Origin of the sequence: Nocardiopsis prasina DSM 43845 (assembly GCF_000341265.1) — a bacterium.
Lineage (GTDB): Bacteria > Actinomycetota > Actinomycetes > Streptosporangiales > Streptosporangiaceae > Nocardiopsis > Nocardiopsis prasina.
Map to the genome: position 1 here is coordinate 13,674 of NZ_ANAE01000088.1, position 110,297 is coordinate 123,970.

Sequence of the window (110,297 nt, forward strand, 5' to 3'; positions counted from 1 at the left end):
CCACGGGCCGTGGCTGTTGGTGGAGGCCGACGTGGTGCGCGGGCGCACCCTGACCTCGTTCCCCAGCATCCGCACCGACATCCGCAACGCCGGAGGCAATGTGGTGGAGGAGGAAGTGGTCACCGACCACGGCGTCACCACCAGCCGCAACCCGGACGACCTGCCCGCGTTCTGCGAGCGGATCGTTCGGGAGTTCGCCGCCTGAGCCGTCCCCGGACCCGGCTTGGGCCCGGCCGGATCCGTACACGGCCGAGGGGCCGCGAACCGCGTGTGCGGTTCGCGGCCCCTCGGGGACTGCGGGTGGTGGGGTCACTCCGACTCGGGCTCGTCCGGGTGGCGTCGCAGGTGGATGACGGCCGCGATGAGGCCACCCCAGAGCACGGTGATGGAGATGACCATCATGACGATGGCGCTGGTGGACATCAGCGGTCCTCTTCCTTGTCGAAGGGCGGGATGGTCGCTTCGTTGGGCGCGGCCTCGTTGGGCGCCTCCAGCTGGCCCGCGGCGGCGTCCTCGTCGTCCGCGATGCGCTCAGCGTCCTGTCGGGCGATGACGTCGGCGCGCTTCCACGGGAAGCAGGACATGACGACGCCGAAGACGATGGCGCCGATGGCCACGCCCCAACCGGCGGCGAGCAGGTACCCGGTGGGGTAGCCACCGTAGTTGGTGGTCAGCTCGGTGCGCAGGCTGTCCCACATCATGATGCCGAGCAGGACCGGGGTGATGCCGCCCAGGGTCACGCGCCACCACAGGCCCAGGTGGATGCTGGAGACCGAGTTGACGTGTGCCTGGAACAGGGGCAGCTTGCGCACGCCCCACGCGACGAAGATGACCAGCACCAGACCGGCCAGCGCGATGCCGTACTGGTTGATGAAGTGGTCGAAGACGTCCAGGAAGTGCAGGCCCTCCGGGGTCGGGAAGAGCAGGATCGAGGCGAGCGCGGTCGCGCCGCCGACCAGCAGCACGGTCTGGGTGCGGCCCAGTCCGGTACGGTCCTGCACGGCCGAGACGATCACCTGGACGATGCTGATCAGCGAGGTGAGTCCGGCGATGACCAGGCATCCGAAGAACAGCACGCCGAAGAGCGAACCGCCGAAGGGCAGGCTGGAGATGATCTGCGGGAAGGCGATGAAGGCCAGTCCGATGCCGGAGGTGGCGACCTCGTCCACGGCCGTTCCGGCCGCGGTGGCCATGAAGCCGAGGGCGGCGAACACGCCGATACCGGCCAGGAGCTCGAAGGAGCTGTTGGCGAAGCCCGCGACCATGGCCGAGCCGGTCAGGTCGGACTTGCGTCGCAGGTAGGAGGCGTAGGTGACCATGATGCCGAAGCCGATGGACAGCGAGAAGAACACGTGTCCGTAGGCGGCGATCCACACCTTGCCGGTGAGCATCGCGTCCCAGTCGGGCGTGAAGAAGGCGTTGAGGCCGGTGACCGCGCCGTCGAGGGTGAGCGCCTGGACGACAAGGAGGCAGAACAGGACCACCAGTAGCGGGATGGTGATCTTGTTGAGGATCTCGATGCCGCGCCGGACCCCGATGATCAGGACCGCCAGGGTCACGAACCAGACGGCGACCAGAGGCCAGGCCACCCCGGAGACGAACCCGGAGACCACACCGGGTTCGGGGCTCATCTGGAGGAAGTCGTTGAAGAAGAAGCTGTCGGGGTCGTCCCCCCAGGCCTGGTTGACGGAGAACCACGTGAAGCGGATGGCCCAGGCGATGATCACGGCGTAGTAGACGGCGACCACGAAGCAGATGGCCACCTGCCACCAGCCGATGACCTCGGCCGGGCGGTAGATGCGCCGGTAGGACAGCGGGGCCGAGGAACGGTACCGGTGTCCGATGCCGTACTCGAGGATGAGCAGCGGGATACCCGCCGTCAGCATCGCGATCAGGTAGGGCAGGAGGAACGCCCCGCCCCCGTTCTCGTAGGCGACGTAGGGGAATCGCCAGATGTTGCCGAGTCCGATGGCCGATCCGATCGCGGCCATCAGGAATCCCGCGCGCGTCCCCCACTGCTCGCGAGGCTGTTGCCCCATGTTCAGGTCTCCTAAATCATCCCGTAGTTCGCGACCCGCACGGTAGCAGGATTTGGGTCTTTGGGCATTGTTGGGGCAGGTCCGAGCGCTGGATGTCGTGATCGGCTCCGTGTTTGGTGCCGGATCGTCCAGGGTTGGCGAGGCGCTCCCGGGCAAGCCCCGCTTACCCGCCACGTTCAGAGCCCCTCACCTCGGGGGTGGGGGGCTCCGGTTCAGGCGTCGCGGTGCCGGGGACGCGGGCGCAGCCGTGCGTTGGGCAGGTCCGGGGCCGGGAGGGCGGTGCCGTGGTCGGCGCGCACCGGCTCGAACCGGAAGCCCTCGTCCCGGTCGTCGCCTTCGCGCTGGTCCTCCCAGTCGGTGCGGGCGCGCACGATGTCGTCGTGGTCGCGGCCGACGAAGTTCCACCACATGACGAGGTCCTCGGTGAAGGGTTCGCCGCCGATGAGGAGCAGGTGGGTGCGTTCTTCGGCGTGGAACTCGACGGTGTCGCGTCCGGTGCCCAGGTAGAGCAGGGAGCCGGGGACCACGCGGTGGCCGTGGGCGTGGACGGGGGCGTCCAGGGGCAGCAGGCCGTGTTCGAACGCGGCCTGGACGGGGAGGGTGACGGTTCGTCCCGCCTCGATGACGATCTCGGCGCCGACCAGGGGTGTGTGGGTGCGCGCGGGTGAGCGGTGGCCGTGGAGTTCGCCCATGATCACGGTGACCCCGGCGCCGGGCAGGGAGAATCCGGTCAGGTCGGCGTGGTGTTCGAAGTGTGCGGGGCCCTCGCGGTCGTGTTCGGGCAGGGCCACCCACAGCTGTGCTCCCTGGAGCAGGTCGGGGGCCTGCTCGGGGGTGCGTTCGGAGTGGGCGATGCCGTTCCCGGCGGTCATGAGGTTGAGCTGTCCGGGGCGGACGAGCTGGTCCGAGCCGAGGCCGTCGAGGTGGTGGACGGTGCCCTGGACCAGCCAGCTCACGGTCTGCAACCCGATGTGGGGGTGGGGTGGTACCTGCATGCCGGGGCCGGTGCTGACGTCGGCGGGTCCGTAGACGTCGGCGAAGCACCAGGCGCCGACCATGCGGCGGTTCCTGCCCGGCAGGGCGCGGTGGACGAGCATGGCGCGGGGTCCGCCGAGGGGGACCTCACGGGGTTCGAGGAGTTCGGTGTCGGGTTCGGGGCCGGTGCGGTCGGCCTCGCACACGCGTTGTTCGGTGGGGTGGGGTTCGACGTTGCTCACCCGGTTGACGCTAGTCCAGCCGGGGGCGTGCGCGCACGTGGGCAGGGGTGTGGCGTGGGAGGCGGGTGGGTCTTGTGGGAGCTAGACGGGGAGTTAGCGGGTATGGGTGGGGGACGGGGTCCGTTCTCGGGTTCTCACGCGTGTCCTTCCGGGAGGAAACATGACCCATGTTCCCGACGAGGTCGCTCCCGGTGTCCACCGGGTCGGTGACGCGCTCGTGAACTTCTACCTGGTGGAGACCGGGGAGGGGTTGGTGATGGTGGACGCCGGGCTGCCCGCGCACAGCGGTCGGTTCCTGGACGCGGTCGCCTGGGTGGGGGGACGCCTGCGGGCGGTGGTGCTCACCCACGCCCATCCGGACCACACGGGGTTGGCCGAGCGGGCCCGCGACAAGGCGGGCGCCCGGGTGTGGGTGCACGAGGCCGACGCGCCGATCCTGGCGGACGGCCCCACCAGTTCGGTGGTCCACGCCCGTCCCGAACGGCCGTTGCTGCCCTACCTGGCCAGGTACCCCGCCGCCGTTCAGGCACTCCTGCGGTTGGGGCACGGCGGGGCCTTCACGGCGGACCGGGTGAGCGAGTTCTCTGTGTTCGGCGACCACGAGGTCCTGGAGGAGGTGCCGGGCCGCCCCAGGGTGGTGCCCGCTCCGGGGCACACCCCGGGCAGTGTCCTGGTGGTCTTCGAGGATCGGGGGGTCGCGTTCACCGGTGACGCGCTGGTCACCATCGACCCCAGCACGGGGAGTGAGGGCCCCCGGGTGGTGAGCCGGATGTCCACGCACGACAGCGCCCGGGCGCTGGAGTCGTTGGAGGGTCTGGCCACGTTGCCGGAGGGGAGTCTGTTGTTGCCCGGGCACGGTGCCCCCTTCACCGAGGGTCCCCGTGTGGCGATGATCCGCGCCCGTGCCACGGGGGTGCGTTGAGCGGAGGCGACCCGCTTCCGGTTGACGAGGGCCTGGTCGGAGTGCGTGTCCGGTTTCCCTGGGCGGTGGGACAATGCGACCCATGTCCGTACGTGAACTCGTGGTCCTGGGGACCTCCAGCGCGGTGCCCACCCGTCGGCGCAACCACAACGGCTACTTCCTGCGCTGGGGCGACCAGGGGGTGCTGTTCGACCCGGGGGAGGGCACCCAGCGGCAGATGCGTCTGGCCGGGTTGGCCGCCAGCGACATCACCCGGGTCTGCGTGACGCACTTCCACGGGGACCACAGCCTGGGGCTGCCCGGTGTCATCCAGCGCATCGCCCGGGACCGGGTTCCGCACACGGTGCGGGTGGCCTACCCGGGCGCCGGTGAGGAGTACTGGCGGCGGCTGCGGCACGCCACGTCCTTCCGTGACACCGAGGTGGTCGTCCCCCAGCCGGTGGGCGGTTCCGGTTCCTGTGTGGTGGGCCCGGACGAGCCGTTCACGGTCACGGCCCTGCCGCTGCGGCACTCGATGCCCGCCTACGGGTACCGGCTGACCGAGCCCGACGGGTGGCGGATGCTGCCCGAGCGACTGCGGCACTTCGGGGTGAGCGGCCCGGCCGTGTCGCGGCTCCTGCGGGAGGGTTCGTTGGAGCTGGAGGGCGGCCGTGTGGTGCAGCTGTCGGACTGTGCGGTGCCCCGCCCCGGCCAGGTGTTCGCGTTCGTGATGGACACCGGTGTGTGCGAGCAGGCGGTGGAGTTGGCCCAGGGCGCGGACATGCTGGTCATCGAGTCGACGTACCTGGACTCCGAGGAGCACCTGGCCGAGGCGTACGGACACCTGACGGCGCGTCAGGCTGGCCGGATCGCGGCTCGGTCGGGGGTGCGTCTGCTGGTGTTGACCCACCTGTCGGAGCGCTACGAGGAGGCCGACGAGGCTCTCTTCACGGCCCAGGCGGGTGAGGAGTTCGACGGGCGGGTGGTGCTGGCCGCCGATCTGGATCGTATCGGCATGCCCGCCCGGCGCTGATCCGCGTGGGCGGTTGGTCCGTCGGGCGAGACGAGGAAGCGGCGGCCCCGCCGGAGCGGGCGGAGCCCGCGGCATGGTCGGTGGGTTCTCAGCGCTGGTCCAGGGCGCGTTCCTGTTCGGGAGCGGCCGGACCTCCTTCGGTGTCGGGGGTCGGTGCGCTCGGCACGGCCGTCTGGGCGATGAAGGCGCCGGTCACGATGACCACGGCGCCGATGACCTGTACGAGGGTGAGCGCCTCGCCCAGGAGTACCCAGGCGAGCACGATCGCGGTGACCACCTCCAGGTAGGCCACACCCCCAGCGACCTGCGGGGACAGGCGTCGGATCGCCGACACCCCGGCGAAGTAGGCGATGGCGGTGCACACCAGGCCCAGCCACAGAACCAGGGCCCAGCCCGGCAGGGAGAGGGAGCCCAGCGGGACCGGGTCGGCGAGCAGGCCCCACGGCAGGGTCCAGGGCTGGGCGAGCACCCCCAGCAGGGCGGTGGCGATCAGCGCGCCGAAGGCGATCACCGCCAGGGGGTCGGTGTCCTCTCCCATGGCGTCCCCGAGCAGGAAGAAGGCGGCCTGCGCGGCGGCCGCGCCCAGGGCCAGGCCCACGCCGATGGCGTCCAGGCGCATCCCCGCCCAGATCTCCAGGAGCAGTCCGAGCCCGGCCACGGCGAGGACGACCCCCACCACGGCGGCGGGGGAGACCCGGTTGCGGCGCACCACCCGCACCCACAGCAGCACCAGCACCGGGCCGAGGAACTCCAGCAGCAGCGCGATCCCCACCGGGATGCGGGCGACGGCAGCGAAGTACAGGGCCTGCACCCCGGCCATGGGGAAGACGCCGTAGGCCAGGACGAGCAGCGGCCTGCGCTGGGCGACGCGCCAGTGCCGCAGGGCGACGGGCAGCAGGATGAGCGCCGCCCCGGCCACCCGCAGCCAGGTGACGTGCAGCGGGTCCATGCCCGCGTCCAGCAGGGGTCGGGCGAAGACCCCCGAACCACCGAAGGCCAGTGCGGAGGCGAGCGCGAAGGCGAGCCCCGAGGGGCGGTGGCGGGCGGTATGGGCGGACACGGGGACGCTCCAGGGGATGGTGGGGAGATGGGATCTCGTCGAGCATAGGTGTCCGGCTCCGGGACGGTCCCTCCGACCTGGGTGGAGTCCCTTCCGGGGCGTTCGCGCGTCCGGTCCGCAGCGTGGCTAGGGGGCCGGGGTGAGGTCCAGTTGGGCCCAGGCCACGTCGTGCCAGGCGTCGTGCTTGTGGCCCACCCGGCGCATGATCCCCACGTCCTCGAAGCCCATGGTCCGGTGCAGACCCAGACTGGCGTCGTTGGGCAGGGTCATGCAGGCGATGGCCGTGTGCATCCCGCGTGCGGCCAGGCGTGGCATCAGTGCGGAGTACAGGGCCCGTCCCGCTCCTCGGCGACGGCGTCCGTGTTCGAGGTAGACGCTGACCTCGCAGGTCCGTCGGTAGGCGGCGCGGGTGCGGAAGGTGCCGCCGTAGGCGTAGCCGAGCACGCCCTCCTCGTCCTCCATGACGATCCACGCGTGGTGGCGCTGGGCCTCGGTGATGCGTCGGGCCATCTCCTCCTCCGAGGGAGGGTCGAGTTCGAAGGTGATGGAGGTGTCGGTGACGTAGGGGGCGTAGATGGCCGCGCACGCCGCCGCGTCGGTGACGGTGGCGTCGCGGATGCTGTCGTGCGTGAGCAGGGCGTCCATAGTTGAAGATGATAGGCGAAGGTGTCCACTATGGTGAACGCATGAGCGACCCACTCGGACCCGCCCTCGCCACGACCCTCCAGGCCCTGCGCCGCGACCGCGGACTCAGCGGTGCCGCCCTGGCCGACCTGTCCGGGGTGTCCCGGGCCATGATCAGCCGGATCGAGAACGGCGACGCCCAGCCCACCGCCGCTCTGCTGGGCCGCCTGTCCGGTGCCCTCGGCCTGACCCTGTCCGAACTCATCGCCCAGGCCGAACAGGGTGACCGCCGTCTCGCGCGCCGGGACGAGCAGCCCCTGTGGACCGACCCCGAGACCGGGTACCGTCGGCGCGCGGTCTCGCCCACCTCAGGGGGGTCGCTCGAACTGGTCGAGGTGGAACTCCCTCCGGGTGGCCGGGTGCCCTACCCCGAGGAGGTGTTCGCCTTCACCCACCACCAGATCTGGGTGCTGGAGGGCGCGCTCGCCTTCCGTGAGGGCGCGACCGAACACCTGTTGGAACGGGGGGACTGCCTCCAACTCGGAGCGCCCGCCCCCTGCGAGTACCGGAACCAGACGGGGCGTCCCTGCCGCTACCTGGTGGCGGTGACCCGCCGGGGCTAGGTGACCGGGTCGGTCAGAGCGGCGAGGAGGACGGGGCGCTGGTCGCGCAGCCAACCGGAGCGGCGGACCCTGAGCCGCTCCCACGAGGCCCAGCCGCCCACCCGTTCCACGGTGCGCACGAACAGGGGATTGCCCTGGTCGAACATGTCCTTGACGAAGTCCCGGGAGACCTCGTTGTACTGCTCGACCGCCTCGGGAAGGGACCTCCGGTCGGCGTCGGACATGCCGTAGGCGTCGGCGAGCAGGCGGATCCGGTGCGGGGTGCGCGCCCCGGCGAACTCCGTGCGGGCGAGGGCCTCCGGGGGCAGGGTGGGGCCCAGGTAGAAGGCGAGGGCGGCCAGGTCCCAGACGGGACGGCCCGGGGCGGCGAGGTCGAAGTCGATCAGGGCGACGGCCTCGCCGTCACGAAAGACCAGGTTTTCGAGACAGGGGTCGTTGTGGCACAGCAGGGTGCCGCCCTCGGGGTCGCTCAGGGCGCTGGGCCAGGCCACGGCGGTGTCGAGGGGCACGTGCTCGGCGGCGTCGTGGTAGCGGCGCAGGAGGCGGGCGCAGGTGCTCACCACACTGTCGGCGCGGGACCAGGCAGGGAAGGGCGGGAGGGCCACGTCGCCCTCGACGAAGGTCAGCTCCTCGGTCCCGGGACCGTTCCCTCCCTCAGCCGGGTACAGGGCCAGCGGCCGCGGTGCCCCCGTGAACCCGCGGTCGGCCAGGGCCGTGAGGAAGCCGTGCAGGGCGGGGGCGTGCGGCACGGCCCCGCGCACGACGCGATCACCCCTCCGGACGACCGTGTTCATCATGCCGCCGCTCAGTGGTTGGTCCTGTTCGTGCTCTCCGGTGCTCAGGTCCGGCCTCCGTTTCTCGAAACGTCCCGTGGAGCGGGTGCTCCCGTCGCGCCCCACCGGTGACCAACCTAGTGTCGGGCCGCTGTTCGAACGCGGGGAAACACGGAAGGGACCGCGAGGCCCGTGCCGCGCCGCCGTTCACCCCAGGAGAGGAAACTCCTCAGCCATGCGAAGGACCGCCGCAACGGCTACGGCGAGAACGACAAGAGCTCCCGTCGCAACAGCGCCCGCAACACGCGCCGGCAGGTGTGGGTGCCCCGGCGGCGCGCGTCCGAGGCCCTGGCGGTCACGAGGGGCGGTCTCGACCCGGAGTCCGGAGCCGAGGCCCGGAGCGGGTGGAGGGCCGCGCTCCCGCGGAACGCCACGTGTGGTCCCAGTGGCGGGACCGGACCCTGGCCGAGTACGTGCTCGGGAAGCTGGGCGAGCGCGTGGAGGCCGAGGGGGAGGACAGTGCCGATTCCGGACGACTGGAGCGGGTCCGGCGCGTGCACGCGTGGGCGCGCCGCAGGGACCCGGCCAGCTGACGGGTCGGTCGCGCTCACCCCAGTTCGGGCAGGGGGACGGGGACCGAGCCCTGTTCGAGGGAACGGGCTCCGGCCACCCCCACCAGGGAGGCCGCGACCGCCTCGTGCACCCCGGTGACCGGTGGCGCACCCTGTTCCACGGTGGCGCGGAAGGCCTGGAGCAGCAGCACCGTGCCCTCCGCGCTCCGCTCCACGGGTTCGCCGTCCAAAGACAGCTCCGGGGGAACGCGCACCTCCTCCCGGGCGCGGCCGTCGACCTGGGTCCACCCCTCGGTACGCACCCGCACGGACCAGGCCTGGTCGCCCCGGGCCCGGACCGACTCGGCCAGACCCCTTTCGCCGCGCACCGACACCCAGCTCCAGTGGCTGTCGGACTCCCCTTGCAGGAACCCGTTGCGGGTGAGGGCCAGCGCCCCGGTGGACAGGCGCACCGCCATGACACTGGCCTGGCGGGGCGCGGTGGTGTCGGCCGTGAAGGCCGTCACCTCCACGGGGAGTGCGCCGGTCAGGGCCAGGATCGGGGAGAGGGAGTGGGTGCAGTAGGCCGTGGAGGCGATGGTGCCCCGCCAGTGGCCCGGGTCCCCGATGAGACTGTTGACGTCCTGGGGCGACATGCCGTGCAGGTAGTCGGCCTCAATGTGGGTGACACGGCCGATCTCGGGCAGGGCCTCGCGGATCAGGCGCACGTGCGGCAGCAGTACGTAGTTCTCAGCCAGGGAGTAGGTGGCGCTGGAGCGGTCGGCCGCCTCGACGAGTCTGCGGCCCTGTTCCTCGTCGGCGCACGCGGCCGTCTCGGACAGCACGTGCACGCCCCGGTCGAGGAAAGCGATCGCCGGGGGTGCGTGGGCGTGGAAGTCGTTGGCCAGGATCACGCCGTCCAGGCCCATGTCCAGCAGGTCGCGCCAGTCGCTCACCCGCCGTGCGTCGGGCAGGGCCGCACCGGCCCTGGCCAGCACGGCCGGAGCGCGGTCGCACACCGCCTCGACCCTGATCCCGAGCCGCTCACACCAAGCCGCCAGGTGTGAGCCCATCCCCAGTCCCACCACTCCTACGCGCATGGGGCGATCATGGCGGTCTGCCGCAGGGGCCGCAAGCGATGTGCGCGTGGCTCCGGAGATCGGCCACGAATCGTCGTCCCGGGATGGTGGGACGGTCCGCATGAGCCTGACACTCACCGACTTCCTGGCGCCTCTGGTCCGACGCTGACAGCGTGGGGATGGGGGCTGGCCGCCGCGTTACCCCCGCGACGGAGGCCGACGGCGCCCTGCATGTGCGGTTCGAGCGGCCGAGGAGATGGGCGGATCGGATCGTCCTCGACATGATCGCCCACGCCACCGGGACCGGGCCCGGGCACCGTCGGCGCGGGCTGGGGTCGGTGGTGATGCGGCCAGGAGGGGAGCGGTCAAAGAAGGGCGGAACCGGACGTGTAACGTCGTTGGGAGCCCCGAAAGTGGCCGAATCACCGATCGCGTTGACGTCCCCCAGGGCGCTGACCCGCGAGGGGCGCCAGCGCCGAAGGGACCCGAAACACACATGACCTCTGTCAGCGACTCCGAACTGGCGAACCACCACCCGGGCGTGCGTTCGGCGTTCCAGCACGTGGCCCGGCGCAACCCGGACGAGCCCGAGTTCCAGCAGGCGGTCCTGGAGGTGCTGGAGACCCTCTCGCCCGCGCTGTCGAGCCACCCGGAGTACGTCGACCAACGTGTGCTGGAGCGTCTGTGCGAGCCCGAGCGGCAGATCATCTTCCGCGTCCCGTGGCGTGACGACCAGGGTCGGGTACACGTCAACCGTGGATTCCGGGTGGAGTTCAACAGCGCCCTGGGCCCGTACAAGGGCGGTCTGCGTTTCCACCCCAGCGTGAACCTGGGCGTCATCAAGTTCCTGGGGTTCGAGCAGATCTTCAAGAACGCGCTCACCGGCATGGGGATCGGCGGAGGCAAGGGCGGCAGCGACTTCGACCCCAAGGGTCGCTCCAACGCGGAGATCGAGCGGTTCTGTCAGTCGTTCATGACCGAGCTCCACCGCCACCTGGGCGAGTACACCGACATCCCCGCTGGTGACATCGGTGTCGGTACCCGCGAGATCGGCTACATGTTCGGGCAGTACCGGCGGCTGAGCAACCGCTGGGAGGCCGGGGTCATCACCGGCAAGGGCCTGGACTGGGGTGGTTCGGCGGTCCGTACCGAGGCCACGGGGTACGGAACGGTGATGTTCACCGAGCGGATGCTGGAGCGGGCCGGGAAGGGCCTTGCGGGGCGCCGCGTGGTGGTGTCGGGTTCGGGCAACGTGGCGATCTACGCGGTGAAGAAGGCCCAGCAGCTGGGTGCCACCGTGGTGGCCTGCTCGGACTCCAGCGGCTACGTGGTGGACGAGAAGGGCATCGACCTCGACCTGCTCCGGGAGGTCAAGGAGGTCGAGCGCGCGCGGATCAGCGCCTACGCCGACCGGCGCGGTGGCGCGACGTTCGTCGAGGGCGGCAGCGTGTGGGACGTGCCGTGTGAGGTGGCGCTGCCCTCGGCCACCCAGAACGAGCTCGACGTCAAGGGCGCCAGGGCGCTGGTTGGCAACGGCGTGCTGGCGGTGGCGGAGGGCGCGAACATGCCCACCACCCCCGAGGCGGCCAAGGTGTTCCGGCAGGCCGGTGTGCTGTTCGCCCCGGGCAAGGCCGCCAACGCGGGCGGTGTGGCCACCAGCGTGTTGGAGATGCGCCAGAACGCCCGGCGGACCTCGTGGTCCTTCGAGCACGCCGAGTCGGAGCTGGCCGAGACCATGGCCGGCATCCACGACCGCTGCGAGGAGGCGGCCGTGCGGCACGGCGCCAAGGGCGACTACGTGCTGGGCGCCAACGTCGCCGGGTTCGAGATGGTCGCCGACGCGATGCTGGCCCAGGGCCTCATCTAGTCGGACGTGATCGAAGGGGGCGGGCCGGGACCTGAGCAGGTCCCGGCCCGCCCCCTTCAGCGGTGTGGTCCCCCGTTCCCGGTGTCGAGAACGGGGGTCCGTCTCCGGTCAGGCGTTGGTGGACTTCGCGGGTCGGTAGGTCAGTCGGCGCAGCAGGACCTCCGCCGGGCCGCGCCGCCCGGCGCGTTCCATGGCAGCCGCACCGGCCACGGTGAGGGCCCAGGTGAGCACCGCCAGCAGAGCGGCCGACCAGCTCGACAGGTGCGCGCCCAGTCCCAGGCCCCAGGCGGCCAGGACCGGTCCCCACACCACGGACTGCGCCATGTACCCGCTCATCGACCTGCGGCCCAGAGCGCCCAGCCACCGCACCGGCGCGGACGTGGCCGCCGCGCGCCCGCTCATCCAGTGCGCCAGCAGTCCGAAGAGGGCCGCGTACCCGACGCCGGTGAAGATCCCGGCGTAGAAGTGCAGGCCGGTCAGCGCCGTCACCGGGGCGATCTCGGCGACGCCGGTGTGCTGGAGGGCCAGGACGGCGCCGGTGGTCCATCCCGCGGCGATGCCCCACAGGGCGAGCCGCCGCAGCAGCACGAGGTGTCGGCTGGGCTCGTCCAGGATCCGGTGCCGCGCGGCGAGCACACCCATGAGGAAGGCGGTGGGCAGTGCCACCGTCGCGATCCCCGCGACCAGCTGGAACGACCAGGTGACGAACCGTGTCGCCGCGGCGGCCAGGTAGGACTCCTCCGCGATGCTGGCGCGCTGCATGTCGGCGGCCACGGCCGTGCCCGCGTCGGCCGGGACCAGCATCCCCGCCAGGGTGATCAGGGCGCCCAGACCCAGCAGGATCCCGATCCAGACCTTGAGGGTGCGATCCGAGCGCCCGAAGAACAGCGGCACCATGATCAGGCCGATCAGCCCGTAGACCCCGATGATGTCGCCCTGCCACAGCAACAGGGCGTGTACCGCGCCGAACGCGAGCATCCACAGGTGGCGTCGTCGCAGGAGGCGCCGGGCCTGGACGGGACTGGTTCCCTTGGACGTCTGGCGCGCGTACATCTGGCCGATGCCGTAGGCGAACAGGAACCCGAACATCGTGTGGACCCGCGCGTCCACCACGATGAGGGTCAGTGCCTGGGCGATCCGGTCGGCCAGGCCGCCCTCCACCGGGTGCAGGCCCACCGATCCCGCCTGCGCCGTGTAGAGGAAGTACGGGGTGTGCGCCAGGGCGATGAGCAGGAGCATCATCCCCCGCGCGATGTCGGGTGCCAGGGAGCGTTCGGACAGTGGGGTCGAGCGGACCGGCCCTCCGGAGGGGGTCGGCACATGATCAGGGGTGCGGGTGGTCATGTCGTCCTTTCAGTGGGGGAGGTTCAGTTGCCCGCGTCGTCGAGCCAGGAGTAGCGCAGGCGAAGCGCGCGCTCGGCGCTGCCCAGGGCGGCGCCGACGCCGAGCGTGATGTTGAGCCAGAGCGGCAGCAGGACGGGGGAGGTGAACGTGCCGGTCACGTCGTTGACCGGCGGGATCTGCGAGAGGGGTTCGAGGGCCTGGAGCAGGTTCAGGCCGAGCCCGACCACGAGCAGGGCGATCGAGACGGCGCCGATCCAGCGGCTCAGGGCCGGGTGTTCGCGGTCGAGGCGGGCGCGTCTTCCCTCGGCTGAGCGGGGGTCCGGAACGAGTTGCCGGTCCGCTCCGTCGTCGGGGACGTGGTGGCAGCGCCTGAGCCCGAAGGAGCTCATGGCGACCTCGACGTGTCCGCCGGGGACGGGGAACGCCGCGGGCATCCTGGAGTGGGCGTGCCGTGTGCCGTCGAGGTACAGGTCGGCCCTGACCTCCCCGTCCTCCTTTCCGCCCCAGTGGCGGACGTCGACCGAGTAGAGCGCGGTGCGACCGTCGTCCTGGTGAAGGGGCAGGTGGAAGAGGGAGCGGCTGAACAGCTGCCACCAGCGGAACCGCTTGAGGTGAGGGCCGTCTCCGACCTTGACGCGGCGTGCCGCGCGTTGGCGGCGCCACTGGTCGAGCATGTCCGTCCTCCGTCTCTCACCGAGCCACTTCCAACACAGCGTGTTGGCGACACGAAAGAGACTAACACACTGTGCTAGTACGGTGTACTAGTAGGATGGGGGCAGGAGGTACCGATGACCGAAGCAGGCGACGCGAGGCAGAGCTCGCGCGACAGGATCCTCATCGCGGCGGCGACGATGGTGAGTGAGAACCCGGCCGAGCGGCCGAGCGTGCGGGCGGTGGCGACCAGGGCCGGGGTGAGCACCGGCTCGCTGCGGCACCACTTCCCCACGCAGCGCGCCCTGATGGACGCGGTGCTCGCGGGCATCTACGCGCACATCGCCCCGGGCGAGCCCATCCACGACACGGCACTGCCGGCGCGGGAGCGCCTGGTCGACTGCCTACGGCAGATCCTCGCGCACGCCGGGACCGGCCGCGAGGCGAGGAAGGCCCTGCGCAGGACCTACGAGACCTTCATCGCCCCCGAACCGACAGAGGAGGCGCGTAGGACCTACCTGGTCGTCGAAGGGCAGATGCAGCACCGTGTCGAGCACTGGCTCTCCGTGCTCGTCGAGGAGGGCGCGCTCACCGAGGGCGACAACGCCAGGCGCGCGAAGTTCCTGCTCACCGTGGTCAACGGCGTCACGCTGGAAAGGGCACTGCCCGGCACGGAGTCCCTGCTGGAGTCCGAGGCCGCCACCCTGTTCGCCGCGGTCGACAGTGTCCTGGGCGGCTGCGTGTAGGAGGGGGCTCGGGGCCGGACACCCCGTGGGGTCGGGGCCGGGCGCTGGACGGACTCGTCAGCGACCGACCCCGACCGGATCACCACAGGTGGTGGACCTGGGGGCGGATCAGCTGGTCGTAGACCTCACGGACCTGCTCATGGGTCTTGGCGTCCAACGGGGGCAGCTCCGCGGCGGCCGCGTTGCCCCGGGCCTGGTCGGCGTCGCGCGCGCCGGGGATGACCACGCTCACCCCGTCCTGGTCCAGGATCCAGCGCAGCGCGAACTGGGCCATGGTGACCCCCTCGGGAACCAGGGGGCGCAGACGCTCCACCGCTTCCAGGCCGGTCTCGTACTCGACGCCGGAGAAGGTCTCGCCGCGGTCGAAGGCCTCGCCCCCGCGGTTGAAGCTGCGGTGGTCGTCCTCCCCGAAACTGCTCGCGGCGGTGAACTTGCCCGACAACAGGCCGCTGGCGAGGGGGACCCGCGTGATGATCCCGACCCCGGCCTCCCTGGCCGCGGGCAGGACCCTCTCCAGGGGCTTGTGGCGGAAGGCGTTGAGGATGATCTGCACGCTGGCCACGTTCGGCCGGGCGATGGCGGCCAGGGCCTGGTCACAGGTCTCCACCGAGACCCCGTAGGCGCGCATGCGCCCCTCGTCGACCATGGCGTCCAGGTCGTCGAAGACGGCGTCGCTCTCGATGACGGCCGAGGGCGGGCAGTGCAGTTGGACCAGGTCGACGGTGTCCACGCCCAGGTTGCGGCGGGAGTCGTCGTTCCAGGCCCGGAAGTTCCCCGAGTTGTAGTGGGCGGGGTCCTGGGCCATCCGGCGACCCATTTTGGTGGCCACGGTCAGGTGGGGGTGGTCCTTGAGCAGCTTGCCGACCAGCCGTTCGCTGCGCCCGTCGCCGTAGACGTCGGCGGTGTCGACGAAGGTGACCCCCTCCTCCACCGCCGTGTGCAGGGCGTTCATGGCGTCGGCCTCGCTGACCTCTCCCCAGCCGGAGCCGATCTGCCAGGCGCCGAATCCGACGACGCCGACCTGGGCGACGGTACCGAGTTCACGTGTGTCCATGGCCGTGATCCTAAGTCCTCTGGAATCGCTCCCACTCGGGGCTTTGGACCCGGGACGGCCGGTGTCGGACCCGAATTCCGCCCTCATGGCCCGGATTGCACCCCTGGGCGGCGCGAACCGGTCAGTCCAGACCGAGTGCGCCGCGCACCATGGCCTCGGTGAGGGTGCGTACGGAGGCCCGGTCGAGCAGTTCCTCGGGCCGCGTGGTGAGGGTGAACAGCGCACCCCCGTACAGGGTGATCAGAGTGGAGACCGCCGTCTCCGAGGCCAGTGTGCCCAGGTCCTCGTGCAGCCGGGCGGTGCTGGCCAGCGCGGTGTCCGAGAGCCCGGCGAGGACGGCGGCCAGGGCGGGGCGGCGGCGCGCCTCGAGTTGGAGTTCGAGGATCGCCAGGTAGCGACCGCGCAGGGTGGTCACCGCGGTCCAGAGCGAGTCCGTGAGCAGGTCCACGAGCGTGCGGACGACGGCTTCCGGAGGGAGCTCGGCGGAGCCGTGGTCCTCGACGGCGTCGTTGGTGGCCCTCGCCGCCTCGTCCAGGTGGAGTTCCACGATCCGCTCGGCAGCGGTGACGAGGAGACCCTCCCGGCTGCGGAAGTAGTTGGTGGCCGTCCCGGCGGGCACCCCGGCGCGCGTCTCCACGGCTCGGTGGGTGAGTCCGTGCGCCCCCCGCTCCGCCAGGAGCGCGATGGCCGCGTCGGCCAGGGCTCGGCGACGGTGCTGGTTGGGGCGGGGCATGGGGCGATTATAGGGCCGAGATCCATACCACTACCATCGTATTGAACAGGGGGTGCCGCACGCGCCGCCCGAGATGTGGAAGCTGGGAGAGCCATGCGTGAACGCACAGCGGTCGTCGTCGGCGGTGGACTCGCCGGACTGGCTTCGGCGGTGGGACTGGCCCGGTCGGGCTGGCACACCCGGATACTGGAGCGCCGCCCGGCGACGGGCGAGGTGGGCGCCGGTCTGGCCCTGCCTCGCAACGGCGTCGCCGCCCTGAACACCCTGGGGATCGAGGAGGAGGTCGTCGACCAGGCGGGCCTCCGCACGCTGGCCACGGGGTTCGTGGACACCCTCGGACGCCGGATCCTGACCCTTCCCGACACCGACCCCCGGGTGCGGCGGGCCACGACCATCTGGGGGTTCCACCGCCAGGCACTGCACGCCCTGCTGCACAGGGCCGCGCTCCGGGAGGGCGTGGAACTGGTGGACGGCGCCCGGGTGACGCACGTGTCCGCGGGGCGGCCCGGAGGTGAGCCCGCCGTGGTCCGCTGGCAGCGGGACGACGGCGAGCACGAGACCGAGGCCGGTCTGGTGGTGGGTGCGGACGGCATGTGGAGCGCCGTGCGCGGATCACTCCACCCGGGTGTGAGCCCCAGGTACAGCGGCAGCACCAGCTGGCGCGCCCTGCTGCCCGTGAGCGCTCTGGAGGGGACGGGGCTGGACGGTCGCCTCGTGGAGTACTGGGGGCCCGGTGCGGAGTTCGGGGTGATGCGGGTCAGCGCGGACCAGGTGTACTGGTACGGGTACGTGCGCCAACCCGAGCGGACCGTCTTCGACGACGAGCTCGCCACCGCCCGGGCCTACTTCGCGGACTGGGCTCCCGAGGTGGTCGCCCTGATCTCCGCGACCACCCCCGACCAGCTCATGCGGCACGACGTCCACCACCTGCCGGACGGCCCGGAGCGCTACGACCGGGGACGCGTGGTGCTGGTCGGGGACGCCGCCCACGGCGCCCTGCCCACGATGGGACAGGGCGCCGCCACCGCGATGGAGGACGGCGCCACCCTGGGCCGGCTGGCGGGGCCTGCCCACGAGGGCGACCTGGGGCGGGCCCTGGCGGAGTTCGACGCCCTCCGTCGCCCCCGGTGCCAGGCCATCGCCAAGCAGGCCCGTCTCATCGCCCGCGTGGGCGCCGACCTGGGCGGTGGGTGGCGCCAGGGGCTGCGCAACGCGGCCTTCCGGCTGATCCCCGCGAGCAGACTGGTCGTTATGGCCAGGGGAGCCGTGGAGTGGACCCCGCCCGAACCCCTGGCCCCCGCCTGAGGCCTTCGACGGCTCGCCTCGTCACACTCCGGGTCGCTCCACCTGTGTGTCGGTCCAGGGCTCCTCTCCGTCCTCGGGGGAGAGCGGTATCGACGACGGAGGCGATCACGTCCGCGACGAAAGGCGTGTCGCCGCCTGGGCACCACGTTGCATGGGGCGCTGGTGGCCCCGGAGGACCACGACTCCGGACCGCGCATGACACGCGATCCTGATCGTCCCGGGCCCCCGCGCGACCGGAGGTCGCTCAGGGGGCCGGGGATACCGGGTGACGGTCCGGATGACCGGGGTGGACGGGACGCGATCAAATGCGTTGCCAAGAGGACGGTCTCTGCCTAGTGTCGCGACTCATGACTGATCCCCGCATCGACCCGCCCTACGTCGCCGACGAGCGCGCCATGCTCGAGAACTGGTTGGAGTGGCACCGGGAGACCCTCGCCGTCAAGTGCCAGGGCCTCACCGACGACCAGCTGCGCGTACGTTCCACCCCGCCCTCACCGATGTCCCTGCTGGGGCTGGTGAGGCACATGGCCTACGTGGAACACATGTGGTTCCGCGTGGTCCTCGCGGGGGAGGACTACCATTCGCCGATCAAGCGCCCCGGAGACCGGGACGGCGACTTCCTGAACGTCGGCTCCGCCTCGGTCGAGGAGTCCTTCGCGGTGTGGCGCTCCGAGATCGACAACGCCCGGAAGGCGTCGGCGGGCCTGTCCCTCGACGCCGTCGGCAGGAACCAGCGGCACGGCGAGGACTGCTCGCTCCGGTGGATTCTGGTGCACATGATCGAGGAGTACGCCCGGCACAACGGCCACGCCGACCTCATCCGTGAGCGCGTCGACGGGGTCACCGGGGAGTAGCCCGAGGTACCGCGGGAGCCGGAGCGTGACCCCGGCGGATCCGCACGCGAGCCCCCGCAACCGCCTGAAGCCGGACCGACCGCCACCACGGCGGACGGTGCCGGACCCGCGGGACACCCGGTCAGGCTCGGGAAACCGCCGGCGAGCCGCGGGCGCGGGCCCCCAGAAGGGCCCGGGAACCCGCGTCGGACTCAGCCCGGCGTCGTCGTGCTCCCCTGTAATCCCCGCGTCGTCGCCGCCTCCGGGCCCCGCGCCACCTCGCCCTGGGCGTCGGAGAGGACCTTGCCGTGCTCGGAGCTGACGACCGCCGCCAGCCGGCGGCGGCGCCCACGAGGGGCCCGCCGAGCGGACCGGTGACCTCCACGATCCGGCGTCCGGCGCGGTCCTCGGCTGAGGACCGCCGCGCGGGTCAGGAGGGGGACTTGGACAGGTCCTTGACCACGGTGCGGTCGGGCACGAAGCGGACCAGGCGGGCGTCGTCGGCGTAGTACCGGAAGTCCGGGTGCCAGGTGCTTTCGTTGTCGCCCAGGTACCTGCGGAGCTTGCGTCTGCTGAGAGCGGGGTCGAAGGGCACCACCTCCGCTTCCCCGCGCATGATCACCTGGAGGAACTCCTGCCGCTCCAGGTCACAGGTGTCCACCACCACGGCTGTGCGCGGGTCCCTCTCCAGGTGCCGTGCCATGACCGCGTACTCCCCGGTGATCCACCACAGCACTCCCTTCTCCCAGAGGAACCAGACCGGCCGGACGGTGGGTGCTCCGGAGGCGTTGACGGTGGCCACGCGGGCCACCAGGGGCTGGGACAGGAAGGCATCGACGTCGAAGGGCGCTGGCGGCTGAGGGGTGTCCGGCATGCCTCCAGACTAGGGTTCGTTCGGGCGTCGCGACAGTGCGGGCGTTCGCCTGTGGACAACCGGCCTCGGGGTCAGAGGTTCTCGGCGTGGCTGACCTGGACGGTGTGGGTCACCCATCCCCGGTCGGTCTGCTGGTGCAGCAGGAACGCGGTGGGTTCGGGCACAAAGCCGCACGGGTCGTCGCTGTTCCTCTTGAGGGCGCTCTGCCGGTGCGTGCTGGGGGCGGTGGTGAGGACACTCCCCCCGAAGCCGGTGGTGGTCTGCCGGTGGACGTGTCCCGCCAGCACACGGGCGACGTTCGGGTGGCCGGCCACCACCTCCTCCAGCTCGGCGCCGTCGTCCAGCCGCATGCCGTCCAGGAACGGGATGCCGAGGGGAACCGGCGGGTGGTGTACGCACACGAGGGCCGAAACGTCGGGGCGCCGGCCCAGGACCGAGTCCAGCCAGTCCAGCTGCTCGGCGCCCAGCAGCCCTCCGGGGGCGCCGGGGACGAGGGAGTCCAGGACCACCATGGTGACCTCGGGGTACTCCACGAGGTAGTGGGCGCTCGAGCCCCCGCCGAGGTGGGCGCTGCCCCCGAAGGCGGTGAGCAGGTTCTCGCGGTCGTCGTGGTTGCCCGTCACCAGCAGCAGGGGAAGCGGGAAACCGTCGATGACCTCGTGGAGTGCCGCGTACTCCTCGGGGCTGCCGTGCTCGGCCAGGTCACCCGAGACGACCACGCAGGTCGGGAGCGGGTCCAGGGCCAGCACCCGGCTGAGCGCCTGGCTCAGCCCGACCGCCGGTTCGGCCGCGCGGCCGTCCGCGGTCAGGTGTGGGTCGCTCAGGTGGGCGACGGAGGTGGAGGGAGGACCGAAAAAAGGGGTCATGACGGACACAGTGCCCGAGTCGGGGGTGCTCGGGCAACAGGGTTCGCGGGCCTCAACCAGCCAGACCGGGCGGGTCGACGTCGAAGGGTGTGGCTCGCCACTGGTCGACGGCCGGGTTCAGGAACTCGGCCAGCACGGGCAGCTTCGGGACGAGTTCGAGGGCGGCGATGACCCGCAGGGCCCCAACCGCGTTCACGAAGGCCAGCACGTCCCCGTCGAGCTCGCGCAGGCCGTGGCGGCGGGCACCTCGGTCGTAGGCGGCCTCCAGTTCGGGGCCGAGCGCGGCCAGGTCCCACTCCACGGGCCCCAGCGAGACCAGTTCGAAGTCGGCGTAACGGTCCCCGTCCAGGGCGGCGAAGATGTTGGCGGGCGGGGAGTCGCCGTGGATCGGCTGGAGATCGACCCCCGGGAACGCGCGCTCGAACTCCTCGCGCGAACTGGCGATCGGCTCCAGGAACCCCCACTCGCGGCGTGCCCGCTCCAGGTCCCGCGCGGAGATGAGGTCGGGGCTGGCCTCCAGACGTTCGAGGCTGGCGGAGAGGGAGGCCGGTTCGGCGGCACCCAGGAACTCCAGCCTCCCCGGGTAGTCACGCATGGCCGCGTGCAGCGAGGGGACGCTCTCGGCGTTGGCGACATAGTCGGGTTCCCCGTCGCGCCTCTCCTCCACGTACTCCCAGAACGTGATCGAGAACCCGTCACGCTGTACCGGCTCACACGGCACCAGCGGGCTGGGGGCGAGAACAGGCGTCCCCTGGTCGGACAGCCACCGGGTGACGTCCAGTTCCGCGCGCTGCCGAGCGGTCACCGAGTCCAGGGGCGCCGAGTCCGGCAGGACCGTGGGGAGGCGGGCCACGACCGGTGAGGGCGCGAGGTGGACGACCACGGAGAACAGGTCGTGCAGCACGCGCGGGTCGGTCACGGTGAGCCCGAGTTCGCGTCCGGCCCCCACGGCGGCACTCACGGCGGATGCGGTTCGTCGGGCCAGCTGTTCGGCGGAGAGGAATGCGGTCACGGGCCGATCCTTCCACGTCGGGGGAGGACTGCGCTCTGGTGCGGCGGTCTCCGGTGGTTCGCCGGGACGAGGCCGAACTCGGCGGGCGGTGGCGCTCGCCTGGGCACGCGGGAGGCGGAAAACCCCTGGGCCGCATGGGCACGTGCTCCCACAATGGTCGGATGGTCGATCGACACTTCTCCACGCCGGACCTCGCCGAGCTCTACGACTACTTCAGCCACTGGCGGGTCTCCCCGCAGGACGACTTCTACCTTGACCTCGTGATGGGTGCCCGCTCCGTACTGGACGTGGGCTGCGGCACCGGGAAGCTCCAACGGGTGGCGCGCGAGAGCGGACACACCGGTCGGCTCGTGGGGCTGGACCCGGCCGACGCGATGCTGGGCGTGGGCCGCCGGGACCGCGACGACATCGAGTGGACCCTGGGCGACCTGGTCTCGGGTGCCTACGACGGGGAGGCGGGTGGCCCGTTCGAGGACGAGTTCGACCTCGTCATCATGTCCGGGCACGCCTTCCAGGTGTTCACCACGGACGACGAGCTGCGCGCCAACCTGGCCGCTGTCCGGCGTGCCCTCACCACTGACGGACGGTTCGTGTTCGAGACCCGCAACCCCGCTGTGCGCGGTTGGGAGGCCTGGAACCCCGAACGGGTACGAACGGTCAGCGGCCCGGAGGGTCGGGAGGCCACCTGCGTGCACCGCCTGCGGGAGGTCGACGGCGACCTGGTCACCTTCACCTCCGACTACCGGGTCGAGGGGTGGCCGGAACCGCTGGTCAGTCGGAGCACGCTGCGGTTCCTGGACGCCGACCGCCTCAACGGCTTCCTGGCCGAGGCAGGGCTCGAGGTGACCGCGCAGTACGGCTACTGGGACCGCAGCCCGCTCACCGACGCCAGCATGGAGATCATCACCTTCGCCCGTCCCGCCTGAGCGGGCCACGGCATCAGGGCGGCTGACCGCCGTGTTCGACGGTGTGGAGGCCGCGTGAGCGGAGGGGCCCGTCCGGGCCCTCGACGGGGCGGGATACTGGTGGTCGAGCGAACCCACGAGGAGGCGTCCGTGTTCTTCTTCTACAGCAGCCGTCTGGGCTGCGTGACCTCTCTGCTGCTCTCGGCCGGACTGACCCTGCTGGTGCTCCACCTGCTCGGCTGGATCTAGGACTTCCCACCCCTCACGGGCTCTCCCAGCCCAGGCGCGGCAGCCACGGATGGTGGGCCCCGTGGACCAGTTCGAGCGCCTCCGCCAGCCACCACCGCTGGTCGGCGTCCAGTACGGCCAGCGCCGCCGCGAAGTCCTCCTCGTCCTTGGGTCGTAGCCCCTTGGCCTTGTACAGCAGCTGGACCTCAGGGGTCAGGTGGGGCAGACCCTCCGCCGTGCGCCGTCCCAGCCGGGCGAGGGGGAGTCTGATCCGAGCGTCCCTGCGGGAGACCCACTCGTCCCCCTCGGATTCGTCCAGCATGAACTGGAGCCGCCAGGGTTCAGCCGGACCGGGGCGGCACCAGATGTCGTGGACACCGGCGGTCAGGCTCTCGCCCACCCGCCAGGGGCGGAGTGTGCCGGGCGGGTCGGCCGCCCACCACTCCCAGTCGGGGAGCACCTCCTGGACGGTGTACTGGTCCCGGCGGAGCAGAAGCACGTCGGTGTCGGCGTGCTCACGGAACCGGCGGCCGACCGCCAGCGCGATGGCGTGCCCGCCCGCGATCCACCACGGGACGCTCGCCTGGGAGAACCGCGCGGCGACCTCCTCGGGCGGCAGCGGGTCCCAGGAAGTGAAGGGGGCGGCGGTGCTCACGCGGACGTGCCCGAAGTGGCGTCGATGCGGCGCTGCACCCCGTCCAGCAGCGCGTCCAGGCCGAACTGGAAGGACTCCCACGCCTCCTGTTCCAGGTAGGGCTCGCTGGGGTCGGCGTTGTCGAAGGCTCCCTGCTCGGTCATCACGGTCAGGGTGGGAAAGCGCTCGGAGAAGTCCTCGACAATCTCCTCCAGCTGCGCGGAGCGGGCGAACCACCACTGGTCCTCGGGCTGCCCGGTGATGGCCTCCGCCTGGCGGGCCTCGGCGGCGGTGCGGACCGTGCCCCGGACCAGGTTGACGATGCTGTTGTAAGCGCCCCCGACGGCCTTCGCGGGGAGTCCGGCGCCGTGCAGGACGGTGGCCAGGGACTCGAAGAGCCGGTACTCGTTGGGGCCCAGGACCGGCCGGGCGGCGGAGATCTCCAGGGTCCAGGGGTGGCGCAGGTAGAAGCGCCACAGCTGACCGGACCAGGCCAGGACCTCCTCGCGCCAGTCCGTTCTGTCGGTACCCCCTCCCAGGCTCGCGGGTGCGGGACCGGTGGTGCCCTCCCACTCACGGACCAGCTCCGCGAAGGAGTGGTCGTACATGAGGTCGATGAGTTCGTTCTTGCTGGCCACGTAGGTGTAGAGGGACATGGCGGTGCGGCCCAGGCGCTCGCCCACGGCGCGCATGGACAGGGCCTGCATGCCCTCGGCGTCGGCGACCTCGATGGCGGTCTCCACCACCAGGTTCACGCTCAGCTGGGCGCGGGGTCCGGGGCCGGTGCGTTCGGCCGGTTCGTGGTCGCGCCACAGCAGCTGCATGGAGCGACGGGGGTCACCCTGCCCGGCGTAGACAACCACTTGCATCTCCTTATGGAATAAACTAACGTTCGCTGGCTGTTAGTTTACCGCATAAGGCTTTCTGAGGATCCTGAGGAGCAGCTTGTCTTCCGAACCCACCACCCTGGCGGACACCCACGACACCATCCAGGTCCGAGGGGCCAGGGAGAACAACCTCGACAACGTCTCCGTGGACATCCCCAAACGGAGACTGAGCGTCTTCACCGGCCTGTCCGGCTCGGGGAAGTCCTCGCTCGTCTTCGGGACCATCGCCGCCGAGTCCCAGCGGCTGATCAACGAGACCTACACCGCCTTCCTCCAGTCCTTCATGCCGAGCGTGGGCCGCCCGGACGTGGACGCCCTGCGCAACCTCAGCGCGGCGATCATCGTGGACCAGGAGCGGATGGGGGCCAACGCGCGCTCCACGGTGGGCACCGCCACCGACGCCCACGCGATGCTGCGCATCGTCTTCAGCCGGGTGGGCAGTCCGCGCCTGGAACCCTCCAGCGTGTTCAGCTTCAACAACTCCGAGGGTATGTGCCCCGAGTGCGAGGGGCTGGGCCGCACCAACCAGATCGACGTCGAGGAGCTCTACGACCGCGACCTCTCCTTGAACGAGGGCGCCATCACCGTCCCCGGGTTCTCCGTGGACAGCTGGTACTGGCAGATCTTCACCACCTCCGGGCTGCTGGACCCGGACAGGAAGCTCCGTGACTACACCGACGAGGAGTGGCACAGCCTCCTCCACCAGCCCGTCACCAAGGTGAAGGTCGGGAGCAGCAACCTGACCTACGAGGGCCTGGTCCCCAAGATCAAGCGCACCTACCTGGCCAAGGAACGCGAGAAGATGCAGACCAGCGTCCGCGCGTTCGTGGACCGCGCCGTGGTCTTCTCGATCTGCCCCGAGTGCGAGGGCACCCGGCTCAACGCGGCCGCCCGTGAGGTCAAGGTCAACGGCCGCACCATCACCGAGTGTGCGTCCATGCAGATCAGCGACCTGGCGGAGTTCGTCCACGCACTCGAGGAACCCTCGGTGAAGCCGCTCGCGGACACCCTCGGGCACACCCTGGACTCGCTGGTGGAGGTCGGTCTCGGGTACCTGAGCCTGGACCGGGAGTCGGGCACCCTGTCCGGTGGCGAGGCCCAGCGGGTCAAGATGGTCCGCCACCTCGGCTCCAGCCTCAGCGACGTCACCTACGTCTTCGACGAGCCCACCGTGGGCCTCCACCCGCACGACATCGAGCGGATGAACACCCTCCTGCTCGGCCTGCGCGACAAGGGCAACACCGTGCTGGTGGTCGAGCACAAGCCCGAGACCATCGCCATCGCCGACCACGTCGTGGACCTGGGTCCGGGCGCCGGACCCACCGGCGGCACCGTCACCTACAGCGGCGACGTGGCCGGGCTGCGGGCCTCCGGGACCCTCACCGGACGCCACCTGGACCACCGCGCCCAGCTTCGGGAGAAGGTGCGGACCCCGAAGGGCACCATCCCCATCCGGGGGGCCAACACCCACAACCTCCGGGACGTGTCCGTGGACGTCCCGCTCGGGGTGCTCACCGTGGTCACCGGGGTGGCGGGCTCGGGCAAGAGCTCGCTCATCCACGGGGCCCTGCCCGGCCGTGAGGGCGTGGTGGTCGTGGACCAGTCCGCGATCCGCGGGTCGCGCCGCTCGAACCCGGCCACCTACACCGGGCTGCTGGACCCGATCCGCACCGCGTTCGCCCGCGCCAACAAGGTCAAGTCGTCCCTGTTCAGTGCGAACTCCGAGGGTGCCTGCCCGGAGTGCAAGGGCGCCGGGGTGATCTACACCGACCTGGCCATGATGGCCGGGGTGGCCACCACCTGTGAGAAGTGCGAAGGGCGCCGGTTCAGGGCCGAGGTCCTCGAACACAAGCTGCGCGGGAAGGACATCAGCCAGGTTCTGGCCATGTCCGTGGTGGAGGCGCGCGACTTCTTCGCCTCCGGCAACGCCCGGGTCATCCTGGACCGGATGTACGACGTCGGCCTGGGGTACCTCGGCCTGGGGCAGCCGCTCACGACCCTGTCCGGCGGTGAGCGCCAGCGGCTGAAGCTGGCGATCTCCATGGCGAAGAAGGGCGCGGTGTACGTGCTGGACGAGCCCACCACCGGACTGCACCTGGCCGACGTGGACCGGCTGCTGGCGCTGCTGGACCGCCTGGTGGACGACGGCAACACGGTGGTGGTGATCGAGCACCACCAGGCCGTGATGGCACACGCCGACCACGTGATCGACCTCGGCCCCGGGGCGGGTCACGACGGAGGCCGGGTGGTCTTCGAGGGCACCCCGGCGGAACTGGTCGAGAAGGGGGAGACCCTCACCGCCCGACACCTGCGCGCCTACCTGAACCGCGAGGGATAGGGGGAGAAGTCACGGGTCGGGCCCGTCACCGGAGGACCTCCGGGCGGCGGGCCCGACCGTGTTCGCCGACCTGTCGGCGTGAGGATCAGGAGGCCGCCGGGGCGGCCTTGCGACCGCGGGCGATCACGTAGTGCAGGGCGCCGCCCAGCACCGCCCCGAAGATCCACACGAACCCGGACCAGGACTGGAGGGCGGGCAGCCACACCGCCGTCACCGAGAAGACGGAGGCCAGGCAGAAGGCGGACAGCGCGCGCAGGTTCCAACCCCGCGTGAAGTAGTACTCCGCACCGGGCGCCGCCGAGTACAGGGCCTGGAGATGCACGCGCTGGCGCCGCAGCAGGTAGTGGTCGGCGACGATGATGCCGTACAGCGGGGCCAGGACCGCTCCGAGGGTGTCGACGAACGACGCGATGCCGATGTTGTCGATGTAGGCGACCCACAGGGCGCCCACCACGAAGCCCACCGAGGCCGTGATGAGCCCACCGGTGCGCGCGCTGATGACCGAGGGCGCCAGGTTGGCCAGGCCGTAGGCGGGCGGGATGAAGTTGGCGACCAGGTTGATGCCCACGGTGGCGACGAAGAAGGTCAGGGCCGCCACCACGGTCAGCCAGATGTTGTCCACGCGCGCGACGATGTCGGCCGGGTTGGTGAGCGCCTCCCCGTACAGCACCGAACTTCCGGCGGTGATGACCAGGGTGAGGAAGGAGAACAGGGCCAGGCTGACGGGCAGCCCCCACAGGTTGCCCCGGCGCATGGCGCGCTCCGAGCGGGTGAAGCGTGCGAAGTCTCCGTAGTTGACGACCACCGCGGCGAAGTAGGCGACCATCGTGCCCACCACGGCCGAGAACGCCGCGACCGTGCCGCCCGGATAGTCGCCTTCACCGGCGAAGACGGTGCCCAGCTCGGAGAGGAGGTCGCCCCCGGCCATGGCCCACAGCGCGATCATCATGGCGATCATGACCGCGTACACCGCCGGTCCGGCCCAGTTCAGGAACACGCCGATCGACTTGATGCCCCGGCTGAACAGCGCCAGCTGGACCACGGCCACGATCACGTAGGAGATCCACCCCACGGCGGACAGGCCCAGGAAGGTGCCCTGGGGGCCCGGGCCGAACAGGGCCGTGATCAGCAGGGCCATCGCGGTGGAGGCGAAGTAGGTCTGGGCCCCGTACCAGAACATGGCGGTGATGCCCCGGATGAGCGTGGGGAACTGGGTGCCGTGCACGCCCATGCTGGCGCGCGCCATGACGGCGTAGGGGATGCCGTAGCGCACGCTCGGGCGGCCGACGAGGTCGCACAGGAACATGACGATGAGCCCGGCCAGGATGATCCCGGCGAACACCGCCCAGCCGTTGAGGCCGTAGGAGATGAAGAGCGTGGCGGCCAGGGTGTAGCCGAACAGGCTCTGGATGTCGTTGGTCCAGACGTTGAAGATCTCGAACGCGCCCCAGCTGCGTCTGCTCCGGGGCACGGGGGCGAGGTCCTCGTTGTGCAGCGAGGGGTCGGGGGACCGGAGGGTCAGGTCGGCGCCGTCAGGGCCGAGCGCCGGTTCGGTGGACGGCGGGTGCTCGGTGTCGCTCATGGGGGTCCTCAGGGGATGGGTGGGAGTGGTGGGCGGGTCAGATGTCGGCGCGGTGGCTTCCGTGGGGGAGCTCGTCCACGGTCAGGCGGTCGAAGGTGCCCGAGGCGGGGTCGTGGACCCAGCTGCGGCCCACACTGGTGGCCAGGTAGGCGTCGCTCGGGTCGTCGATCTCGGCCTGAGGGTGGCGGCGCAGGATCCAGGCGCGCATGAGTACCAGGTAGAGCGCGAAGGCGACCGGGAAGCCGATGACGTAGGCGTAGTCGGGCTGCCACAGGGACACGCCCGAGGCGCCGAACCAGGCGACGAGAGCGGCCGGGTTGACCCCGCGCGCGTACCGGTACTGGCCGTGGGGGTCGTACAGGGCGGGCACGTTCAGGCGACGTCGGCGCAGAACGTAGTAGTCGCAGATCATGATCCCGGCGATGGCCGCGATGAACCCGCCGTAGTAGCTCAGGAAGGTGAACAGGTTGTCCAGCAGCAGCCAGGGCATGACGGCGGTGCCGACCACCCCGGCCAGCACCACCCCCGAGCGGTAGGACAGGTGGGGTGCGGCGGCGTTGACGAAGTTGAGCGCGGCGGGCACGACGTTGGCGGCGGTGTTGGTGGACCACTGGGCCAGGACGATCATCAGCAGCAGGACGCCGAGGACGAGTCCGGTGCTCTGGCCCTGGATGACGTCGACGGGGTTCCACTCGCCGGTGACGATGAAGGAGACCGCGCCGATGAAGGAGATCCAGGCCTGCATCATCGGCAGGGCAACGAAGTGGGCGGTGAGGACGGCCCGGTTGCGGCGCAGGAAGCGGCGCTCTCCGGGGGCGGTGCGCACGAAACGGGTGATGCTCGGGATGTCCACGGCCAGCGGCGCCCACACCACCATGTTGATCAGGAAGAACGCCACCAGCGACAGGTCGCCGCCGGAGGCGAAGGTCCAGATGTTGGTGCCCTCGAGGTCGGCGACGCCGTCCAGCGTGTAGTACATCCAGATCGAGATGGCCAGGATGCACGGGGCCGCGAAGGAGGCCAGCCGTTCGACGGCCTTGATGCCGAGGGCGACGTTGGCGATCTGCACGGCCAGGAACAGGGCGTACCAGAGCGGCCATGAGGAGAACCCGGTCCAGTACTCCACGAGGCCGTTGATGGCCAGGGCGCCGATGTAGGTCTGGATACCGAACCAGCAGGCGGCCACCACCCCGCGCGAGAGCGAGGGGATGTGGGTGCCGATGGTGCCGAAGGGGGCGCGTAGGAACACGGCGAAGGACAGGCCGTGCTCGGTACCGATGTCGGCGGTGAGGGTCATGACCACGGCCAGCGCCATGGTGGCGGTGAGCACGACGAGCATGACCACGGGCAGCGAGAGCCCGCCCTCGACTCCGTTGGCGCCGTACTGGAAGGTGACGATGACGATGGCCAGGGCCACCCACATCCAGACGAAGCCCAGCAGCGAGATGGGGCGCTGGTTGAGCCAGGTGGGCAGGATCGACTCTTCGAGCAGGTGGTTGTTGGCCGGGGCGGGGGTGCTCTGACGGGGGGTGGAGGCGTCCATGAGCCTGTGTTCCTCCGGGAGGGGTCAGGGGTGGTGGGGCCCTCCGAGCGCGGGGCTCAGCGGCCAGTGGGTGACGGTCTTGGGGCGGGGCGCGGCGAGGCTGCGCACCCGGCTGGTGGTGAGGCCGAGGGTCACCAGGGACTCGGCCAGGGCGACGGCGCTGGTCAGGCCGTCCACGACGGGGGCGCCCGCGGTGGCCTCGGGGGTGAGTTCCATTCCGGCCATGCCGCCGCAGCCGAGGATGATCACCTCGGCGCCGTCCTGTTCGACGGCGGCTCGGGCCTGGTGGGCGACGGCGCGCGCCGCGGTGGCGGGGTCGCTCTCCAGTTCGAGCACGCCCAGGCCGCTGGCCCGTACCGAGGCGCAGCGGGTGTGGAGTCCGGCCAGGGTCAGGCGGTCGCGGATCATGGGCACGGTGCGGTCCAGGCTGGTGACCACGGAGTAGCGGTGGCCGAGCAGGCAGGCGGTGTGGGCGGCGGCCTCGGTGATGTCGATGACCGGTGCGGGGCAGAGTTCCTGGAGGCCCTCCTTGCCGTGGTCGCCGAAGCCCGCCTGGATGACGGCGTCGTAGGGGCGGTCGTAGGTCATGACGCGGTCCATGACGGCGACGGCCGCCAGGTGGCTCTCGAAGTTGCCCTCCACCGACTCGGGGCCGAAGCGCGGGGTGAGCGCCTCGACCTCCGTGCCGGGACGGGCGACGGCGCGGGCCTGTTCGGCCAGGGCGCGGGTGATGGCCGTCGAGGTGTTGACGTTGACGATCAGGAGGCGCATGCGGTCCCTTCGTGAGCCGTGCGGGGGTGACCCCGCCCACATTTGAAGCTATTACTTCAATACCTCTTAAAGCAATGACTTCACAAGACCGCCATCTATACTTAACACGCCATGGCTGACTTCACCGAGAACCCCGCGCCCCCACGGTTCGACGAACGAAGGATCGGCGAACGCATCCGCGAACTACGCACCGCGCGCGGCCTGTCCCTGCGTGAGCTGTCCGGACGACTGGAGATCAGCGCGAGCGCGCTCTCCCAGATCGAACGCGGCAAGATGCGCCCCTCGGTGACCCGGCTGTACCAGATCATGGGCGAGCTGAACGTGCCCATGGCCGCGGTGTTCGGACCCGAGGTGAGCGCGCCGGCCGCGCCCGACGCCTACACCACCCCCATGGGGGAGGCGCCCGGTCCGCGCTGGGAACCCGGCGACGCCGCGGTGGGCCGCGTCGCGGTGACCCGGCGGGAGGAGGCTGCCACCCTTGAGCTCGGCCACGGGGTGCGCTACCGCCGCCTGACCCCGGGCCCGGTCCCTGGCATGAACTACTTCGAGTCCGTGTACCCGCCGGGTTCCTACTCCAGCCAGAACGCGGAGTACGTGCGCCACCGGGGCCACGAGATCGGCAACGTCGTCAGTGGCGTGCTCACCGTGGACGTCGGGTTCGACACCTACGAACTCCGGCCGGGCGACTCGATCACGTACCCCTCCACCACCCCGCACCGCATCTCCAACCAGGGCGACCGGGACGCCGTGGCCATCTGGCTCAACCTGGACTGATCCCGGCGCGCCCGGAGAACCACGGGCGCCCGGCTCCTGAGGGGGCGGCAGCCGCCCGAACGCTGAGGAGAGAGGCCCAGGCCCCGGTTGGACCGCCACCCGGCCGTTCTTCCCCCGGTTCGTCGCGGCCACACGGTCCGGCTGTGCGAGACACTCGGTGTCGGGGTGGTGGTCACCGCGCGGAGGGGTTCTGCCACCCGGCGCGACCGCGTGGGTCCGCCGCGCATGATGTACCGCCCGCTCTGCCTCAGGGCAGTTCGTCGAACCTCTCCCGGGCGCGCTCGACGTCCGGCATGGTCTCGGTGGTCCAGCGCAGGAGCGCGTCGACCAGGTCCTGGAGCGTCCTGCCCAGTGTCGAGATGCGGTACTCCACGGCGAGTGGCCGTGTGCTCACGATGACCCGGTCCACCATTCCGTTGCGTTCCAGCCGGCGCAGGGTCGCCGTGAGGGACTTCTGGGTGATGACGGGGATCGCCCGGCGCAGTCCGTTGAAGCGCAGGGGCTGTTCGCACAGGCTGTCCAGTACCTGGAGCGACCACTTGTCGAGCATCTGGTCGAGCAGTTCGCGGTGCTCGGCGGTGATCTGGGGGACGGGCTGGGCGGGCGTGGTTTCCGGCATGATACCTGGTCTCGTTGAGGTTCCCTTTGGCCACCTAGTAGACATGGGATACCTGCAAAACGCCAACTGGAGGAACCTCCCATGACCGTGCAGCTGCTCAGCCCCGAAGGCCTGTTCCAGCCCGTTCCCTACCACCACGTCTCGATCGGCACCGGCAGCCGCCATGTGCACGTCGCCGGCCAGATCGCCCGCGACGGCGAGGCCAACCACCTGGCCCCCGGCGACCTCACCGGCCAGGTCGAGGTGGTGCTGCGCCACGTCGCACGTGGCCTTGCCGGTGCGGGAGCGAGCTTCTCCGACGTCGTACGCCTGCGCTTCTTCGCCGTCGACTGGAAGCCGAACAAGGCCGAGGCCTTCATGAAGGGCATCGAGAACGTGACCGAGGAGCTGAACCTGCCGACCCCGCTTCCGCCCGTCTCGCTGATCGGCGTGGACTACCTCTGGGAGCCCGACGTCCTCGTCGAGCTGGAGGCCTACGCGGTCCTGGACTGAAATCCGGCGGACCCGCTCCGCAAGAGCGGGTCCGCCGCCCTGAGCGGAAACGGGGCCGCACACCGTGAACCGATGCGCGGCACCCGGTCACTCCTCGTCGGAGTCGTCTTCGGGTTCGTCCTCGGTCGGCCGAACCCGGCTCGCGAGCCGGTAGTCGACGCGGACGTCCTCGTAGACGGTCCCGGTCTCGACGGGCTTGGGAAGCCCCGACCGGTCGCTGCCGGAGGTGCCCTCCGACTCAGGGCTTCCCCGGTGCTGGGATCCGACCTCAGGTGCCTCGTGGAAGATCAGTTCGTCCGCGGTCACGGACGCGCTGATCTCCACGTCGTACTCGGTTTCCTTCCGGGTTCCCATGGTGCTCACCCCGATTCACTGGTCGGCTGCCCCGCCGCCGGTGCGCTTCACCGTTTTACCGGCCCACTTCGCCGCACTGCGCAACACGTTCGCGGCGCTCCTCGCGGCCTCCCCGGCGCTCTTCGCGGCGTCCTCCGCCCTCTTCGCGGCGGCTTCCACGGATTGCACCGCGTCCTCGGGGATCGAGCCTTCATCCTCATCCTCAGCCGGGGCCTCGGAGTCGTCCGCGTCCTCGGCTCCCGAGGGGGCGTCGGGCGCCTCGTCCTCGATGTCCGAGTCGACGTCCTCCGGAGTCTCTGGGTCGGATGCGTTGTCCTGCGGAGCGTCCTCGTCTGCCGGTGCGGCACCCTCCGGAGCCTCGGTGTCGGATGCGTCGTGCTGCGGAGCGTCTCCGTCGCCCGGGGCGGCATCCTTGACGGCGCTGCCAGCGCTTGAAGCCACGCCCTCGGTCGTCTCTCCGACGCCCTCTGTCGCTTCTCTGGCAACCTGGCCGACGTCGTCGACCGCGCTCCCAGCACTCGAACCGGCGCCCTTGGCAGCCTCTCCGGCGACCTCACCGACGTTTCCCACCGCACTGCCAGCGTCCGAGCCGACGTCCTCCACCGCGCTCCCGGCACCCGAACCGACGTCCTTCACTGCTCCGCCAGCGCCCGAACCGACGTCTCTCACGGCGCCACCGGCACCTGAACCGACGTCCTTCACCGCACTGCCAGCGCCAGAGCCGACGTCCTCGACCGCTTCACCGGCGCCCTCGCCCAGAGCTCCCACGGCCTGTCCGGCACCGCTGCCCACCTCTTCGAGGCTGGATTCCACACCCCGGGCCACGTGTTCCAACACCTGCGGGTTCTCGTCGATGGTCTTGAGGACCCGTCCGATGATCTCCCGTACGTTGTCGAGTCTGACCTTGAGCAGGGCCTCGGCCTCGACGCCCTTGATGTCCAAGTGGACGCGACCGAGTCCGACGTCCGCTCCCACCTTCAGCTTGAGCAGGTCCAGCACCTCGGCCTGGAGCGACACGGAGGCCACCAGGTTGTCGACCTCGAGTTCGATCTCGTCGACCTTCAGGTTCGGGACCTCAAGGAGGACGTCCGGTTCACCGTTGCCCTCGACGCGGCCGCCGGACTCGCGACGGGGCTCCGGAACGGCTTCCGCGCCCACGCCCTCCGAGGCGAGGTCCTTCGAGGGGTTCCAGGCGTCCTCGCGTGTGTTCCCCTCGGTCCTTGGAGTGTTCTCATCCACCTTTCCCACAACCTTCCGCGTTGCTGGGCACACCCAGCGGTCTCGGCGCCCTCTTGGGGGTGTGTTGCGCACGGTCGGCTCAGACGCGGACTCCAGTGCAGAAGTCCCTTAAGTCACCGTTGTGGGGATTGATGAGAGCGTGTCCGCCCCATGTACCCACCGCGAGCACCGGGAAACTGTTCCTCCTGCTGAGAGGTGCTTCCAGGTGGGGGTCCCAGGCTGAGTGGTCCGGCCTTGGGAGGTCCGGTCGCCTTGTGTCCGACAGCCGCCAGGCGAGGACACGACGATGCCCGGCACTCCCTCAAGGCCCGGTCGAACCCGGTGCCCCCACGCGATACTGGCCTCCATGACGACTTCTTCCACCGCCGCGACCGTGCCGTTCTCCCGAGTCAAGATCCGTGTGGGAGTGCTGGTGTTCTGCGGTGACGAGGTGGCCCTGATCAGGCGTGACCGGCCCGGGTCGGTCCACTACACACCGCCGGGTGGCAATGTCGAGCCGGGCGAGGACCTCACGGTCGCGCTCCGGCGCGAACTGGCCGAGGAACTGGACCTGAGCCCCCACCAGGCCACCGCGCCGGAGCTGCTGTGGGTGGTCGACCAGCGCGTCAGCCGACCCGGCCCCACGCCAGCGCCCCGAAAGATCCACCTGATCCACCGCCTGCACGTGACACCAGAGGTGCGCGAGGTGCTGGCGGTTGAGGAGTACGACGAGCAGCCCGACGGCGGACACGAGATCGGTGTCGTGGAGTGGGTGGACTACCGGGGCGCGGCTGACCTGCCGATCTTCCCTCTGATCGGCGGCGCTCTGGCGGCCCTGCCCGATCCCCACGCGCTCGTCGCCGACGCGGCGCTGCCCGCCGTCACCGACGACGACTACGTGTGGGTATAGGGGGTGTTTCTGGGTGCTTTCGCCGGTGGTGGCGGGTGACGGGTGGGCGGGATGATCCAGAAATCTCGCTCTAGGCCTCCAGGACCTTCTTGAGGTCGGCCAGCCAGGTACGCCAGTCGGCCTTCCACTCGGCGGCGCGCTCGGCGGTGGCGACGCGGGTGTGCTCGACCCCCGCCGAGGACTTGGCATCGCCCTTGGCCTGGAAGGTGACGGCGATGCGGGTGCCCTCGGGCAGGTCGGCGGTGAAGCGCCTGCCGGGTTTCGCAGTGCGTTCGGTCGCCTCGACCGGCAGCCAGCGAGCGCGCAGGTCGGGGTCGGCGAAGGCGTCGAACAGCCGCTCGACCGGAACGTTCACGGTCTTGCTGGCGCTGGAGGCGAAGCCGTCCTTCTTCTGGCCGGGCACGCGTAGACCGCGCTCCTGCTCGTAGGCGACGGTGACGGTCTGTGCCCACCAGTCGGGCACGCCCTGCTCCTCGACCAGCCACGCGGCGATCTCGGTGTGGGTGCGCGAGGTGGCGCCCCAGGCGTCCAGCAGGGCGAACCAGGCGTCGTAGTCACGGCCGGTGGCGTCGGTCACCTTCGGGTCGGAGACACGGTCGCGGATGGTGGCGGCACCCGTCCCCGACGCGGCGCCGTCGGCGGGATCGGAGATCAGGTGCGCCCGGGCGGCCGTATAGCTCTCGCCGGTCCTGGACATGCGGGCGCGGACATTCCGCTCGAAGGACTTCTGACTGGTCATGACGCCTCCTCGGCGGAGCCCACGCCCCCGGTGCCCGCCGGAAGGGCTGTACGTCAGACCGGCACCCCGAGGACTCCGGGGCACCCTTTGCCCCCGCGGTGCTGACGGCGAGGGCGCCGGGGCCGGAGGTTGGGCGCGGGACCGCGACGTCTCCCACGCTACCCCCGGTCGGCACGTGTCACCAGCCCGGCTCAGGGGTGGGTGCGGTGGGCACGCAGGACGGTGTCGTGGGTGTGGTGCGACCCCTCGGGCGCCGGGGTCACCCGGGCACGGGTCTCGTTGACGGTGACGGTCCAGTCGGTGCCCAGGAGTTCGGCCACCTCCGCGGGCTGGTAGTAGTCGCCGGGGGCGTGGCCGTCCGCCAGCCGCTCGGGAAGCGGCGTGATGTCGTGGCCGACGAACAGGAGGGTGCCGCCGGGGGCCACGGACGCGAGCAGGGTGCGCAGGGCGGTGTGCTCGGGTTCCCGTGGGAGCGGGAAGTAGTGGACGGTCACCAGGTCGAAGGCACCCGCCGGGGGAGGCGTGGTGGTCAGGTCGCCCCGTTTCCAGGAGACCCGGCCTGAGACGCCGCCGCTCGCGGCGGCGGCGCGGTCGAGGGCGACACCGGAGATGTCGACCCCGGTGACCAGCCAGCCCCGGTGCGCCAGCCAGAGGGCGTCGCCGCCCTCGCCGCAGCCCACGTCGAGTGCCTGACCGGGTGGGAGGTCGGCGAGTTCGGTGACGAGGACGCCGTTGGGGTCGCCGCTGAAGAGCTGCTCCTGGCTGCCGTACCTGTCGTCCCAGAACTGTGCGTCCATGCTCGTGCTCCTTGGTGGTTCGCAGGGGCCTGTTGGCCCGCTCCGTCACCAAGGTGCCCCGACCGCGAACAATGTGGCAATGCTTGTTGCGGGAATGGCAAAAAGGTCAGGAGGGGTGGTCGTACACGAGGGTGTGCCGCCAGAACAGACGCCGGCGCACACGGGCACCGGGCAGCTCCTCGGCTGCCGCGGCGCGGATCCGGCCCAGGGTCCACCGCGGCTCCAGGGTGGGCGCTCTCATGTGCGGGGGCGGTTCGGTGGCGGCGACCGGGTGCCAGATCAGGCCGACCAGCGGGTTGAGCACGGCGGAGACCAGTGCGGTGAGGTGGTCGGCCCAGCCCGCGTCGCGGTGGCAGCCCACGACCACCAGCCGTCCGCCGGGGGACAGGGTGGCGCGTAGCTCGCGCAGGGTCGCCTCCAGCGGCAGGTGGTGCAGGACGGCCACCATGGTGACGGCGTCCCAGCGGCGGTCGGGGTCGCGCTCCGCGAAGCCCGCCTGGGTGACGGTCACTCCGGGGGCGTCCGCGAAACGGGCCCGGGCGAGCGCCGCGGTGGCCGGATCGGGTTCGAGTCCCGAGACCTCGCCGACGCGTCGGTGCAGGCGTGCCACCAGGTTGCCGGTGCCGCATCCCACGTCCAGGACGTCGCGCGCCCCGCTGGCCGCCACCCTGCGCACCACCCAGGGGGCGAGGCGGTCGTTGTGGCTCCACGGATGCCGCTGGTTGAGGCGGTCCAACCAGGTGGTCACGGGTGTCAGCGAGGGCATGTCGGCCACAGTAGCGGGGCGACCGGCTCAGCCCAGCAGTGCCCCGGCCACGGTCAGCCCCGCCCACGCCGCACCCACACCCAGACCCAGGTGGGCCAGCACGTTCACAAGGGCGCGCCCCCGGGAGCCGGTTCGGCAGAGCTGGACCGTCTCGTACGCGAACGTGGAGTAGGTGGTCAGCGCCCCGCACACCCCCACGCCCAGCAGAGACATCGCCTCGGGGGACAGGGGGAGGGCCAGCAGCGCCCCGAGGACCAGGCTGCCCACCACGTTCACCACCAGGGTTCCCCAGGGGAAGTCCTCGCCGAGCCGGCGTTTGAGTTCCAGGTCCACGAGGAAGCGGACAGGAGCTCCCACGGCCGCGCCCAGAACGACCATCAGCTCGCTCACGGGTTGCGCCCTCCTCCGTGTGTGAGGAACCGGTGGGCCAACGAGGAGGCGGCCCAGGCCGCGGTGAGCGCCCCCGCGACCGTGAGGAGGAGGTAGGTCAGCGCGACCTGGGGTGCGCCCCGCTCCAGGGCGGTGACCACGTCAGTGGCGTAGGCGGAGAAGGTGGTGTACCCGCCGAGGAACCCCACCCCCCAGAAGGGGCGGACGAGGCGGTTCCCGGGCCAGCGGTGCACGATCAGCTCCATGAGCAGGCCGATCAGCAGGCTGCCGGTGACGTTGATCGCCAGGATCGTCCAGGAGACCCCGGAGGCCGCGGGCGGGCAGAGCGCGTCCAGGGCGTGCCGGGTCAGTGCGCCCAGTGCCCCACCGGCGGACACGGCGGCGACCAGGAGCGGCAGCGACCCCCGTGCGGATGTGGACATGGGGTCATTGTGCACCCGCCGTAGCCGCCGTGCCCGATCAGTGCGGGTGGCGACAACGGCGCGACTCCGATATCCCGTGGCGGCCCGGTGCGCGCGTGCCTGGAGAACCGCATGCACGTGGACCTGGTGGGGGACGGTGTCGAGCTCGAACGACTGTTCTCCCTGGGCGCCTCCGTGCTCGCTCGTCTCCCCGGCCTGGTGGTGTTGGCCGACCCCGAGGAAAACGAGTTCTGCCTGGTCGACGACTGAGGTGTCCGCGAGCCCTCAGGGTCCGGGCTCAGGGGGCGTTCAGGGCCATCCCCCATAGTTTCCTGGCCCGGCGTATAGGATTCTGGCCATGCAGTCAGAAAATAATCCAGACGGCCAGAAGCGGTCCTTCATCGAGGAGGCCCGCAGGGCGCAGATCATCGAGGCGGCGGTGGCGACCATCGCCGAGGCGGGCTACCCCAGCGCCTCCCTCGCTCGGATCGCTAGGACCGCCGGGATCAGCAAGGGCGTGATCTCCTACCACTTCGACGGCAAGGACGAGCTGATGGACCAGGTGGTGACGGGCGTCTACACCGAGATCGCCGAGACGGTCGCCGCCCGGGTCATGGCACAGGCCGACGCCGAGGCGATGCTGCGCGCCCACGTGCGCGGCGTGGCCGAGTACGCACTGGAACACCGTGACCGCATGGCCGCGCTCGCCCAGATCTTCATCCACGCACGCGACGCCGACGGCGGCCCCCGGTTCGGGGGGCGCAAGGCCGAGCCGCTGTACCAGGGCCTCGAGGCGTTCTACCGCCACGGGCAGGACAGCGGCGAGTTCCGCGACTTCGACGTGCGCGTGATGGCGGTCAGCCAGCAGTCGTCCATCGACGCGATGTTCGAGTACTGGCGCGTCCACCCCGACCACGACCTGCTCGCGCACGCCGACGAACTGGGAGAACTCCTGGTCCGCGCCACCCGAGCCGACTGACTGCCCCAGGGCTCACCCAACCCGGACAGAGGGCACCATGACACCGCGACCATCCACGACCACCACGACCCGTCCCCCGGCCACCACGGCACGCCTGTTCTTCGTCGACAACCTGCGCGTGTTCCTGACGGTGCTGGTGGTCCTGCACCACGTGGCCATCACCTACGGCAACATCCCGCTGTGGTTCTACACCGAACCCGCCCAGGACCCCACCGGCGGCCTGTTGGACCTGTTCGTGGTCCTCAACCAGACCTTCTTCATGGGCCTGTTCTTCCTGCTGGCCGGGTACTTCGTCCCGGGGGCGGCGGACCGCCGGGGGCGGCGCTCCTTCGTCCGTGAACGCCTGGTCCGCCTGGGCGCGCCCCTGCTGCTGTTCCTGCTGTTGCTGCGCCCCCTGGCCATGGCGCCCGCGCACGCGGACATGCTGGCCGCCGACCCCGAGCTGTCGTACTGGATGCTCTACGTGTTCGGGATCGACCCTGGACCCTTGTGGTTCGTGGAGGTCCTGTTGGTGATGAGCCTGGTCTACGTGGTGGTCCGGGGTCTGCGTGAGCGCCGCGCCCCCGTCCTGGAGGCCGGTGCGGCTCGGGATGCGTCCCGGCCCGCTGACTCCGAGCCGCTGCACTGGTTCGTCCCGGTCGTGCTGTTCGCGGCGGGGCTGGCGGTGGTCACCTTCGTGTGGCGGTTCGCCTTCCCCGCGCCGTACTGGCCGGTGGTGGGGCTGCCCAGCCCCGGCTACCTGCCCCAGTACGCGGCCCTGTTCACCGTGGGTGTGTTCGCGTACCGGCGCAACTGGCTGATGCGACTCCCGAACTCGGCAGGGTGGGGCGGACCGGCCATGGCGGTCGCGGGTCTGGTCGCCCTGGGGGCGGCCGTCGCGGTCCTGGGTGTGGACTCCCTGACCCCGGGTGGGTGGCAGGTGCTGGTCCAGCTCCTGGCGGAGACCCTCTTCTCCATGGGCGTGGTGGTGACGCTGCTGGTGCTCTTCCGGAGGCTGTGCAACCGGAGCAACCGCTTCCTGGGCTTCCTCTCCGACAACGCCTTCGCGGTCTACGTGCTGCACGCCCTCGTGCTGGTCGCGCTCGGGCTGGCGCTGAGCGGGTGGGAGGCCAGCGCCCTCGCCAAGTTCGCCGGGATGGCCGCCTTGGCCGTGCCGTTGTGCTGGGTGGTGGCCGCCGCCGTGCGGTCCTTCCCGGGGGCCCGACGCATCCTCTGAATCGAGGTGCGCGACGGAACCCCAGGGTTAGGGTCGAGCCAGGACTCCCGAAGGAAGGACCCCCGTGGGCACTCAGAAGGAACGCATGCTGGCCGGCGAGCTCTACCTCGCCGACGACCCCGAGATCGACGCGGACGTGGCCCAGGCCCGGCTGCGCTCCGAAGCGTTCAACAGCACTGCGGCCGACGATGTGGAGGGCAGGCACAAGGCCCTGACCGACCTCGTCGGTGAGCTGGGTGAGGGGAGCGAGGTCCGTCCGCCGCTGCGGGTGGACCTGGGGTACCGGATCACCATCGGGCCTCGCTCGTTCGTCAACTTCGACGCGGTCATGCTCGACGTCGCCCCCATCACCATCGGCGCGGACGTGCTGATCGGTCCGGGCGTCCAGCTGCTCACCCCCACACACCCCCTCGACCCCGAGTTGCGCCGAGCCAAGTGGGAGGCTGCCGAGCCCATCACCATCGGCGACAACGTGTGGCTCGGTGGCGGGGTCATCGTCTGCCCGGGTGTGACCATCGGTGAGAACACCGTGGTGGGCGCGGGGGCGGTGGTGTCCAAGGACCTGGCCGCCAACGTGGTGGCGGTCGGGAATCCGGCCCGGGTCGTCAAGGAGATCTGACGCCCCCGTGAGGGAGGAGCACGCATGAGCGGCGAGGACGACGTCCGGCGGATCGCGCTGGCACTGCCGGAGGTGACCGAACGCCCCTGCTATGGCAGGCCCGCCTTCTACGCCTCGGGCAGGATCTTCGCCCGCCTGCACGACATGCCCGACGTCCTGGTCCTGTGGCTGGCCAGCGCCGAGCACGGTCAGGAGCTGAGGGACGGCGACCCGGAGCGGTTCTTCACCACCGACCACTACCAAGGGCACGCCAGCGTGCTGGTGCGCCTGGGCCTGGTGGAGACCACGGAGCTGTCCGAGCTGCTGGACGAGGCCTGGCGTCTTCGCGCCCCGCGCCGCCTGACCGGGCCCGGACCGGACACGCGGGGCTGACCCTGGGGTGAGGGGCGGGGACACGTGGTGTGTCCCCGCCCCTCACCCGTCCCGGTCGGAAACGAGCTGACGGGTGTGTCTCTCCCGGCATGTGACCCCGCTGGTCAGGTGGCATGGGGAGCCGGGGCCTCGTGTGCGGGCCACGGCCACGGAGGGGCCGTTCCCCGGTGTGGCGCCACCGGGGAACGGGGTCTGCGACACCGCTAGGGGGCCTGGACAGCCGACGCCGGTTCGGTGTCCCCGTGGGAGAACTGGGTCCGGTACAGCTCGGCATAGCGCCCGCCCCGGGCCAGCAGCTCGGTGTGGGTTCCGCGTTCCGCGATCCTCCCGGCCTCGACCACCAGGATCGCGTCGGCGGCGCGGATGGTGGACAGCCGGTGGGCGATGACCAGGGCGGTCCGCCCCTCCAGGGCCTCGGCCAGGGCCGCCTGGACCGCGGCCTCGGACGTGGAGTCCAGGGCGGATGTGGCCTCGTCGAGGATGACCACCTCGGGCCCGGTCAGCAGGAGGCGGGCGATCGTGAGCCGCTGGCGTTCCCCGCCGGAGAAGCGGTAGCCGCGTTCGCCGACCACCGTGTCCAGCCCGTCGGGCAAGCTGCCGACCAGGGTGTCCAGGCGGGCGCGGCGCAGGGCGTCCCAGACCTGGGCGTCGGTGGCCTCCGGGGACCCCAGGGTGAGGTTGGCGCGGATGGACTCGTGGAACAGGTGTCCGTCCTGCGTGACCATGCCCAGGGTGGCGCGCACGGACGCGAACGTGAGGTCGCGGACGTCGGTCCCGGCCAGACGGACTGAGCCCTCGTCCACGTCGTACAGGCGCGGGGTGAGCTGGGCGATGGTGGACTTGCCCGCCCCGGAGGAGCCGACCAGGGCCACCGTCTGGCCGGGTTCGACCCGGAAGGACACTCCGTGCAGGACCGGTCCGTTGTCGGTGGTGTCCAGGGTGGCGACCTCCTCCAGGGAGGCCAGGGAGACCCGGTCGGCGGTGGGGTAGCCGAAGGTGACGTCGTCGAATTCCAGCGAGACCGGCCCGGCGGGGACCGGGCGCGCGTCCGGCTTCTCGTCCACGAGGGGTTCGAGGTCGAGCACCTCGAACACCCTGCTGAAGCTGACCAGGGCGCTCATGATCTCCACGCGGGCACTGGCCAGGGCGGTCAGCGGGGCGTACAGGCGGGTGAGGAGCATGCCCATCGCCACGACCGTTCCGGCGTCGAGCTGGCCGCGCAGCGCGTAGAAGCCGCCGAGGCCGTAGACCAGGGCAAGGGCGAGCGCGGAGACCAGTGTCAGGGCGGTGAAGAAGACCTCCTGGACCATGGCGGTGCGCACTCCGATGTCGCGGACCCGGCTGGCTCGGCGGGCGAACTCGGCGGACTCGTCTCCGGGGCGGCCGAAGAGCTTGACCAGGGTGGCGCCGGGCGCGGAGAAGCGCTCGGTCATCTGGGTGCTCATGGCGGAGTTGTGGATGGTGCGCTCGCGTTCGATCCTGGCCAGGCGGGCGCCCATGCGGCGGGCCGGCAGGACGAAGACGGGCAGCAGCACCAGCGAGAGCAGGGTGATCTGCCAGGACAGGGTCACCATGACGACCAGCGCGAGGACGAGGGTGACGAAGTTGCTGATCACTCCGGACAGGACGTCGCTGAAGGCGCGTTGGGCGCCGATGACGTCGTTGTTGAGCCTGCTGACCAGCGCGCCGGTGCGGGTGCGGGTGAAGAAGGCGACCGGCATGCGCTGGACGTGGTCGTAGACGGTGGTGCGCAGGTCCAGGATGAGCCCCTCGCCGACCCGGGAGGAGAGCCACCGCACGATCAGGGCGAGGACGGCCTCGGCGATCGCGACCAGGGCGATGAGTCCGGCCAGCAGGAGGACCGGCCTGAGGGGCGATCCGTCCACGATCTCGTTGACGACCTCACCGGCCAGGAGCGGGGACGCCACCGCCAAAGCGGCCACGAGGACGCTGAGCGCGAGGAACCAGGCTAGGGGGCGCGAGTGCGGGCGGGCGAAGGCGGCGATCCTGCGCAGGACCGGCAGGGAGAAGGGGCGTTGATCCTCGTGGGCGTGCATCGCGTGGTAGATCGAGTTCCACGCGGCCATTTCCATACTCATGGGGTCATCCACCGGTCCGTGTCGTTGGCTACCCCTGAACAGTAGAACCTCAACAATAGTTCAGGTCAACTTTGCACACGCATCTCTCTCACACTCCTTATTGTTCCCTGACATGTGGGCGTTTAGGGTAGCTTAGGGAACTAAAGGGAGGATGTCATGAGTGTGATCTACCGGACCGAGGCCGAGGGGCAGTGGCTCCGACAGCGGTACAGCCAGGCCCTGGCCGACGCCCCGGTGTCGAACCGGCAGCTGCGCGTCCCCACCCGCGAGGGCGAGACCTTCGTGTTCGCCTGCGGTCCCGAACAGGCTCCGCCACTGGTTCTGCTGCACGGTTCCGGGGCCAACGGCAGCCACTGGTACGCGGACCTGCCCGCGTGGTCCGAGCACTTCCGCGTGTACTCGGTGGACCTGGTCGGCGAACCCGGGCTGAGCGCGCCCTCCCGCCCTGACCTGGCCACGGAGGCCAGCGCGCTGTGGCTGGACGACGTCCTGGCCGGGCTCGACGTGCACACGACCGCGATGGTCGGTATGTCCCTGGGGGGATGGACGGCCCTGGACTACGCGGTCCGCCGACCCGGACGAATCACCCGCCTCGCCCTGGGATGTCCCGGAGGCCTGGGCGCGCAACGCCGGTGGAGCATCCTCGCGGCGGGGCTCCTGATGCTCCTCGGGCCACGCGCCCGGGAGCGCTCCGTCCGCTACCTGGTGGGGCTCGACCGCTCCGGAAACGAGGCGGTGCTGGAGGAGGTCATGGCGGTCTTCACCCGGTTCCGCCCGCGCACCGAGGCCCTGCCGGTCCTCAGTGACGACGCTCTGCGCACGCTGGACCTCCCGCTCCAGGTCACCGTGGGCGACCGCGACCGGATGTTCGACTCCTCGGAGACCGCCCGGCGGGTGCGCGCGTGCGTTCCACACGCGCACGTGCGGGTGCTTCCGGGGGTCGGCCACGCCCTTACGAGCCAGACCGGATCCGTTCTGGAGTTCCTTCGGGGGCGGGTTCCCCACCCCGGGTGACCGTTCCCGCGCTGACCGCGTTGGCGGCCACGATCGCCAGGATCGCCGCGCCCTCCACCCAGTCCAGAGCCTGTCCCAGCACCGCCCAGCCCGCGAGGGCCGCCATCACCGGGTGCACGCTCATGAACAGGCCGAAGAACCGGGCCGGGACCCGCCGCAGCGCGTACAGGTCGCCCAGGAACGGGACCATCGAGCAGAGGACCCCCGCCACCGCCGCGCACAGCACGGCGGTGAGCGTGGGCGGGTTCAGGTACAGGACGACGATCCCTACGGGGACGAACACGAGCGCGGAGATCCCCGCGGCGGCGGCCGATCCCTCGATCCCGGGCAGCCGCCGCCCCACCGTCCTGTTGAGCAGGATGTACGCCGCCCAACAGGCCGCCGCGACCAGGGCCAGGCAGATCCCGAGGTAGTCGGTGGACGGTTGCGGGCGCATGAGGACCGCGACCGCGCCGCCCGCCACCAGCGCGCAGGCCAGGTCGGTCCAGCGGCGCGAGGCGGCCAGGGCCACCGCCAGGGGACCGAGGAACTCCAGGGTGACGGCGAGCCCCAGACCGATGCGGTCGACGGCCAGGTACAGGGTCAGGTTCATGGACCCGAACACCACCGCCATCGCCAGCACCGGCCACCACTGGTGCCAGGTGAACGAGCGCAGCCGGGGCCGTCCCACCACCATCAGCACGGTGCCCGCCACCCACTGGCGGATCGCGACCACACCGACCGGCCCGATCACCGGGAAGGCCAGCGCGGCGGTGGCCGCGCCGACCTGGTTGGAGGCGCCGCCGGTCAGCATCACGGCGACGCCCCGCCATCGCCTCCCGCCCGCTTCGGGGCCGTTGCCCCCGGCCGTGGACCCGCCCTGTCCGGTGTCGGTGGAAGTCGTCATACCGCGAGCATCCACCGGCGTTTCACATACGCAAAATGCATACGACTGTGCATCTATACGCTGGAGTCATGGATCTCGAACTCCGCCACCTGCGCTGCTTGGTCGCCATCGTGGACACCGGCAGCTTCAGCGACGCCGCCCTCGAACTCGGGGTGTCCCAGGCGGCGGTCTCCCGGACCCTCGCCGCGCTGGAGGGCATCCTCGACGTGCGTCTGCTGCACCGCACCAGCCGCAACGTCACGCCCACCACCGCGGGGGTCCAGGTGCTGGCCCGAGCCCGTCACCTGCTGGCCGAGGCCGACAACCTCGTGAGCGAGGCCACCACCGGCCACACCCGGCTGAGGGTGGGGCACGCGTGGTCGGCGGTGGGTCGCCACACGGCCGAGTTCCAGCGCCGCTGGTCCCACCTGTACCCGGACGTGGCCCTGCACCTGATCCGCACCAACACCCCCACCGGGGGCCTGGCCGAGGGACTGTGCGACCTGGCGGTGGTCCGGGCGCCCTTTGACAGCAAACGCTTCGACAGCGCCGTGGTGGGGCACGAGCGGCGGCACTGCGCGATGGCCTCCGACGACCCCTGGGCGCGCCGCCGTTCCCTGCGTCTGGACGAGCTGGCGGGCCGGGTCCTGCTGTTCGACCGCCGCACCGGGACCACCACCGCGGACCTGTGGCCGGAGGACGCCCGCCCGGAGATGGAACCCACCCGCGACATCGACGACTGGTTGGCCGAGATCGCCACCGGGCGTGCGGTCGGCATCACTCCCGAGAGCACCGCGACGCAGTACCGGCGCGACGGGATCGTCTTCCGGCCCCTGCGCGACGCGCCGCTGATCCCCGTGCGGCTGGTCTGGCGGCGGCACGACCCGCACCCTGCCACGCACGCGGCGGTGGCTCTGCTCTCGGAGCTGTACGCGAAGGGCCGCTGACCCCAGGGGGAGCGGTCAGAGCGCGCTCACGTCGCGGCGCTCCTCCTGCTGGGCGGCCCGGACCGCCAGGGAAAAAGGGGTGGGCCGCCCGGGACGTGTGGGCCTAGGATCGGTCGCATGGCCACTCGACTTGTTCAGATCGCGATGAACGCCCAGGATGACGCCGCGGTCGGCGGTTTCTGGGCACGGGCACTCGGTTGGGAGACCTCCAGCGAGGGACCCGGCGTCACCAACCTCGAACCCGAGGGCTTCGCCTACCCCGACCCCATCGCGCTCTGCGTCGACGTTCTTCGCGTGCCCGAACCCAAGACGGTACGGAACCGCGTGCGCGTGGACCTCGCCACCACCTCCGAGGCCCACCTGACTGAGCTGGTCGCGCGCCTGGAGGGCCTTGGCGCGACCCCCGACGACCGGGGACGGGAAGGCGCCCCCGGGGCCGCCCTGTGCGACCCCGAGGGCAACGAGTTCCGCGTGCTGGAGCCCCGCGCCCTCTACCGGGACACCGGCCCGCTGGCCGCGGTGGTGCTCGACTGCGCCGACCCGCGGGCCATGGCCCGTTTCTGGGGCGAGGCGACGGACTGGACCGTGCACGAGGTGACCGACGAGCACGCGCTCCTTCGCTCCTCGGAGAGGGTCGGCCCGTACCTGGAGTTCGTCCGCTCCGTCGAGGTGAAGACCGTGAAGAACCGGGTCCACCTCGACCTGGGGCCCTATCCCGGTGATGACCAGGCGGCGGAGGCGGAGCGGCTGCGGGCCCTGGGCGCCACCGACGTCGACCTGGGGCAGGGTGACGTGCCGTGGACCGTGCTGGCCGACCCCGAGGGGAACGAGTTCTGCGTCCTCACCCCGCGCTGACGGCAGAACCGGTCGACCCTCGCGGGACCGGGCGCGAGGAACACCGCAACAGGATTCGGGGGGCTGGCTACAGCCCTGTCGAATCCCCCGGCCCCCGCCTCAGAGGTCCAGGGAGTCGATGAGGTCGATGATCCCCACTTGCTGGAGACCGTTGATGAGCAGGAGGAGCCCCACGATGCCGATGACCCAGGACAGCACCTCGCGCGAGCCCGAGTCGATCTTCTCCCGCCAGCGGTCCAGTCTGGGGCGCAGGCGCTCGCCGAACACGCGGTGGCCCAGGTAGAGCAGGACCGGGGGCAGGACCATCACCAGGTTGTAGGCGGCGAGCATGGGGACCCAGGTGTGCGGGGCCAACTCGGCGGTGCTCATGACGCCGATCGCGCCGAGGTAGGGCAGCGCGGTCCCGGCCTCCAGCAGTCCGGTGGCCAGGCCCAGGCCGACCATGCTGGTGGTCCGGAACGAGGCCGGGCGGCGGGGTGCGCGGCGTTTGGTGGGCATCACCCAGGAGTAGGCGAACAGGCCCGCCCCCAGGACCACCATGACCCAGCCCGTGACGGGGCTGTCGGCGAGGTGGGACAGTTCGCTCAGTGCGACTCCCAGCCCCAGCATGAGCGCGCACCCGAGGACGAAGTAGAAGAGTGCCACCGTGCCGAGGTAGACGAAGAGGGGGCGGGCGACGGAGCTGGCGCCGCTCAGCAGCACGAAGAGCGAGACACCGAGGGTGGTGGGGCTCAGTGTGTCCAGGAGCGCCAGTCCGGCGACCGGCAGGAGTACGTCCAGGGGAGGCATGCGTCTCTCCGCATCTTTTCAACTCGACTGTGCCAAATAAAATAACACAGATGTGCTAAAAAAGGAGGGTGCCCAAGATCGTTGATCACGAAGAACGCCGCCGGGAGCTGGCCGAGGCCCTGTGGAGGGTGATCGCCCACTCCGGCCCCCAGGCCGTGTCCATCCGCACCGTCGCCGCCGAGGCGGGGCTCTCCGCCGGGGCACTGCGCCACTACTTCCAGACCCGCGAGGAACTGCTGGTCTTCGCCATGGACCTGTCCGAGGAACGCGTGGTCGGGCGGATGCGGGAGCAGTCGCTCAGCATGGCCCCCGAGGACTCCATGGTCGAGCGCGCCGCCGGGTTCGCCGAGCACATGCTCCCCCTGGACCCCACTCGCAGCGCCGAGTTCCGTGTCTGGGAGGCCGCCGGGCACCTCGGCGACCTCGACCCCCGCCTGGAGGAGCGCTGGATCCGCCAGAGGGGCCTCTACCGTCGGTTGGTCGGCGGGCTCGGTGGCCTGCCTCCCCTGGAGGACCCCGAAAGCGAACACCCCGACCCCTGGTTGGAGACCTGGGCCGCGTTCCTGCACACCTTCGTGGACGGGCTCGCGCTCCAGATGATGGTCAACCCGGCACAGGTTCCCCCCGAGGCCGGGCGGGCGAGGCTGCGGTCCTTCCTGGCGCACGTCGAGTCCACCCGGGCGTAGCCCCGGCCCGATCGCCTCGGCCCGGCTCCCGGACCAGGGGTGGCCCGGCCACTCCCCGGGCTTGGACATACTGGGTGCGCGGTTCGGGGTGATTCCGAATGATGTCGAGGGGGAGAGTGTGACCACCATGCACGGCGAGGGTGTGCCGGACGGACGGACCAAGGTCGAGTTCCGGCCCGCGGGGATCGAGGACGTCCCCGCGCTGGTCGACCTGGTCAACTCCTGCTACCGGGGCGACAGCTCGCGGCAGGGCTGGACCACCGAGGCTGACTTCCTCGACGGGCAGCGGGTGAACGCCGACGCCCTGGCGGAACTGTTCGGCCGCACCAACACCCTGGTGCTCGTGGGCGAGTCCGAGGGCGAGATCGTCACCTGCTGTGAACTCCAGCGCAGTGTCAACGGCGCGTACTTCGGGATGTTCTCGGTGCGCCCCGACCTCCAGGGAGCGGGCCTGGGCCGAGTCGTGCTGGCCGAGGCCGAGCGTACGGCCGCGCGCGAGTGGGGCTGCCGCCTGATCCGGATGAAGGTCCTCAAGCAGCGCCCCGAGCTGATCGCCTGGTACGAGCGGCGCGGGTACACGAGCACCGGCAAGACCGAACCCTTCCCCTACGGAGACGACGCCTTGGGACAGCCCCGTCGGGACGACCTGGCCTTCGTCGAACTCACCAGGGAACTGCTCTTCGACTGACCGTCAGGGTTGTTCGAGGTTGGCCGACATCCGCTCGAGGACGTTGACCGTGTCCCGGTACTCCTGGTCGCCGACGCCCTCGCACAGTCGTTCCCGTGTGCGTTTGACGCGCTGGAGGAGTTCTCCGTGGGCCCGCTGGCCGTCGGCGGTCAGCTCCAGCGAGACCAGGCCGCTCACCCAGCCGCGCTCACGCAGGGCCTCCACGGCCGGGGCGACGGTGGGCTCGTCCTCCTCCAGAAAGGGCGCCAGACGCTGGTCCAGCTGGAGGACGGTGCCGGGGTCGTCGTGCAGGGAGTTGAGCACCTGCCACTGGCGGGGGGGGGGGGGGGGGGCGGGCNCCTCGGCCAGGGTCCGGTCGAGGTCGTTCTCGATGAGCCGGTCCAGGTGCTTGAGCCAGAATCCGATGGGCAGGTCGGTCATGGTGCCTCCGGATGGGTCGAGGTCCGGGTCCCGAACGGACCGACGATATATCGGCCGTCGCCGTCGCGGCCAGTGTCACGCCGGATTCGGCCGGTGCGTGTTCCGTGAGGCCGATGGTGAGAGACGGTGCGCAGGTGCAGTCGCCAGCCGTCGCCCCCGGGTGGCCCGGGCCACCCGGGGCGGTTGATCCCGGCGGGGGAGCGCTGAGTACTGAACGGTCACCGGTCCCTTCCGTACGATCTCGGTGACACAGGGGCGCCGCCGATCAGCTCCGTCACGGCCGTCAGTGAGAGCCGCGCGCTCCAGGGCCTCGTCGCAGTGGGACCGGGCGACTGGTGGAAGGGCAGGCCCACCGCTGACTGGCTCAGTCCGGAACCCGGCACAGGATCGCGCCCCGGGGGATGACGAACACACCGTCGGGATGAGCGCTCCACCGCCGCCAGCCCTGGGAGATCCACTCCAGGTCGTCCTGGCTCGCCATCCCCCTCGCGACGGCGTCGCTCCCCACCGCCGACTCCAGGATCCGGCGCGACCACATGTCGCCCCACCAGGAACGGCGTTCGGGGTCTGAGTGGTTCCACGCCTCGGCGACATAGCTGACCTCGGTGAATCCGGCCGCGTGCGCCCAGGCCAGCAGGTGGCGTCCGGCGTCGGGTTCGCCCCCGTTGGCGCGGGCCACCCGCTGGTAGAGCGTCATCCAGGCGTCCAGCTCGGGCAGGCGCGGGTACCAGAACATCGCCGAGTAGTCGCTGTCGCAGGCGGCCACCACGCCGCCCGGTCGGGCGACCCTGCCCATCTCGGCCAGGGCCCGCACCGGGTCGCCCACGTGTTGGAGGACCTGGTGGGCGTGGACGACGTCGAAGGCGTCGTCGGGCAGGTCCAGGCCGTGGACGTCGCCGACCACGAAGTCGACGTTGTCCGCGCCCGCCTCCTCGGCGTGGGCTCGTGCCCGCTCGACCGCCTCGGTGGAGGCGTCCACGGCGGTGACGCGGCCGGGCGCGACCCTGCGGGCGAGGTCGACGGTGATGCTGCCGGGACCGCAGCCCACGTCCAGGAGGGAGTGCCCGGGCCTGATCTCCGGCAGCGCGTATGCGGCTGAGTTCTCCGCGTTCCGCCACAGGTAGGAGGTGGTGACGGTCGGGTGCTGTCCGTGCGTGTACCGGGCCATCGGGTTCCGCCTTCGTCTCGGGGGCTTCGGCCGACCCTACCCCCACATCTCTCCTTATGAGACTCAGTTCTCAATAGGCGAGACGAAAAATGTCCGGATCAGTGGGACAGCCGCTCCTCCAGGGCCTTCAGGTCGGAGACGAACCAGCACTGCGTTCCGCGATCACACTCGCGGACGAGATCGCGAAAGGCGTCGCTGGCCGCCACGTGCGCGGAGACGTCCCCGACCACGGCCAGACGGAGTCGGTAGTTGGCGAACTTCTGGAGGAACTCTCCCGCCACGCCGGTGCTCAGCCGGAAGAAGTCCGGGTCCAGGCGTCCGGCGGGCACCGCGACCCAGGTGACGCCGTGGTGGAAGGCGTCCCCGATCACGTCGGCGGCCTCGCGCAGGGGAGGTCCCAGCTCCGGGCAGAGCATGACCGGCCGTGTGCCCAGCTGGCGGACCTCCGGGAGGGTCTGCGACATCGGCTCCGTTTCCCTGCCCGGCTCCCCTGCTGCGTCCGGAGCGCTCACCGCTGGTCACCCACGAGGGAGTCGATGTAGCCCAGCAGGGTCGAGGTGGAGGCGAGGTCGCCCACCATGACCACCTTCAGCCGGGAGCGCTCGGGGTCGTGGACCACCTGGACGTGCGCCCGGCCGCGGTCCTCGGGGCGCCCGGTGACCGTGAGCAGCGTGGTGACGCGATCGGCCATGGCGCGGTCGACCCCGTCGACCTGCACCACCGTGGAGGCCTCCGCATGCGGAGCCTCCCGGGTCTCGGGCCCCTCCTCGGACAACGGGCCACCCGTGAACTCCTCAAGGTCACGGCGGCGGACGCGGTACTGCTTCCCGATCCGGGTGGCCGCCAGGCGCCCTTCACGGACGTAGGCGCGCACCGTCTTGACGTGCAGACCCAGAAGGTCCGCGACCTGGTCCACCGAGTAGTACTGCTGGGGCACGGCTCTCCTCACTGACGCTTCCTCCTTCCGCAAACTTCCCTCATCATACTCGCGATCACAGGACTTTAGGGAAGTTTGGGGAGTGTGGTGCGGCACGAGAGAAGCGGGTACCAGAGGGGAGAGGGGAAACTCCGGGGGAGGGGGAGACCATGGCACTCCTCCACACGATCAGGCCGTGTCTGTGGTTCAACGACCAGGCACAACAGGCGGTGGAGTTCTACACGCACGTCTTCGAGAACTCGCGCGTGCTCAGGACCACGTACTACGGCCCCGACATGCCGGGGGCCGAGGGCACCGTGCTGACCATCGAGTTCGAACTGGACGGAGCGCCCTTCACAGCGCTCAACGGCGGGGGCGGGTTCACCTTCGACGAGGCGGTGTCCTTCCAGGTCATCTGCCGCGATCAGGCCGAGTCCGACCGCTACTGGAACGCCCTCACCGACGGCGGCCAGGAGAGCCAGTGCGGCTGGCTCCGGGACCGCTTCGGCCTCTCCTGGCAGGTCTTCCCGGAGGAGCTGGACTCCCTGGTGTGGGACCCCGACCCCGAGCGGGCGTACCGGGCCACCCAGGCCATGCTCACGATGCGCCGGATCGACCTGGAGGCGGTCCGCCGGGCGGCGGACGGCGTCTGAGCCGGGCCGGACCGGCCCCGTGGGCGGGACGGCACGGGCGTCCCCTCACCCGTGAAGGGCGGTGGGCGGATGGCGCAGCGCGCAGTCCCCGCACAGACCGCCCCCGGGCAGCCGGTAGTACAGACAGCAGGTGGTCCTGCGGAAGACCGCCGACCCGGCGCGGTCCGCCCCGACATAGGCACCCGTGCCCCGAAGGGAGGGGCGGTCCATGAGGACTCGGACCACCTCCTCCGCGTGGGCGCGCTGCTCCACCCGGGCGCCACCCAGGGCGCGAGCGGCCCCGGCCAGGGCCGCACCGGTGTCGCCGCGCAGCAGACCGGGGGAGACCCGGCCGATCCCGGTCAGGGCCTCCTCCACGCGGGTCAGCACACCTCCCACCACGGTCTCGTCCACCCAGGCGGCGACCTCGCCTGGTTCCCTCGACAGCGGTACGGCCCGGGTCTGTTCCGTACGCAGCTCCAACGACCCCGAGCGCCCCGGTTCGTGGACGAACAGGTCGGCGCGCAGCCCCACCCCGTGACACAGCCCCGCCGCCAGCACCGGCGAGAGCAACCGTGAGGCCAGCCCCTGGTGGAACAGCGAGGCGCCCACCCGCCACTCCACGTCCTCCGCGCCGACACCCGAGACCGCGCCGAGCTGGGCCCGCACGCGGTCGACCTCGACGGCCACCCGCTCCCGTCCGGAATCGGTGCGTCCGTCCCACGCGGTGACCGGCTCCCAGCCCCCACCGAGCGGAGCGCTCCCCACCCGGAAGAACGTGTTGACGCCCCCGACGTCCTCCAACACCCGTTCCAGCACCGCCACCCCCCGGTCGACGAACCCGAACCCCCACCCTGCACCATCCGGCGCCCGACCCGCCCCGACCAGGCCGGTAGTGCTGGCACCACCCGCGTTCCTCGTGCTGCTGACCTCGTGCCCAACTGCCCCGATCCCTAGATTGGTCCTGTGAGCGGCACACGAGAACAGCGGGCGCGGAGCGCGGAACGGGACGGCGGAAGGGTCGGGGCCCGGCTGACCGCCCTGGCCGGTGTCCCCTTCGCCTCCGACCTCCACGGAAGCGGATGGCGGCTGCTCCTGGTCCAGGTCCTGCACCTGATGACCTCCCTGACCCTGGCACTCTTCTACCTGATCCCCGTCTCCCTGCTGGTCATGGTGGCGAGCTGGATCGGTGTGGGGCTGTTCCTGCCCTGGACGGACATCGGGTTCACCTACCCGGCCTCCCAGATCGTCCGCGACTCCCTGGGGTTCCTGGTCGCCCTGCCCGTCACCGCCACCCTGCTCGCCAGACTCGCCTGCCGGGTCCAACGCGACCGCCTCGCCAACGTGTTCGGGATCGTGGAGGCCAACCCGCCCGACCCCCTGGCCGACGACAACCCCTGGACCCGGGTGTGGCGGTTCGTCTTCGGCCGCGACGCGTGGACCATGGTGGTCTACAGCACCGCCGCCGGCCTGCACGGACTGTTCGCCGCCGGCCTGGTCGTGGTGTTCGTGGTGTGCGGCGGGGCCGCCGCCATCGGTGCGTCCCTGGGAATCGCCTACATCCTGGCCCTGGGCACACCGGGCGACCTGGTCGGCCCGCTGATCCTGGTCGTCGTCGGCCCGCTGGCCGCCGTGGTCGGTCTGCGTCTGGCCCCCCACATGATCTCCACCGAGGTCCTCCTGCACCGCCTGCTGCTCTTCGAGGCCCCCGAGGTCCGGATGCGGCGCAGGCTCCTGCACGTCCAGGACAGCCGACTACGGATGGTCGACGAGGCCGAGGCCGAACGCCGCAGGATCGAACGCGACCTGCACGACGGCGCCCAGCAACGGCTCCTCGCGCTCACCATGACCCTCACCCGGGCGCGCGCCCGGCTCTCCCACGACCCCGACGGCGCCCGTGAGCTGATCTCCGAGGCGCAGAAGGAGTCCCGGGAGGTCATGACCGAACTCCGCCAGGTCGCGCGCGGCCTGCACCCCAGGGTCCTGACCGACCACGGGCTCGGCGCGGCCCTGCCGGTGGCGGCCGGTCGCTCCCCGGTCCCGGTCCGCCTCGACGTGGACCTGCCCGAACGCCCCTCGGCCCGGGCCGAGGGGGTCGCCTACTACGTGGTCTGTGAGGCGCTGACCAACATCGCCAAGCACGCCGACGCCGAGCAGGTCACCGTGACCACCGAACGGATCGCGGCCCTTGGACGCGGGGGCGAGCTGCTGCGCGTCACCGTGACCGACGACGGGGTCGGGGGCGCCGACCCCGAGACGGGCACCGGTCTGTACGGGCTGTGGGACCGGGTGGACGCGGTCGACGGGATACTGACCGTCGACAGCCCGACCGGCGGGGGCACCGTCCTGACCGCGAACATCCCATGGAAGGCGTGACCGTGAGCACGGCCGACACACACGACGAACGGCGGGGGCCGAGCGTCATCATCGCCGAGGACTCCGTGCTGCTGCGCAGCGGCATGGTCCGGCTGCTTGAGGACTCCGGGGTGGAGATCCTCGCCGAGGTGGGCGACGCCGACGCGTTGACCGCCGCCGTCCTCGAGCATCCGGACGTCGATCTGTGCCTGATCGACATCCGGATGCCGCCCACCTACTCGGAGGAGGGCATCCAGGCCGCGGTGCGTATTCGGCAGGACCACCCGGAGGTGGCCGTGCTGCTGCTGTCCCAGCACGTGGTCAGCCGCTACGCCGCCGACCTGCTCGGCGGCGGCGCCGAGAAGGTCGGCTACCTGCTCAAGGACCGGGTGGCCGACATCGAGGAGTTCCTCGCCGTGCTGCGCCGGGTGGCCGGGGGCGGCGCGGCGATCGACCCCGAGGTGGTCTCACAGCTGCTGAGCAGGCGCCGGGACCGGGCCCTGGAAGGCCTCACACCGCGTGAGGGTGAGGTCCTCGAGGTGATGGCGCAGGGTCTGAACAACGCCGGGATCGCCGACCGGCTCACCATCACCGACCGGGCCGTGGAGAAGCACATCAGGTCGATCTTCACCAAGCTCGACCTCGGCCAGGACGACCACGACCACCGCAGGGTCCAGGCGGTGCTGCGCTACCTGCGCGGCACCGACCGGGACTGACCGGCACCGGCACGACACCGGGAAGCCAGAGGGAGGGCCGAGCCTTCCAGGAAGGGAAGAACATGACTTTCAGGGCACGAGGCCTGTACGCCTCCTCAAGCAAGGAACGCGGGGGATTCCGCCGGGGACCGTGGATGTTCCTGGGCGGGGTGCTCGTGCTGGCGCTGGTCGTCCTCACCGCGCTCTCCGTGCTGGGGAACATGACCGTCAACCAGTCGGACCGCGCGGACTCCTTCAGCGGGGTGAGCGCGCTGGAGATCGACAACTCCACCGGCGGGGAGGTCCTGCTCCGCGGCGGCACGGGCGACGAGGTCACCGTGGACCGCAAGCTGCGGGGCAGCCCCCTGTCGGAGCCGGACGAGGACATCGAGGCCGAGGGGGGCACGCTGGAGATCGACACCGACTGTTCGGGGCTGCCGCTCTTCAACTCCTGCTCGGTCGACTACGAGGTCACGGTCCCCACGGGGACCCATGTGACGTTGGAGACCATCAGCGGCCGGGTCTCCGTGGAGAACCTGGAGGGCGACCTCAGCGTGGAGACCACCAGCGGCGCCGTGGACGTGTCGGAGCACAGCGGCGCGGTCGACGTGGAGAGCGTCTCCGGCAACGTCGTCCTCGACGGGGTCGAGGGCGCGGCGCGGGCCCACACCGTCAGCGGCCGGATCACGGCCTCCGGCGAGGGCCCCCTGCTGGACGTCTCCAGCACCTCGGCCGAGATCCTCGCGGAGGACTTCACCGCCGACGAGATCCGGGCCGAGTCGGTGAGCGGTGCGCTGGAGCTCGGCGGCGGGTTCACCACCCTGGAGGCCGTCACCACCTCCGGTGCGGTCAGGGCGCGGACCACCGACCCCTTCGACCTTCTGTCGGTGGAGACCGTCAGCGGCGGGGTCGTGGCCACGGTCCCGGACGGGGAGTACGAGGTCACCGGGGAGTCGGTGTCCGGCCAGCGCGACTTCGGTGTGGGCACCGGTGGCGGCGACGGTCGGATCGACGTCAACACCACCAGCGGTACCGTCCGGGTCGAGAGCTAGACGCCCCGGCGTTCGAAGCGCAGCGCCGCCCAGTCCGAGTCGATCGGCACCTGGGCGGTGCCGCGCCATCCCGCGTCCACGAGGGTGTCCCAGCCCTTGTCCGCTGTCAGGTCCGTGATGATCGTGCCGCCCCGCTGGGGGAAGCACACCCACACGCGGGTGGTGGGGCCGGTGAGCGCCAGGGCGCGTGGGCCCTCCCGTTCGACGGTGCCCCGGTCCAGGGCGAACAGGTGCAGGTCGTCGTACTCGGCACCCTCGATCGGACCGAGGTCGATGTGGATGTCGGTCGGGGGTTCCAGCAGCCGCAGGTAGCGTTCGGGGGCGTTGAGGACGAGCAGCCGGTCTCCGGGCTCGACCCCCAACCTCCGGGCGAGTGTCTCCGACATTCCTCCTCCGTTCACGTGTCGGCCGTGCGCGGCCTCTCCTCGGCCACCGTACGGTCCCCCCGGGCGGAAACCGAGGACCTTCCCCGCCTCGACCCGGACATGACCGTGTTTTTAGGATGCCCACATGACACAACAGAACGGTGGGCCGCGCTGGGGCGTGGTGGGGACCGGTGGGATCGCGCACGCCTTCATGGAGGGACTGCGGGCCGTCCCCTCGGCCCGGGTCACGGCGGTGGGCTCGCGCACGCTGGACCGGGCGGAGGAGTTCGGTCGGGTGTGGGACGTCCCGAACCGCCACGGCGGATACGAGGAACTCGCGGCCGACCCCGACGTGGACGTGGTGTACGTGGCCACGCCGCACCCCTGGCATCATCCGAACACCCTCATGATGCTCGAAGCGGGCAAGCACGTGCTCGTGGAGAAGCCCATGGCGATGAACGCGCTCCAGGTGTCGCAGATGGTGGCGGCGGCCCGTGCCAACGACCGCTTCCTGATGGAGGCCATGTGGACGCGTTTCCTGCCGGCCTCCCGGCTCGCCCGCGAACTGGTCGCGGACGGGGCGGTCGGCGAACTGTGCACGGTCTCCGCTGACTTCGGGATCAACGTCCCCTACGACCCCGACCACCGGCTGTTCAACGTCGACCTCGGCGGCGGCGCTCTGATGGACCTGGGGGTGTACCCGCTGGCGCTGGCCGCGCAGTACCTGGGCGAACTCACCGTCGTGGGCGCCACCCGGCAGCTGTCGCCGGACCGGATGGTGGACACCCAGACGTCGGTGCTGGTGCACGGGGAGAACGGGGTGAGCGCCTCCCTGACCTGCGCCTCCCGCAACGTCCTGCCCAACCGCGCGGTGCTGGCCGGGACGGACGGTTGGATCGAGATCCCGCTCTTCTGGGCCGCCACCGAACTGGTCCTGCACCGGGAGGGGCGCGCGCCCGAACGGTTCCACCGGCCCTTCCGGGCCAACGGCTACGAGTACGAGATCGGGGAGGTCGGGCGGTGCCTGGCCGCTGGTGAGCGCCAGAGCCCGGACATGACCTGGGCGGAGAGCCTGCGGCTGGCCGGGGTCACGGACCAGATCAGGGACGTGGGCGCGCTGGTGAGCGGCCCGTCCGACGTCAGAAGCGTCCCCCGGGTATGAGCCCGCCCGCCCCCGCTCCGGTGGGGGTGGCGCGCACGGTGAAGTCGTCGCGGACCGCGGCCCCCGGCACGGTTCGACCCCGGCTGGAGGCGGGGCGGGGCCGGGGGCTCAGGGCGCGGCCCAGCACCAATCTGGCCAGGGGCAGGGAACCCATGCGGGCCACGACCAGGACCGCGTCCTTGGGGCCGACCTCGCGGGCGAAGCGGGCGTCCAGTTCAGGGTCGCCGCTTCGGGGAGCGACCCCGTAGATCTCTCCGTCGAACATCCGGTAGGCGTCGCGGACCAGCAGGGAGTCGGGGTCCAGGCCGGGGCCGTCACCGAGCCAGTCAGCGGCGTCGGAGGCGATCCGGCGGACCAGTCCGGGCACGGGGCGGTCCTGGCGCGGGAAGACCCGCGCCCGGCCCAGCCCCTTGCGCCACCCCGCGTAGACGGCCGGGTGGCGTGTGCGCAGTACGACGTAGGTGCTGGACAGGGGATGTGCCAGGACCTCGCGGCTCAGGAAGTGCATCATCAGGGCGGCGGAGAGACCGGAGCGCCGGTGGGCGGGGACCACGCCGGCCGCGTCCAGGTACAGGGCGTTGCGGGCGGCGAAGCGGCGTCGGTGGTAACCGCCCCAGCCGACGGGAACGCCGTCCGGCCCCAGGATCAGCGCGAGCGAGGAGATCTGGTCGAAGAACCCGGAGGCCATCCGGGCGTGCCAGTACCCGGAGTGGTCGGCGCCGAAGGCGCGGGCCGCCAGGTCGCGCAGGGCGCGGTGGAGGCGTTCGCGGCACTCGGGGGCCAGGGCGGTGGGGTCGTCCCAGCGGGCGACACGGTAGCCGGGTCGGAGCGGTCGGACTGTCGGAGGAACACTGAGTTCGCGCAGTTCCAGGCTGGGGTGTCGGGTCTGGTCGGGCACGCGGAAGCCCCACTTTCATTACTCTACGAAAGTAAACGACTCCTTAACGTAGCGGCTTTGTGGCGTTCCCGTGCGGACTTGACCCAACTGGAGGTTCCTGGGACTAGCCGGACACCGGATCGGGGGAGGTCACCGCCGGTCGCCGGTACAGGTTCCACGCGGCGCCCGCGTAGGCGCAGACGCTGATCCCCGCGATCACGAACCGCGAGGTCATCAGGTGCTCCACCGGGTAGAGGACGCCGGTGATGTGGAAGTCGATGAACCCGTTCCCCATCACCTCGCGGCCGGTGTGCAGACGCGACCAGTTCTCGATGTCGGTCAGGAAGCACGACCACCCCACGACGACGATCCCGAGCGCGTACACGGCCACCGCGAGGTGCGGCCAGAACATCCTCGGCCACTTCCAGGCGAGGAAGCCGCCGAGGACGACGTAGGCGAAGAACAGGTAGTGGATGACCATCGCGGTGTGACCGATGAGGAGGTGCGTCATACCGCGAACCTAGAACGGGAGGGACCGGCCGGGCATCAGTGTCCGTACCCACCCGCGGTGAGTACCCGTGCTCATGCGCACTGGTCCGACCCCGGGGTTCTTCGGGAGGAACCGCCCCTGCGTGAGAGCCGCTCTCCCAGACGGCCCATCTCCGCGCGCAGCTCCGCGGGCTCCTCCACCTCCATGTCGAGGTCGAGCATGGCCAGGTAGCACGCCATGCCGACCAGGTCGTCGCCCGCGCACAGCAGCACGCAGGAGTGCTGGTCCACCGCCTCGATGACTCCGTATCGCGCGGCGGGGCCCTCCAGGGCGGTCTCGGCGGACACCCCCAGGCGCACGCGCGCCCTGATCGGCCACATGTGCAGGTTCATCCGGTCGGCCAGGTACGCGGCCACCCCCCGCTCCGGTGGGTCACGCGGCGGCACCCGCGGGCCGGTGGGGGTGAGCGGGCGCATGCGGTCCAGCCTGAAGGTGCGCCAGTCATCGCGGTCGGTGTCCCAGGCCACGAGGTACCAGCGGTGCCCATGGGAGACCAGGCGGTGCGGCTCCACGCCCCGGCGGCCGGTCGACCCGTCGTGGCGTTCGTAGTCGAAGCGCAGCAGTTCGCTGTCACGGCAGGCCGACGCCACCAGGGTCAGGGTCGCGGAGTCGACCGTGGGGCCCTCGCCCGGCATCGGGACGGTGAAGGTCCCCAGCGCGTCCACACGGCGGCGCAACCGGGAGGGAAGTACCTGAAGGAGCTTGGCCAGGGCCCGCACCGAGGTCTCCTCGATCCCCGAGACCCCGCCCTGTGCGGCGGTGCGCAGGCCCACAGCGACCGCCACCGCCTCGTCGTCGTCCAGGAGGAGCGGGGGCAGGGCCGCACCCGCTCCCAACTGGTACCCACCGCCGGTGCCCATGGTCGCCTGGATGGGATAGCCCAGGTCGCGAAGCCGGTCCACGTCGCGCCGGACGGTACGCGGGCTGACCTCGAGGCGATCGGCGAGGTCAGCCCCCGGCCAGTCCCTGCGGGTCTGGAGGAGGGACAGGAGTTGGAGCAGACGAGCCGATGTCGACTTCATGCCCAGAGTCTGCCAGGAGTGGAGGTCCGTTCCTGACCTCCACCTGCCGGTCCCGGGTCCGGCCGTCACGGCGGCCGCCGAGGCTCCTTCCGAGCGGCCCGCCCCGACCTCTGCCGGGGCGGGGTGCGTGAGGGACGGACGCCACTCCCGCGCCGGTCAGGCGGGCGGTGGTGTGGGGCGGTCGGGGATCAGCACGCTCAGGCAGGTCACGCAGGCCTCCAACTTCTCGAACTCGGAGATGTCCACCGGCAGCACCCGCCAGTGATCCGCGGTCAGCTGATGGATGGTCTCGTGCGCGGCGGCACTGACCAGCACGTCACGACCCCCCAGGGGTAGCACGTGCGCGCCCGGTTCCTCGGGGGCCTGGCGGATCGGCGGCAGACCTGTGGTGTCGACCAGCTCGGGCAGGCCGACCAACGTGCCGTCCGGCAGGGCGGTCACGGCCGACTTCAGGTGCAGGGCCCGCCCCAGGGCGATCCTGCGGACCTTGCGGCCCAGCGGGGCGAGGTGGTGTTCGAGCTGGTCGGCGCCGTCCTCGTTGGTCCTCCCGCCGATTCCCACGTACACGGTCTCGCCGACCTGGAGGACGTCGCCGCCGTCCAGGGTCCCCGGCTCCTCGATCCGCGCCACCCTCAGCCCCAGGGTGCTGACCGTGGCCTCCACTCCCGCGACCTCGCCCCGGCGCTCCGCCGCCCCCGAACGGGTCAGGACCGCCAGATCCTCGCACACCACCAAAGGGTCCTCCACGAACACCGAGTCCGGGTGCTCCGGGGCCGGGTCCACCTCGTGCACCCGCCAACCGGCCGAGGCCACCGTCTCCTGGTAGATGGTGAACTGACGGGCGGCCAGCACCGGATCCACCGAGGCCCGCTCGATGTGCGTGACGATGCCGTCGGCCAACCGAGGGCTGGGGCGACGCATCAGGGCGACCCCGAAATAGGTGTAACCGTCCATACGACCTCCAGGGAAGGAAAGGGGAAGGGGGTCGGGCTCCGTCAGGGAAAGCCGCAGCGTATCGCGACTCCCTACCCCGTTTCGCGGACCGGCACGCGGAGCGAACGGCTTGTCCGTCGGCGCGGGTAGCGGCAGGGTGGACGTATGGACGTGATCGTTGTCGGCGGCGGGGTCGTGGGGGCCAGCGCGGCCTTCCACCTGACGAAGAAGGGGGTGTCCACGGCTCTGGTGGACGCCTCCCACCTGGGACAGGCCACGGCGGCCGGGACGGGGGTCGTGTTCCCGTGGCCGTTCCCCTGGGACGCGCCACCGGTGTGGGACTTCAAGGCCCGCGCCGCCGAGCACTACCCGGGGCTCATGGCGGAGCTGGCCGAGGACGGACAGACCACGGGGTACGAGGTGGTCGGTGGGATGTCGGTGGACCGCGAGGGCGGCGACGCGGGCTTCGAGCTGCTGCGCACGCTCTCCGAGCGCCCCGAGTTCGCCACCATGGGCCGGGTGGAGCGGTTGGCGGAGGGGGAGCCCCGGCGACACTTCCCGCTGCTGCCCGAACCCTACGCGGGCGTGCACATCGGCGGCATGGCCCGGATCGACGGGCGCCGAGTCCGGTCCGCCCTGTTCACCGCCGCGGGGGAGCGCGGACTGCACTATTACAAGGGCGACTCCAGCCTGCTGTGGAACGGCCACCGCGTCACCGGCGTACGGGTGGGCAAGGAGGACCTGGAGGCACCGATCGTGATCGTGGCGGCCGGGGCGTGGTCCGCGGGCCTGCTGTCGGTCGCCGGAGTCGAGCTGGGGGTGCACCCGGTGCGCGGTCAGATGACCCACTTCGCGCTCCCGGAGCAGAACACCCGCTCCTGGCCGGTGGTGCGGTTCGGGGAACGCGACTACTACGTGAGCGCCTTCGCGCCCAACCGGGTGGTCACCGGCGGCACGACCGAGCCCGAGGCGGGGTTCGACCGCAGGGTGACCGCTGCCGGGCTCTCGCACAACCTGTCCACCGCGCTGGAGCTGCTCCCGGAGCTGGCCGAGGCCAGCGTGGTCGAGACGCGTGTGGGGTTCCGGCCCGGTACCCACGACGGCCAGCAGCTGCTCGGTCCCATCGAGCGGCTGCCCGGCGTGCTGGTCGCCACGGGGTTGGGCTCCCAGGGGCTCACCTTCGGTCCCTACCAGGGGGTGGTCGCCGCCCGGCTCGCGATGGGTGAGGACCCCGGGGTGGACCTGTCCGCTTTCGTTCCCGACCGGAACCAGACCCCCTCCGTGGCCTGACTCCAGGCCCGGAGCGAGAGCCTCGGTGAGGGGCGCCGCGAAGCGCGCGGCGCCCACCCCCCGTCAGGCGTTGGGCGGCAGGTCGGTTCCCGCCCCCCGCTGGCGTGTCCTCAGCAGGTCGTGGCGCTCGCCCGGGAGGGTCGGCTCTCCCGCACCCTGGACCACGAATCCCGCGTCCGCGATCATCTCCAGGTCGTCCCGGCCCTCCTGCCCCTCGCTGGTGAGGTAGTCGCCGAGGAAGATCGAGTTGGCGATGTGCAGGGCCAGGGGCTGGAGGGAGCGCAGATGGATCTCGCGCCCGCCCGCCAGGCGCACCTCCACGTCGGGGAAGACGAACCGGGTGGCGGCCAGGACGCGCAGGCAGCGCTGCGGAGTCAGTTCCCAGGCGCCCTCCAGGGGTGTGCCGTCGAACGGCATCAGGAAGTTGACCGGCACCGAGGACGGACCCAGGTCACGCAGGGCGAACAGGGCGTCGACGAGATCGTCGTCGGTCTCGCGCATGCCCGCGATCAAGCCCGAGCAGGGGGACAGCCCTGCGTGCTTGGCACGTTCGACCGTGTCGACCCTGTCGGCGAACTCGTGCGTGGTGCAGATGTCGGAGTAACGCTCCTCCGACGTGTTGAGGTTGTGGTTGTAGGCGTCGACCCCGGCCTCGCGGAGTTTGTCGGCCTGACCCTCGGAGAGCAGGCCGAGGCAGGCGCACACCTCCACCTCCGGGTGTTCCTCCTTGATCCCGGCCACGGCGGGGGCGAGGCGGTCCACGTCGCGGTCCGTGGGTCCGCGCCCGCTCGCCACCAGGCACACGCGGCTGGCACCGGCCTTCACCCCGTGCGCGGCGGCCTCGCGGGTCTGGTCGGGCTTGAGCCAGGTGTACTTGACGATCTCGGCCTGGGACCCGAGGCGCTGGGAGCAGTAGAAGCAGTCCTCCGGGCACAGGCCGCTCTTCATATTGACGAGGTAGTTGAGCTTGACCCGGCGGTCGAAGTAGCGACGGCGGACCCGCGAGGCGGCGGCGACCAGGTCCATCAGGTCGTCGTCGGAGCTGGTCAACACCTTCAGGAGTTCGTCGCGGGTGGGGGCCTCACGGCTCAGGGCCTTCTCGGACAGTGCGTGGAGGCAAGCGTGGAAAGTCGTCACGGGACGATCCTGGGGGGTGGGGGCGCGTCCGCGCAGTGCCGGAACCCGCCAAGAAACCGATCGAAGTCTTGTGCGCCGTGGCGCGGCCGCAGTGGCTCAACTCTGCCGGTGGGCGGTCTCGTCCGCCCCCGTCCACCGGCCCATGGGCGGCAGCGGGTCGTCCGTGACCGGAAGCGGGGTGAACCCGGCGGCGCGGAAGAACGCGAGTCTGCCCTCCACGCCCTCACCTCCCTCCGGCAACAGGAACACCCACCTGGTACCGGCCTCGCGCGCCTGGCGCACGTACCGTTCCAGCAGGGCGCAACCGATCCCGCGCCTGCGTCGCTCGGGGTCCACGACGACCGCGAGCACGTACCCGTGGGGCGGGGGAGCAGGCGCACCGGGCCCCGTGTACGCCCAGTCGAGCACGGCCTCCAACCAGCCGACCACCCGACCCTCCTCCTCCGCGACGAGGACCACCATCCCGGGAGGCAGGAGCTGCTCCGGGTAGCCCTTCGTGTCGAAGTGCGGCGCCGCTCGGATCATGAGGTCGGTGATCGCGGGCCCGTCGCGGCCGGTGGCGTTCCGGACGATCATCCACCCAGGGTAAGGGAAGGGGCCGGTTCGACGCTCGGCAATTCCCGAACGAATTTCCCATTTGCGCTGCTTGCACCGTGTTTCACGGTCACCCGATCCTTTCGGGGTGTCGGTTTGCCACGAACACTCCGGGGCCTGGATCATCACGTTCGGTAATTCCCATGGAAAGGTCACGTTCGTATGATCCGAAGTTCGGCAGCACTCGCCCTCCTTCCCCTCGCCGCCGCCTTCCTGCTGGCACCGGCCCCCGCGTACGCCGCCCCCACCCCCCTCAGCGAGGCGATCGAAGCCCTCACCGTGGCCGAGGAGTCCCGGGAGGGTTACGACCGAAGCCTCTTCCCCCACTGGGTGGACGCCGACAGGAACGGCTGCAACACCCGGGCGGAGGTGCTGCTGGAGGAGGCCGTCACCGCGCCCGAGGTCGGCGAGCGGTGCCGCCTGATCGGAGGCGAGTGGTACTCCTACTACGACGACCGCACCTTCACCGACGCCCGCGGGCTGGACATCGACCACATGGTGCCGTTGGCGGAGGCCTGGGACTCGGGCGCGTCGCAGTGGAGCACCCAACGCCGTCAGGCCTACGCCAACGACCTGGACGAGCCCGTCGCGCTGGTCGCGGTCAGTGCCGCGTCGAACCGTTCCAAGGCCGACAAGGACCCGGCCCAGTGGCTGCCCCCGGCCGCCGACGCGCACTGCCGCTACGTCACCGAGTGGACCACGGTGAAGACGCGCTGGGGACTGACGGTGGACGAGGCCGAGCGCGCGGCTCTCGACTCCGTCGCGGAGAACTGCCCGGACGCGGTCGTGGAGACCACCCCGGCACCCTGACGCTCCTTCGCGAACGACGCGGGCCCCGGGGACACCGGGGCCCGCGTCGTGTTCGAGGGGCGGTTTCGGCCCGTGAGGGAATCGCGTTCGTGTTTCCTCTCGCGACGACGTCCGGGATCATTGTTCTGAATTTCGCGAATGACCGCATACCGAGGGAAGGGAGAGCTTTTCGGGTGATCCGTCCACAGCGGAAGAAATCTGCATCCCCCCGAAGGACACCCTTCGAGGTGAGTCCCTGTTTCATGAGGAACCGGGTACGCGTGTTCGACATTCGTACCGTTCCGCACGCTCACGCTAATAACGAGATTCAAGATGATCAGTCCCGTTTCGTGATTTCCTTCGTTCATGTGGGTATTGAGCCTCCGTAGTTCTCGCACCCCCGTTCCCGCGAGGAAAGGACCCCCATGAAGTTCCCCCGTTCCGGCGCGCTGTTCCGGCGTCTGAGCATGCTTCTGGCCACCGCCCTGTTGACCGTCGTACTCGTGCCGGTGAGTGCCGTGGCGAGCGAACAGGCGGTAGCCGCGGTCAACCTGCGCACACCCTTCGACTGCGGTCAGGTCTGGAACGCCAACACCCGCACCAACCACAACCCGCAGCTGGCGGTCGACTTCCAACGCTCGAACGCCCTGAACCAGAACGTGCGCTCCAGTGCCGCGGGCACCGTGACCACGGTCGCCGACCGGGGCAACACCAGCTACGGCAAGTACATCGTCATCGACCACGGCAGCGGCGTCACCACCCTCTACGCGCACCTCAACTCGCAGGCGGTCTCGGTGGGCACCAGGGTGAGCACCGGAACCGTCATCGGCAAGGTCGGCAGCACCGGCGGGTCGACCGGCCCGCACCTGCACTACGAACAGCGTGTCAACGGCACCGTGGTCCGCGCGGTGCTCAACGGGGTGTCGATCCGCTACTACGGCAACACCACCATCACCAGCAGCACCGGCTGCTGACACCTCCCGGTTCACGTGCGGCGCCGGTCCCCCAGGGCCCGCGCCGTTCGTTGGTGAACGGCCGCGCGTCACCGTGATTGACGGCCCCGAAACCAGGTCGGCCCCGGCCCGCACGAGGAGCGGCCCGGCACCCCCACGGGTTCGGGCTGTGAACCGGCCGGTGTTTCGGTGCTCGAAAACCGGATGTCAGACGACCTGGTCCCGGTAGCGTCGCCAGGGCGCGCCCGCCCGACGGGCGCGCGCTTGGACACCACTCTCAGAAAGCAGCGACCATGCGCGTATCCGTGATCGGCTGTGGTCACCTCGGCGCCCCGCACGCCGCGGCGATGGCGGAACTGGGCCATGACGTCGTCGGTGTGGAACTCAACGCCGACGCGGTCAAGTCACTCAACAGCGGCCAGTCGGCCTTCTTCGAGGACCGCTTGGGCGAACTGCTGGAGCGCCACACCGCCTCGGGGCGGCTGCGGTTCACCACCAGCCTCGCCGAAGCCGCCGAGTTCGCCGACCTGCACTTCGTGTGCGTGGGCACCCCCCTGCGAGAGGACCGCAAGGGTTATGACGTCTCCCAGGTCCTGGGCGCCGTACGCGCCCTGGCCAAGCTGCTGACCGGACCGGCCACGGTCGTGGGCAAGTCCACGGTGACCGTGGGCACCGCCGCCCGTCTGGAGCGCATCCTCACCGGACACGCGCCCGAAGCCCACCTGGCGTGGAACCCGGAGTTCCTGCGTGAGGGCCACGCCATCCACGACTCCCTCTACCCGGACCGGATCGTGGCCGGAGTGTCCTCCAAGGAAGCCGAACTGGCCGTGCGCGAGGTGTACGCGCCGATCCTGGACCGCGGCACACCCATGATCGTCACCACCCCGGCCACCGCCGAGGTGCTCAAGTCCGCCGCCAACGCGTTCCTGGCCACGAAGATCTCCTTCATCAACGCCATGAGCCAGGTCGCCGACCACACGGGCGCCGACGTCAACGCCATCGCCCACGCGCTCGGCCTGGACGAGCGGATCGGCCCCAAGGGAATGCGTCCCGGCATCGGGTTCGGTGGCGGTTGCCTGCCCAAGGACGTGGCCGCCTTCACCCACCGCATCAACGAACTCGGCGCCCACCAGGCCGCCGCGATGCTGGGCGCGGTCCAGGAGGTCAACACCGCGCAGCTGCACTCCGCGCAGGCGCTGGTGGAGGCCGCCAACCAGGGGCCGGTGGACGGCGCCCGCATCGGGGTGCTCGGCGCCTCCTTCAAGGCCGGAACCTCCGATGTCCGCAGCAGCCCGGCGCTGCGGCTGGCCGGGCTGCTGCACCAGGACGGCGCGCAGGTACGTATCCACGACCCCGAGTCGGTGGCGGCCGCGCGGCGTCTGCACCCGGAGTACTCCTACGCGGCCACCGCTGCCGAGGCGGCCACCGACGCCGACCTGCTCGTCATCGGTACCGAATGGCCCCAGTTCACCCAGGACGCGGATCTGCCACGCGAACTGGCGGAGGTCGTCGCTCGTCGCATCGTGGTCGACGTGCGCAACGCCATCGACGTTCCCGTCTGGCAGGCGGCCGGGTGGCAGGTGCGCCAGCTCGGCCGCCCGACCCAGCACCCCACCACCTAGAGGTCCGCGAACAGCGCGGCCTCTGGAGGCGGAGATGGTCGACTGGTCGGTCCGGCCGCGCGGCCTGGGAACCGCCGGGTGGAGGGCGCCGTGCGGGAGACCACCGAACACGGGGCCTGGCCCGTCCCCGGTGCGCGGAGCGGAGCGGTCCCTCGTTACGGTGGGGGACCGCTCTCACGACCAGAGGAGAAGCCCGTGGCCGAGACCGACCCTGCCGGGTGCGTCGTAGTGATCACCAACGGGCGCGGCCAGGTGCTGCTCCAGCTTCGCGACGACATCGAGGGCATCTGCTGGCCCGGTCACTGGAGCCTGCCGGGCGGGCACCGGGAAGCGGGCGAGTCATGGGAGCGGGCGGCTCGCCGGGAGGTGGCCGAGGAGACGGGGATCGTCCTCGACGTCGTCAGCGAAGTGAGCGTGGACGAACACCCCGGAGGGCAGGACAGGGTGTTCCACGCGGACTGGGACGGTGCCGAGCGGGACTTGGTGCTGGGGGAGGGGCAGGCCCTGCGGTTCTGCGATCCTGACCGCCTTCCCGCACCGGTTCCCCCACACATCGCGCACTTCATTCGGCAAACGGCTGAGTTGAAGCGCACCGTGTGACGAGCGACCGCTGGCCGGGTCACCGGTCCTGGGCGTGGCTGGTGGAGAGAACCGAAGCGGCCCCGCCAGCTGCTGGACTACGCACTGCTGCCTGATCCCTTCCTCCTCCAGCACCGCGTCGGAGAGCCGCCCGGTCGGCTCGTGGGACCCCTCTCGCTCGCCGGATCGGCCCCGGACGTTCATGTCGGCCTGCTCCGGCTCGGTCTCGGGTGGGAGAAATCCGGGAGAGGGGGCAGCTGGCGAGGTGCCTCCCACCGCGGTCTGGTGCGGTCCCGGTTCGCGTTGCGCTCCGGGACCGGAGGGCGCTGATCTGTCACTGTGGAGCACGGGCGCGCTACCCATGCGCGCCTGTGAACTGGGAAGAGGCAGATGTGAGCAATACCGGGGCATCTCCGGCGGGGGCCGGTGACGCGAACCTGGCCCACGTGACCATGATCGCGGCCGCGGCCGCGATGGGTGGCTTCTTGTTTGGTTACGACAGCGCCGTGATCAACGGCGCGGTCGACGCCATCCAGCAGCGGTTCGAGGTGGGCCCCGGGATCCTCGGGTTCACCGTCGCCTCCGCGCTGCTGGGCTGTGTGGTGGGCGCCGCGGCGGCGGGCAACCTCGCCGACCGGCTCGGCCGCATCCGGGCCATGCAGATCGCCGGTGTGCTCTTCGCGGTGAGCGCCATCGGTTCGGCCCTCCCGTTCTCCATCTGGGACCTGACCTTCTGGCGGATCATCGGCGGCGTGGCGATCGGTATGGCCTCGGTGATCGCACCGACCTACATCGCTGAGGTCTCGCCCGCCGCCTACCGTGGCCGCCTGGCCTCCCTGCAACAACTCGCCATCGTGCTGGGTATCGCCTGTTCCCAGCTGGTGAACTACGCGATCGCCCAGGAGGCGGACGGCAGCGCGCACAACATGCTCGGGCCGGTGCAGGCGTGGCAGTGGATGCTGGCGGTGGAGGCGCTGCCCGCACTGGTCTACCTCGGATTGAGCCTGGTCATCCCCGAGTCGCCCCGATACCTGGTGCGGGTGGGGCGCGTGGACCGGGCCCGGACCATCCTGGGCGAGGTCGAGGGCGGCGGGACCGCTCGGATCGACCGGCGGATCGGGGAGATCAAGGAGGCCCTGGGGTCGGAGGTACGGCCCAGCCTGCGTGACCTCACCGGCAAGTACGGCCTGCTGCCCATCGTGTGGATCGGTATGGCGGTCTCCGCCTTCCAACAGTTGGTGGGCATCAACGTCATCTTCTACTACTCCAGCTCCCTGTGGCAGTCCGTGGGCGTGGCCGAGACCGACTCGCTGCTGCTGAGCCTGTTCACCTCCCTGGTGAACATCGTGGGCACGGTGATCGCGATCATGCTGGTGGACCGGGTGGGGCGCAAACCCCTGCTGCTGGCGGGGTCGGCGGGCATGACCGTGGCGCTGGGTCTGGCCGCCTTCGCGTTCAGCCACGCCACCGGCTCCGGCGAGGAGGTCACACTTCCCTTCATGTGGGGCGTGGTGGCGTTGGTCGCGGCCAGTTCGTTCGTGCTGTTCTTCGCCCTGTCGTGGGGCGCGGTCGTGTGGGTGCTGCTGGGAGAGATGTTCCCGCTGCGCATCCGCGCCGCCGCCATGGGCGTGGCCACCGCCACCCAGTGGCTGGCCAACTGGCTGATCACCGTGAGCTTCCCGAGCCTGCGGGACTGGAGCCTGCCTGGCTCCTACACGATCTACGCGGCCTTCGCCCTGCTGTCCTTCTTCTTCGTGCTCAAGTTCGTGCAGGAGACCAAGGGCAAGACCCTGGAGGAGATGCGAGGCTAGGCTGGTCAGAGCCCTATCTCGCCCTTCGGAGGCCTTCGGCTCCGGCCTCAGGGGGCAGATGGGGGCACGGAACGGAGCTAGGCTGGAAGCGTGGACGGCAGGGAACGGGGCCACACCTGGGACTTCGCAGTGGCGGCCCCCGGCAGCGCTCCCGGGGTGGCCGCGATGGTCGGCTACCGCAACCGCGACGCGCCCGACTCCGTCCACCTCGGTCTGCCGTCGGCGACCCTGACCCTCATCCTCAGCCTGGACGACGGAGTCGAGGCCGCCGACACCCCGGACCGACTGGCCGACGCCCGCCCCAGCCCGGTGCTGTTGGGCGGACTCCACACCCGGGCGACCCACGTGAACCAGCGGGCGGGACAGTCCGGGGTCCAGGTCTCGGTGCACCCCCTCGCCTCCCGCGCGCTCTTCGGCGTACCGGGGGCGGAACTGGCCGTGGGCGACTCCGACGGGTTCGACGCCTCGGAGCTGCTGGGACGCGCCGCCACCGAGGTCCACGAGCGGTTGACCGAGATGCCCGGGTGGGACGCGTCGTTCGCGCTGGTCCGCCACTACCTCGTGGCGCGCCACCGCGACCTGGGCGCGGTGGCGCCGAGGAGTGAGGTCGTGCACGCCTGGGAGCTGCTGGCCCGCAGCCACGGCCGGTTCCCCGTGGCCGAGCTCGCTCGCGAGGTCGGCGTGAGCGCGCGCCACCTGGGCACCCTCTTCCACCGCGAGGTCGGGCGGTCGCCCAAGACGGTGGCGACCCTGATGCGCTTCGAGTACGCACGCACCCTGATCACCCAGGACGTTCACGCGCACGGCCGGGCCCGGCTCGCCGATGTGGCCCTCGAAGCCGGGTACAGCGACCAGGCGCACCTGAACAGGGAGTTCGTGCGCTTCACCGGACTCTCCCCGGGGTCCTGGCTGACCAGGGAGTTCCGAAACATCCAAGACGTGGCCCGCGCCCCACACGAAGAATGGACACCATGAACACCACGAATCCCACCGTCTGGAGCACGCTCCAGGCCGTGGACGCACCCAGACTGATCGACTACTACGTCGAGACCTTCGGCTTCGTGCTCGCGGCGCGTCACGACGACGGCGACACCGTGGCCCACGCCGAACTGCTGTGGCCCGAAGGCAGCGGCGGTCTCATGCTCGGCACCCACAAGCCCGGAGGCGAGTGGTCGCGCCAGCCCGGGACGGCGGGGACCTACGTGGTCACCACCGACCCGGACGCCCTGTACGAGCGGGTGACCGCCCGGGGCGCGGACGTCACCCGCCCCCTCGCGGACACCGACTACGGTTCGCGTGAGTTCGGGGTGCGCGACCCGGAGGGCAACCTCTGGTCGTTCGGCACCTACCCCGGCGCGTCCGCCCCCTGAGGGGCGCACGCCACCGAAGCCGCGGCGGGGGTCACCGTTCGCCCGGTGCGCCGGTGAACAGCTCGCGTACCTCCTCGGCGGTGGTCTCCCGAAGCTCCTCGTCGAGCAGCAGCCAGCGGGTGATCCCGATGGACTCCAGGAAGCGCAGGTCGTGGCTGGCGACCACCAGCGCCCCCTGGTAGGCCTCCAGGGCGCTGGTCAACTGCCGGACGCTCGACAGGTCCAGGTTGTTGGTGGGCTCGTCCAGCATCAACAGCTGCGGGGCCGGGGAGGCCAGCATGGTCGCCGCCAGGGCGGCCCGGAAGCGTTCACCGCCGGACAGCGTCCCCGCGACCTGCGCGGCCCGGTTCCCCTTGAACAGGAACCGTGCCAGCTGGGCGCGGATGTGCTGGGCGCTGACCCCCGGAGCGGCATCGGAGACGTTCTCCGCGACGCTCAGGGACTCGTCCAGCACGTCCAGCCGCTGTGGCAGGAACCGTACGGGCACGGACACGTCGACCTCGCCCTCCACCGGGCTCTCCTGCCCGGCCACGGCTCGCAGCAGCGTCGTCTTGCCCGCTCCGTTGCGTCCCACCAGGGCGATCCGCTCCGGTCCGCGTACCAGCAGGTCACCCGAGACCAGACGGCCGAACCGGGGACGCACCCCGCGCAGACTGAGCACGTCACGGCCGTTGGGAACCTCGGTGCGGGGTAGCTCCACCCGGATCTCCGCGTCGTCGCGCACCGCGTCGGCCGCCTCCTCGCGGCGTTCGCGCGCCTCGTCGAGCCGGTCCTCGTGGGTGCCCCGGAGCTTGCCCGCAGACTCCTGGGCGGCCCGCTTGAGCGCGCCCTGGACGATCTTCGGGATTCCTCCGTCGATGGCCGCCTTCTTGGCGGTGCGCTGGCGTCGGGCCAGTTTGACCTGGGTCTCCTCCAGTTCCCGTTTCTGCCGGCGCACGTCGGCGTCGGCCGCGCGCAGGGTCCGTTCGGCCGCCTCCTGCTGCACGGCCAGTGCCTCCTGGTAGGCGGTCCAGCCGCCGCCGTAGATGGTCACCGAGCCGGTCCGCAGTTCCGCGATCCGGTCCACCCGTTCCAGGAGTTCCAGGTCGTGGCTGACCACCACCAGGGAACCCGACCGCCAGGTCTCCACCGTCTCGTAGAGCCGGCGGCGTGCGACGAGGTCCAGGTTGTTGGTGGGTTCGTCCAGCAGGAGCACGTCGGGGCGCTCCAACAGGACCGTGGCCAGGCGCAGCAGGACGGTCTCGCCGCCGGAGAGCTGGCCGACGCTGCGGTCCAGGCCGATCCCGCCCAGCCCGAGCGAACCCAGGGTCGCCAGGGTGCGCTCCTCGATGTCCCAGTCGTCGCCGACTGTCTCGAAGTGCTGCTCGGAGGCGTCTCCGGCCTCGATGGCGTGCAGGGCCGCGCGTGTGTCGGCGATGCCCATCGCCTGGTCGACCCGCATGCCGGTGTCGAGCGTGACGTTCTGCGGCAGGTAGGCCAGGCTCCCGCCGACGGTCACCGACCCCCGCGCGGGGCGCAGCTGACCGGCCAGGAGCCGTAGCAGGGTGGACTTGCCAGCGCCGTTGGTGCCGACCAGTCCGGTGCGGCCCCGGCCGAGGGTGAGGGACAGTCCGTCGAACACGACGGTGCCGTCCTTCCACTGGAAGGCCAGGTCGGAGCAGGCAACGGGACTCGTGGTGGTGCTGGTCTTGGACATGGGTGTTCTCGCAGTCAGAAGCGGTGTGGAAAGGGCTTCGTGTGCGAGCACCACACGGCGTTGCGCCGGGAGGGAAGGCGAGGGGAGTCCTGGTCGAGTCAGGGACGGCTCCTGCACCGAGGTTCCATGCACGCGTCGGACAGCCGGAAACCGGCGCCGCACCGCGTGATGATCGCGAACCTCAGATGCGCAACGTCCACCTCGATCATAGACAACAGGACGAGGAGAACTGTACCCACTCCGGCCGGAGTGTCAATCAGCCAATGCGTGTGACGTGCGTCTCCGGTTGCTCAGAACTCCTCGAGGTCGATCTTGCGCTGGAGGTACTCCTCCCGGCTGATCTCACCCCGGGCATAGCGCATGCGCAGCTCCTGAGTGGCGGCGTCCGTGGCCGGGGGAGGAGCGATCGACGGTCCGGTGCGACGACGCGTGAGCAGCTGACCGACCTCGGTGACGGTGAGGACGAAGAAGAAGGCCAGGCCCAGCACGACCACGATCGCGGCCACGGCGATGAAGACGTTCACGGCGTCCCTACCTTCGACAGTGAGCGGACCGGCGCGCCCGCCGCTCTCCCTGTCTACAGCCTGCCCGGTCCCACCACCAGGGCTGGCGATCCTTGAACCACCCAGAACGGCGTAATCTGGGACATCGCGATCCAACGGCCGGTCCCAGAAAGGGCGGGATGCGCGTTCTCCTCGTGGACAACCACGACTCCTACACGTACAACCTGTTCCAGCTCCTCGCCGAGGTGCTCGGCACGGAGCCCCTGGTCCTGACCAACGACGACCCCCGTTGGTCCGAACTCGACCTCGCCACCGTGGACGCCGTCGTGGTGTCCCCGGGCCCCGGTCGCCCGCAGAACGCCCGCGACCTGGGACGCGTCACCGAACTCCTCGCGCACACGGACCTGCCGGTCCTCGGGGTGTGCCTGGGGCACCAGGCCATCGCTCACCTGGCCGGAGCCGAGGTGAACGCGGCGCCCCAGCCCCGCCACGGACACCTGACCCGGGTCCGGCACGACGGCACGGGGCTCTTCTCAGGGGTGCCGCAAGACTTCACCGCCGTGCGCTACCACTCCCTCGCCGTGTCCGAGCCCCTGCCCGAGAACCTCGTGGCCACCGCCTGGGCCGAGGACGGCGTGGTGATGGGTCTGAGCCACCGCGACCTGCCGCGCTGGGGGGTGCAGTTCCACCCCGAGTCCGTCGCCAGCGAGCACGGAACCGACCTGGTCGCCAACTTCCTGGCACTGGCCCGCGACCACCGGGGGGCGTCCACCGGCCACAGCGCCCAGGGGCCGACCACCAGGAACGACACCGAGATCGGCCCCTCGATCCGCTCCGAGTCACTGCCCCACGCGGTGGACACCGAGCGCGCCTTCGCCCACCTGTACGGCGGCTCCGAACACGCCTTCTGGCTGGACAGCTCCCGCCCCGAGGGGCCCGCCCGCTTCTCCTTCCTCGGGGACGCCTCCGAGGTCCTCACCTACGACGTCGGCGACACGGGCGTGTGGGTGCACACCACCACCGGGACCCGCGAGGAACCCGGTGACGTGTTCGGGGCACTGGAACGCCGCACCCGCCACACACCCCGCCCGACCGGACTGCCCTTCGGCTTCACCGGCGGCTACGTGGGCTACTTCGGCTACGAACTCAAGGCCGACTGCGGGGCCGGCCGGGCGCACACGGCCGACACCCCGGACGCCGTGTGGATGCGCTGCGACCGGTTCGTCGCCGTCGACCACCACGAGGGCCGTACCCATGTGGTCTGCGCGGACGATGAGCCAGACGCGGACGAGTGGGTCCGGAACACGCTCGCGGCCCTGGGCGACCTCCCCCCGCTGCCCGAACCCGCGCCCTCGCTCACGCCGGTCGACCTGGCCTCGCTCCTGGAACAGTCCCGCGACGCCTACGTGGACGACGTCAAGACGTGTCTGGGCCACCTGACCGACGGCGAGAGCTACGAGATCTGCCTGACCAACCGGGTCCGTCTGCCCGACCTCGGCGACGGTGGCGACCTGGACTTCTACCGCCGCCTGCGTGCCGCTAGCCCCGCCCCCTACGCCGCTTTCCTCCGAGCCCGGGGGGTGACCGTGCTCAGCGCCTCACCCGAGCGCTTCCTGCGCGTGGATGCGGAGCGTGTTGCCGAGAGCCGCCCCATCAAGGGCACCGCGCCCCGCCACGCCGACCCGGTGGCGGACGCCCGCATCGCCTCCGAGCTGCGCACCGGCGCCAAGACCCGCGCCGAGAACCTCATGATCGTGGACCTGCTCCGCAACGACCTCGGCCGCGTGTGCGAGGTCGGCAGCGTGGAGGTGCCCGCCTTCATGTACACGGAGTCGTACGCGACCGTGCACCAGCTGGTCTCGACCGTCCGAGGACGGCTGCGCCCGGAGGTGTCGACGCTGGAGGCGGTCCGCGCCTGCTTCCCGGGCGGTTCGATGACCGGTGCACCGAAGCTGCGCACGATGGAGCTCATCGACCGGCTGGAGTCCTCGGCCAGAGGTGTGTACTCCGGGGCGCTGGGCTACGTCTCGCACACCGGCGAGGCGGACCTCAGCATCGTCATCCGCACGGCCGTGCACGCCAACGGTGAGGTCACCGTGGGCGCTGGCGGGGCGATCGTGCTGGACTCCGACCCCGAGGACGAGTACGAGGAGATGCTCCTCAAGGCCGAGGTCCCAGCCCGGGGCCGGTAGCAACGCGTACCACCCGAGCAAGGGGCCTTGCCTCGTCGCACGTCAGGGATCAGTCTCAGTGGTCGCCGTGGTTCTCCTTCGGCTCGTCGTCAGCGGGCTCAGGCCCGGGTTGGTCCGGGTGTTTGTGGGGGCGAGCCCCATGCCCGTGACCGGATCAGGAGCCCCTGGGCCGCAGGCGACCACCTCGGCCTGATGCGGCCCAATCCCACGTGCGTGGGGAACTTCCATCTGGAGTGGATCTGGAGTGAGCGAGCTGGACCATCCCCGCATGCGCGGGGAGCACGGCGTAGGTGGGCAGCGCCCACCGTGTTTCCCGGGACCATCCCCGCATGCGCGGGGAGCACAGGTCTCCGTCGCCCCTGTGGACCACGCTGTTGGGACCATCCCCGCATGCGCGGGGAGCACATCGGCCGTGTCCGTGACCCCCGGTACGGGCGGGGACCATCCCCGCGTGCGCGGGGAGCACTTCCCGGAGGCCGAGTGCTCTTTCAGCGCCTGGGGACCATCCCCGCGTGCGCGGGGAGCACCCTTTTTCACCTGCGAACTTACCGGCGGCAAGGGTCTGTTTTTGTAAGTTCTCCAGAAACAGACAAATCCGACTCAGCTTTCCAGTTCTCCCGCCCTAATTGTCCTCCATGACCAGGACGATCTTCCCCGTGGTCCGGCCGGTCTCGCCCAGGGAGTGGGCCTTCGCGGCCTCGGACAGCGGGAACGTCGCCTCCACGTGCGCCTTCAGAGCCCCCTCGGCCACGAGTTCGGCGATCGCTTCCATCCCGGCGTGGTCGTCCTCGACCAGCATCGACACCGCTCGAATGTCACGTTGGGCGGCCCGCTCCACCACCTCCCCAGGCAGGGGTAGCAGGGAGACCAGAGTCCCGCCCGAGCGCATCACCTTCAGGGAGCGCTCCGCCACGTCACCGGCCAGCGGGTCCAGAACCACGTCGATGTCGCTGGTGGCCTCGGCGAAGTCGACCTCGCGGTAGTCGATCACTTCGTCGGCGCCCAGCTCACGCAGGAATCCGTGCTTGGGCGTGCTGGCGGTGCCCACGACATAGGCCCCGTGCGCCTTGGCGATCTGCACGGCGAGGTGGCCGACGCCTCCGGCGGCCGCGTGCACCAGCACGCGCTGCCCCGAGCGAAGCCCGGCGGTGTCCACCAGAGCCTGGTGAGCGGTGAGCGCGGCCAGCGGCAGCGCCCCGGCCTGGACGTGGTCGACACCGGCGGGTTTACGGGCGAAGGCCCGCGCGGGGCCGGTGACGAACTCGGCGTGCGAGCCCGCTCCGTGCGGGTAGGGCAGCATTCCGAGAACCTCGTCGCCCGGCTGGTGGATCGTCACCCCGTACCCCACGGACTCCACGACCCCGGACACGTCCCAGCCCAGGACGAGGGGGAGGCGGTTCACGAAGCCCGCCGCGGCGCGGTGCTTCCAGTCGGTCGGGTTGACCCCGGCCGCGCGGACGGAGACCAGGATCTCGCCGGGCCCGGGACTGGGCGTGGGGACCCGTACCTCCTGGAGGACCTCCGGGCCGCCGTGGTTGTCCTGGCTGATGGCGCGCATGGTGCTGTGGTCTGCGTTCATGGCTCCAGCCTCTCGGGTTCGGGATCGGCGCACCATGGCATGATTGTCATCTTTGAATAGGATCGTGCCATGAGCGTTCCGCATCGCGTCGTTGTTCTGGCCCTGCCTGGTGTCTACCCTTTCGAGCTGGGTATCCCCAGCCGCGTCCTCGGGGCCGCGAACGGCCGGTACGAGGTGCTGACCTGTTCTTCCGGCGAACCCTCGGTTCCCACCAACGCCGACTTCGCGGTCACGGTCGAGCACGGTCCCGATGTCCTGGCCAGCGCGGACACCGTGGTCATCCCGCCCTTCGACGCCGGGCTGCTCTCCCGCGAGCTGGACCCGCGGGTCGCCGGTGCCCTGGACGCGATCCGCCCGGGCACGCGTGTGGTCTCGATCTGCACCGGCGCGTTCGTGCTGGCCGCCGCCGGTTGGCTGGACGGGCGCCCGGCCACCACCCACTGGGCCCTCACCGAATCGTTCCGCACCTGGTTCCCGAAGGTGCTCCTGGACCCGGACGTGCTCTTCGTGGACGACGGCGACCTCCTGACCTCGGCGGGCGCGGCCTCGGGGGTGGACGTGTGCCTGCACCTGGTCCGCTCCGACCATGGCAGCGAACTCGCGAACCGGGTGGCGCGTACCTGTGTGGTGCCGCCCTGGCGCGACGGCGGCCAGGCCCAGTACATCGAACGGCCGGTCCCCGAGCCGGGACGCGAGGGCACGGCGGCGGCCCGCGGTTGGGCCCTCGCCCGCCTTGATCAACCAATAACCCTGTCTGACCTGGCCGAACACGCACACATGAGCCTGAGGACCTTCATCCGCAGGTTCCACGAGGAGGTCGGGACGAGCCCGGGGCGGTGGTTGATCCACCAGCGGGTCCTGCGGGCGCGGCACCTGTTGGAGACCACGGAGCTTCCGGTGGACGAGATCGCCGGACGGGTCGGGTTCGCCACCGGTACCTCCCTGCGCCAGCACCTGCGGGCCGCGATCGGGGTGTCCCCACTCACCTACCGGCGCACCTTCCGGGGCGCGACCGTGGCTGTTTCCTGAGGTCAGCGGCGCGAGAAGCCGGAGGAACCCCGACGGCGGACACAGGGTGTTCCGTTGGAACATGCCTGCCCGGGCAACTAGTGTCAGCGGCACCATCGAGGCGGAACCCACATGCGGAGTGATCCAGTATGTCCACGATCCTGTTCCTGATGACCGGCGCCGACCACTGGACGCTGGCGGACGGCACCCGGCACCCCACCGGTTTCTGGGCTGAGGAGGCCGTCGCTCCCTACGAGGCTTTCAGGGACGCCGGACACGAGATCGTCGTCGCGACCCCCGGCGGGGTCGTGCCTCCCGTTGACCGGGGCAGCCTGGAGGCGGGCGCAAATGGCGGCCAGGAGAACGCCGACCGGGTCTGCGCCCTGTTGGACTCCTTCACCGAACTCCACTCGCCGCTCAGCCTGGAGGAGGTCGACCTCGGCGACTACGACGCGGTGTACCTGCCCGGAGGGCACGGCCCCATGGAGGACCTGGCGGTGGACACCGTCTCCGGTGACCTGCTCACCACCGCTCTGGAGACGGGCAAGCTGCTCGGCGTGGTCTGCCACGCCCCCGCCGCCCTGCTGGCGGCCGAGCGACCGGACGGCACGAACCCGTTCGCCGGTTACCGAGTGAGCGCGTTCACCAACACGGAGGAGACCCAGGCGGGCCTGGCCGACCAGGCCGCGTGGCTGCTCCAGGACCGCCTGGTGGAGGCCGGGGTGGACTTCCAGGAGGGCGAGCCCTGGGCCCCCAAGGTCGTGGTGGACCGCAACCTGGTCACCGGCCAGAACCCCGCGTCCTCAGCCCCGCTGGCCCAGGAGATGCTCAGGCTGATGGGCTGAGGCCCCGCGCTGGCCAGCGGAAATCCGGTTGCCGCGCCCGCTGGTCAGCGCCACTGTGGTCTCCCATGAGCATTCCCCCGTTCCAGATCAGGGCCAGGTACACCGACACGACGGTCACCGTCTACCAGGCCTACGCCCCCGCGATCGGGGTCCCCGCCGCACGTGAGGGCCGCTTCCCGGCGTCGTGGAAGCGCGAGCGGATGACCTGGATCAAGCCGTCGATCCTCTGGATGATGTACCGCTGCGGGTGGGGGCGGAAGGCGAACCAGGAGACGGTACTGGCGGTGGAGATCACCCGCGAGGGGTTCGAATGGGCCCTGCGCCGCTCCGCCCTGTCGCACTACAAGCCCGGTCTGCACTCGGGACCGAGACGCCTGGAAACGGGAGCTGCGAGCGGCACCGTCGCGTGTCCAGTGGGACCCCGAACGCGACCTCCGTCTGAACCCGCTCGCGTACCGCTCCCTCCAGTTGGGGCTGTCCGGCGAGGCGTCCCGCCGCTACGCGGACGAGTGGACGGTGTCGATCACCGACATCACACCCCTGGCCCACGAGCTGCGCGACCTGGTGAGCCGAGGTGAGCTGGACACGGCGGCCGCGCTGCTGCCGCGGGAACGCCCGTATCCGATCCCGGACCAGGCCATCGCACATCTGCAACCAGCACGGAGGTGAACCACCGTGCCCTCCACTCCTTCACGGTGCGGACGCCCGACGCCCTCCGTCGCCACACCCTGCCCAGCGAGGCCGATAGATGCCGCGCTGGACGCCCCCACCACCGACCGGTGAGCGGCAGGGGTTCCCCAGCGCGGATGCTGTTCCGATACTCCTCAACCCCCGCCCCGACCAAGCGACCCTCAGAACGGTTCAAAACCCCACAAAGTGACGCGTGTCATTTTTGCCGTCCTTCCGCCGCCGGGTCTGCTGGCAAGCACATGCTCGGACGAGGAGGTCCACGGTGACGGAACAGGAGACGGCCACAAGGCGGGCCGGACCGGGATGGATCGCGGTCGGAGTCGCGGTCGCGATGATCGTCCTGGTGACGGCCGGGTGGTCACTGGTCAACACGCTGATCCCCGGCAAGACCCCGGTAACGGCCGGACAGGAACTGGCCCTGGGAGGCGACGGCACGACCCGCGCCGCACTCGTGGTGCCCGAGGACGGCTGGGAGATGGACGTGGCCGCCTCGCACCCCGGGCAGTCCTACCGCCTCGAACACGGCTCCCTGGTGCTCGATGTCGGGCAGCCGGGGGAGTCAGAGGCCGCCCCCGGCACGGACCGGCGCTGGGAGGGGGCACGCAGGGTCCTGCGCTCGCAGGCTCCCTCCACCGAGATCGGTGCGCCCGCGACGGTCGTCTCCGCCGACGGCACGGAGGGGCTCGCGGCGGACGTGAGCCGCTCCCAAGGGCCGGGGGCCGTCGTGCTGTTCCCTGCACCCGGTGACAACTACGCGGTCCGGATGGTCCTGCAGGGCACGGACGGCGATCCCGGCCCCTCCCCGGAGGACCTCGCGCACATGATCACTTTCTCCGGGGAGGCCGGACATGGTTAGGGCCCCACACGAATCCGGGTCCACCGGCCGCGCCGCCAGCGGGACCCCGGCCCCCAGGCGCGGTCCGGGAGTCGGAACCGCCGCGCGCAGCCCGGGAAGAGGGCTGGAGCCGCAACAGGCCGCAGGCGTGCTGATCGCCCTGGTGTGCCTGGTCGCGCTCGGGTCCCTTGTGTACCGCGTGTTCGGCGTCGCCGTGGCCTTCCCCGCGGTGTGGGCGAGCGCGTTCCTTCTGGGCGCGCTCACACTGGTGTTCGGGTACTGGCTGCTGCGCCGCATCCGGCCCGTGCGTGCTCCCGGAACGGCCGCGTCGCTCGCGGCGGTCGCCTGGGGGCTGTTCGCCGTGACCGCGCTGGCCCTGACCGCCAACGAGGCGCTGGACGCGGTCCTGGCCAAGACGATGGGTCCGCAGGCGGCGGATACGTGGGGCGCGGCGGTCTCGGGACCCCTCGACGAGGAGCTGCTCAAGCTCGCCGGGGTCGTGCTGGTCGCCGTCGCGTTCCCCCACGCGATCAGGGGGCCGGTGGACGGATTCGTCTTCGGGGCGCTCACGGGGCTGGGGTTCCAGGTGACGGAGAACTTCTTCATGGCCGTGCAGGAGGTGACCTCGAGCGGCGGTCTGGGCGGGGTCAACCTGGTGGTGCAGTCCTCGGCCATGCGCGTGCTGCTCACGGGGATGGGCACTCACTGGGCGCTGTCGGCGGTCGCGGGCACCGCGGTGGGGCTGATGGTGGCCGCGGGGCGGCGGCCGCCGCCCCGCACCATTGCGGCGGCCCTGCTGCTGGTGGTGCTCGCCATGGGGATGCACGCGTCCATCAACCTGCCCTTCCTCCAAGGGTCGGCGGTCGTGGTCAAGGCGCTGGTGAATTTCGTGCTCGCGATGGCTCTCTACTTCGTGCTGCGCCGAGCTCACCTGCGGCGGTTGCGCGGCGCACTGGAGGAGGCGGGCGCCGAGCACGGGTGGGAGCGCGAGGCCTCGCTCGCGCTGGCTACCCGTCGGGGACGGCGCAGGGCCCTGCGGGAGGTTCCGGCGGCCGACCGCGCCGCCCTGCGCGGTGAGCAGGACCGCCTGGTGAATGCGGCTGAATCACGGGCCATGGGCAAGGGCGCCCGGGAGGCCGTGCCGGGCGCGGCCTGACCACACCGGTCCGCGGGGGCGAGCAACATCGGAACAGAATCCGGCGCCTGGCGCGGGTTGTCGTTTCGACGTTCCTCGCCTCCTGGTGCGCCCATGCTGTCAGCTTCGGTTCGCCGCTACCGCCAGGTCCTGGAGTCATCCTCCTCGTCCCCCCGTTCCCGAGGTCCCCGTCTTCCGGAGGCACCGTACCTTCGGGGGCTAACCGGCTGGTTCGGCGCGGGCGCGCATACCGTCCCGCGTGTACATCCACGCGGTGCCACAGGTGAAGGGGACCTCGGTACATCCCTTCGACAGGCAGGGCTCCCAGGCTCCGCAGCGCTCCGCCCTCGTGGTGGCACCGCCGCGCGGGTCGGGTTCGTCGGGGCCCAGGGTCGCCAGCAGCGCGTGGGCCTCCTCCGTGCCGAACGCGGAGACGGCCAGCCCGCGTAGCTCGCGTTCCCGGACCGGGTCGAGGCCGTCGCGGAACACCAGAACGTCGGACAGCGTGCGCCGGGCCAGGTGCACCACCTCGCGCTGCGCCGCGGTGAGATGGGGGTGAGCGCGTTCGTAACGCCTCAGGTGCTCCAGCCACAGGTCACGGCGGGCACGGGGAGGGAGTTCCGCGAAGACCAGGCGGCGGTGGACCAGGGGGTGCGCGGTGAACGCGTCGTAGTCCCTGGGCAGGCGGTCGCGGTTGGCCTCCACCCACTCGCGGGCCAGACCGTGGTCGGAACGGGCCAGCGCGGGAGTACGGCCCGCCAGCGCGAGGGTCATGATGACGAACCAGCCCGCGCGCAGCCTCTGGAGCCGGGGCCGCACCGAGGTTCCGGGGGAGGACACCCGGGACCGCTCCCAGGGGGCTCGGCGGCGTTGCCGGCTGAGTTCGCCCAGGGCCTCGACGACCCGCAGAGCCGCCTGCGTGCCCAGGCCGCGCAGGAGCGGCCGGACCATGGAGACCCCGCTCCAGCAGCGGACCTCGGTACCCCGGTGCCGGACCAGCGTGGGGACCCAGGGGGCGTTGGGCCCCCACTGACGGACCCGCCACTCGCGCACCTCCGGGTGAGTGAGCGGAAGTGTCTCCAGCCGACCACCCGACACGGACTCCACAGTGGTGGAGATGTCCGCGCACCTGTCGCACGAGGAGTCGAAGGCCAACACGTACCGAACCCGAACGTCCCTCATGATCTCCCTTCCCGCACTGCCGCATCCCAGTGTCAAGGGGAGTTCTTCGCCGTGGGTCAGGTTTTCGGAACTTGGTACCTCCAATCGATGGTCCTCGAGGGCAATAACGGCGCGAACACGGATGAAACCGCGTTCGCGCCGCTCGTCAGCGTTCTTTTTGGTGGTCACTTGGGTCACGTATCGGGCTGGCCGGGGAGACCCGGAACCACGGGGAGTTCACCGAGGTCAGGCGGGGTCCTCGGGGAAGGAGTCGGAAAGGACCAGGAACAGCGGGCCCCGCGACGACGCGAGGGGGCGGCGAATGGTCCACCACCAGGGGACGCCCCGTCCCGAGGGCACCTCGGAGCGAACGGGATCAGGCCACCATGCCGGGGGCCAGACGCTCCAGTTCGGCGACGGCGGCGGCGACCGAGGGACGTCCCCGGGCTCCGGCACGGGTGAAGGTCAGCAGTGAGCGGGCCGGGACCGGAGAACCCTCCAGGCGCACGCGGGTGACCGGCAGGTCGGGGGACACGTCCGCGGACCTCGGCACGAGCGCCACCCCCAGGTCGTGGGCGACCAGCGCCGCCACGGAACTCCACTCCAGCGCCTGGTGACGGCCCTGCGGGGTGAACCCGACAGCCCCGCACGCGGTCATGGCGTGCGCGTGACAGGTCGTGTCCGGGCGCGGCAGCACCCACGGCTCACGGGCGGTCTCGATCAACGGCACGCTCGCTCGCCCGGCGAGGCGGTGCCCACGGGCGACCAGGAGGTCGAAGGGGTCGTCGAACAGGGGCGCCTGGTCGAAGCGGGCGTCGTCCAACGCGGGCGTGCCGGGGGCGGACTCCACGATGGAGAGGTCGATGTCACCCCGGAAGAGCAGGTCGAGGCTGTCCCCGGGCTCGGATTCGAGGATCCGTACATCCAGGCGCGGGTACGCTGTGCGCAGAGCGGCGGCCATGGGCGCCAGCAGCCGGGTCAACACGACGGGGAAACCCGCCACCCGGAGCGGCCCGGCCGGTTCCGCCTCCAGCCCGCGCATCTCGATCTCCGCCCGCTCCCAGCGGGCCTGGATCGCGTCCGCGTGCCCCAACAGACTTCGCGCGGCCGATGTCAGCCGCACACCACGCCCCTGGGGTTCCAGCAGTGGCACGTCCAACTCCTTGGCGAGCTGGCGGATCTGCTGTGAGGCCGCCGAGGGCGTGAAGTGCAGCGCCTCGGCGGCGGCGGTCACCGTTCCGTGGTGTGCCACCGCTCTGAGGATGCGCAGCCGACGAAGATCGATCATGTAGCCGATTCTTCACAGTGCCATCCAGAAACTCAACCTGGACCGCGAGGGTCCGTGGGCGTGATGCTGGATCGCGGAAGACGACAGCGAACCAGAGGTGCTCGATGAACAGTGTCTGCCCACACTGCGGATGGCCGGACGAACAGCCCTTCGCGGTGCTCTCCCAGCATCGGACCGGCACGGGGCTGACCGTGTGGTCGCGCTGTGTCTGCGGCTCGACCCAGGTCCGCGAGATCGGCCTCGCGGGCACGCGGATCGTCTCCCGGGGGCGGCCCATCAAGGTCCCCCGCACACCCGGCTGCAACGCCTGAGCGACCCACCGGAAGTGTGACGGGGGTTCGTCCACAGGAACAGTGCGGAAATCGTGGTCAGGGAGCGGTCCGCGATACGGTTACGGGCATGGGGAACACACCGGCGCGACCGTCCACTTCGGCCGAGGACTACGTGAAGGTCATCTATGACCTCCAGGAGCGCGGAACCGGACCGGTGACGATCTCCGGGATGGCCGAGCGGCTGTCGGTGTCCAATTCGTCGGTGTCCGGGATGCTCCGCAAGCTCAACGAACTCGGCTTCGTGGAGCACCAGCGGTACGGCAACGTCAGCCTCACCGAGACCGGCACCAAAGCGGCCCTGGCGGTCCTGCGCCGCCACCGGCTGCTGGAGACCTACCTGGTGGCCGAGCTGGGCTACTCCTGGGACGAGGTGCACGACGAGGCCGAGATCCTCGAACACGTCGTCTCGGACAAGTTCGTCGACCGCATCGCAGCCCACCTGGGCAACCCGGTGGTGGACCCGCACGGCGACCCCATCCCCACACGTGAGGGCGTCATAGTCGAGCGCGAGTCCGTGCTGCTCTCCGAGGCCGAGGCGGGCACGACCGGCGTGATCGTCCGGGTCAACGACACCGACCCCGAACTCCTGCGCTACCTCGCCGACATCGACATCGGTATCGGCATGCGGGTGGAGGTCGTGGAACGGCTGCCCTTCGCCGGATCCATCCAGATCGCGGTCCGCCCGGAGAAGGGCGGGGAGGAGCGCGAGCAGGCCCTGGGGCTCGTCGCCGCCGAGGCCCTCTGGCTCAGCCCCGAGGAGTAGCCGACCCGGCACCACACCGGGGTGGGATGCCGGGCGGGCTGGTCCTAGGCCAGGGACCGGACGCCGGGACGACCGGCCTCGATGACGAACCGGGCCCGGTCCCGGATGGGCGCGCCCGGCCTGCTCACGTAGTCCACCACCCGGTAGTCGGCGGTCCACTCGGTGGGCGTGACGGTGTTGCGCACGTAGCCGCGGCGGCGGTTGATGAACTTGATGTGCGGGTTCTCGGCCAGCTGGACCGCGTCGCCCGGGTTCTGTTCGGCGCCGTCCTGACCGCTCGTGAAGGAGGTCCCCACCAGTTCGGTGGCCACCGTCCTTGATCCCGGATCGTCGAAGTCGGCCTTGACGTCCACCACGTAGTTGGCGTGCACGTCGCCGGTGAGCACGACCGGGTTGGACACCCCGGCGATCTCGTCCCGGACACTGTCCCGCTCGACCCGGTAGTTGTCCCAGGCGTCGTCACTGAAACTGGTCGAGTCTCCCTCGGCGAAGTCGCGCTGGGAGAAGAACACCTGTTGCGCCAGGACGTTCCACCTGGCCTTGGAGTCCGACAGTCCCCGGGACAGCCACCGGCGCTGGTCGGCGCCGAGCAGGGTGCGCCCGGGGTCGTCGCGCTCGGAGTCCGCCACCTGCACGTCCCGGTACTGGCGGGTGTCCAGCAGGTGCATGTCCACCAGGTTGCCGAAGGTCAGCCTGCGGTACAGGTGCAGGTCGGGTCCGGCCGGGCGCTGGGCGGCGCGCAGCGGCATGTGCTCGTAGTAGGCCTTGAGCGCGTGCTCGCGCCGGAGCAGGAACTCCTCCGGGGGGATGTCCTCCTCGTAGGAGGTGTCGTCGGCCCAGTTGTTCTCCAGTTCGTGGTCGTCGAAGACCACCGCCCACGGGAAGGCCGCGTGGGCGGCCTGGAGGTCGCGGTCGGTCTTGTACTGGGCGTGCCGCAGCCGGTACTCGGCGAGGGAGCGGATCTCCACCTCGGGGTAGTGGCCGCGACCGATGCTGCCCTGGTCGGGGGTCTCGTAGATGTAGTCGCCGAGGAAGGCGACCAGGTCCAGGTCCTCCTCCGCCAGGTGCGCCTGGGCGGTGTAGTGCCCGTGGGTGTAGCTCTGACAGCTGGCGAACGCGAAGTCGAACCTGTTCACGCGGGCGCCCGGAAGCGGTGCGGTGCGGGTGCGGCCGACGGGGCTGATCTCGTTTCCGACCCGGAAGCGGTAGAAGTAGTCGGCCCTGGGGCGCAGGCGCTCCAGCTCCACGTGGATCGAGTGGGCCTGTTCGGGGCGGGTCTCGACGCTTCCGGACGCGGCGAGGGTGCCGAAGTTCTCGCTGTGGGAGACCTGCCACTCCACCTCGACGGCGCGGTTGGGCATCCCGCCCAGACCGTCCTCGGCCAGGGGGTTCGGAGCGAGCCGGGTCCACAGGACCACACCGTTGTGGAGGGGGTCGCCGGACGCGACGCCCAGGGTGAAGGGGTCGGAGATCGCGGGGTTCCGGGGGATCGAGGTGGCCGCGAGCGCGGAGGGTGCCCCGAGGGAGGTGCCCAGTGCGGCGGCTCCCAGCGTGACGGCGCCACCGACCAACGCCTGGCGGCGGGTGGCTGCGGGCCCCGGGAACAGCGTGGGGGACTGATCGGGGGATGCGGGTGTGCCCGGCATGTACGGTCTCCTGGGTTCGAGCGGCGGACCGCCCCGGAGTGCCCGGGACGGGAGCAACCGTGGTCCATCCGGCCATGGAAAGTGGTACGACCCAACGCCTACGCGGTGAACATTACCTCCGCTTCGGTGACGGCAAGGTTACTGAGGGTCGCAGCCTGGGTGTTTCGTCGACCCTGGGATATTACGATCGCTTACGTTCTGGCCCCACCCCCTCAAGAGGTCCGCATGGGTGACGTTCTCGAAGCCGTGATCGCTCCGCCGTCGCTCCTTCGGGCGGTCGGATCAGGCCTCTCCGCGGTTGTGTCCGTCACTCTGGGTGAGGGGCTCGTGCTGGGGCCCGTCACCGAGGCGCTGGCCTCCGGGGACGACCCGGCGGCCGAGGTCCCCTCCGGTTTCGTCCGCCTCACCGTGCCTCTGGTGGAGCGCGTCACCGCGTGGTCGGCTCGGGGACCGGTCCCTACGTCGAGGCCGACTCCTTCGGCGGCACAGGCTCGCAGAGGGCGCTCGTGTGGGACCGGGGAGTGGTGGACCTGGGTCCCCTCCACCTACCGGTGGGCGAGCCCACGCCCGGGGAGGGGACCCCGATCGCCTGGGCTCTGCGCCGACCGGGGGTGGTGGTCGGCCCCGACGAGCGCGACGAGTTCGACGCCGCCGGGCTGGGTGCGCACCGCTCCACGGAGGCCTGGGTCCGGGTGGCGACGCCCCACGACGCGTTGGCGGGGCGCAGGGGGAGTGGGCGGCACCGCAGCCCTCGGCTTGAGGACCGCGACACGATCCGGGTGCCGGAGGAGCCGCCGAGCCGGGCTCGACGGGCCCGGTTCAGGTCAGGCGAACGACGTGTTTGCCCCGCACGCCACCGGCCTCCAGCGCGCGGTGGGCCTCGGCGATGTCGGCCAGCTCGTGCACCGTGTCCACGACCGGGCGCACCTCTCCGCGCTCCACATACCCGGCCAGGTCCCGGAAGAGCGGCGTCTTCGGGTTGCCGCTGAAGAACATGGTCCGGCGGGATCGCAGGAGTGTCGCGCCCGCCAGGCGCACCGCCGAGGAGAGCGACCCGAGGGACAACGCCACCAGGCGCCCCCTCCGGGTCAGGAGCCGCTGGTATTCGGGCAGGTCGGAGGCGACGGTGTCGATGATCACGTCGAACCCCTCCAGCCTGGCCAGCTCGGCGGGGCCGGTGGACGCGTAGTCGTACGCCTCATGGGCTCCCAGGCCAAGGACGAAGTCCAGGTTGCGCGCCCCCGCCAGACCGGTCACGTGCGCCCCCATGGCCCTGGCGAGCTGGACGACCGCGCTGCCCACCCCTCCGCTGGCGCCGCGCACGAGGACGCGTTCACCCGGCCTGACCCGTGCCATGTCCCGCAGCGCGGTGATTCCCGTGGTGCCACCGGCCAGCAGCGAGACCGCCTCGACCGCGTCGAGACCGGCCGGGCTGAGGGAGACCCGTCGGGGACGCACGGCCACGTACTCGGAGGTCGCGCTGCCTCCGGCTCGCCCCTGGACGCCCCACACCCGGTCTCCCACGGCGGGCCCCCTCACCCGCGCGCCCGCCTCCACGACCTCCCCGGCGAAGTCGATGCCCATCCCCTTGGGGAAGCGCCTCCCGGTCACCAGCGCGAGCCGCCCGGAGCGCACCAGCAGTTCCCCGCCGTTCACGCTGCTGGCGTGCACCCGCACCAGGATCTGGTCGGGGCCGGCCACTGGACGGGGGACGCGGCCCGTAACCACCGAAACGGAGGGGTAACTCCGGTTAGCGGTAAAATGAGAGGCATGCCGAACGAATCCTCTCGGAAGCCGCGCGCGCGGACGCGCTGCACAACCGCCGTCGCATCCTCGACACCGCCCGGGCCGCCTTCCTGGAGAGCGGGATCGAGGTGTCGATGACCGAGGTCGCCCGCCGCGCGGGGCTCGGCATCGCCACGCTCTACCGGCACTTCCCCCACAAGGACAGCCTGGTCCACGAGGTGTTCCGGGGACAGCTCGACGTCTGTCTGGCGGGCCTGGACGAGGCCGCCGCCGATCCCGACCCCTGGCGCGGCTTCCGCGGGTTCATCGAGGAGCTGTGCGCGATGCAGGCCCTCGACCGGGGGTTCAACGAGGTCTGCCGCGCCGCCTTCGTCGGCGGGGCGATTTTCGACGAGGCGCGGATCAGGGCGGAGAACACCTTCGCCGAACTCGCCCACCGCGCCAAGGCCGCCGGGAAGCTGCGCCCCGACTTCGTCCGCGACGACCTCACCCTGGTGATCATGGCCAACAGCGGCATCAGCGCCGACTCCGAGGAGGACGCCGTGGCCGCCTCCCGCAGGCTCGCCGCGTACCTGATCCAGGCGTTCCAGGCCACACCCGAACATCGCCCCCTGCCGCCCGTACCGAGGCTGGGCCCGCACCCGGCGCTGCGCGAAGTACGCTGACCCCGGCCGAAGAGCCGCCTCCCCCTACTGAGCGCGTGAAGCGACGGCACCAGGTCCTGGCCCCGGCCGAGGCCGGTCCGGGACGAGACCCCGGGCACCACGGGGTGGCCGCCACCCCCGGTGCCCGGATCCGTCCGACCACGGCGCGGGCACCTACCCCCGCGTTGAGGAGCCGCGTGTCTCCGGGTCAGCGGGTTGACGTGAGCGTGGCAGCGTATCGAGCACGAGACGGTAGGACTCGGTCACCAGCTCCTCGACCAGCTTCGTGTCGATCGAGTCGCCAGGGGCCAGAGTTATCCAGTGCCGCTTGTTCATGTGGTAGCCGGCGACGATGTCCGCGTACGCCTCACGGAGCGTTGTGGCGTCGCTCGGATCGGCCTTGACGATCACGACGGGCTGACCAGACACGACCCGCGCGTCGCGCACGCGGGAACGCCGCGGGACCTCGGTCATCAACATGAACCATCTCCCGTGGACCCTGAAGGCCTCCCAACCGGGCTCGAACGAGTACACCGTGGTTTCCGGCAGGTTCTGGGCACACTCTTCCGCCACCTCCTGCAGGGCCTTTCCGTCCACCGTCGGGACCTCCTCATCAACACGGGGCAGCGAGCTCGGGCACCGAACCCCGAGCGAGCCGAATCGCTCCCGGAGTTCCTGCGCGTGACCCGTTCTACCCCTGATGAACAGGCGCGATTCCGGCGCCAGGGGCTCAGTAGCGGGCGCGGTGTCATCCGGGTGGAGGTTCGGCGTCCCTCCCGGCGTGGGTGGCGCGTGCCCGAGGACGGTGGGTCACGACGCCCGGCCCGTAGGTGACCAGGCGCCACCTGCGGCCCGACCGCTTTCCCCACGCCCCTGTTCATCCCCTTGCGTCCGTGAATAGCATCGTTTGTTGTGACACACCAGACGACGGACACCGCGAACAGCGAAGGCCCGCGTCTCGCGTCCGTGCGCGGGATCAGCGTCAGTTACGACGACCGCGGCGCAGGATGCCCCGTCCTGTTCGTCCACGGTCACCCCTTCGACAGGACCATGTGGGAACCCCAGGTCAGAGCACTGGCCGGGCGCGGATACCGCACCATCGCCCCCGACCTGCGCGGCTACGGACGCAGCACGGTGGTACCCGGAGTGACCTCGTTGGACACCCTCGCCCGCGACCTGGCCGCCCTCCTCGACCACCTCGAACTGGACGTGGTCAACGTGGTCGGCCTGTCCATGGGCGGGCAGGTCGCCCTCGAGCTGTACCGGCTCTTCCCGGACCGCGTGGACGCCCTGGCCCTGGCCGCGACCAACCCGCTTCCCGAGACCGAGACCGGCAGGGCCAGACGAAGGGCGATGGCCGACCGCCTGCGGGAGGAGGGCATGCGCGGCTACACCGACGAGATGCTGGTCGGCATGATGACCGCCGAGAACGTGCGGGACCAGCCCGCCGTCGCCGACCACGTGCGCGCCATGATGTACGCCGCCCCGCCCGAGGGCGCCGCCGCCGCTCAGCTGGGCCGGGCCGAACGACCCGACCACACCATGCTGCTCAGGCACATCTCGGCGCCCACCCTGCTGGTGGTGGGCCAGCATGACGGCTTCACCCCTCCTGGGGGCGCCGAACTCATGCACGTCCGCATCGCGGACTCGGTCGTGGAGATCATCGAGGGCGCGGGCCACCTGCCCAACCTGGAACGCCCGGGACGTTTCAACGAGGTCCTGCGTCGCTTCCTGGAGCAGGCCCGGACCCGACCCCGCGACCGCTGAACACACCGTGACCCGCTGTGGGGTCACGGTGCGCACGCGTGGTTCAGCCGGGCGTCCGCTCGACGGGGAGCCACAGCTCGCCCGAGGCGAGGTCGCCGTCGTACTCCACGCTCAGCAGCTCGGGGCCGTGCCGGTAGCGGTAGGCCGGGTTGGACGGGAACCACTCGCTGGCGGCGTACACCCAGACGCGCTGGATCGCCTCGGGGAAGCCGAGCCGCTCGAAGGGGAACACGACCCAGGTCCCCTCGGGCACGTCCAGGGCCCGCATCCCCTCCGGGGTCCCCGAGGCCGAGGTCGCGGCGGCCACGGAGAAGTCGACGTCGCTGCCCTCGCGCCGGTCGGGGTCGTGCGTGACGGTGACCGAGAGCGCGCCGCGCGGTTCCTGGTCGGACAGCTCCGCCAACCTCCCGTACACCTCGTCGCCGAGGCCCAGGACGAACTCGGTCATGGGCTGGTTGACGCCCTCCCGGACGAGCGGAACCCGGGTTCCGGGGCCGACCAGGCGGAAGGCGCCCTTGTCGACGATGCGGTAGCGCATGGTGGTGTTCCCTTCGATGGTGAGGCGGAAGGCCAGCCTTGACTGGGAGTCGAGCGCCGCGCCCGTGCGCCGGGCCTCGCCCGGACTGATCCCGTGCATCGCCCGGAACGCCCGACCGAAGGCCTCAGCGGACCCGTAGCCGTAGCGGACGGCGATGTCGAGCAGGGTGTCCCGCCCCTCGATCACCTCCGCCCCGGCCAGGGTGAGGCGGCGCCGACGCACGTACTCCGACAGCGGCATCCCGGACAGCGCCGAGAACATCCGCCGGAAGTGGTGCTCCGAGGTGAGCGCGGACCGCGCCATGGCGGCCACGTCCACGGGTTCACCCGGGTCCCTCTCGACCCGTTCGAGCGCCTCGTTCAACCGGTCCAGCACGTGTGCCTCCCTCTTTCACCACCGACGTTAGGGGCGCGGTCCCCGCCCGACCCGACAGTCGCCGGTCACTTCCGGTCAGGTCCGACCGAAGTGCCCTCTGCTGGCAGGAGAACCGTCTGTCACCACCGCCTGCCACGCTCTACCGTGCCAGTCCGAGCCCCGCCCCCTTCGGAAGGTCACATGTCCCAGAACGTCCCGCACACGCCCCCGGACGAACGCGGCCGCCGCGCACCGTTGGGTGGACGGTTCCACCAACTCCTGGGGGCGGTGGGGCTGGGAAACCTGGGCGACGGGATCGCGGTGGTGGCGCTGCCCTGGTACGCCACCACGCTCACCGACGACGCCCTCCTGATCGCGCTGGTGGGTGCGGCCACCCGGCTGCCCTGGCTGTTCCTGGCCCTGGTCGCCGGAGTGGTGGGCGACCGGACGGACCGGCGCACTCTCATGGTGCGCGCCGGTGCGGTCAAGGCGGTGCTGCTGGTGCTCCTGACCGCCGTGGTGGTCCTCGGAGCCGGTTCGATCCCCCTGCTGATCCTGATCGCGCTGCTGGTGGGCGCGTGCGAGGTCTTCTTCGACAACACCGCGCAGTCGATGGTGCCCGCGGTGGTGTCGCGACAGCAACTGGAGCGCGCCAACGGTCTCCTCCAGGTCGTGGAACGCGTGCTCAACAAGTTCCTGGGCGCGCCGCTTGCCGGGGCGCTGCTCGCGGTTTCCACCGCTTGGGCCTTCGGTGCCCAGGCCGCTCTGGTCCTGCTCGCGGTCGTGGTGCTGGCCGGCATGCGCGGCGACTTCCGCCCGGCGGCGGAGGACCCGCCCGAGGGAGCGGGGGAGTCCGCGCGCCAGCGGCCCTCGATCGGAGCGATGCTGCGCGAGGGGCTGGTGTGGCTGTGGCGGCACCCGGTCCTGCGGCCGCTCGCGCTGGTCTCGGGGGCGTCCAACCTGGCGGCGGCGATGAACGGCGCCGTGCTGGTGCTCTTCGCCCAGGAGGTGCTGGGGGTGGGCGCGCAGGGCTACGGTCTGCTGATGACCGTCACCGCCTTCGGAGCGGTCGCGGGCGCGCTCGTCGTGCCCTCCTTCTCGGGCCGGATCCACCCCTCCAGCGCCATGGTGGTGGTCCTGACGGTCCTGGGAGCGACCGCTCTGGCCGTCGGGCTCCTGCGCTCCGTTCCGGGCTTCGTGGTCTGTTACTTCCTCACCGGGTTCGTCTCCACCTGGTGGAACATCACCCTGATCTCCCTCATCCAGAGACTGACTCCCGACCGCCTGCGGTCCCGGGTCTTCAGCGCGCACCGCACCGTCTCCTGGGGGCTGCTGTCGGTGGGGATGGGCCTGGGCGGCGCCCTGGTCTCCGTGCTGGAGGGGCCGTGGGGCCGCGAGTGGGCGCTGGCGGCCCCCTTCGTCGCGGCGGGGTTGATCGGCCTGGCGCTGGCCGTGGCCGCCCGTCTGGTGCTGTCCCCGGGGCTGGTCGACCGGGCCCTGTCCGACGCCGAGGCACGGGGCGAGCCCGGGTCCGGCGCCCGGCAAGACTGACCCCCCAGAAAGGGATGATCGGGAAAAACCTGGAAATCTTCGGGCAACATCCGTGTCTGTATCGACGCGGCGCCCTTCCAACCCGCACCATGGCCCCACATGATGGCCCGCAGGCCGACCCCGAGAAGGAGGTGGGCGGGGCGGGGTACACACGCCCCGCGGACTCTATGGACCTTGGTTTTCTGCGACCTCTGTACGAAAGCGACGGCCCGGTGGCCTCGGTGCACCTCGACACCAGTCGGGACACCACGGACGCCGACAAGAAGATCGAACTGCGCTGGCGCCACCTGCGCGAGGAACTGGAGGCGCTCGGCACCGACGCGGCCACCCTCGACGTTCTGGAGGAGGCCGTGGGGGAGGGCAACTCCCGCGCCTTCGGTGACCACGGACAGGCGCTCTACGCCTCCGAGGGCAGGCTCCTGGGGGCGCACACCCTCGCCGTGCCGCCCTCCCAGGACCGGGCCTCGTTCCTGCCCGTCCCGGACACCCTCCCACTGGCGATCGACCGCGGGCGCCGCCTCCCCTACGTCCTCGTGGCCCTGGACCGGGTCAACGCCAAGGTGTTCGCCTACCCCAGCCACCCCACGCGCGGCCCGGTCATGGAAGCCGCCAACGAGGGTGAGAACATGCAGAACATCGACGGGGCCAGCCGCATCTTCCCCGGTCAGCGCGGTGACGCCGGGGGCCGCCGCGCCGACACCGGCACCGCGCAGGACCGGTGGCGGGGCAACGCGGCCCAGGTGGCGGACCTGGTCCGCGAGGCGGTGCGCAGGGTGGACGCGGCCGTGATCATCGCCGGTGGCGACGACGAGGCCATCGCCTACCTGCGTGAGAACCTCGGCCCGCGCCAGCTCACCATCCCGATCAAGGTGGTCGCCGGCGGGCGCGGCGGCACCGACGCCGAGGAGCGCCTGCACGAGAACGCGGAGGAGTGCCTGCGCGAGCTCATCCACGAGGAGCGGACCCGCGTCTACTCCGACTACCAGCGCAAGCTCGCGCACGACCAGGCGGTCAAGGGCACCAGCTCCATCCTGCCGATGCTGTCGGAGGCCCGGGTGGAAACGCTCCTGCTGGGCGCCGACAGGGAGAACGAACCCCAGCTGTGGGGCTCGCACCACTCGCCGGTCCTGGTGGACACCTCGCCGCGCGGCCTGGACGACCCCAACGCCGGGTTCCAGGCACCGGCGAGCGCGCTCATGCTGCGCGCGGCGGTGATGTCCGACGCCGAGTTCACCGAGCTGCCCGTGCCCGAACAGAGCGTGGACACCCGTACCGACCGCGAGACACCGGACGCGGACGCCGGGGCCACGCTGCGCTTCCCCAAGCAGTAGCGCCCTCGCGCCCCGCTCCCGCACGGCGGGGGCGGGGCGCTCGCGCGCCCGGGTTCAGGAGTCCGCGAACACCCCCAGTTCGTTCCCGCTGGGGTCGGCGAAGTGGAAGCGCCTCCCACCGGGGAAGTCGTAGGGGCCCTGGAGGACACGACCGCCCGCGCGTTCCACGGCCGCGACCGTCCGGTCCAGGTCCTCGGAGTAAAGCAGGACGAGTGGGCCGCCGACACGAACCTCACCGGCCGGGTTGAGCCCGCCCACCTCGGAGGAGCCGTCAGCCGAGCGGATCCCCGCGTACGAGGGCCCGTAGTCGTTGAACTGCCACCCGAAGGCCTCGGTGTAGAACCGCTTGGTCTCCGCCAGATCGGTGACCGGGATCTCCACGTAGTCGATGGTGTGATGCCGCTGATCGCTCATACCCGGCATTGTCCTCGACGAGGCCGACAGAACGGGGCAGCGTCCGACGGGGTGTCGGGACTCCCTTGATGGCGCGCCCAGCCCGCCCTAGGGTCGGTGGTCACACCCTCACTCACGGTGAGTCCCCCACTCCGACACGGAGGTCTGCCCCGTGCCCACCCCCCGCACCCGACGCCTGTCCCTCTGTCTGGCCGCCGCAGGAGCGGTCGCCCTGGCGGCCTCGCCGTTCCCCGCGCACGCCGAGCCCGTCCCAGCCGACGTCCGGGTCTCAGACGCCCCCGCCCTGGAGGAGGCCCTGGACAACGCCCGACCGGGCCAGACCATCACCCTGGACGGCGGCGAGTACGTGGGCTCCTTCGTCGCCACCACTCCCGGGACCAGCGCCGCCCCCATCACCCTGACCGGCCCCTCCGACGCCGTCCTGGTCAACGACGAACCCGCCTCGGGCAGCGGCTGCCCCGCTCCCGACACCCACAGCAGCGGCTACGGCCTGTGGCTCTACGAGGCCGACCACTGGAACGTGCGGGGCCTCACCGTCGCCGACTCCAAGAAGGGGGTCGTGATCGACCGCTCCGACCACGTCCACCTGAGCGACCTGGAGGTGCGCGGCACGGACGACGAGGGCGTGCACTTCCGCAGCTCCAGCTCGGACGGTTCCGTCCGCGACTCCCGCATCACCGACACCGGCCGTGTCCAGCCGGGCTTCGGGGAGGGCGTCTACCTGGGATCGGCCCACAGCAACTGGGGCTGCTACGGGGGCGACGACGGCGTGGACCGCAGCGACCGCACCGAGGTCACCGGCAACCACTTCGGCCCCGACGTCCGAGGAGAGCACCTCGACATCAAGGAGGGCACCCGCGACGGCCTGGTCTCCGGGAACACCTTCGACGGACGGGGTATCTCCGGCCAGAACTTCGCGGACAGCTGGGTGGACGTCAAGGGCAACGGCTACGTGTTCGAGCACAACACCGGGACCTTCGACCGGCCCGGGGTGTTCGCGCACGGCTACACCAGCACGCAGCAGGTCGACGGCGCAGGCTGCGGCAACGTCTTCCGCGACAACCACTCCGACCTGGGCGGGGTGGGCGGCTTCGCCATCGCCCTGTGGAGCCAGTCCGACTGCGCGGGCGAGCCCAACGTGGTGCACGCCTCCAACACCGTCAGCAACGCCACACGGGGGCTGACCAACATCGACGTCACCCCCTGACCACCACGCGAGGCGCCCCCGTCCGGGTGGGACGGGGGCGCCTCGCGGTCACGGTGACGGCCGGGGGGGATCAGCCCTGCTCGGCGACCAGCTTCTCGGCACCGACCAGGCGCACGCACACGGCCAGACCCTCGATGGCCTCCTCCAACGCGTCCAGCTCCGGGAAGGAGGGCGCGATACGGATGGTCCGGTCCTGCGGGTCCTCACCGTAGGGGTGGGTGGCACCGGCGGGGGTGAGCGCGATCCCGGCCTCGGCCGCCCGGCGCACCACCTCGCGGGCGCAGCCGTCCAGCACGTCCAGGCGCACGAAGTAGCCGCCCTTGGGGGTGGACCAGGTCGCCAGACCGGTGCCGCCGAGGTTCTTGTTGAGGATGCGCTCCACGGTCTCGAACTTGGGCTCCAGCAGCTCGCGGTGGCGGCGCATGTGCGCGCGCACGCCCTCGGCGTCGCCCAGGAACATCGCGTGACGCAGCTGGTTGATCTTGTCCGGGCCGATGGAGCGCTTACCGGCGAGCCCCTGGAACCAGCTCACGTTCGCGGGCGAGGAGCCCAGGAAGGCCACCCCGGCACCGGCGAAGGTGACCTTGGAGGTGGACCCGAAGACCAGGGCGCGGTCCGGGTTGCCGCTCTCGGCACAGGCACCGAGGAGGTCGGCGATCTCCACCTCCTCGTCGGTCAGGTGGTGCACCGCGTAGGCGTTGTCCCAGAAGATCCGGAAGTCCGGGGCGGCAGTGGGCATCGCGGCCAGGCGCCGCACGACCTCGTCGGAGTAGGAGACACCGTCGGGGTTGCTGTACTTGGGCACGCACCAGATGCCCTTGATGTCGGCGTCGGTGCTCACCAGACGCTCGACCACGTCCATGTCGGGCCCCTGGTCGGTCATCGGCACCGGGATCATCTCGATGCCGAAGCGCTCGCACAGCGCGAAGTGCCGGTCGTAGCCGGGGACCGGGCACAGGAACGCGACCCGCTCGGCGTCCGCCCAGCGTCCGGTCCCACCGGGAACCGTGCCCAGGAAGGCGTTGACCAGGGAGTCGTGCATGAGCTCGAGGCTGGCGTTGCCTGCCGCGATCAGCTGCTCGACCGGGACCTGGAGAAGGTCCGCGAAGATCTCCCGCAGCTCCAGCAGGCCCTGGGGGGCGCCCGCGTAGTTGCGGCAGTCGGTGCCGTCGGCGGAGGTGTGGCGGCCTCGGGGCAGTTCGAGCAGATCCGCGGACAGGTCCAACTGGCGCGCGGACGGCTTGCCCCGGGTCAGGTTCAGGGAGAGTCCACGCTCGACCAGGGCGGCGTGGTCGCGCCGGGCCGACTCAAGGAGCTCGGCGGGCGGTGTGGGGCTGCTTGCGGTGGTCACGGGATGTTCCTTCCGATGGGACGCCCCCGGTGCGACGCGCGTCGTGGAACGGGGCGCACGGGGTTTCGCACAGGAATTGTCCCAGATGACGGCGGCGCCGTCCCGGTCAGGTCGTCACCCTCGGTTTCGGGGGGCGCGTCGGGCGGCGCGCTCCTCCAGGCGGTCGGTGTCCAGGGCGGGGTCGCAGAAGGGCCCGCCGACGCGGTCGTGGGGTGGCCGGGTCGGGTCGGGCGCGCCTCCCTCGGCCGCCAGGAGCTCGGCCGCGTGGGCCTCGGCGTCGTCCCGGGGTTCGTAGCCGAGCTCACGCGCCCCCTCCAGCGACCACCAGCGGCGGGTGTTGTCCGAGACCCCCCACACCAGGCGGAAGCCCGGGGCGGGGTGGGCGATGACCGCCTCCATCAGGCGGGCGCAGTCGTCAGGGGAGAGCCAGGTGGCCAGCATGCGGGTGTCGGTGGGGCGCGGCTGGCACGACCCGATCCGCACGCACACCGTGTCCAGCCCGTAACGGTCGTGGTAGAGCCGCGCCAGGGCCTCCCCGGCGACCTTGCCCACCCCGTAGTGGGTGTCGGGCCGGGGGAAGGCGAACTCCCCGGGGTCACCGTCACCGCGAGGGTGGAAGCCCACGGCGTGGTTGGAACTGGCGAAGACCACCCGGGGGCCGCCCGCGCGGCGCGCCGCCTCCAGGACCTGCCGGGTCCCGTGGACGTTCACCTCCAGGATGTCCTCCCAGCGCTCCTCCAGGCTGAAACCGGCCAGGTGGATGACGGTGTGCGCGCCCCGGAAGGCGGCGGTCATCGCGTCGAGGTCCGTGACGTCGGCGCGCACCGTCTCCACGGCCTCGCCCTCGGCGGCGGACGGGGGTTCGGCGATGTCCACGAGCCGGAGCAGTCGCCCCGGACGGGCCAGACGCGGACGCAGGAGGCTGCCCACGCCCCCTGTCGCGCCGGTGATCACGACGGTCTGGAGCGGGTCGGCGGTCCTGGTCACGTCCGGTGTCCACTCCGTCCGGTGTTCCCCTCGGGGGAGGGAGGTGAGGGCGTCCCCGCTCGGTGTTCCCGTGCCCGGAGGGTTCACAGGGAGGTGACGCCGAGTCGGCCCATGAGCTCGGGTTCGGTGATGATGTCGATGCTCTGGCCCTTGGCGATGTAGGCCTCGGCCTGCTTGTGCTTGGAGGTCTTGCCTCCGTGGTCGCTGTCTGCCACCACCAGGACGTCGGTCTTCTTGGTGACGTTCTTGGCGGGTTGGCCACCGGCCTCGGCGATGCGCTTCCACACCTCGGGCTTGTCCATGGCGCGCAGGTCACCGGAGACGCACACCGTACGGCCGTAGAGCGGCCCGGCCGGGTCGGCGTCGACGGAGGGTTGGGGGAGCGGGGACTGCGCGGCCCGCTGCCAACGACCGAACCGGTCCTCGCGGACGGGTGCCTCCACCACGGTGGTGATCAACGGGGCGGCCGCCGGAACGGCAGGGGCGCTGACCGCCTCCAGACGGCCCAGGCGCAGCCCGCTGACACGGCTGAGTTCGGGCAGCGTGCCGGTGCCGTGGCGTCGCATGGCCGCGATCATGATGTGCGCGGCCGCCTCGGCGTCGGCGTCGGCCCGGTGGTGCCGGGTGATCGTGTGGCCCACGTGCGCGGACACCGTGGGCAGGCGGTGGTCGGGCAGGTCCCAGGTGCGCCGGGACAGCGCCAGCGTGCAGGCGTAGTCGAAGGCGGGCAGCCCCAGCCCGGTGTGGGCGCAGGCCTGGCGTAGCGCCCCCATGTCGAAGGGGGCGTTGTGCGCCACCAGCGCCCCGCCCCTGGCGAACTCGATCACCTGGTCGCGCACCCTCTCCCAGGTGGGGGCGTGGGCGACGTCCGCGGCGGTGATGCCGTGCACGGCGGTGTTGTGCCGGGAGAAGAACGAGACCGGCTCCGGCGGGCGGATGAGAGTGGTGAACCGGTCGACCACCCGCCCCTCGCTCACCCGGACCAGACCCACGGCGCAGACGCTGCCGCGGTCCTGGTTGGCGGTCTCGAAGTCGATCGCGGTCCAGGTGTGGGACACCCCCGCTACCTCCCTTGTACTCGCGTTGGAACGGGTCGAGCGTACCGGGGCCGTCGCACCACCGAGGTCAGAACGGATCGAAGGAGGAGATCGCCTGCTCCCGTAGCGACGCGTCCTCGGCCCACAGGTCCACACCGGAGGACCAGGCCAGCGTGTAGAACTCGCCCTCGGTGGCGTTGATGTTGCGGGCCAGCAGGCGCCAGGCGCCCTCGCCCCGGTCCCAGCTGAACTCCCAGTCGGCCGCCGAGACGAAGGAGGTCTCGGATGTGACGTCCTCCACCCTGATCCGCTGGTACCCGGGCAGCCGGTTCTCCGCGACGGAGTTGCTCTCCTGCTCCAGCACGTGCTCGTACTCGTCCTCGACCGAGTGGGGAGTGCGGTCGATCTGGAGGTAGGCGTTGGAGGTGGGGGAGTCGTAGAAGACGCTGGCGCCGTCCGTGCGGCGCTCCCAGCCGCCGGGGACCAGCAGGGCGAACCCCTCGGGGTCCTCGGTCCAGGTCATCCCCTCCGCGGAGGGGACCTCGTCCTCCTCCGCGACCGGGGCGGTGGGGTCCCCCTCGTCGGTGGGGACACCGGCCTCGTGGCTTGGCGAACCGTCCTGGCCGGATCCGCCCCAGCGGTCGACGACGACCAGGGAGGCGGCGATCAGCAGGGCGGCCAGGCCCAGGGTGAGCACCACCACGGGCCAGGTCAGGCGCCGTGGACGCCGCGTGGCGGTGGCCTCGCCGGGAGCGGCGGGGGCGGGCGGGGAGGGGGCCGAGGGTCCGAAGGCGACGGTCGCCCCCACGGCCCCGGTCGCGCCCGGAAGGCCGGTCGTCCCCAGCGGGGCGGAGCCGTCACCCGCGCCCGGCGCGGCCGGGGGGAGGTGGGCCACGGTCAGAGCCGAGGTCCCGGTCTCTCCCCGGGCGGCGGCGCTCAGCAGCTCCCGGCAGCCCCGAGCGTCCAGGCGGCGGTCGGGGTCCTTGACCAGCAGTCCGCGAACGGCGTCGCCCAGCGGACCGGGCAGGATCTCGGGCGGGTCCGCGCTGAGCACCGCGTGCAGGGTCGCCGGGACGCCCTCACGGAGGAACGGGGACACCCCCGTGACCGCGTGGTACAGGGTGGCGCCCAGGGACCACAGGTCGCTGGCGGGGGTGGCGGGCCGGGAGTTGAGCCGTTCGGGGGCCACGTAGGCGGCGGAGCCCATCACCCCCGAGGTCTGGGTGACGGCGGCGGTGTCCACGATGGTGGCGATCCCGAAGTCGGTGAGCACCACACGGCCCGCTGCGGTGACCATGACGTTCTCGGGTTTGACGTCGCGGTGGGTGATGCCCTGGCCGTGGGCGGTCTCCAGCGCGTCGAGCAGGCCCAGCCCCCAGGCGGCGGCCCGCTGGGGCGGGACCGGACCGCGTTCACGCATCAGGCGCAACAGGGAGTCGCCGTCCAGCAGCTCCATGACGATCCACGGGCGCCCGTCGTCCTCGACGATGTCGTACACGGTCACGATGTTGGGGTGCTGGCCCATCGCGGTGGCCTGGGCCTCCCTGCGCGCCCGGGCGGCCACCCGGGCGCGTTCCTCCTCGTCCAGGCCCGGCCCCAGCAGGATCTCCTTGACCGCCACGGTGCGGTTGAGCCCGGTGTCGTGCGCCCGCCAGACCCGGCCCATTCCTCCTCGCCCGACCTCGGAGTGCAGTTCGTAGCGCTCACGCAGTGTGCGGTGGGGAAGGACCACCTGGGACTCCTGTGGGACGGGGCCGAAGGTACGGGCGACGTGACGGCCGCGGGGGCGGGGCGGGAGTTCACACGTCAAGGCGCCCATTCTAGAAAGAATCGGGCCCCGGGGTGCACATCGACCGACGGCTCAGGTGTCAGCTTCGGCCAGGAAGTCCTTGACCAGGCGGTTCACCGTTTGGGGCGACTGGCGGTTGACCCAGTGCCCCTGGCCGGCGAGGAGTTCCAGCCTGGCTCCGGGCACCGCCTTGGCTGCGGCGACGGTGGTGGCGGGCTTGACGCCCACGTCCTTGTCACCCTGGATGAACAGGGCCGGACAGCGGATCTCGCCCAGGCGAGGACGCAGGTCCACGTTCATCCGCCAGGGGCCGATGGAGGCGTTCTGCCAGTCGGAGGAGCCCGCGCCGTGGGCGTCCATCTCGGCCATGACCTCGTCGACGACCCGGTCGTGGTCGGGGGCGGGTCCGCCGAACAGTCCCGTGCGGACGAAGGCCTCGGTCCTCTTCCTGTTGCCGACCATCATCCCGGGCAGGGTGGTGTTGAGCAGGCGGCTCCGGGAGACGAGCCACAGGAGCTGGTGGTAGCCCGGCGGGAAGGACAGGGTACCCCCGGGTGCGATGGCCACGAGGCGCTCCACACGGTCGGGGTGGTCGATGGCGGTGGCCAGGGTCATCGCACCGCCCTGGGACAGCCCGACGACCGCGGCCCGGTCGACGCCGTGCTGGTCCAGGGTCGCGATCACGCAGCGCTGGAGGGCGGCGTGGTCGGCGAAGCCGTTCCAGGGGGTGCTCAGCCCCTGTTTGGGCCAGTCCGGGGCGAGGACCCGGTGGTCCCGGGCGAGGTCGGGGATGAGGTGGCGCCAGCTCATGGTGGCGCTGTCCACTCCCGCGCCGCTCAGCAGCAGCACCGGCGGGGCGTCCTGGGGCCCCTCGACGATGACGCTCAGGCGCCCCTCGGGGAGGGTCACCTGTTCTCGGTGGAAGCCGGGACCGCTCATGCGAGGTCCTCACGTCGGTCGCGCCAGCGTTGGAGCATGGCGGGGAGTTCGGTCTCCAGGAACCCGTAGAGCTCGTGGACGTTGGCCAGGCGTTCGCGGCGCTCGGGCGGGGCGTCCTCCAGGGCCCTGAGCCCGCGTTCGGTGACCTGGCGGAAGCTGGTGGCCAGGGCGTAACGGCGCTCCAGCATGCGGCTCCAGCCGTCGGCGGCGATCCGGAAGTACTCCTGGCGCTCGCCGCGCTTGCGCACCCCCTCGACCAGGCCGCTGGGGGTGAGCATGCGGGTCGCGCTGCTGATGGAGCTGCGGCTGACCTGGAGCACCTCGGCCAGGCCTGCGGCGCTCTGCTCGGGTGGGTCGCTGATCAGCAGCCAGCCGATGACCCGGCCGGAGATCAGCGGCAGGCCCTCGCGTTCGAAGAACACGGCGACGTCGTCGACGAAGGCCAGTTCGTCCTCGGTGGGTTCGCTCATGCGGGCAGATTACAGCTATTGCAGTCATGACTGCAATAGCTGTAACGGGACTCGCCGCCGTCACCCTGAAGAAGACCCACGGGCAGGAACCCCGCGTTCGGTCGCGTGCTGTCCCCGGGAAGCGGACGCGACCTGCTCCTGGCGCGGGGGTGTGCGCGGCAGGGGTCCACTCGGCGCGGAGCGGACCCCTGCCAGCCGCGGGTCGGCCTGAGAACGCCGGCGTGGAACGGGACGCCAGTTCCTGACTACCGCGCCTCGCCCCTCAACCCTGTGTCCTGGCTACGGGACGGAGTCGAATGACGGGGATCGTGCGGTCGGTGTCCTGCTCGTACTGGGCGAACGCCGGGGAGACCGCGGTGATCTGATTCCAGGTGCGGTCGCGTTCTTCCCCGGTCAGCTCCTCGGCCGTGACGGGGAACTCGTTCCCGGCGACCACCACCCGCACCCGATCGGGGGCGGCGGCCAGATTGCGGTACCACAGCGGCTGCTTGGCGGACCCGGCCGCGGAGGCGACGACGACGTAGGAGCCGTCGCCCAGCGGGAAGTAGGCGACCGGCGTGTGGCGTTCCTCCCCGGACCTGCGGCCGATCGTGGTCAGCACGAGGGCGTTCATCCCCTCCGGACCGCTGCCACCAGCACGGATGTCGGCGATCACGCCAGCGTTCATCTGCCGCATCTGTTCAGCGGGCGGCATCTGGACGCCACGGGTGCCGTTGGGTGTGTCGAAGCTCAAGAGGTCTCCTCATGGGGCTGGGGCCGTTCAGGCTCGGCCGGTGTCGGGGTTGCGGCCGTTGTGGGCCAGGCCGGTGGACGCGCCCCGGTCACGGGCGGGGCCACCGGTTCGGATCGCGGCGCCCCGTCAGTGCCCCCGAGTCGGGGCGGTGGTCCGCTGGTGATCCTCCCTCGCCCGTACTCCGATCCCCTCACGCTCCGATCTGCTCGGCGAGTCGGTCGGCCACGCCCCGGGGTTCACGGCCGAGGAGTTCGGCCAGCAGCGGGTCCTGTTGCGCGAAGTACCCCTCGCGGGTCGCGCGGAACATGGTGAGCATGAAGCGGGCCGCCTGCTCCGGAACACCGTTCGCCGTCTGGTCGGCGACCCACTGTTCGTCGTCCACGACGACGCGTTCGACGGAACGGCTGCTGAGTTCGGAGGCGATCGCCGCGAAGTCCTCGAGAGTGACGGCCTCTCCGGCGATCAGCGTGACGGCCCCGTCGAAGGAGCGCTCACCGGAGAGAACGACCGCCGTGGCCTCGGCCAGGTCGGCCGGGGAGGTCCACGGGACGGGTCCGTCCGCCGGAGCCGCGATCACCCCGGTCTCCCGCCACGGCCCGAGCATGGAGGCGAAGCTGTGGGCGAAGAAGCCGTACCGCAGGGAGGTCCATGCGACCCCGGAATCGGCGAGGATCGCCTCGGTGGCGGCGTGAACGGCCGCCGGAGGGTAGGGGCCGTCGGTCGCGGCGCCCTGCTGGCTGGTGTACAGGATCCTCCGGGCACCGGCCGCGACGGCGGCCCCGATCGCGTTGCGGTGCAGACCCACCATGTCGGCCGTCGGGTCGTTCCCGGACACCAGGAGCACCTGGTCGGCACCGGCGAAGGAGTCCCGCAGGGCGGCCGGGTCCTCGTAGGAGCCCTGACGCACGCGCACGCCGCGGTCCGCGAAGTGCTGGGCCCTGGAGACGTCGCGCGCGCTGACACCGACCCGGTCGGCTGGCAGGCGCTTGAGGAGGTGTTCGACGGTGGCCCCGTTGAGGGTGCCGGTGGCGCCGGTGACGACGATCATGCTGGTGACCTTTCCCTGTGTGCCCGCACTGGATGTGGTCCGGAGGCACCGTTCACATAAGTTGACCAGTGGGGTCAGTTTCGCTTTGACAACGACGCTAGATAACCTGACCCATGGAGTCAAGTTATGGTCGGAGCAGCGGCGAGAGGTGGGAACCATGAGCGGTGCGACACCCGGGAAACCCCGACTGCGCGCCGATGCCCAGCGCAACGCCGAGCAGATCCGCCGCGCCGCGATCGGTGCGTTCCAGGGTCGGGGCCTGACGGTGCCGCTGGAAGAAGTGGCCAGGGCGGCGGGGGTGAGCAAGGCGACGATCTTCAACCGGTTCGGCGGCCGGATCGGACTCATCGAAGCCGTCATCGAAGAGGTCGTCGCGCACGAGCTCCACGCCGTCATCGACCACGCTCGGGCACTCGACGGCGCGGGGGAGCGGATCACTTACTACGTCACCGCGATCCGCGACCTCCAGTACCGCCAGCCCACCGCCAATGACGTCCTCCTACAGGAGTACCCCCACTCCCAGCAGCTCATGGACATCTGCCGGGCCGCGGACGAGATCTACGGCGAACTCGTCTCCGCAGGTCACGCCGCCGGAATCCTGAGGCCGGAGTTCACGACGGATGACCTCCACGCCCTCATCGTCGACACCGCGCTCGCACTCAAACACGGCGCCCGCCCGCCCCGCGACGCGTACGACCGCCGCACCGCCTTCCTCCTCGACGGGATCCGCGAGCGCCAGGGGCCTTCCGCCGATTGAGGGCGGACGAGCCGCGGAGCGATGACGCGGGCTCGACGAACCGGGAACCATCCGTCCCTCCTCACCCAAGCCGATCCCGCCCACCCGGTCCGGCCGCCAGGCCTCCGGCGCGGGTGGCTGCTGATCCGGTGAGCGGCGAACCACCACCGGCTGGTGTTCCTCTGCCCTCCGCGTGCGGGGCCGCCCCCGACCCTGCGCCCCTCGAAAGCGTTGAGCCCCCCACCTCGGGGCGCCGGAACCTCACGCCCGAGGCGCGGGAACACCGCGTCGAACCGAGCGGCCCCACGGACACCTCACTCCGGCTCGTTCGTGGACCGGGCTCGATCAGCCCCCATCCCACCCGTCGCACCGGGGACGACTGACGACTTCGACGATTTACGGCAAGCTCCCCGATGCGCAGTTTGACCCGCTTGTGGTAAAAGTTAGGCGTGCCGAACTTTAGAGATGGGTTCTCTTCAAACACCTGGTCCACCGTGATCCCCGGGGTCACACTGGCCCTGGCTCTCAGCGCCTGTTCCACCACCGCCGGAACCGACCGCGACGACGACCGCCTCGTCGTCCTGACCACCTTCACCGTCATCGCCGACATGGCCGAGAACGTCGCCTCCGACCGCGTCCAGGTCGCCTCCCTCACCCGCCCCGGCGCGGAGATCCACGGCTACGAACCCACCCCCGACGACCTCGTGCGCGGCCAGGACGCCGACCTCATCCTGGAGAACGGCCTGGGCCTGGAGGCCTGGTTCCAGCAGTTCACCGAACGCGTGGACGCCCCCACCGCCGTACTGAGCGAGGGCATCGAGACCATCCCCGTCTCCTCGGGGGGCTACGAGGGCGAACCCAACCCGCACGCCTGGATGTCCCCCGACAACGCCCTGGTCTACGTCGACAACATCCGTGACGCCCTCACTGAACTCGACCCCGGGGGAGAGGCGGTCTACGCTGAGGCGGCCGAGTCCTACAAGGAGGAGATCGCCGAGGTCGGCACCTACCTGGAGACCGAACTCGCCGAGGTCCCCGAGTCCTCCCGAGCTCTGGTCACCTGCGAGGGAGCCTTCTCCTACCTCGCCCGCGACGCCGGACTCGCCGAGCAGTACCTGTGGCCGGTCAACGCCGAACGCGAGGGCACCCCCCAACAGATCGCCGCCGTCTCCGAGTTCGTCCGCGACAACGACGTACCCACCGTGTTCTGTGAGAGCACGGTCAACGACAGCGCCCAACGCTCGGTGATCCGCGAAACCGGCGCCGCCATGGGTCAGACCCTCTACGTCGACTCGCTCTCCGAGTCCGACGGCCCCGTGCCCACCTACCTCGACCTGCTCCGCCACGACGCGGAGGCCATCGTCGCCGGCCTGGCCGGCGTGTGAGGAAGGAGACCGCCATGAGGGAGGAGAACCGGTGACCGCCGCCATCGAGGTGACCGGAGCCACCGTGCGCTACGGCGACGTCCTCGCCCTGGACGACGTCCACCTGTCCGTGGAGTCCGGTCGGGTGTGCGGACTGCTCGGCATGAACGGCTCCGGCAAGTCCACCCTGTTCAAGGCCGTGCTCGGCCTGGTCCCCGTTGACCACGGGCGGGTCCGTCTCCTGGGCATGGGCAACGCCGCCGCCCGCCGCAAGGGCCTGGTCGGCTACGTCCCCCAGTCCGAGCAGGTGGACTGGGCCTTCCCCGTTCGGGTTCGGGACGTGGTCATGATGGGCCGCTACGGACACATGGGCCGCAGACGCCGCCCCCGGGCCGCCGACCGCGAGGCCGTGGACCACGCGCTGGCCCGCACCGACCTCACAAACCTGGCCGACCGTCAGATCGGCGCGCTCTCCGGAGGCCAGCGCAAACGCGCCTTCGTCGCACGCGCCATCGCCCAGGACGCCGACGTGCTGCTCCTGGACGAACCCTTCGCGGGCGTGGACAAACGCTCCGAGGCCACCATCACCGACCTGCTCCTACAACTGCGTCAGACCGGGCACACCCTGCTGGTGTCCACCCACGACCTGGCCCAGGTTCCGGCCCTGTGCGACGAGGCGGTCCTGCTCCAACAGCGCGTGATCGCGCACGGTCCACCCGAGAAGGTCCTGCGACCGGACGTGCTCCTCGAGGCGTTCGGCATCCACCCCAGTGAGGAGCGACGTTCATGGACGTCCTGATCGCGCTCGTGGAGTGGTTCACGGTGCCGATGCGGTTCGAGTTCGTGCAGCGGGCGCTGCTGGTGAGTGTCGTGGCGGGCGTGGTCTGCGCGGTGCTCTCCTGCTGGATGACACTGGTGGGCTGGTCGCTGATGGGCGACGCGGTCTCGCACGCGGTCCTGCCCGGAGTGGTGCTCTCCTACATGTTCGGCATGCCCTTCGCGCTGGGCGCCCTGGTGTTCGGCGGCGGTTCGGTGGCGCTGATCGGGGTGGTCAACCGCACCTCACGGGTGAAGGAGGACGCCGTGATCGGCGTGGTCTTCACCGCCATGTTCGCCCTGGGCCTGGTGATGATCTCGCGGGTACCCAGCCAGACCGACCTCAGCCACATCCTGTTCGGCAACGTGCTCGGGGTCTCCGACTCCGACATCCTCCAGGTGCTGGTCCTGGCCGCCGTGGTGCTGGTCGTGGTCTGGTACAAGCACCGCGACCTGACCATGTACGCCTTCGACCCGGTGCACGCCCACGCCATCGGCGTCAACCCGCGCCTGCTGGAGACCCTGCTGCTGGGTCTGCTGTCGGTGACGGTGGTAGTGGCGCTCCAGGCGGTGGGGATCATCCTGGTCGTGGCCATGGTGATCATCCCCGGTGCCACGGCCTACCTGCTCACCGACCGATTCGAGCGGATGCTGCTGATCTCGGCGGCCGTGGCTGTGGCCGCCGCCGTGGTGGGCGTGTTCACCAGCTTCCACCTGAACGTGTCCACCGGCGGCTGCATCGTGCTGGCCCAGGCGATCGCGTTCACCCTGGCCTACCTGTTCTCCCCCCGACAGGGGATCGTGTGGAAGCGGCGTGCGGTCCGCGCGCTTCGGACTCGCGGCCGCGGAACCGGCGTCCTCGGCTGACCAGGCGATGAACAATCTGTTTTGAACATTATGTTGACAACCTTTAGTTGTCAACGCATAGTGATGGCATGGAGAACCCACAGGACACCTTCACCCGACCCGACCCCGAACAGGCCCGACGCAAGCGCGTTCACGAGGCCCTCTTCCGCATCACCGAACGCCACGCCACCGGTGAGGATCGCCTCCGCTGGGACCGGACGCGCATGCCGATGTCCCCGCACGAGGCCATCCGCCGCGTCAGTGACCTGGCCTCCGGCAGCGCCCTCCCTGATGAGGGCGCCCCTGCCGTGGATCAGGACGACCTGACCGCTGCGTTGACCCTGGTGCCGTGGGCCCGGGCCGAGTTCGACCAGCTGGAGTCGGGGCTGCTCACCATGTCCAAGGGGCGGGGCATGACCTGGCAGGAGATCGCCTTCGGTCTGGGGCTGGGCACCGCCCAGGCCGCCCGGCAGCGCCAGGAGCGCCTCACCCGTCGTACCGAGGAGGCGTAGGGAGCCGTAGCGGGCAAGCGCTGTTCCTGCTCGACCCGTGCGGTGGCGGGTGACAGGGAGAGCCTTCGTCGAGCGGGTCCCGGGCCCGCTTCGGCGTGGGCGATGCGACGGGAAGGCGCCTGCGGTTCGCGGACCGCGTCCATGTGTCCGACAGGTACGAGTCGTCAGGTGAGGCCGACCACGGTCCACGGGCCCGGGGTCTCCTCCGTCACCACCACGGCTCCGGGTACCGCGACCAGACGAGGAGCGTCGGGAAGAGTCATCGCGCCGCCCTCGGACCTGGTCCACCACTCCTCGTTCTCGGTCATGTCCGCGTTCAGAACAGCGGGTTCGTCCTGGGAGTCCCAGCGCGCGAACTCGACGTTCATTGATCCCCGGTCCAGGCCGGGGTCGGTCAGGTAGTCCGGCCGAAGCACACCCTCCCCGAGAAGCAGCCCGCGGTCGATGTCACCCTCGGCCGGGCGCTGGGAAGTCTCCAGGCGGGCCATTTCCTCACCCTCGAAGGACATGCGCCAGTACTCGACCGTGCCTTCGTCATAGTCGACGGCGGTCTCGACGTAGCCGTCATCGAGCAACCCGACGGGGTGTCGATCCCGGTCCTGGTAGGCCGCGCCCTTGATCTCCTCGCCCGTCTGCGGGTCGATCAGGAACTCGTGCCGTTGGTTTCCGGTCCCGACCTCCAGGAAGAGCGCTTCGGCTCCGGGGGAGAGTTCGTGCTTGGCGACGCTTCGGCTGTCATCGGCGAACTCCTGGTCCACTTCCCAGAGGACCTCACCGGTCTCCCCCTCGAGGCCGACCGCGAGCATTCCCTGCTCGTGCAGGTCGACGGAGTCGTCTTCGAAGCTGCCGTCGTTGTGGGCCGCGATGACCACCACGGTTTCCCCGGCAGTGAGCACGTTCTCGACCGTGACACCGGCGCTGCCCTCGGGCGCGGGCGGCTCATAGGCCCAGACCCGCTCGCCTCCGAGCAGGGAGAAGGCCTCCACCGAACCGCCCTCCTGCGCGGGGTCCGTGACCGCGACGTGCGAGGTGAGCGCGGAGGCGCGGGCGAGGTACGTGCCCGGGTCACCCTCGTGCTCCGCGATCAGTCGCCCGGTGCCCGCGTCGAGCAGTACCGCGGTGTCCGGCAGGGTCAGCAGGACCTCCTGCCCATCAGGTGTCGTCCGAGCGCGGTGGAGACCCCCGTTTTCGAGCCGGTAACTCCACAACTCCTCACCCGAGGCCCCGTCCAGGCCGACGGCGCCATCGCCCGTCACCATCACGGGCCCGGACACACCGGGCAGCACATCGATGAGGCTGGTCTCCCAATCCCCCGTACTCCACTGCCAGGCCACCTGCGACACCTCAGCCGGTATCGGGTGTGACGGGGCCGCGCCATCGTGGACACGATGGTCGACGGCCGACAGCCCACCATCCCCGGAGAGTGCGCACCCGGAGGCGAACACGAAGAGAGGAAGGGAAAGCGCCGTCGCACAGGTGGTGACCGGGTT

Annotated in this window: 116 protein-coding genes, 2 pseudogenes and 1 CRISPR repeat array (1 of these 119 only partly in view); of the genes and pseudogenes, 57 read left to right on the top strand and 61 right to left on the bottom strand. The window is 71.0% G+C overall.

What is annotated here, in order from left to right; all coding sequences use genetic code 11:
• Window positions 1–205, top strand: a pseudogene (locus tag D452_RS27790) (type 1 glutamine amidotransferase domain-containing protein); it begins 310 nt to the left of the window's first position.
• A gap of 104 nt (window positions 206–309) precedes the next feature.
• Here D452_RS27790 and D452_RS29455 read toward each other — a convergent pair.
• The 3 genes from D452_RS29455 to D452_RS0105980 form a co-directional block, all read right to left on the bottom strand.
• A complete protein-coding gene (locus D452_RS29455; protein ID WP_017543234.1) occupies window positions 310–423 on the bottom strand; it encodes a methionine/alanine import family NSS transporter small subunit in 114 nt (37 codons plus the stop codon).
• Window positions 423–2,039 carry a sodium-dependent transporter gene (locus D452_RS0105975; RefSeq protein ID WP_051061251.1) on the bottom strand — a complete coding sequence of 539 codons (1,617 nt, stop codon included), beginning with the start codon at window positions 2,037–2,039 and terminating at the stop codon, window positions 423–425. The genes D452_RS29455 and D452_RS0105975 overlap by 1 nt, the downstream gene beginning before the upstream one ends.
• 212 nt (window positions 2,040–2,251) lie before the next feature.
• The gene (locus D452_RS0105980; RefSeq protein WP_017543236.1) at window positions 2,252–3,256 is read right to left on the bottom strand and encodes a pirin family protein; all 1,005 of its coding nucleotides are present in this window, start codon (window positions 3,254–3,256) and stop codon (window positions 2,252–2,254) included.
• Window positions 3,257–3,416: 160 nt separating this feature from the next.
• On the opposite strand from D452_RS0105980, the gene D452_RS0105985 reads away from it, so the two are divergent.
• Window positions 3,417–4,178, top strand: a complete 762-nt coding sequence (locus D452_RS0105985) for an MBL fold metallo-hydrolase (protein ID WP_017543237.1) — start codon at window positions 3,417–3,419, stop codon at window positions 4,176–4,178.
• An 82-nt stretch (window positions 4,179–4,260) separates the two neighbouring features.
• Window positions 4,261–5,190: a ribonuclease Z gene (locus D452_RS0105990; protein WP_017543238.1), complete on the top strand. Its 930-nt coding sequence runs from the start codon at window positions 4,261–4,263 to the stop codon at window positions 5,188–5,190.
• Between the two features lie 88 nt (window positions 5,191–5,278).
• On the opposite strand, the gene D452_RS0105995 is transcribed toward D452_RS0105990, so the two are convergent.
• Both D452_RS0105995 and D452_RS0106000 read right to left on the bottom strand, forming a co-directional pair.
• Window positions 5,279–6,250 (bottom strand): EamA family transporter, encoded by a 972-nt coding sequence (locus D452_RS0105995; protein ID WP_017543239.1) that lies wholly within the window; start codon window positions 6,248–6,250, stop codon window positions 5,279–5,281.
• Between the two features lie 126 nt (window positions 6,251–6,376).
• Window positions 6,377–6,895 carry a GNAT family N-acetyltransferase gene (locus D452_RS0106000; protein WP_017543240.1) on the bottom strand — a complete coding sequence of 173 codons (519 nt, stop codon included), beginning with the start codon at window positions 6,893–6,895 and terminating at the stop codon, window positions 6,377–6,379.
• A gap of 41 nt (window positions 6,896–6,936) precedes the next feature.
• Between D452_RS0106000 and D452_RS0106005 the strand changes: the two genes are divergently transcribed.
• Window positions 6,937–7,497: a helix-turn-helix domain-containing protein gene (locus D452_RS0106005; protein ID WP_017543241.1), complete on the top strand. Its 561-nt coding sequence runs from the start codon at window positions 6,937–6,939 to the stop codon at window positions 7,495–7,497.
• Here D452_RS0106005 and D452_RS0106010 read toward each other — a convergent pair.
• Window positions 7,494–8,294 carry a phosphotransferase gene (locus tag D452_RS0106010; protein WP_152498530.1) on the bottom strand — a complete coding sequence of 267 codons (801 nt, stop codon included), beginning with the start codon at window positions 8,292–8,294 and terminating at the stop codon, window positions 7,494–7,496. The genes D452_RS0106005 and D452_RS0106010 overlap by 4 nt on opposite strands.
• A 410-nt stretch (window positions 8,295–8,704) precedes the next feature.
• Between D452_RS0106010 and D452_RS30825 the strand changes: the two genes are divergently transcribed.
• Window positions 8,705–8,863: a hypothetical protein gene (locus tag D452_RS30825; protein ID WP_169336554.1), complete on the top strand. Its 159-nt coding sequence runs from the start codon at window positions 8,705–8,707 to the stop codon at window positions 8,861–8,863.
• 14 nt (window positions 8,864–8,877) lie between these two features.
• On the opposite strand, the gene D452_RS0106020 is transcribed toward D452_RS30825, so the two are convergent.
• Window positions 8,878–9,921 (bottom strand): Gfo/Idh/MocA family protein, encoded by a 1,044-nt coding sequence (locus D452_RS0106020; protein WP_026129013.1) that lies wholly within the window; start codon window positions 9,919–9,921, stop codon window positions 8,878–8,880.
• 475 nt (window positions 9,922–10,396) lie between these two features.
• Here D452_RS0106020 and gdhA point away from each other — a divergent pair, with 475 nt between their 5' ends.
• The gene (gdhA, locus tag D452_RS0106025; RefSeq protein ID WP_017543245.1) at window positions 10,397–11,767 is read left to right on the top strand and encodes an NADP-specific glutamate dehydrogenase; all 1,371 of its coding nucleotides are present in this window, start codon (window positions 10,397–10,399) and stop codon (window positions 11,765–11,767) included.
• 108 nt (window positions 11,768–11,875) lie between these two features.
• Here the strand turns inward: gdhA and D452_RS0106030 are convergent, their stop codons facing one another.
• Together D452_RS0106030 and D452_RS0106035 are read right to left on the bottom strand one after the other, a co-directional pair.
• Window positions 11,876–13,111 (bottom strand): DUF418 domain-containing protein, encoded by a 1,236-nt coding sequence (locus D452_RS0106030; protein ID WP_040693215.1) that lies wholly within the window; start codon window positions 13,109–13,111, stop codon window positions 11,876–11,878.
• A gap of 23 nt (window positions 13,112–13,134) precedes the next feature.
• Window positions 13,135–13,785 (bottom strand): hypothetical protein, encoded by a 651-nt coding sequence (locus D452_RS0106035; protein ID WP_017543247.1) that lies wholly within the window; start codon window positions 13,783–13,785, stop codon window positions 13,135–13,137.
• 114 nt (window positions 13,786–13,899) lie between these two features.
• Here D452_RS0106035 and D452_RS0106040 point away from each other — a divergent pair, with 114 nt between their 5' ends.
• Window positions 13,900–14,508, top strand: a complete 609-nt coding sequence (locus tag D452_RS0106040; protein WP_017543248.1) for a TetR/AcrR family transcriptional regulator — start codon at window positions 13,900–13,902, stop codon at window positions 14,506–14,508.
• Between the two features lie 79 nt (window positions 14,509–14,587).
• On the opposite strand, the gene D452_RS0106045 is transcribed toward D452_RS0106040, so the two are convergent.
• Window positions 14,588–15,562, bottom strand: a complete 975-nt coding sequence (locus D452_RS0106045) for an aldo/keto reductase (RefSeq protein ID WP_017543249.1) — start codon at window positions 15,560–15,562, stop codon at window positions 14,588–14,590.
• A 121-nt stretch (window positions 15,563–15,683) separates the two neighbouring features.
• Window positions 15,684–16,295: a TetR/AcrR family transcriptional regulator gene (locus D452_RS0106050; protein WP_017543250.1), complete on the bottom strand. Its 612-nt coding sequence runs from the start codon at window positions 16,293–16,295 to the stop codon at window positions 15,684–15,686.
• A gap of 93 nt (window positions 16,296–16,388) precedes the next feature.
• On the opposite strand from D452_RS0106050, the gene D452_RS0106055 reads away from it, so the two are divergent.
• On the top strand, window positions 16,389–17,600 hold the full coding sequence (locus D452_RS0106055; RefSeq protein WP_017543251.1) for an FAD-dependent monooxygenase: 1,212 nt from the start codon (window positions 16,389–16,391) through the stop codon (window positions 17,598–17,600).
• A gap of 347 nt (window positions 17,601–17,947) precedes the next feature.
• The gene (locus D452_RS0106060) at window positions 17,948–18,454 is read left to right on the top strand and encodes a DinB family protein (RefSeq protein WP_017543252.1); all 507 of its coding nucleotides are present in this window, start codon (window positions 17,948–17,950) and stop codon (window positions 18,452–18,454) included.
• Between the two features lie 409 nt (window positions 18,455–18,863).
• Here the strand turns inward: D452_RS0106060 and D452_RS0106065 are convergent, their stop codons facing one another.
• The 3 genes from D452_RS0106065 to D452_RS0106075 all read right to left on the bottom strand — a co-directional run bounded on the left by D452_RS0106065 (window position 18,864) and on the right by D452_RS0106075 (window position 21,185).
• Complete coding sequence (locus D452_RS0106065) at window positions 18,864–19,307, bottom strand: pyridoxamine 5'-phosphate oxidase family protein (RefSeq protein ID WP_017543253.1); 444 nt, start codon at window positions 19,305–19,307, stop codon at window positions 18,864–18,866.
• 71 nt (window positions 19,308–19,378) lie between these two features.
• Entirely contained in the window at window positions 19,379–20,173 is a 795-nt protein-coding gene (locus D452_RS0106070) for a phosphodiesterase (RefSeq protein WP_026129014.1), read from the bottom strand.
• 52 nt (window positions 20,174–20,225) lie between these two features.
• Entirely contained in the window at window positions 20,226–21,185 is a 960-nt protein-coding gene (locus tag D452_RS0106075) for a phosphotransferase family protein (protein WP_017543255.1), read from the bottom strand.
• 161 nt (window positions 21,186–21,346) lie between these two features.
• Between D452_RS0106075 and D452_RS0106080 the strand changes: the two genes are divergently transcribed.
• On the top strand, window positions 21,347–22,111 hold the full coding sequence (locus D452_RS0106080; RefSeq protein ID WP_017543256.1) for a class I SAM-dependent DNA methyltransferase: 765 nt from the start codon (window positions 21,347–21,349) through the stop codon (window positions 22,109–22,111).
• 99 nt (window positions 22,112–22,210) lie between these two features.
• Window positions 22,211–22,339 carry a hypothetical protein gene (locus D452_RS31655; RefSeq protein WP_017543257.1) on the top strand — a complete coding sequence of 43 codons (129 nt, stop codon included), beginning with the start codon at window positions 22,211–22,213 and terminating at the stop codon, window positions 22,337–22,339.
• Between the two features lie 13 nt (window positions 22,340–22,352).
• Here D452_RS31655 and D452_RS0106090 read toward each other — a convergent pair whose 3' ends face one another.
• Together D452_RS0106090 and D452_RS0106095 are read right to left on the bottom strand one after the other, a co-directional pair.
• Window positions 22,353–22,973, bottom strand: a complete 621-nt coding sequence (locus D452_RS0106090) for a nucleotidyltransferase domain-containing protein (protein ID WP_017543258.1) — start codon at window positions 22,971–22,973, stop codon at window positions 22,353–22,355.
• Window positions 22,970–23,815, bottom strand: a complete 846-nt coding sequence (locus D452_RS0106095; RefSeq protein ID WP_017543259.1) for a TetR/AcrR family transcriptional regulator — start codon at window positions 23,813–23,815, stop codon at window positions 22,970–22,972. Before D452_RS0106095 ends, D452_RS0106090 begins: the two co-directional genes overlap by 4 nt.
• 82 nt (window positions 23,816–23,897) lie before the next feature.
• On the opposite strand from D452_RS0106095, the gene D452_RS0106100 reads away from it, so the two are divergent.
• Window positions 23,898–26,177, top strand: a complete 2,280-nt coding sequence (locus D452_RS0106100) for an ATP-binding cassette domain-containing protein (RefSeq protein ID WP_017543260.1) — start codon at window positions 23,898–23,900, stop codon at window positions 26,175–26,177.
• Window positions 26,178–26,262: 85 nt separating this feature from the next.
• Here D452_RS0106100 and D452_RS0106105 read toward each other — a convergent pair whose 3' ends face one another.
• Genes D452_RS0106105 through D452_RS0106115 form a run of 3 tightly spaced genes read right to left on the bottom strand, consistent with a single transcriptional unit; the run spans window position 26,263 to window position 30,073 of the window.
• On the bottom strand, window positions 26,263–27,759 hold the full coding sequence (locus D452_RS0106105) for an NCS1 family nucleobase:cation symporter-1 (protein ID WP_017543261.1): 1,497 nt from the start codon (window positions 27,757–27,759) through the stop codon (window positions 26,263–26,265).
• Between the two features lie 37 nt (window positions 27,760–27,796).
• Window positions 27,797–29,302 (bottom strand): NCS1 family transporter, encoded by a 1,506-nt coding sequence (locus D452_RS0106110; RefSeq protein WP_017543262.1) that lies wholly within the window; start codon window positions 29,300–29,302, stop codon window positions 27,797–27,799.
• A gap of 24 nt (window positions 29,303–29,326) precedes the next feature.
• A complete protein-coding gene (locus D452_RS0106115; RefSeq protein ID WP_017543263.1) occupies window positions 29,327–30,073 on the bottom strand; it encodes an aspartate/glutamate racemase family protein in 747 nt (248 codons plus the stop codon).
• Window positions 30,074–30,184: 111 nt separating this feature from the next.
• Between D452_RS0106115 and D452_RS0106120 the strand changes: the two genes are divergently transcribed.
• Window positions 30,185–30,847 carry a helix-turn-helix domain-containing protein gene (locus D452_RS0106120; RefSeq protein WP_017543264.1) on the top strand — a complete coding sequence of 221 codons (663 nt, stop codon included), beginning with the start codon at window positions 30,185–30,187 and terminating at the stop codon, window positions 30,845–30,847.
• A 247-nt stretch (window positions 30,848–31,094) separates the two neighbouring features.
• Here the strand turns inward: D452_RS0106120 and D452_RS0106125 are convergent, their stop codons facing one another.
• Complete coding sequence (locus D452_RS0106125) at window positions 31,095–31,466, bottom strand: winged helix-turn-helix transcriptional regulator (RefSeq protein ID WP_017543265.1); 372 nt, start codon at window positions 31,464–31,466, stop codon at window positions 31,095–31,097.
• Between the two features lie 81 nt (window positions 31,467–31,547).
• Between D452_RS0106125 and D452_RS0106130 the strand changes: the two genes are divergently transcribed.
• A complete protein-coding gene (locus D452_RS0106130; RefSeq protein ID WP_017543266.1) occupies window positions 31,548–31,958 on the top strand; it encodes a RidA family protein in 411 nt (136 codons plus the stop codon).
• Window positions 31,959–32,045: 87 nt separating this feature from the next.
• Here the strand turns inward: D452_RS0106130 and D452_RS0106135 are convergent, their stop codons facing one another.
• Window positions 32,046–32,312 (bottom strand): hypothetical protein, encoded by a 267-nt coding sequence (locus D452_RS0106135; RefSeq protein WP_026129015.1) that lies wholly within the window; start codon window positions 32,310–32,312, stop codon window positions 32,046–32,048.
• A gap of 15 nt (window positions 32,313–32,327) precedes the next feature.
• Window positions 32,328–33,623 carry a hypothetical protein gene (locus tag D452_RS31255; protein ID WP_239646329.1) on the bottom strand — a complete coding sequence of 432 codons (1,296 nt, stop codon included), beginning with the start codon at window positions 33,621–33,623 and terminating at the stop codon, window positions 32,328–32,330.
• 274 nt (window positions 33,624–33,897) lie between these two features.
• Here D452_RS31255 and D452_RS0106145 point away from each other — a divergent pair, with 274 nt between their 5' ends.
• Window positions 33,898–34,440 carry an NUDIX hydrolase gene (locus D452_RS0106145; protein WP_017543268.1) on the top strand — a complete coding sequence of 181 codons (543 nt, stop codon included), beginning with the start codon at window positions 33,898–33,900 and terminating at the stop codon, window positions 34,438–34,440.
• A gap of 70 nt (window positions 34,441–34,510) precedes the next feature.
• Here D452_RS0106145 and D452_RS27800 read toward each other — a convergent pair whose 3' ends face one another.
• The 5 genes from D452_RS27800 to D452_RS0106170 form a co-directional block, all read right to left on the bottom strand.
• On the bottom strand, window positions 34,511–35,179 hold the full coding sequence (locus D452_RS27800; RefSeq protein ID WP_017543269.1) for an SRPBCC domain-containing protein: 669 nt from the start codon (window positions 35,177–35,179) through the stop codon (window positions 34,511–34,513).
• Between the two features lie 191 nt (window positions 35,180–35,370).
• Entirely contained in the window at window positions 35,371–35,976 is a 606-nt protein-coding gene (locus D452_RS0106155; protein WP_017543270.1) for a class I SAM-dependent methyltransferase, read from the bottom strand.
• A 106-nt stretch (window positions 35,977–36,082) separates the two neighbouring features.
• Window positions 36,083–36,742 carry a class I SAM-dependent methyltransferase gene (locus D452_RS0106160; RefSeq protein ID WP_026129016.1) on the bottom strand — a complete coding sequence of 220 codons (660 nt, stop codon included), beginning with the start codon at window positions 36,740–36,742 and terminating at the stop codon, window positions 36,083–36,085.
• A 27-nt stretch (window positions 36,743–36,769) separates the two neighbouring features.
• Window positions 36,770–37,132 (bottom strand): fluoride efflux transporter CrcB, encoded by a 363-nt coding sequence (crcB, locus tag D452_RS0106165; protein WP_017543272.1) that lies wholly within the window; start codon window positions 37,130–37,132, stop codon window positions 36,770–36,772.
• Complete coding sequence (locus tag D452_RS0106170; protein WP_017543273.1) at window positions 37,129–37,554, bottom strand: fluoride efflux transporter FluC; 426 nt, start codon at window positions 37,552–37,554, stop codon at window positions 37,129–37,131. Before D452_RS0106170 ends, crcB begins: the two co-directional genes overlap by 4 nt.
• 111 nt (window positions 37,555–37,665) lie before the next feature.
• Between D452_RS0106170 and D452_RS30235 the strand changes: the two genes are divergently transcribed.
• The 5 genes from D452_RS30235 (at window position 37,666) to D452_RS0106195 (ending at window position 40,719) form a co-directional block, all read left to right on the top strand.
• Window positions 37,666–37,803 (top strand): VOC family protein, encoded by a 138-nt coding sequence (locus tag D452_RS30235; RefSeq protein ID WP_017543274.1) that lies wholly within the window; start codon window positions 37,666–37,668, stop codon window positions 37,801–37,803.
• An 88-nt stretch (window positions 37,804–37,891) separates the two neighbouring features.
• Complete coding sequence (locus tag D452_RS0106180) at window positions 37,892–38,512, top strand: TetR/AcrR family transcriptional regulator (protein WP_017543275.1); 621 nt, start codon at window positions 37,892–37,894, stop codon at window positions 38,510–38,512.
• Between the two features lie 37 nt (window positions 38,513–38,549).
• Complete coding sequence (locus D452_RS0106185) at window positions 38,550–39,728, top strand: acyltransferase family protein (protein ID WP_017543276.1); 1,179 nt, start codon at window positions 38,550–38,552, stop codon at window positions 39,726–39,728.
• Window positions 39,729–39,813: 85 nt separating this feature from the next.
• Window positions 39,814–40,347: a sugar O-acetyltransferase gene (locus D452_RS0106190; RefSeq protein WP_051061255.1), complete on the top strand. Its 534-nt coding sequence runs from the start codon at window positions 39,814–39,816 to the stop codon at window positions 40,345–40,347.
• Window positions 40,348–40,371: 24 nt separating this feature from the next.
• Window positions 40,372–40,719, top strand: coding sequence for an MmcQ/YjbR family DNA-binding protein (locus tag D452_RS0106195; protein WP_017543278.1), 348 nt, complete (start codon window positions 40,372–40,374; stop codon window positions 40,717–40,719).
• Window positions 40,720–40,922: 203 nt separating this feature from the next.
• Here D452_RS0106195 and D452_RS0106200 read toward each other — a convergent pair whose 3' ends face one another.
• Window positions 40,923–42,818, bottom strand: coding sequence for an ABC transporter ATP-binding protein (locus D452_RS0106200; RefSeq protein ID WP_051061253.1), 1,896 nt, complete (start codon window positions 42,816–42,818; stop codon window positions 40,923–40,925).
• Between the two features lie 156 nt (window positions 42,819–42,974).
• On the opposite strand from D452_RS0106200, the gene D452_RS0106205 reads away from it, so the two are divergent.
• Window positions 42,975–43,832, top strand: a complete 858-nt coding sequence (locus D452_RS0106205; protein WP_017543280.1) for an alpha/beta fold hydrolase — start codon at window positions 42,975–42,977, stop codon at window positions 43,830–43,832.
• Here D452_RS0106205 and D452_RS0106210 read toward each other — a convergent pair.
• The gene (locus D452_RS0106210; RefSeq protein WP_017543281.1) at window positions 43,771–44,718 is read right to left on the bottom strand and encodes an EamA family transporter; all 948 of its coding nucleotides are present in this window, start codon (window positions 44,716–44,718) and stop codon (window positions 43,771–43,773) included. The two genes, D452_RS0106205 and D452_RS0106210, sit on opposite strands and share 62 nt — an antisense overlap.
• Window positions 44,719–44,786: 68 nt before the next feature.
• Here D452_RS0106210 and D452_RS0106215 point away from each other — a divergent pair, with 68 nt between their 5' ends.
• Together D452_RS0106215 and D452_RS0106220 are read left to right on the top strand one after the other, a co-directional pair.
• Window positions 44,787–45,644, top strand: coding sequence for a LysR family transcriptional regulator (locus D452_RS0106215; RefSeq protein ID WP_017543282.1), 858 nt, complete (start codon window positions 44,787–44,789; stop codon window positions 45,642–45,644).
• Window positions 45,645–45,761: 117 nt separating this feature from the next.
• Complete coding sequence (locus D452_RS0106220) at window positions 45,762–46,499, top strand: VOC family protein (protein WP_026129017.1); 738 nt, start codon at window positions 45,762–45,764, stop codon at window positions 46,497–46,499.
• 99 nt (window positions 46,500–46,598) lie between these two features.
• Here the strand turns inward: D452_RS0106220 and D452_RS0106225 are convergent, their stop codons facing one another.
• Window positions 46,599–47,288, bottom strand: coding sequence for a GAP family protein (locus D452_RS0106225; RefSeq protein WP_017543284.1), 690 nt, complete (start codon window positions 47,286–47,288; stop codon window positions 46,599–46,601).
• A gap of 68 nt (window positions 47,289–47,356) precedes the next feature.
• Here D452_RS0106225 and D452_RS0106230 point away from each other — a divergent pair, with 68 nt between their 5' ends.
• Both D452_RS0106230 and D452_RS0106235 read left to right on the top strand, forming a co-directional pair.
• The gene (locus tag D452_RS0106230) at window positions 47,357–47,974 is read left to right on the top strand and encodes a TetR/AcrR family transcriptional regulator (protein ID WP_017543285.1); all 618 of its coding nucleotides are present in this window, start codon (window positions 47,357–47,359) and stop codon (window positions 47,972–47,974) included.
• Window positions 47,975–48,101: 127 nt separating this feature from the next.
• Entirely contained in the window at window positions 48,102–48,662 is a 561-nt protein-coding gene (locus D452_RS0106235) for a GNAT family N-acetyltransferase (RefSeq protein WP_026129018.1), read from the top strand.
• Window positions 48,663–48,665: 3 nt separating this feature from the next.
• Here D452_RS0106235 and D452_RS0106240 read toward each other — a convergent pair whose 3' ends face one another.
• The 4 genes from D452_RS0106240 to D452_RS0106255 form a co-directional block, all read right to left on the bottom strand.
• The gene (locus D452_RS0106240; protein WP_017543287.1) at window positions 48,666–49,082 is read right to left on the bottom strand and encodes a helix-turn-helix domain-containing protein; all 417 of its coding nucleotides are present in this window, start codon (window positions 49,080–49,082) and stop codon (window positions 48,666–48,668) included.
• A 364-nt stretch (window positions 49,083–49,446) separates the two neighbouring features.
• The gene (locus D452_RS0106245) at window positions 49,447–50,250 is read right to left on the bottom strand and encodes a class I SAM-dependent methyltransferase (protein WP_017543288.1); all 804 of its coding nucleotides are present in this window, start codon (window positions 50,248–50,250) and stop codon (window positions 49,447–49,449) included.
• A 98-nt stretch (window positions 50,251–50,348) separates the two neighbouring features.
• Window positions 50,349–50,714: a DUF4180 domain-containing protein gene (locus D452_RS0106250; RefSeq protein ID WP_017543289.1), complete on the bottom strand. Its 366-nt coding sequence runs from the start codon at window positions 50,712–50,714 to the stop codon at window positions 50,349–50,351.
• A 44-nt stretch (window positions 50,715–50,758) separates the two neighbouring features.
• On the bottom strand, window positions 50,759–51,187 hold the full coding sequence (locus D452_RS0106255) for a helix-turn-helix domain-containing protein (protein WP_017543290.1): 429 nt from the start codon (window positions 51,185–51,187) through the stop codon (window positions 50,759–50,761).
• 149 nt (window positions 51,188–51,336) lie between these two features.
• Here D452_RS0106255 and D452_RS0106260 point away from each other — a divergent pair, with 149 nt between their 5' ends.
• Entirely contained in the window at window positions 51,337–51,819 is a 483-nt protein-coding gene (locus D452_RS0106260; protein ID WP_017543291.1) for a VOC family protein, read from the top strand.
• Window positions 51,820–51,864: 45 nt separating this feature from the next.
• Here the strand turns inward: D452_RS0106260 and D452_RS0106265 are convergent, their stop codons facing one another.
• Window positions 51,865–52,617, bottom strand: a complete 753-nt coding sequence (locus D452_RS0106265) for a (2Fe-2S)-binding protein (protein WP_152498531.1) — start codon at window positions 52,615–52,617, stop codon at window positions 51,865–51,867.
• Window positions 52,618–52,764: 147 nt separating this feature from the next.
• Between D452_RS0106265 and D452_RS0106270 the strand changes: the two genes are divergently transcribed.
• The 3 genes from D452_RS0106270 to D452_RS0106280 all read left to right on the top strand — a co-directional run bounded on the left by D452_RS0106270 (window position 52,765) and on the right by D452_RS0106280 (window position 55,900).
• Window positions 52,765–54,174, top strand: a complete 1,410-nt coding sequence (locus D452_RS0106270; protein WP_017543293.1) for a sensor histidine kinase — start codon at window positions 52,765–52,767, stop codon at window positions 54,172–54,174.
• Window positions 54,162–54,869, top strand: coding sequence for a response regulator (locus D452_RS0106275; protein ID WP_026129019.1), 708 nt, complete (start codon window positions 54,162–54,164; stop codon window positions 54,867–54,869). Before D452_RS0106270 ends, D452_RS0106275 begins: the two co-directional genes overlap by 13 nt.
• A 62-nt stretch (window positions 54,870–54,931) precedes the next feature.
• Complete coding sequence (locus tag D452_RS0106280; protein ID WP_026129020.1) at window positions 54,932–55,900, top strand: DUF4097 family beta strand repeat-containing protein; 969 nt, start codon at window positions 54,932–54,934, stop codon at window positions 55,898–55,900.
• Here the strand turns inward: D452_RS0106280 and D452_RS0106285 are convergent.
• Entirely contained in the window at window positions 55,897–56,286 is a 390-nt protein-coding gene (locus D452_RS0106285) for a hypothetical protein (protein ID WP_017543296.1), read from the bottom strand. The two genes, D452_RS0106280 and D452_RS0106285, sit on opposite strands and share 4 nt — an antisense overlap.
• A 124-nt stretch (window positions 56,287–56,410) precedes the next feature.
• On the opposite strand from D452_RS0106285, the gene D452_RS0106290 reads away from it, so the two are divergent.
• On the top strand, window positions 56,411–57,427 hold the full coding sequence (locus tag D452_RS0106290) for a Gfo/Idh/MocA family protein (RefSeq protein ID WP_017543297.1): 1,017 nt from the start codon (window positions 56,411–56,413) through the stop codon (window positions 57,425–57,427).
• On the opposite strand, the gene D452_RS0106295 is transcribed toward D452_RS0106290, so the two are convergent.
• From D452_RS0106295 to ddaH, 4 genes are all read right to left on the bottom strand, one after another.
• A complete protein-coding gene (locus tag D452_RS0106295; RefSeq protein ID WP_017543298.1) occupies window positions 57,405–58,325 on the bottom strand; it encodes a GNAT family N-acetyltransferase in 921 nt (306 codons plus the stop codon). The genes D452_RS0106290 and D452_RS0106295 overlap by 23 nt on opposite strands.
• Window positions 58,326–58,428: 103 nt before the next feature.
• Window positions 58,429–58,815: a DUF2784 domain-containing protein gene (locus D452_RS0106300; RefSeq protein ID WP_017543299.1), complete on the bottom strand. Its 387-nt coding sequence runs from the start codon at window positions 58,813–58,815 to the stop codon at window positions 58,429–58,431.
• A gap of 71 nt (window positions 58,816–58,886) precedes the next feature.
• Window positions 58,887–59,876 (bottom strand): helix-turn-helix transcriptional regulator, encoded by a 990-nt coding sequence (locus D452_RS0106305; RefSeq protein WP_017543300.1) that lies wholly within the window; start codon window positions 59,874–59,876, stop codon window positions 58,887–58,889.
• Window positions 59,877–60,032: 156 nt separating this feature from the next.
• Entirely contained in the window at window positions 60,033–60,830 is a 798-nt protein-coding gene (gene ddaH / locus D452_RS0106310; protein WP_017543301.1) for a dimethylargininase, read from the bottom strand.
• Between the two features lie 144 nt (window positions 60,831–60,974).
• On the opposite strand from ddaH, the gene D452_RS0106315 reads away from it, so the two are divergent.
• Window positions 60,975–62,099, top strand: coding sequence for an NAD(P)/FAD-dependent oxidoreductase (locus tag D452_RS0106315; RefSeq protein ID WP_017543302.1), 1,125 nt, complete (start codon window positions 60,975–60,977; stop codon window positions 62,097–62,099).
• Between the two features lie 63 nt (window positions 62,100–62,162).
• Here D452_RS0106315 and bioB read toward each other — a convergent pair whose 3' ends face one another.
• Window positions 62,163–63,236, bottom strand: coding sequence for a biotin synthase BioB (bioB, locus tag D452_RS0106320; RefSeq protein ID WP_017543303.1), 1,074 nt, complete (start codon window positions 63,234–63,236; stop codon window positions 62,163–62,165).
• 96 nt (window positions 63,237–63,332) lie between these two features.
• The gene (locus tag D452_RS0106325) at window positions 63,333–63,812 is read right to left on the bottom strand and encodes a GNAT family N-acetyltransferase (RefSeq protein WP_017543304.1); all 480 of its coding nucleotides are present in this window, start codon (window positions 63,810–63,812) and stop codon (window positions 63,333–63,335) included.
• A gap of 180 nt (window positions 63,813–63,992) precedes the next feature.
• On the opposite strand from D452_RS0106325, the gene D452_RS0106330 reads away from it, so the two are divergent.
• From D452_RS0106330 to D452_RS0106360, 7 genes are all read left to right on the top strand, one after another.
• Window positions 63,993–64,640, top strand: coding sequence for an HNH endonuclease family protein (locus D452_RS0106330; protein WP_017543305.1), 648 nt, complete (start codon window positions 63,993–63,995; stop codon window positions 64,638–64,640).
• Between the two features lie 404 nt (window positions 64,641–65,044).
• The gene (locus tag D452_RS0106335; RefSeq protein ID WP_017543306.1) at window positions 65,045–65,593 is read left to right on the top strand and encodes a M23 family metallopeptidase; all 549 of its coding nucleotides are present in this window, start codon (window positions 65,045–65,047) and stop codon (window positions 65,591–65,593) included.
• Window positions 65,594–65,865: 272 nt separating this feature from the next.
• Window positions 65,866–67,194, top strand: coding sequence for a UDP-glucose dehydrogenase family protein (locus tag D452_RS0106340; RefSeq protein WP_026129021.1), 1,329 nt, complete (start codon window positions 65,866–65,868; stop codon window positions 67,192–67,194).
• Window positions 67,195–67,389: 195 nt separating this feature from the next.
• Window positions 67,390–67,794, top strand: coding sequence for an NUDIX hydrolase (locus D452_RS0106345; RefSeq protein ID WP_017543308.1), 405 nt, complete (start codon window positions 67,390–67,392; stop codon window positions 67,792–67,794).
• Between the two features lie 371 nt (window positions 67,795–68,165).
• On the top strand, window positions 68,166–69,584 hold the full coding sequence (locus tag D452_RS0106350) for a sugar porter family MFS transporter (RefSeq protein ID WP_026129022.1): 1,419 nt from the start codon (window positions 68,166–68,168) through the stop codon (window positions 69,582–69,584).
• 90 nt (window positions 69,585–69,674) lie between these two features.
• Window positions 69,675–70,559: an AraC family transcriptional regulator gene (locus tag D452_RS27805; RefSeq protein ID WP_017543310.1), complete on the top strand. Its 885-nt coding sequence runs from the start codon at window positions 69,675–69,677 to the stop codon at window positions 70,557–70,559.
• Complete coding sequence (locus D452_RS0106360) at window positions 70,556–70,954, top strand: VOC family protein (protein ID WP_026129023.1); 399 nt, start codon at window positions 70,556–70,558, stop codon at window positions 70,952–70,954. The genes D452_RS27805 and D452_RS0106360 overlap by 4 nt, the downstream gene beginning before the upstream one ends.
• A 31-nt stretch (window positions 70,955–70,985) precedes the next feature.
• Here D452_RS0106360 and D452_RS0106365 read toward each other — a convergent pair whose 3' ends face one another.
• Both D452_RS0106365 and D452_RS0106375 read right to left on the bottom strand, forming a co-directional pair.
• The gene (locus D452_RS0106365; protein WP_017543312.1) at window positions 70,986–72,650 is read right to left on the bottom strand and encodes an ABC-F family ATP-binding cassette domain-containing protein; all 1,665 of its coding nucleotides are present in this window, start codon (window positions 72,648–72,650) and stop codon (window positions 70,986–70,988) included.
• Between the two features lie 290 nt (window positions 72,651–72,940).
• Entirely contained in the window at window positions 72,941–73,174 is a 234-nt protein-coding gene (locus D452_RS0106375) for an SHOCT domain-containing protein (protein WP_017543314.1), read from the bottom strand.
• Window positions 73,175–73,332: 158 nt separating this feature from the next.
• Between D452_RS0106375 and pabB the strand changes: the two genes are divergently transcribed.
• Window positions 73,333–75,345, top strand: coding sequence for an aminodeoxychorismate synthase component I (pabB, locus tag D452_RS0106380; RefSeq protein WP_017543315.1), 2,013 nt, complete (start codon window positions 73,333–73,335; stop codon window positions 75,343–75,345).
• Between the two features lie 255 nt (window positions 75,346–75,600).
• Window positions 75,601–75,872: a CRISPR direct-repeat array (repeat unit 28 nt; unit sequence GGACCATCCCCGCATGCGCGGGGAGCAC).
• Between the two features lie 95 nt (window positions 75,873–75,967).
• On the opposite strand, the gene D452_RS0106385 is transcribed toward pabB, so the two are convergent.
• Window positions 75,968–76,924, bottom strand: coding sequence for an NADP-dependent oxidoreductase (locus tag D452_RS0106385; protein ID WP_017543316.1), 957 nt, complete (start codon window positions 76,922–76,924; stop codon window positions 75,968–75,970).
• Between the two features lie 69 nt (window positions 76,925–76,993).
• Here D452_RS0106385 and D452_RS0106390 point away from each other — a divergent pair, with 69 nt between their 5' ends.
• The 6 genes and pseudogenes from D452_RS0106390 to D452_RS27815 all read left to right on the top strand — a co-directional run bounded on the left by D452_RS0106390 (window position 76,994) and on the right by D452_RS27815 (window position 81,458).
• Window positions 76,994–77,953, top strand: a complete 960-nt coding sequence (locus D452_RS0106390; protein WP_017543317.1) for a GlxA family transcriptional regulator — start codon at window positions 76,994–76,996, stop codon at window positions 77,951–77,953.
• A gap of 128 nt (window positions 77,954–78,081) precedes the next feature.
• On the top strand, window positions 78,082–78,777 hold the full coding sequence (locus tag D452_RS0106395) for a type 1 glutamine amidotransferase domain-containing protein (RefSeq protein ID WP_017543318.1): 696 nt from the start codon (window positions 78,082–78,084) through the stop codon (window positions 78,775–78,777).
• A gap of 65 nt (window positions 78,778–78,842) precedes the next feature.
• A pseudogene (locus tag D452_RS32020) lies at window positions 78,843–79,067 on the top strand (DUF4291 family protein); the annotation flags it as partial.
• A gap of 97 nt (window positions 79,068–79,164) precedes the next feature.
• The gene (locus tag D452_RS32025; protein ID WP_449289516.1) at window positions 79,165–79,446 is read left to right on the top strand and encodes a DUF4291 family protein; all 282 of its coding nucleotides are present in this window, start codon (window positions 79,165–79,167) and stop codon (window positions 79,444–79,446) included.
• A gap of 283 nt (window positions 79,447–79,729) precedes the next feature.
• Entirely contained in the window at window positions 79,730–80,323 is a 594-nt protein-coding gene (locus D452_RS0106410; protein WP_017543321.1) for a hypothetical protein, read from the top strand.
• Window positions 80,316–81,458, top strand: coding sequence for a PrsW family intramembrane metalloprotease (locus tag D452_RS27815; protein ID WP_083927460.1), 1,143 nt, complete (start codon window positions 80,316–80,318; stop codon window positions 81,456–81,458). The genes D452_RS0106410 and D452_RS27815 overlap by 8 nt, the downstream gene beginning before the upstream one ends.
• A 198-nt stretch (window positions 81,459–81,656) precedes the next feature.
• Here D452_RS27815 and D452_RS0106420 read toward each other — a convergent pair whose 3' ends face one another.
• Both D452_RS0106420 and D452_RS0106425 read right to left on the bottom strand, forming a co-directional pair.
• Window positions 81,657–82,619 carry a bacteriocin fulvocin C-related protein gene (locus tag D452_RS0106420; RefSeq protein WP_017543323.1) on the bottom strand — a complete coding sequence of 321 codons (963 nt, stop codon included), beginning with the start codon at window positions 82,617–82,619 and terminating at the stop codon, window positions 81,657–81,659.
• Between the two features lie 355 nt (window positions 82,620–82,974).
• The gene (locus D452_RS0106425) at window positions 82,975–83,886 is read right to left on the bottom strand and encodes a LysR family transcriptional regulator (RefSeq protein WP_017543324.1); all 912 of its coding nucleotides are present in this window, start codon (window positions 83,884–83,886) and stop codon (window positions 82,975–82,977) included.
• A gap of 104 nt (window positions 83,887–83,990) precedes the next feature.
• Between D452_RS0106425 and D452_RS0106430 the strand changes: the two genes are divergently transcribed.
• Together D452_RS0106430 and D452_RS0106435 are read left to right on the top strand one after the other, a co-directional pair.
• Window positions 83,991–84,197, top strand: coding sequence for a hypothetical protein (locus tag D452_RS0106430; protein WP_026129025.1), 207 nt, complete (start codon window positions 83,991–83,993; stop codon window positions 84,195–84,197).
• An 88-nt stretch (window positions 84,198–84,285) separates the two neighbouring features.
• Complete coding sequence (locus D452_RS0106435) at window positions 84,286–84,981, top strand: metal-dependent transcriptional regulator (RefSeq protein ID WP_017543326.1); 696 nt, start codon at window positions 84,286–84,288, stop codon at window positions 84,979–84,981.
• A 44-nt stretch (window positions 84,982–85,025) separates the two neighbouring features.
• On the opposite strand, the gene D452_RS0106440 is transcribed toward D452_RS0106435, so the two are convergent.
• Both D452_RS0106440 and D452_RS0106445 read right to left on the bottom strand, forming a co-directional pair.
• Window positions 85,026–86,627 (bottom strand): alkaline phosphatase D family protein, encoded by a 1,602-nt coding sequence (locus D452_RS0106440; protein ID WP_017543327.1) that lies wholly within the window; start codon window positions 86,625–86,627, stop codon window positions 85,026–85,028.
• 819 nt (window positions 86,628–87,446) lie between these two features.
• Window positions 87,447–88,328, bottom strand: coding sequence for an NAD(P)-dependent alcohol dehydrogenase (locus tag D452_RS0106445; RefSeq protein WP_017543328.1), 882 nt, complete (start codon window positions 88,326–88,328; stop codon window positions 87,447–87,449).
• Between the two features lie 179 nt (window positions 88,329–88,507).
• On the opposite strand from D452_RS0106445, the gene D452_RS0106450 reads away from it, so the two are divergent.
• Window positions 88,508–89,038 carry a TetR/AcrR family transcriptional regulator gene (locus tag D452_RS0106450; protein ID WP_017543329.1) on the top strand — a complete coding sequence of 177 codons (531 nt, stop codon included), beginning with the start codon at window positions 88,508–88,510 and terminating at the stop codon, window positions 89,036–89,038.
• A 153-nt stretch (window positions 89,039–89,191) separates the two neighbouring features.
• Here the strand turns inward: D452_RS0106450 and D452_RS0106455 are convergent, their stop codons facing one another.
• Window positions 89,192–89,614 carry an MmcQ/YjbR family DNA-binding protein gene (locus tag D452_RS0106455; RefSeq protein WP_017543330.1) on the bottom strand — a complete coding sequence of 141 codons (423 nt, stop codon included), beginning with the start codon at window positions 89,612–89,614 and terminating at the stop codon, window positions 89,192–89,194.
• A gap of 315 nt (window positions 89,615–89,929) precedes the next feature.
• Here D452_RS0106455 and D452_RS0106460 point away from each other — a divergent pair, with 315 nt between their 5' ends.
• Window positions 89,930–90,784 (top strand): alpha/beta fold hydrolase, encoded by an 855-nt coding sequence (locus tag D452_RS0106460; RefSeq protein WP_017543331.1) that lies wholly within the window; start codon window positions 89,930–89,932, stop codon window positions 90,782–90,784.
• A 43-nt stretch (window positions 90,785–90,827) separates the two neighbouring features.
• Here D452_RS0106460 and D452_RS0106465 read toward each other — a convergent pair whose 3' ends face one another.
• Window positions 90,828–91,697 (bottom strand): AraC family transcriptional regulator, encoded by an 870-nt coding sequence (locus D452_RS0106465; protein ID WP_017543332.1) that lies wholly within the window; start codon window positions 91,695–91,697, stop codon window positions 90,828–90,830.
• A gap of 180 nt (window positions 91,698–91,877) precedes the next feature.
• Between D452_RS0106465 and D452_RS0106470 the strand changes: the two genes are divergently transcribed.
• Together D452_RS0106470 and D452_RS0106475 are read left to right on the top strand one after the other, a co-directional pair.
• Window positions 91,878–93,227: an MFS transporter gene (locus tag D452_RS0106470; protein WP_017543333.1), complete on the top strand. Its 1,350-nt coding sequence runs from the start codon at window positions 91,878–91,880 to the stop codon at window positions 93,225–93,227.
• 167 nt (window positions 93,228–93,394) lie between these two features.
• Window positions 93,395–94,558 carry a baeRF2 domain-containing protein gene (locus D452_RS0106475; RefSeq protein ID WP_026129027.1) on the top strand — a complete coding sequence of 388 codons (1,164 nt, stop codon included), beginning with the start codon at window positions 93,395–93,397 and terminating at the stop codon, window positions 94,556–94,558.
• Window positions 94,559–94,612: 54 nt separating this feature from the next.
• Here D452_RS0106475 and D452_RS0106480 read toward each other — a convergent pair whose 3' ends face one another.
• Entirely contained in the window at window positions 94,613–94,972 is a 360-nt protein-coding gene (locus D452_RS0106480) for a VOC family protein (RefSeq protein ID WP_017543335.1), read from the bottom strand.
• Window positions 94,973–95,123: 151 nt separating this feature from the next.
• Between D452_RS0106480 and D452_RS0106485 the strand changes: the two genes are divergently transcribed.
• Window positions 95,124–96,179 carry a NosD domain-containing protein gene (locus D452_RS0106485; RefSeq protein ID WP_017543336.1) on the top strand — a complete coding sequence of 352 codons (1,056 nt, stop codon included), beginning with the start codon at window positions 95,124–95,126 and terminating at the stop codon, window positions 96,177–96,179.
• A 70-nt stretch (window positions 96,180–96,249) separates the two neighbouring features.
• Here D452_RS0106485 and D452_RS0106490 read toward each other — a convergent pair whose 3' ends face one another.
• From D452_RS0106490 to D452_RS0106525, 8 genes are all read right to left on the bottom strand, one after another.
• Window positions 96,250–97,530, bottom strand: coding sequence for an aminotransferase class I/II-fold pyridoxal phosphate-dependent enzyme (locus D452_RS0106490; protein WP_017543337.1), 1,281 nt, complete (start codon window positions 97,528–97,530; stop codon window positions 96,250–96,252).
• Between the two features lie 114 nt (window positions 97,531–97,644).
• Window positions 97,645–98,517 carry an NAD-dependent epimerase/dehydratase family protein gene (locus tag D452_RS0106495; RefSeq protein WP_017543338.1) on the bottom strand — a complete coding sequence of 291 codons (873 nt, stop codon included), beginning with the start codon at window positions 98,515–98,517 and terminating at the stop codon, window positions 97,645–97,647.
• An 83-nt stretch (window positions 98,518–98,600) separates the two neighbouring features.
• Window positions 98,601–99,575, bottom strand: coding sequence for an exonuclease domain-containing protein (locus tag D452_RS0106500; RefSeq protein ID WP_017543339.1), 975 nt, complete (start codon window positions 99,573–99,575; stop codon window positions 98,601–98,603).
• 67 nt (window positions 99,576–99,642) lie between these two features.
• Window positions 99,643–101,286 carry a serine/threonine-protein kinase gene (locus D452_RS0106505; protein WP_017543340.1) on the bottom strand — a complete coding sequence of 548 codons (1,644 nt, stop codon included), beginning with the start codon at window positions 101,284–101,286 and terminating at the stop codon, window positions 99,643–99,645.
• 129 nt (window positions 101,287–101,415) lie between these two features.
• Entirely contained in the window at window positions 101,416–102,282 is an 867-nt protein-coding gene (locus tag D452_RS0106510) for an alpha/beta fold hydrolase (protein ID WP_017543341.1), read from the bottom strand.
• Window positions 102,279–102,752, bottom strand: coding sequence for a GbsR/MarR family transcriptional regulator (locus tag D452_RS0106515; RefSeq protein WP_017543342.1), 474 nt, complete (start codon window positions 102,750–102,752; stop codon window positions 102,279–102,281). The genes D452_RS0106510 and D452_RS0106515 overlap by 4 nt, the downstream gene beginning before the upstream one ends.
• Before the next feature lie 262 nt (window positions 102,753–103,014).
• The gene (locus D452_RS0106520; RefSeq protein ID WP_017543343.1) at window positions 103,015–103,485 is read right to left on the bottom strand and encodes a nitroreductase/quinone reductase family protein; all 471 of its coding nucleotides are present in this window, start codon (window positions 103,483–103,485) and stop codon (window positions 103,015–103,017) included.
• A 190-nt stretch (window positions 103,486–103,675) separates the two neighbouring features.
• Window positions 103,676–104,533, bottom strand: a complete 858-nt coding sequence (locus tag D452_RS0106525) for an NmrA family NAD(P)-binding protein (protein ID WP_017543344.1) — start codon at window positions 104,531–104,533, stop codon at window positions 103,676–103,678.
• Window positions 104,534–104,690: 157 nt separating this feature from the next.
• Here D452_RS0106525 and D452_RS0106530 point away from each other — a divergent pair, with 157 nt between their 5' ends.
• From D452_RS0106530 to D452_RS0106550, 5 genes are all read left to right on the top strand, one after another.
• Window positions 104,691–105,290 (top strand): TetR/AcrR family transcriptional regulator, encoded by a 600-nt coding sequence (locus tag D452_RS0106530; protein ID WP_026129029.1) that lies wholly within the window; start codon window positions 104,691–104,693, stop codon window positions 105,288–105,290.
• A gap of 428 nt (window positions 105,291–105,718) precedes the next feature.
• The gene (locus tag D452_RS0106535) at window positions 105,719–106,654 is read left to right on the top strand and encodes a metal ABC transporter substrate-binding protein (protein WP_026129030.1); all 936 of its coding nucleotides are present in this window, start codon (window positions 105,719–105,721) and stop codon (window positions 106,652–106,654) included.
• 31 nt (window positions 106,655–106,685) lie between these two features.
• On the top strand, window positions 106,686–107,432 hold the full coding sequence (locus tag D452_RS0106540) for a metal ABC transporter ATP-binding protein (RefSeq protein ID WP_017543347.1): 747 nt from the start codon (window positions 106,686–106,688) through the stop codon (window positions 107,430–107,432).
• Window positions 107,420–108,316, top strand: coding sequence for a metal ABC transporter permease (locus tag D452_RS0106545; RefSeq protein WP_017543348.1), 897 nt, complete (start codon window positions 107,420–107,422; stop codon window positions 108,314–108,316). The genes D452_RS0106540 and D452_RS0106545 overlap by 13 nt, the downstream gene beginning before the upstream one ends.
• Window positions 108,317–108,384: 68 nt before the next feature.
• On the top strand, window positions 108,385–108,807 hold the full coding sequence (locus D452_RS0106550; RefSeq protein WP_017543349.1) for a hypothetical protein: 423 nt from the start codon (window positions 108,385–108,387) through the stop codon (window positions 108,805–108,807).
• A 164-nt stretch (window positions 108,808–108,971) separates the two neighbouring features.
• Here D452_RS0106550 and D452_RS0106555 read toward each other — a convergent pair whose 3' ends face one another.
• Window positions 108,972–110,141, bottom strand: a complete 1,170-nt coding sequence (locus D452_RS0106555) for an outer membrane protein assembly factor BamB family protein (protein WP_239646330.1) — start codon at window positions 110,139–110,141, stop codon at window positions 108,972–108,974.
• Window positions 110,142–110,297: the final 156 nt, after the last annotated feature.

Bases quoted from the DNA above. Each gene is read 5' to 3' on its own strand.
- D452_RS29455 (WP_017543234.1), bottom strand. From the start codon at position 423: ATGTCCACCAGCGCCATCGTCATGATGGTCATCTCCATCACCGTGCTC.
- D452_RS0105975 (WP_051061251.1), bottom strand. From the start codon at position 2,039: ATGGGGCAACAGCCTCGCGAGCAGTGGGGGACGCGCGCGGGATTCCTG.
- D452_RS0105985 (WP_017543237.1), top strand. From the start codon at position 3,417: ATGACCCATGTTCCCGACGAGGTCGCTCCCGGTGTCCACCGGGTCGGT.
- D452_RS0105990 (WP_017543238.1), top strand. From the start codon at position 4,261: ATGTCCGTACGTGAACTCGTGGTCCTGGGGACCTCCAGCGCGGTGCCC.
- D452_RS0106000 (WP_017543240.1), bottom strand. From the start codon at position 6,895: ATGGACGCCCTGCTCACGCACGACAGCATCCGCGACGCCACCGTCACC.
- D452_RS0106005 (WP_017543241.1), top strand. From the start codon at position 6,937: ATGAGCGACCCACTCGGACCCGCCCTCGCCACGACCCTCCAGGCCCTG.
- D452_RS0106010 (WP_152498530.1), bottom strand. From the start codon at position 8,294: ATGATGAACACGGTCGTCCGGAGGGGTGATCGCGTCGTGCGCGGGGCC.
- D452_RS0106020 (WP_026129013.1), bottom strand. From the start codon at position 9,921: ATGCGCGTAGGAGTGGTGGGACTGGGGATGGGCTCACACCTGGCGGCT.
- gdhA (WP_017543245.1), top strand. From the start codon at position 10,397: ATGACCTCTGTCAGCGACTCCGAACTGGCGAACCACCACCCGGGCGTG.
- D452_RS0106030 (WP_040693215.1), bottom strand. From the start codon at position 13,111: ATGACCACCCGCACCCCTGATCATGTGCCGACCCCCTCCGGAGGGCCG.
- D452_RS0106035 (WP_017543247.1), bottom strand. From the start codon at position 13,785: ATGCTCGACCAGTGGCGCCGCCAACGCGCGGCACGCCGCGTCAAGGTC.
- D452_RS0106040 (WP_017543248.1), top strand. From the start codon at position 13,900: ATGACCGAAGCAGGCGACGCGAGGCAGAGCTCGCGCGACAGGATCCTC.
- D452_RS0106045 (WP_017543249.1), bottom strand. From the start codon at position 15,562: ATGGACACACGTGAACTCGGTACCGTCGCCCAGGTCGGCGTCGTCGGA.
- D452_RS0106050 (WP_017543250.1), bottom strand. From the start codon at position 16,295: ATGCCCCGCCCCAACCAGCACCGTCGCCGAGCCCTGGCCGACGCGGCC.
- D452_RS0106055 (WP_017543251.1), top strand. From the start codon at position 16,389: ATGCGTGAACGCACAGCGGTCGTCGTCGGCGGTGGACTCGCCGGACTG.
- D452_RS0106060 (WP_017543252.1), top strand. From the start codon at position 17,948: ATGACTGATCCCCGCATCGACCCGCCCTACGTCGCCGACGAGCGCGCC.
- D452_RS0106065 (WP_017543253.1), bottom strand. From the start codon at position 19,307: ATGCCGGACACCCCTCAGCCGCCAGCGCCCTTCGACGTCGATGCCTTC.
- D452_RS0106070 (WP_026129014.1), bottom strand. From the start codon at position 20,173: ATGACCCCTTTTTTCGGTCCTCCCTCCACCTCCGTCGCCCACCTGAGC.
- D452_RS0106080 (WP_017543256.1), top strand. From the start codon at position 21,347: ATGGTCGATCGACACTTCTCCACGCCGGACCTCGCCGAGCTCTACGAC.
- D452_RS0106105 (WP_017543261.1), bottom strand. From the start codon at position 27,759: ATGAGCGACACCGAGCACCCGCCGTCCACCGAACCGGCGCTCGGCCCT.
- D452_RS0106110 (WP_017543262.1), bottom strand. From the start codon at position 29,302: ATGGACGCCTCCACCCCCCGTCAGAGCACCCCCGCCCCGGCCAACAAC.
- D452_RS0106115 (WP_017543263.1), bottom strand. From the start codon at position 30,073: ATGCGCCTCCTGATCGTCAACGTCAACACCTCGACGGCCATCACCCGC.
- D452_RS0106120 (WP_017543264.1), top strand. From the start codon at position 30,185: ATGGCTGACTTCACCGAGAACCCCGCGCCCCCACGGTTCGACGAACGA.
- D452_RS0106125 (WP_017543265.1), bottom strand. From the start codon at position 31,466: ATGCCGGAAACCACGCCCGCCCAGCCCGTCCCCCAGATCACCGCCGAG.
- D452_RS0106130 (WP_017543266.1), top strand. From the start codon at position 31,548: ATGACCGTGCAGCTGCTCAGCCCCGAAGGCCTGTTCCAGCCCGTTCCC.
- D452_RS0106135 (WP_026129015.1), bottom strand. From the start codon at position 32,312: ATGGGAACCCGGAAGGAAACCGAGTACGACGTGGAGATCAGCGCGTCC.
- D452_RS0106145 (WP_017543268.1), top strand. From the start codon at position 33,898: ATGACGACTTCTTCCACCGCCGCGACCGTGCCGTTCTCCCGAGTCAAG.
- D452_RS27800 (WP_017543269.1), bottom strand. From the start codon at position 35,179: ATGACCAGTCAGAAGTCCTTCGAGCGGAATGTCCGCGCCCGCATGTCC.
- D452_RS0106155 (WP_017543270.1), bottom strand. From the start codon at position 35,976: ATGGACGCACAGTTCTGGGACGACAGGTACGGCAGCCAGGAGCAGCTC.
- D452_RS0106160 (WP_026129016.1), bottom strand. From the start codon at position 36,742: ATGCCCTCGCTGACACCCGTGACCACCTGGTTGGACCGCCTCAACCAG.
- D452_RS0106170 (WP_017543273.1), bottom strand. From the start codon at position 37,554: ATGTCCACATCCGCACGGGGGTCGCTGCCGCTCCTGGTCGCCGCCGTG.
- D452_RS30235 (WP_017543274.1), top strand. From the start codon at position 37,666: ATGCACGTGGACCTGGTGGGGGACGGTGTCGAGCTCGAACGACTGTTC.
- D452_RS0106180 (WP_017543275.1), top strand. From the start codon at position 37,892: ATGCAGTCAGAAAATAATCCAGACGGCCAGAAGCGGTCCTTCATCGAG.
- D452_RS0106185 (WP_017543276.1), top strand. From the start codon at position 38,550: ATGACACCGCGACCATCCACGACCACCACGACCCGTCCCCCGGCCACC.
- D452_RS0106190 (WP_051061255.1), top strand. From the start codon at position 39,814: ATGCTGGCCGGCGAGCTCTACCTCGCCGACGACCCCGAGATCGACGCG.
- D452_RS0106195 (WP_017543278.1), top strand. From the start codon at position 40,372: ATGAGCGGCGAGGACGACGTCCGGCGGATCGCGCTGGCACTGCCGGAG.
- D452_RS0106200 (WP_051061253.1), bottom strand. From the start codon at position 42,818: ATGAGTATGGAAATGGCCGCGTGGAACTCGATCTACCACGCGATGCAC.
- D452_RS0106205 (WP_017543280.1), top strand. From the start codon at position 42,975: ATGAGTGTGATCTACCGGACCGAGGCCGAGGGGCAGTGGCTCCGACAG.
- D452_RS0106210 (WP_017543281.1), bottom strand. From the start codon at position 44,718: ATGACGACTTCCACCGACACCGGACAGGGCGGGTCCACGGCCGGGGGC.
- D452_RS0106215 (WP_017543282.1), top strand. From the start codon at position 44,787: ATGGATCTCGAACTCCGCCACCTGCGCTGCTTGGTCGCCATCGTGGAC.
- D452_RS0106220 (WP_026129017.1), top strand. From the start codon at position 45,762: ATGGCCACTCGACTTGTTCAGATCGCGATGAACGCCCAGGATGACGCC.
- D452_RS0106225 (WP_017543284.1), bottom strand. From the start codon at position 47,288: ATGCCTCCCCTGGACGTACTCCTGCCGGTCGCCGGACTGGCGCTCCTG.
- D452_RS0106235 (WP_026129018.1), top strand. From the start codon at position 48,102: ATGCACGGCGAGGGTGTGCCGGACGGACGGACCAAGGTCGAGTTCCGG.
- D452_RS0106245 (WP_017543288.1), bottom strand. From the start codon at position 50,250: ATGGCCCGGTACACGCACGGACAGCACCCGACCGTCACCACCTCCTAC.
- D452_RS0106250 (WP_017543289.1), bottom strand. From the start codon at position 50,714: ATGTCGCAGACCCTCCCGGAGGTCCGCCAGCTGGGCACACGGCCGGTC.
- D452_RS0106260 (WP_017543291.1), top strand. From the start codon at position 51,337: ATGGCACTCCTCCACACGATCAGGCCGTGTCTGTGGTTCAACGACCAG.
- D452_RS0106275 (WP_026129019.1), top strand. From the start codon at position 54,162: ATGGAAGGCGTGACCGTGAGCACGGCCGACACACACGACGAACGGCGG.
- D452_RS0106280 (WP_026129020.1), top strand. From the start codon at position 54,932: ATGACTTTCAGGGCACGAGGCCTGTACGCCTCCTCAAGCAAGGAACGC.
- D452_RS0106285 (WP_017543296.1), bottom strand. From the start codon at position 56,286: ATGTCGGAGACACTCGCCCGGAGGTTGGGGGTCGAGCCCGGAGACCGG.
- D452_RS0106290 (WP_017543297.1), top strand. From the start codon at position 56,411: ATGACACAACAGAACGGTGGGCCGCGCTGGGGCGTGGTGGGGACCGGT.
- D452_RS0106300 (WP_017543299.1), bottom strand. From the start codon at position 58,815: ATGACGCACCTCCTCATCGGTCACACCGCGATGGTCATCCACTACCTG.
- D452_RS0106305 (WP_017543300.1), bottom strand. From the start codon at position 59,876: ATGAAGTCGACATCGGCTCGTCTGCTCCAACTCCTGTCCCTCCTCCAG.
- ddaH (WP_017543301.1), bottom strand. From the start codon at position 60,830: ATGGACGGTTACACCTATTTCGGGGTCGCCCTGATGCGTCGCCCCAGC.
- D452_RS0106315 (WP_017543302.1), top strand. From the start codon at position 60,975: ATGGACGTGATCGTTGTCGGCGGCGGGGTCGTGGGGGCCAGCGCGGCC.
- D452_RS0106325 (WP_017543304.1), bottom strand. From the start codon at position 63,812: ATGATCGTCCGGAACGCCACCGGCCGCGACGGGCCCGCGATCACCGAC.
- D452_RS0106330 (WP_017543305.1), top strand. From the start codon at position 63,993: ATGATCCGAAGTTCGGCAGCACTCGCCCTCCTTCCCCTCGCCGCCGCC.
- D452_RS0106335 (WP_017543306.1), top strand. From the start codon at position 65,045: ATGAAGTTCCCCCGTTCCGGCGCGCTGTTCCGGCGTCTGAGCATGCTT.
- D452_RS0106340 (WP_026129021.1), top strand. From the start codon at position 65,866: ATGCGCGTATCCGTGATCGGCTGTGGTCACCTCGGCGCCCCGCACGCC.
- D452_RS0106360 (WP_026129023.1), top strand. From the start codon at position 70,556: ATGAACACCACGAATCCCACCGTCTGGAGCACGCTCCAGGCCGTGGAC.
- D452_RS0106365 (WP_017543312.1), bottom strand. From the start codon at position 72,650: ATGTCCAAGACCAGCACCACCACGAGTCCCGTTGCCTGCTCCGACCTG.
- pabB (WP_017543315.1), top strand. From the start codon at position 73,333: ATGCGCGTTCTCCTCGTGGACAACCACGACTCCTACACGTACAACCTG.
- D452_RS0106385 (WP_017543316.1), bottom strand. From the start codon at position 76,924: ATGAACGCAGACCACAGCACCATGCGCGCCATCAGCCAGGACAACCAC.
- D452_RS0106390 (WP_017543317.1), top strand. From the start codon at position 76,994: ATGAGCGTTCCGCATCGCGTCGTTGTTCTGGCCCTGCCTGGTGTCTAC.
- D452_RS0106395 (WP_017543318.1), top strand. From the start codon at position 78,082: ATGTCCACGATCCTGTTCCTGATGACCGGCGCCGACCACTGGACGCTG.
- D452_RS27815 (WP_083927460.1), top strand. From the start codon at position 80,316: ATGGTTAGGGCCCCACACGAATCCGGGTCCACCGGCCGCGCCGCCAGC.
- D452_RS0106420 (WP_017543323.1), bottom strand. From the start codon at position 82,619: ATGAGGGACGTTCGGGTTCGGTACGTGTTGGCCTTCGACTCCTCGTGC.
- D452_RS0106425 (WP_017543324.1), bottom strand. From the start codon at position 83,886: ATGATCGATCTTCGTCGGCTGCGCATCCTCAGAGCGGTGGCACACCAC.
- D452_RS0106430 (WP_026129025.1), top strand. From the start codon at position 83,991: ATGAACAGTGTCTGCCCACACTGCGGATGGCCGGACGAACAGCCCTTC.
- D452_RS0106435 (WP_017543326.1), top strand. From the start codon at position 84,286: ATGGGGAACACACCGGCGCGACCGTCCACTTCGGCCGAGGACTACGTG.
- D452_RS0106440 (WP_017543327.1), bottom strand. From the start codon at position 86,627: ATGCCGGGCACACCCGCATCCCCCGATCAGTCCCCCACGCTGTTCCCG.
- D452_RS0106450 (WP_017543329.1), top strand. From the start codon at position 88,508: ATGACCGAGGTCGCCCGCCGCGCGGGGCTCGGCATCGCCACGCTCTAC.
- D452_RS0106470 (WP_017543333.1), top strand. From the start codon at position 91,878: ATGTCCCAGAACGTCCCGCACACGCCCCCGGACGAACGCGGCCGCCGC.
- D452_RS0106475 (WP_026129027.1), top strand. From the start codon at position 93,395: ATGGACCTTGGTTTTCTGCGACCTCTGTACGAAAGCGACGGCCCGGTG.
- D452_RS0106480 (WP_017543335.1), bottom strand. From the start codon at position 94,972: ATGAGCGATCAGCGGCATCACACCATCGACTACGTGGAGATCCCGGTC.
- D452_RS0106510 (WP_017543341.1), bottom strand. From the start codon at position 102,282: ATGAGCGGTCCCGGCTTCCACCGAGAACAGGTGACCCTCCCCGAGGGG.
- D452_RS0106515 (WP_017543342.1), bottom strand. From the start codon at position 102,752: ATGAGCGAACCCACCGAGGACGAACTGGCCTTCGTCGACGACGTCGCC.
- D452_RS0106525 (WP_017543344.1), bottom strand. From the start codon at position 104,533: ATGATCGTCGTCACCGGCGCCACCGGCACCCTCAACGGGGCCACCGTC.
- D452_RS0106530 (WP_026129029.1), top strand. From the start codon at position 104,691: ATGAGCGGTGCGACACCCGGGAAACCCCGACTGCGCGCCGATGCCCAG.
- D452_RS0106545 (WP_017543348.1), top strand. From the start codon at position 107,420: ATGGACGTCCTGATCGCGCTCGTGGAGTGGTTCACGGTGCCGATGCGG.
- D452_RS0106550 (WP_017543349.1), top strand. From the start codon at position 108,385: ATGGAGAACCCACAGGACACCTTCACCCGACCCGACCCCGAACAGGCC.